90 protein-coding genes, 4 tRNA genes and 1 pseudogene (1 of these 95 running past the window's edge) are annotated in these 115,343 nt (G+C 64.9%); 62 read left to right on the forward strand and 33 right to left on the reverse strand.

The genetic code is table 11. From position 1 onward, the window contains the following. From H6A16_RS00005 to H6A16_RS00015, 3 genes are all read left to right on the forward strand, one after another. A partial coding sequence (locus tag H6A16_RS00005; RefSeq protein ID WP_204615083.1) for a CHAP domain-containing protein occupies window positions 1-683 on the forward strand: 683 nt, incomplete at its 5' end. Window positions 684-899: 216 nt separating this feature from the next. After that, window positions 900-3,200 (forward strand): GH25 family lysozyme, encoded by a 2,301-nt coding sequence (locus tag H6A16_RS00010; protein WP_204615085.1) that lies wholly within the window; start codon window positions 900-902, stop codon window positions 3,198-3,200. A gap of 33 nt (window positions 3,201-3,233) precedes the next feature. Next, window positions 3,234-4,202 carry a glycosyltransferase family 2 protein gene (locus tag H6A16_RS00015; protein WP_239458079.1) on the forward strand — a complete coding sequence of 323 codons (969 nt, stop codon included), beginning with the start codon at window positions 3,234-3,236 and terminating at the stop codon, window positions 4,200-4,202. A gap of 140 nt (window positions 4,203-4,342) precedes the next feature. Here H6A16_RS00015 and H6A16_RS00020 read toward each other — a convergent pair whose 3' ends face one another. After that, complete coding sequence (locus tag H6A16_RS00020; protein ID WP_204615089.1) at window positions 4,343-5,542, reverse strand: acyltransferase family protein; 1,200 nt, start codon at window positions 5,540-5,542, stop codon at window positions 4,343-4,345. A gap of 173 nt (window positions 5,543-5,715) precedes the next feature. Between H6A16_RS00020 and H6A16_RS00025 the strand changes: the two genes are divergently transcribed. The 3 genes from H6A16_RS00025 to H6A16_RS00035 all read left to right on the forward strand — a co-directional run bounded on the left by H6A16_RS00025 (window position 5,716) and on the right by H6A16_RS00035 (window position 10,716). Beyond that, a complete protein-coding gene (locus H6A16_RS00025) occupies window positions 5,716-7,365 on the forward strand; it encodes a hypothetical protein (protein WP_204615091.1) in 1,650 nt (549 codons plus the stop codon). 130 nt (window positions 7,366-7,495) lie between these two features. Then, window positions 7,496-9,373, forward strand: a complete 1,878-nt coding sequence (locus H6A16_RS00030) for a glycosyltransferase (protein ID WP_204615093.1) — start codon at window positions 7,496-7,498, stop codon at window positions 9,371-9,373. 80 nt (window positions 9,374-9,453) lie between these two features. Further along, a complete protein-coding gene (locus H6A16_RS00035) occupies window positions 9,454-10,716 on the forward strand; it encodes a glycosyltransferase family 2 protein (protein ID WP_204615095.1) in 1,263 nt (420 codons plus the stop codon). Window positions 10,717-10,782: 66 nt separating this feature from the next. On the opposite strand, the gene H6A16_RS00040 is transcribed toward H6A16_RS00035, so the two are convergent. Next, window positions 10,783-10,856, reverse strand: a tRNA-Arg gene (locus tag H6A16_RS00040). A 170-nt stretch (window positions 10,857-11,026) separates the two neighbouring features. Further along, window positions 11,027-12,688: a polysaccharide pyruvyl transferase family protein gene (locus H6A16_RS00045; RefSeq protein WP_204615097.1), complete on the reverse strand. Its 1,662-nt coding sequence runs from the start codon at window positions 12,686-12,688 to the stop codon at window positions 11,027-11,029. A 49-nt stretch (window positions 12,689-12,737) separates the two neighbouring features. Here H6A16_RS00045 and H6A16_RS00050 point away from each other — a divergent pair, with 49 nt between their 5' ends. The 11 genes from H6A16_RS00050 (at window position 12,738) to H6A16_RS00100 (ending at window position 25,056) form a co-directional block, all read left to right on the forward strand. Beyond that, window positions 12,738-13,808 (forward strand): glycosyltransferase, encoded by a 1,071-nt coding sequence (locus tag H6A16_RS00050; protein WP_204615099.1) that lies wholly within the window; start codon window positions 12,738-12,740, stop codon window positions 13,806-13,808. 67 nt (window positions 13,809-13,875) lie between these two features. Then, window positions 13,876-14,679 (forward strand): PTS sugar transporter subunit IIA, encoded by an 804-nt coding sequence (locus H6A16_RS00055; RefSeq protein WP_239458080.1) that lies wholly within the window; start codon window positions 13,876-13,878, stop codon window positions 14,677-14,679. Window positions 14,680-14,886: 207 nt separating this feature from the next. Then, a complete protein-coding gene (locus H6A16_RS00060) occupies window positions 14,887-15,150 on the forward strand; it encodes an HPr family phosphocarrier protein (protein ID WP_204562412.1) in 264 nt (87 codons plus the stop codon). A 130-nt stretch (window positions 15,151-15,280) separates the two neighbouring features. Next, entirely contained in the window at window positions 15,281-16,984 is a 1,704-nt protein-coding gene (ptsP, locus tag H6A16_RS00065; RefSeq protein ID WP_204615101.1) for a phosphoenolpyruvate--protein phosphotransferase, read from the forward strand. Between the two features lie 108 nt (window positions 16,985-17,092). Then, complete coding sequence (locus tag H6A16_RS00070) at window positions 17,093-18,025, forward strand: 1-phosphofructokinase family hexose kinase (protein WP_204615103.1); 933 nt, start codon at window positions 17,093-17,095, stop codon at window positions 18,023-18,025. 302 nt (window positions 18,026-18,327) lie between these two features. Beyond that, on the forward strand, window positions 18,328-19,740 hold the full coding sequence (locus H6A16_RS00075) for a CCA tRNA nucleotidyltransferase (protein ID WP_204615460.1): 1,413 nt from the start codon (window positions 18,328-18,330) through the stop codon (window positions 19,738-19,740). Window positions 19,741-19,866: 126 nt separating this feature from the next. Then, window positions 19,867-21,510 (forward strand): ABC transporter substrate-binding protein, encoded by a 1,644-nt coding sequence (locus H6A16_RS00080; protein WP_239458081.1) that lies wholly within the window; start codon window positions 19,867-19,869, stop codon window positions 21,508-21,510. Window positions 21,511-21,553: 43 nt separating this feature from the next. Then, window positions 21,554-22,543: an ABC transporter permease gene (locus H6A16_RS00085; RefSeq protein ID WP_204615105.1), complete on the forward strand. Its 990-nt coding sequence runs from the start codon at window positions 21,554-21,556 to the stop codon at window positions 22,541-22,543. Further along, the gene (locus H6A16_RS00090; RefSeq protein ID WP_204615106.1) at window positions 22,530-23,411 is read left to right on the forward strand and encodes an ABC transporter permease; all 882 of its coding nucleotides are present in this window, start codon (window positions 22,530-22,532) and stop codon (window positions 23,409-23,411) included. The genes H6A16_RS00085 and H6A16_RS00090 overlap by 14 nt, the downstream gene beginning before the upstream one ends. After that, a complete protein-coding gene (locus H6A16_RS00095; protein WP_204615107.1) occupies window positions 23,408-24,406 on the forward strand; it encodes an ATP-binding cassette domain-containing protein in 999 nt (332 codons plus the stop codon). The genes H6A16_RS00090 and H6A16_RS00095 overlap by 4 nt, the downstream gene beginning before the upstream one ends. Further along, window positions 24,403-25,056, forward strand: a complete 654-nt coding sequence (locus H6A16_RS00100) for an ABC transporter ATP-binding protein (RefSeq protein WP_204615110.1) — start codon at window positions 24,403-24,405, stop codon at window positions 25,054-25,056. The genes H6A16_RS00095 and H6A16_RS00100 overlap by 4 nt, the downstream gene beginning before the upstream one ends. Before the next feature lie 193 nt (window positions 25,057-25,249). Here the strand turns inward: H6A16_RS00100 and H6A16_RS00105 are convergent. Further along, window positions 25,250-25,326: transfer RNA gene (locus H6A16_RS00105), tRNA-Glu, on the reverse strand. Window positions 25,327-25,609: 283 nt separating this feature from the next. On the opposite strand from H6A16_RS00105, the gene H6A16_RS00110 reads away from it, so the two are divergent. The 5 genes from H6A16_RS00110 to H6A16_RS00130 all read left to right on the forward strand — a co-directional run bounded on the left by H6A16_RS00110 (window position 25,610) and on the right by H6A16_RS00130 (window position 29,853). Further along, on the forward strand, window positions 25,610-26,692 hold the full coding sequence (locus H6A16_RS00110) for an isocitrate/isopropylmalate dehydrogenase family protein (protein WP_204615111.1): 1,083 nt from the start codon (window positions 25,610-25,612) through the stop codon (window positions 26,690-26,692). Window positions 26,693-26,846: 154 nt separating this feature from the next. Next, window positions 26,847-26,920, forward strand: a tRNA-Gln gene (locus tag H6A16_RS00115). Window positions 26,921-26,929: 9 nt separating this feature from the next. After that, window positions 26,930-27,006 (forward strand) — tRNA-Glu (locus tag H6A16_RS00120). A gap of 379 nt (window positions 27,007-27,385) precedes the next feature. After that, the gene (locus H6A16_RS00125; RefSeq protein WP_204615112.1) at window positions 27,386-28,735 is read left to right on the forward strand and encodes a lysylphosphatidylglycerol synthase transmembrane domain-containing protein; all 1,350 of its coding nucleotides are present in this window, start codon (window positions 27,386-27,388) and stop codon (window positions 28,733-28,735) included. 113 nt (window positions 28,736-28,848) lie between these two features. Next, on the forward strand, window positions 28,849-29,853 hold the full coding sequence (locus H6A16_RS00130; protein ID WP_204615113.1) for an alpha/beta hydrolase: 1,005 nt from the start codon (window positions 28,849-28,851) through the stop codon (window positions 29,851-29,853). Between the two features lie 18 nt (window positions 29,854-29,871). On the opposite strand, the gene H6A16_RS00135 is transcribed toward H6A16_RS00130, so the two are convergent. The 10 genes from H6A16_RS00135 to gltX all read right to left on the reverse strand — a co-directional run bounded on the left by H6A16_RS00135 (window position 29,872) and on the right by gltX (window position 44,358). Further along, the gene (locus H6A16_RS00135) at window positions 29,872-31,122 is read right to left on the reverse strand and encodes an ABC transporter permease (protein ID WP_204615114.1); all 1,251 of its coding nucleotides are present in this window, start codon (window positions 31,120-31,122) and stop codon (window positions 29,872-29,874) included. Then, entirely contained in the window at window positions 31,119-31,880 is a 762-nt protein-coding gene (locus H6A16_RS00140) for an ABC transporter ATP-binding protein (RefSeq protein ID WP_204615115.1), read from the reverse strand. The genes H6A16_RS00135 and H6A16_RS00140 overlap by 4 nt, the downstream gene beginning before the upstream one ends. After that, a complete protein-coding gene (locus H6A16_RS00145) occupies window positions 31,877-33,397 on the reverse strand; it encodes an efflux RND transporter periplasmic adaptor subunit (protein WP_204615116.1) in 1,521 nt (506 codons plus the stop codon). Before H6A16_RS00145 ends, H6A16_RS00140 begins: the two co-directional genes overlap by 4 nt. A 144-nt stretch (window positions 33,398-33,541) precedes the next feature. Continuing rightward, the gene (locus tag H6A16_RS00150; protein ID WP_204615117.1) at window positions 33,542-36,412 is read right to left on the reverse strand and encodes an ABC transporter permease; all 2,871 of its coding nucleotides are present in this window, start codon (window positions 36,410-36,412) and stop codon (window positions 33,542-33,544) included. A 1-nt stretch (window position 36,413) separates the two neighbouring features. After that, complete coding sequence (locus H6A16_RS00155; protein ID WP_239458082.1) at window positions 36,414-37,154, reverse strand: ABC transporter ATP-binding protein; 741 nt, start codon at window positions 37,152-37,154, stop codon at window positions 36,414-36,416. Window positions 37,155-37,319: 165 nt separating this feature from the next. Then, window positions 37,320-38,387 (reverse strand): sensor histidine kinase, encoded by a 1,068-nt coding sequence (locus tag H6A16_RS00160; RefSeq protein ID WP_204615119.1) that lies wholly within the window; start codon window positions 38,385-38,387, stop codon window positions 37,320-37,322. Between the two features lie 9 nt (window positions 38,388-38,396). Further along, the gene (locus H6A16_RS00165) at window positions 38,397-39,086 is read right to left on the reverse strand and encodes a response regulator transcription factor (protein ID WP_204615121.1); all 690 of its coding nucleotides are present in this window, start codon (window positions 39,084-39,086) and stop codon (window positions 38,397-38,399) included. A 113-nt stretch (window positions 39,087-39,199) separates the two neighbouring features. Further along, window positions 39,200-40,987, reverse strand: coding sequence for a L,D-transpeptidase (locus H6A16_RS00170; protein WP_204615123.1), 1,788 nt, complete (start codon window positions 40,985-40,987; stop codon window positions 39,200-39,202). Between the two features lie 235 nt (window positions 40,988-41,222). Further along, a complete protein-coding gene (sdaAB, locus tag H6A16_RS00175; protein ID WP_204615125.1) occupies window positions 41,223-42,830 on the reverse strand; it encodes an L-serine ammonia-lyase, iron-sulfur-dependent subunit beta in 1,608 nt (535 codons plus the stop codon). Between the two features lie 46 nt (window positions 42,831-42,876). Beyond that, window positions 42,877-44,358 carry a glutamate--tRNA ligase gene (gene gltX, locus H6A16_RS00180; RefSeq protein WP_204615128.1) on the reverse strand — a complete coding sequence of 494 codons (1,482 nt, stop codon included), beginning with the start codon at window positions 44,356-44,358 and terminating at the stop codon, window positions 42,877-42,879. A gap of 282 nt (window positions 44,359-44,640) precedes the next feature. Here gltX and H6A16_RS00185 point away from each other — a divergent pair, with 282 nt between their 5' ends. The 7 genes from H6A16_RS00185 (at window position 44,641) to H6A16_RS00215 (ending at window position 55,548) form a co-directional block, all read left to right on the forward strand. Further along, entirely contained in the window at window positions 44,641-45,390 is a 750-nt protein-coding gene (locus H6A16_RS00185) for a hypothetical protein (RefSeq protein WP_204615130.1), read from the forward strand. Continuing rightward, a complete protein-coding gene (locus H6A16_RS00190; protein ID WP_204615131.1) occupies window positions 45,387-47,966 on the forward strand; it encodes a YhgE/Pip family protein in 2,580 nt (859 codons plus the stop codon). Before H6A16_RS00185 ends, H6A16_RS00190 begins: the two co-directional genes overlap by 4 nt. Before the next feature lie 447 nt (window positions 47,967-48,413). Further along, a complete protein-coding gene (gene metK / locus H6A16_RS00195) occupies window positions 48,414-49,694 on the forward strand; it encodes a methionine adenosyltransferase (protein ID WP_204615132.1) in 1,281 nt (426 codons plus the stop codon). A gap of 9 nt (window positions 49,695-49,703) precedes the next feature. After that, window positions 49,704-52,202: a replication restart helicase PriA gene (gene priA / locus H6A16_RS00200; protein WP_204615133.1), complete on the forward strand. Its 2,499-nt coding sequence runs from the start codon at window positions 49,704-49,706 to the stop codon at window positions 52,200-52,202. A gap of 478 nt (window positions 52,203-52,680) precedes the next feature. Beyond that, window positions 52,681-53,217, forward strand: a complete 537-nt coding sequence (gene def, locus H6A16_RS00205) for a peptide deformylase (protein ID WP_204615134.1) — start codon at window positions 52,681-52,683, stop codon at window positions 53,215-53,217. A gap of 91 nt (window positions 53,218-53,308) precedes the next feature. Further along, on the forward strand, window positions 53,309-54,232 hold the full coding sequence (gene fmt, locus H6A16_RS00210; RefSeq protein WP_204615135.1) for a methionyl-tRNA formyltransferase: 924 nt from the start codon (window positions 53,309-53,311) through the stop codon (window positions 54,230-54,232). Beyond that, the gene (locus H6A16_RS00215) at window positions 54,229-55,548 is read left to right on the forward strand and encodes a transcription antitermination factor NusB (protein ID WP_342589692.1); all 1,320 of its coding nucleotides are present in this window, start codon (window positions 54,229-54,231) and stop codon (window positions 55,546-55,548) included. Before fmt ends, H6A16_RS00215 begins: the two co-directional genes overlap by 4 nt. Window positions 55,549-55,705: 157 nt before the next feature. Here the strand turns inward: H6A16_RS00215 and H6A16_RS00220 are convergent, their stop codons facing one another. The 7 genes from H6A16_RS00220 to glgB form a co-directional block, all read right to left on the reverse strand. Continuing rightward, on the reverse strand, window positions 55,706-55,945 hold the full coding sequence (locus tag H6A16_RS00220) for an FmdB family zinc ribbon protein (RefSeq protein WP_204615136.1): 240 nt from the start codon (window positions 55,943-55,945) through the stop codon (window positions 55,706-55,708). A 117-nt stretch (window positions 55,946-56,062) separates the two neighbouring features. Beyond that, entirely contained in the window at window positions 56,063-59,374 is a 3,312-nt protein-coding gene (locus H6A16_RS00225) for a 4-alpha-glucanotransferase (RefSeq protein ID WP_204615138.1), read from the reverse strand. 349 nt (window positions 59,375-59,723) lie between these two features. After that, window positions 59,724-61,976, reverse strand: a complete 2,253-nt coding sequence (glgA, locus tag H6A16_RS00230) for a glycogen synthase GlgA (protein WP_204615140.1) — start codon at window positions 61,974-61,976, stop codon at window positions 59,724-59,726. 122 nt (window positions 61,977-62,098) lie between these two features. After that, entirely contained in the window at window positions 62,099-63,205 is a 1,107-nt protein-coding gene (glgD, locus tag H6A16_RS00235; RefSeq protein WP_204615143.1) for a glucose-1-phosphate adenylyltransferase subunit GlgD, read from the reverse strand. Window positions 63,206-63,209: 4 nt separating this feature from the next. Then, window positions 63,210-64,355: a glucose-1-phosphate adenylyltransferase gene (locus H6A16_RS00240; protein WP_204615145.1), complete on the reverse strand. Its 1,146-nt coding sequence runs from the start codon at window positions 64,353-64,355 to the stop codon at window positions 63,210-63,212. Between the two features lie 118 nt (window positions 64,356-64,473). Continuing rightward, window positions 64,474-66,903, reverse strand: a complete 2,430-nt coding sequence (locus tag H6A16_RS00245) for a glycogen/starch/alpha-glucan phosphorylase (RefSeq protein ID WP_204615147.1) — start codon at window positions 66,901-66,903, stop codon at window positions 64,474-64,476. A gap of 27 nt (window positions 66,904-66,930) precedes the next feature. After that, complete coding sequence (glgB, locus tag H6A16_RS00250; protein WP_342589699.1) at window positions 66,931-69,165, reverse strand: 1,4-alpha-glucan branching protein GlgB; 2,235 nt, start codon at window positions 69,163-69,165, stop codon at window positions 66,931-66,933. A gap of 549 nt (window positions 69,166-69,714) precedes the next feature. Between glgB and H6A16_RS00255 the strand changes: the two genes are divergently transcribed. Next, complete coding sequence (locus H6A16_RS00255) at window positions 69,715-70,425, forward strand: HAD family hydrolase (RefSeq protein WP_239458085.1); 711 nt, start codon at window positions 69,715-69,717, stop codon at window positions 70,423-70,425. Next, on the forward strand, window positions 70,422-71,096 hold the full coding sequence (locus H6A16_RS00260) for a thiamine diphosphokinase (RefSeq protein WP_204615152.1): 675 nt from the start codon (window positions 70,422-70,424) through the stop codon (window positions 71,094-71,096). The genes H6A16_RS00255 and H6A16_RS00260 overlap by 4 nt, the downstream gene beginning before the upstream one ends. Before the next feature lie 226 nt (window positions 71,097-71,322). Here H6A16_RS00260 and H6A16_RS00265 read toward each other — a convergent pair whose 3' ends face one another. Next, window positions 71,323-72,087, reverse strand: coding sequence for a phosphotransferase (locus tag H6A16_RS00265; protein WP_204615465.1), 765 nt, complete (start codon window positions 72,085-72,087; stop codon window positions 71,323-71,325). 91 nt (window positions 72,088-72,178) lie between these two features. Beyond that, a complete protein-coding gene (adhE, locus tag H6A16_RS00270; protein ID WP_204615154.1) occupies window positions 72,179-74,824 on the reverse strand; it encodes a bifunctional acetaldehyde-CoA/alcohol dehydrogenase in 2,646 nt (881 codons plus the stop codon). A gap of 220 nt (window positions 74,825-75,044) precedes the next feature. On the opposite strand from adhE, the gene H6A16_RS00275 reads away from it, so the two are divergent. The 9 genes from H6A16_RS00275 (at window position 75,045) to H6A16_RS00315 (ending at window position 84,491) form a co-directional block, all read left to right on the forward strand. Next, entirely contained in the window at window positions 75,045-75,248 is a 204-nt protein-coding gene (locus H6A16_RS00275; RefSeq protein WP_204615156.1) for a hypothetical protein, read from the forward strand. A 174-nt stretch (window positions 75,249-75,422) separates the two neighbouring features. Then, window positions 75,423-75,611, forward strand: coding sequence for a 50S ribosomal protein L28 (gene rpmB / locus H6A16_RS00280; RefSeq protein ID WP_066832438.1), 189 nt, complete (start codon window positions 75,423-75,425; stop codon window positions 75,609-75,611). Between the two features lie 275 nt (window positions 75,612-75,886). After that, window positions 75,887-78,187 (forward strand): ABC transporter transmembrane domain-containing protein, encoded by a 2,301-nt coding sequence (locus H6A16_RS00285; protein ID WP_204615157.1) that lies wholly within the window; start codon window positions 75,887-75,889, stop codon window positions 78,185-78,187. Further along, window positions 78,187-80,004 carry an ABC transporter ATP-binding protein gene (locus H6A16_RS00290; protein WP_204615158.1) on the forward strand — a complete coding sequence of 606 codons (1,818 nt, stop codon included), beginning with the start codon at window positions 78,187-78,189 and terminating at the stop codon, window positions 80,002-80,004. Before H6A16_RS00285 ends, H6A16_RS00290 begins: the two co-directional genes overlap by 1 nt. A 217-nt stretch (window positions 80,005-80,221) precedes the next feature. After that, complete coding sequence (locus H6A16_RS00295) at window positions 80,222-81,223, forward strand: glutamate ABC transporter substrate-binding protein (protein ID WP_239458087.1); 1,002 nt, start codon at window positions 80,222-80,224, stop codon at window positions 81,221-81,223. A 150-nt stretch (window positions 81,224-81,373) separates the two neighbouring features. Further along, window positions 81,374-82,033: an amino acid ABC transporter permease gene (locus H6A16_RS00300; RefSeq protein ID WP_204615159.1), complete on the forward strand. Its 660-nt coding sequence runs from the start codon at window positions 81,374-81,376 to the stop codon at window positions 82,031-82,033. After that, window positions 82,030-82,860 carry an amino acid ABC transporter permease gene (locus tag H6A16_RS00305; protein WP_204615160.1) on the forward strand — a complete coding sequence of 277 codons (831 nt, stop codon included), beginning with the start codon at window positions 82,030-82,032 and terminating at the stop codon, window positions 82,858-82,860. The genes H6A16_RS00300 and H6A16_RS00305 overlap by 4 nt, the downstream gene beginning before the upstream one ends. Before the next feature lie 30 nt (window positions 82,861-82,890). After that, entirely contained in the window at window positions 82,891-83,649 is a 759-nt protein-coding gene (locus H6A16_RS00310) for an amino acid ABC transporter ATP-binding protein (RefSeq protein ID WP_204615161.1), read from the forward strand. Between the two features lie 47 nt (window positions 83,650-83,696). After that, on the forward strand, window positions 83,697-84,491 hold the full coding sequence (locus H6A16_RS00315; RefSeq protein ID WP_204615162.1) for a gamma-glutamyl-gamma-aminobutyrate hydrolase family protein: 795 nt from the start codon (window positions 83,697-83,699) through the stop codon (window positions 84,489-84,491). A gap of 80 nt (window positions 84,492-84,571) precedes the next feature. On the opposite strand, the gene H6A16_RS00320 is transcribed toward H6A16_RS00315, so the two are convergent. The 5 genes from H6A16_RS00320 to H6A16_RS00340 form a co-directional block, all read right to left on the reverse strand. Beyond that, window positions 84,572-84,709 carry a hypothetical protein gene (locus H6A16_RS00320; protein ID WP_204615163.1) on the reverse strand — a complete coding sequence of 46 codons (138 nt, stop codon included), beginning with the start codon at window positions 84,707-84,709 and terminating at the stop codon, window positions 84,572-84,574. Window positions 84,710-84,840: 131 nt separating this feature from the next. Further along, a complete protein-coding gene (locus H6A16_RS00325) occupies window positions 84,841-85,986 on the reverse strand; it encodes an ABC transporter ATP-binding protein (protein ID WP_204615165.1) in 1,146 nt (381 codons plus the stop codon). Window positions 85,987-85,997: 11 nt separating this feature from the next. After that, window positions 85,998-87,047 carry a FecCD family ABC transporter permease gene (locus H6A16_RS00330; RefSeq protein WP_204615167.1) on the reverse strand — a complete coding sequence of 350 codons (1,050 nt, stop codon included), beginning with the start codon at window positions 87,045-87,047 and terminating at the stop codon, window positions 85,998-86,000. 1 nt (window position 87,048) lies between these two features. Next, window positions 87,049-88,296: an ABC transporter substrate-binding protein gene (locus H6A16_RS00335; RefSeq protein WP_204615169.1), complete on the reverse strand. Its 1,248-nt coding sequence runs from the start codon at window positions 88,294-88,296 to the stop codon at window positions 87,049-87,051. 55 nt (window positions 88,297-88,351) lie between these two features. Further along, the gene (locus tag H6A16_RS00340; protein ID WP_239458088.1) at window positions 88,352-88,969 is read right to left on the reverse strand and encodes an HAD family hydrolase; all 618 of its coding nucleotides are present in this window, start codon (window positions 88,967-88,969) and stop codon (window positions 88,352-88,354) included. A 124-nt stretch (window positions 88,970-89,093) separates the two neighbouring features. Between H6A16_RS00340 and H6A16_RS00345 the strand changes: the two genes are divergently transcribed. Further along, window positions 89,094-89,627 carry an NUDIX hydrolase gene (locus H6A16_RS00345; RefSeq protein WP_204615171.1) on the forward strand — a complete coding sequence of 178 codons (534 nt, stop codon included), beginning with the start codon at window positions 89,094-89,096 and terminating at the stop codon, window positions 89,625-89,627. On the opposite strand, the gene H6A16_RS00350 is transcribed toward H6A16_RS00345, so the two are convergent. Continuing rightward, window positions 89,624-90,358 (reverse strand): acyl-[acyl-carrier-protein] thioesterase, encoded by a 735-nt coding sequence (locus tag H6A16_RS00350; RefSeq protein WP_204615172.1) that lies wholly within the window; start codon window positions 90,356-90,358, stop codon window positions 89,624-89,626. The genes H6A16_RS00345 and H6A16_RS00350 overlap by 4 nt on opposite strands. 126 nt (window positions 90,359-90,484) lie before the next feature. On the opposite strand from H6A16_RS00350, the gene nudC reads away from it, so the two are divergent. Further along, entirely contained in the window at window positions 90,485-91,543 is a 1,059-nt protein-coding gene (gene nudC / locus H6A16_RS00355; protein WP_204615173.1) for an NAD(+) diphosphatase, read from the forward strand. A gap of 308 nt (window positions 91,544-91,851) precedes the next feature. Here the strand turns inward: nudC and H6A16_RS00360 are convergent, their stop codons facing one another. Together H6A16_RS00360 and H6A16_RS00365 are read right to left on the reverse strand one after the other, a co-directional pair. After that, entirely contained in the window at window positions 91,852-92,202 is a 351-nt protein-coding gene (locus tag H6A16_RS00360) for a phenylpyruvate tautomerase MIF-related protein (protein WP_204615174.1), read from the reverse strand. A 35-nt stretch (window positions 92,203-92,237) separates the two neighbouring features. Beyond that, a complete protein-coding gene (locus tag H6A16_RS00365) occupies window positions 92,238-92,723 on the reverse strand; it encodes a histidine phosphatase family protein (protein ID WP_204615175.1) in 486 nt (161 codons plus the stop codon). Window positions 92,724-92,966: 243 nt separating this feature from the next. Between H6A16_RS00365 and H6A16_RS00370 the strand changes: the two genes are divergently transcribed. The 14 genes from H6A16_RS00370 to ffh all read left to right on the forward strand — a co-directional run bounded on the left by H6A16_RS00370 (window position 92,967) and on the right by ffh (window position 108,102). Then, window positions 92,967-93,320 carry an Asp23/Gls24 family envelope stress response protein gene (locus tag H6A16_RS00370; protein ID WP_342589693.1) on the forward strand — a complete coding sequence of 118 codons (354 nt, stop codon included), beginning with the start codon at window positions 92,967-92,969 and terminating at the stop codon, window positions 93,318-93,320. Window positions 93,321-93,351: 31 nt separating this feature from the next. Continuing rightward, window positions 93,352-95,010, forward strand: coding sequence for a DAK2 domain-containing protein (locus H6A16_RS00375; protein ID WP_204615179.1), 1,659 nt, complete (start codon window positions 93,352-93,354; stop codon window positions 95,008-95,010). 9 nt (window positions 95,011-95,019) lie between these two features. Continuing rightward, window positions 95,020-97,197, forward strand: coding sequence for an ATP-dependent DNA helicase RecG (gene recG, locus H6A16_RS00380; RefSeq protein WP_204615180.1), 2,178 nt, complete (start codon window positions 95,020-95,022; stop codon window positions 97,195-97,197). After that, entirely contained in the window at window positions 97,194-97,781 is a 588-nt protein-coding gene (gene rsmD, locus H6A16_RS00385; RefSeq protein ID WP_204615181.1) for a 16S rRNA (guanine(966)-N(2))-methyltransferase RsmD, read from the forward strand. Before recG ends, rsmD begins: the two co-directional genes overlap by 4 nt. A gap of 38 nt (window positions 97,782-97,819) precedes the next feature. Next, window positions 97,820-98,317, forward strand: coding sequence for a pantetheine-phosphate adenylyltransferase (gene coaD, locus H6A16_RS00390; protein WP_204615182.1), 498 nt, complete (start codon window positions 97,820-97,822; stop codon window positions 98,315-98,317). Window positions 98,318-98,403: 86 nt separating this feature from the next. Further along, on the forward strand, window positions 98,404-98,901 hold the full coding sequence (locus H6A16_RS00395; RefSeq protein ID WP_204615183.1) for an ATPase: 498 nt from the start codon (window positions 98,404-98,406) through the stop codon (window positions 98,899-98,901). After that, on the forward strand, window positions 98,901-99,452 hold the full coding sequence (locus H6A16_RS00400; protein WP_204615184.1) for a YceD family protein: 552 nt from the start codon (window positions 98,901-98,903) through the stop codon (window positions 99,450-99,452). Before H6A16_RS00395 ends, H6A16_RS00400 begins: the two co-directional genes overlap by 1 nt. Window positions 99,453-99,665: 213 nt before the next feature. Continuing rightward, the gene (rpmF, locus tag H6A16_RS00405) at window positions 99,666-99,845 is read left to right on the forward strand and encodes a 50S ribosomal protein L32 (RefSeq protein ID WP_204560275.1); all 180 of its coding nucleotides are present in this window, start codon (window positions 99,666-99,668) and stop codon (window positions 99,843-99,845) included. A gap of 109 nt (window positions 99,846-99,954) precedes the next feature. Continuing rightward, window positions 99,955-100,977, forward strand: a complete 1,023-nt coding sequence (gene plsX / locus H6A16_RS00410; RefSeq protein ID WP_204615185.1) for a phosphate acyltransferase PlsX — start codon at window positions 99,955-99,957, stop codon at window positions 100,975-100,977. 125 nt (window positions 100,978-101,102) lie between these two features. Then, window positions 101,103-101,345, forward strand: a complete 243-nt coding sequence (locus H6A16_RS00415) for an acyl carrier protein (protein WP_204615187.1) — start codon at window positions 101,103-101,105, stop codon at window positions 101,343-101,345. Window positions 101,346-101,348: 3 nt separating this feature from the next. Beyond that, entirely contained in the window at window positions 101,349-102,074 is a 726-nt protein-coding gene (gene rnc / locus H6A16_RS00420) for a ribonuclease III (RefSeq protein WP_204615188.1), read from the forward strand. Between the two features lie 10 nt (window positions 102,075-102,084). After that, the gene (smc, locus tag H6A16_RS00425) at window positions 102,085-105,621 is read left to right on the forward strand and encodes a chromosome segregation protein SMC (RefSeq protein ID WP_204615189.1); all 3,537 of its coding nucleotides are present in this window, start codon (window positions 102,085-102,087) and stop codon (window positions 105,619-105,621) included. Next, complete coding sequence (gene ftsY, locus H6A16_RS00430) at window positions 105,621-106,535, forward strand: signal recognition particle-docking protein FtsY (RefSeq protein WP_204615190.1); 915 nt, start codon at window positions 105,621-105,623, stop codon at window positions 106,533-106,535. The genes smc and ftsY overlap by 1 nt, the downstream gene beginning before the upstream one ends. A 70-nt stretch (window positions 106,536-106,605) precedes the next feature. Beyond that, entirely contained in the window at window positions 106,606-108,102 is a 1,497-nt protein-coding gene (gene ffh / locus H6A16_RS00435) for a signal recognition particle protein (RefSeq protein ID WP_204615191.1), read from the forward strand. A gap of 40 nt (window positions 108,103-108,142) precedes the next feature. Here the strand turns inward: ffh and H6A16_RS00440 are convergent, their stop codons facing one another. Next, complete coding sequence (locus H6A16_RS00440) at window positions 108,143-108,973, reverse strand: MerR family transcriptional regulator (protein WP_204615192.1); 831 nt, start codon at window positions 108,971-108,973, stop codon at window positions 108,143-108,145. A 90-nt stretch (window positions 108,974-109,063) separates the two neighbouring features. On the opposite strand from H6A16_RS00440, the gene H6A16_RS00445 reads away from it, so the two are divergent. The 5 genes and pseudogenes from H6A16_RS00445 to H6A16_RS00465 all read left to right on the forward strand — a co-directional run bounded on the left by H6A16_RS00445 (window position 109,064) and on the right by H6A16_RS00465 (window position 113,266). Next, window positions 109,064-109,714: a YitT family protein gene (locus H6A16_RS00445; protein ID WP_204615193.1), complete on the forward strand. Its 651-nt coding sequence runs from the start codon at window positions 109,064-109,066 to the stop codon at window positions 109,712-109,714. Window positions 109,715-110,143: 429 nt separating this feature from the next. Further along, complete coding sequence (gene thyA, locus H6A16_RS00450) at window positions 110,144-110,992, forward strand: thymidylate synthase (protein WP_204615194.1); 849 nt, start codon at window positions 110,144-110,146, stop codon at window positions 110,990-110,992. 9 nt (window positions 110,993-111,001) lie between these two features. Next, window positions 111,002-111,514, forward strand: a pseudogene (locus H6A16_RS11055) (dihydrofolate reductase); the annotation flags it as partial. Between the two features lie 84 nt (window positions 111,515-111,598). Then, window positions 111,599-112,186, forward strand: coding sequence for a flavodoxin domain-containing protein (locus tag H6A16_RS11060; protein WP_428830071.1), 588 nt, complete (start codon window positions 111,599-111,601; stop codon window positions 112,184-112,186). Between the two features lie 165 nt (window positions 112,187-112,351). Continuing rightward, complete coding sequence (locus H6A16_RS00465; protein WP_204615196.1) at window positions 112,352-113,266, forward strand: TrmH family RNA methyltransferase; 915 nt, start codon at window positions 112,352-112,354, stop codon at window positions 113,264-113,266. A gap of 39 nt (window positions 113,267-113,305) precedes the next feature. On the opposite strand, the gene H6A16_RS00470 is transcribed toward H6A16_RS00465, so the two are convergent. Continuing rightward, a complete protein-coding gene (locus tag H6A16_RS00470) occupies window positions 113,306-114,724 on the reverse strand; it encodes an MATE family efflux transporter (protein ID WP_204615199.1) in 1,419 nt (472 codons plus the stop codon). A gap of 190 nt (window positions 114,725-114,914) precedes the next feature. On the opposite strand from H6A16_RS00470, the gene ftsH reads away from it, so the two are divergent. Continuing rightward, on the forward strand, window positions 114,915-115,343 hold the 5' portion of the coding sequence (gene ftsH / locus H6A16_RS00475; protein ID WP_204615201.1) for an ATP-dependent zinc metalloprotease FtsH. The gene runs 1,494 nt beyond the window's last position; the window shows 429 of its 1,923 coding nt (coding positions 1-429); the start codon lies at window positions 114,915-114,917; its stop codon lies off the right edge, out of view.

Below are 115,343 nucleotides of genomic sequence, written 5' to 3' on the forward strand. Positions count from 1 at the left end.
AGCGCTACATCGACGGGTCGTTCGGCGACGAGCCGGGCTGGATGTACTTCGACCCGGTGACCGGTGCGGTCGACTACGGCTGGGCCTGGATCCCGGACCCGGGCAAGTGGGTCTGCTACGACGAGGTCACCGGCCGCATGCGCCACGGCTCGGTCATGGTGGGCGGCCTGCCGTACTACCTCGACGAGCACACCGGCGAGCGCCTGCCGCGCGAGCGGGTCGTCGAGCGCCTGCTGGCGGTCGCGGCCTCGCAGGCGGGTGTCACCGATGGCGACCGCTACCAGAACGCTGCTATCGCGGCGGGTTCGAGCTTCAACTCCTTCGGCCCCTGCACCGCGTTCGTGTACTGGTGCTTCCAGGAGGCGGGGCTTCAGTACCAGTTCATGGACGGCGGCGCCACCACGTGGCCTCACGAGATGTGGGATTGGTACATCGCACGCGGCTGGACGATCCCCGTGGGCACGCGTCCCCAGCCGGGCGATATCTGGGTCGATAACCTTCCCGCGACGCGCCCGTTCCCCGAGGCATCGGCCACGCACTCGGGCATCGTCGACCACGTGTCGGCTGATGGCCGGACGATCTACGTGTGGGAGCACGTGAACGGCTACGTCCACCTGTGCGCGGAGAGCTCGACGCTTTGGTACCTTTCCGGCTACGCCACGCCGTTCTACAACGAGGCGTAGCCCACCTGCGGCCTGGCGCCGGATGCATGCCCGCATCCGGCGCTTTTGCTTGCCGAGCTGAGGGGGTCCGTCCCTCTGAGCTGCATGGGTATTTTGCAGCCCTGTTGATGAATCTGCGCTGAATATGAGGTGTTCGCAGGGCCTTTCGTCCATCATGGTACGATTCCACGGATTGAGCTTGCCGAATTTCGAGCATGGTATGAGCAAGGGAGCGATATGACCCGATTCAACCGCATCGTGTCCGCGGTGCTTACGACCGTCATGTGCACGGCGACGATTCTCCAGCCCGCCTCCGTCTACGCCGAGGTGCTTGCCGCCGAATCCGCCGAGCAGCAGGAGCAGGTCTCGTTCGTGTCCGCCGATGAGTTCGCCGTCGATGACGAGGCCGCTTCGTCGGAGAGCGCCGACGGCTCGACGGCAGAGGTGCTCGAGTCCGATGAGAACGTGACGGAGGATGCCGGCGCCGACACCGAGGCGCCCGAGGCGACCGAGCCCGCCGCGGAGGGGGAGAACCTGGCCGCGTCCAAGAGGGAGGGCGCCGACGCGGCAACCGACGTTGCCGAGCAGGACGCTACCGCGACCGACCCCGAGGCAACCGACCCCGAGGCCGCCGAGGCCGAGACCGAGGACGGCGTCCGCACCGAGAACTCCTGGCGCTACACGGAAGGCGAGCTGCGCGATGACCTCGAGGACGAGGGCATCTCGCTGCAGGCGATGGGTGCGCTTCCCGAGGGCGCGACGGCGCAGGGCATCGACGTCAGCGCCCACCAGGGCGAGATCGACTGGAACAAGGTCAAGGCCGCGGGCATCGACTTCGCGATCATCCGCGTGGGCTTCCAGAACGTCGGCGGCTTCGAGTACGACGCCCAGTGGCACCGCAACGTCGCCGAGGTCGAGCGCCTCGGCATCCCGTACGGCGTGTACATCTACTCCTATGCGCGCACGAATATGGATGCCGACATCGAGGCGAACGGCGTCATCAACGCGCTGCAGGGCCATCACCCCCAGCTTCCCGTGTACTTCGACATGGAGGACAACACGACGCTCGGTGCCGATTTCGCGGCTGTGGCCTCGACCTTCTGCAACAAGATCCAACAGGCGGGCTACACGCCCGGCGTCTACGCGAGCCTCTCCTGGTGGCGCATGCACTTGAACGATCCCGTGTTCAACAACTGGAACCGTTGGGTTGCCCAGTACTACACCAGCTGCACCTACGAGGGCGCCTACAGCGTCTGGCAGTACACGAGCTCGGGCCGCGTGGACGGCATCGTCGGCCGCGCTCCCAATTGGGATCCGAGCGTCGACATGAATTACTGGTACGGCACGCTGCCCGGCACCTCCGGCCACACCGGCTGGGTCGATGCCTCCGGCAATCCCTGCGAGCCCGCTCAGGCTGCGCATTGGCAGGATAACGGCATCACCGCAAAGTCGAAGTTCTTCTACGACCCCACGACCAACGCCTGGTACTGGACGGAGGCGGACGGCTCCATCGCCAAGAACCACGACGCCTTCGTGCCGGTGAACAACAACGTCGCCGGCTATTCCTGGGAGCACGCCTCCTTCGAGTGGCGCGCCGCCAACGGCAAGTGGGTGCGCCTGGGTGCCGACGGCAAGCTCGTCAAGGGTGAGAGCCATCACGATGGCAAGTGGTACCTGTTCGACGAGATCACCGGTGCCATGCAGTACGGTTTCCGTCTCCTGAGCGATGGCAACGGCGGCGCCAAGTGGGTCTTCTACGACTACATCACAGGCATCATGGCGCACGGTGAGCGCTATATCGACGATAGCCGCGGCGATGAGGCCGGTTGGGTCTATTTCGACCAGAACACCGGTGCGATCGTGTACGGCTGGAAGGAGATCTCGGACGGCAACGGCGGCACGAAGTGGGTCTACTACGACACCACGAGCGGCCGCATGGTGTACGGAACCCGCGTGATCGACGGCTATTCGCGCACTTTCGACACGCTCACCGGCGCCTGCACGAAGATCGGCTACCAGAACCCCACCCAGTACTTCCAGGTCTCCAGCAAGAACGTGAGCCTGCCGGCAGCGGCTGCCTCCACGCGCTTCAACTACGTCTCGCCCTCCACGATCGACGTCGAGGCCGACCGCGACGACTGCGTCGACGCCATGCTCAAGCGCGCCCGCGAGTACCTGGGCACCAAGTACGTGTGGAACTATGCGCTCGCTCCGGGTGAGGGCGTGGATTGCTCCGGTCTCGTCATGCAGTGCCTGTACGCCGTGGGCATGGACCTGGGCGACTACAACCCCTACAAGCACTGGACCGATCCCTTCCATGCGCATGATGCGAACAACATGGCCGCCGACGCCCGCTTCATGCACGTCGACTACGAGGACCGCGAGCCCGGCGACCTGATCTTCTATCCCGGCCATGTGGCGATCTACGTCGGCAACGACCGCATCATCGACGCGTACTCGCCCTCGACGGGCGTGCGCGTGGCGTCCATCGAGGACGGCGGCTCCACGATCAGCGGCGTCGGCCGTCCGATGGTCTAGGGTCGTGACAGCTGAGTGATGGAAGAGGCATCTATGGGAAAACCGTCCCTGTGCATCGTGATCCCCTGCTATAACGAGCAGGAGGTCCTGCCGATTACGGCTCCGCAGTTCAAGCGGGAGCTCGAGCTGCTGCAGGAGCGGGGCTATATCGCCGATGACAGCTGCATCCTGTTCGTGAACGACGGTAGCTCCGACACCACGTGGGAGATCATCGAGTCGCTGGCGAAAAGCGACCCCGTCTTTCGCGGCATCTGCCTTTCTCGCAACCGCGGCCACCAGAACGCCCTGCTTGCGGGCCTCATGGAGTGCCGCGGCTTCTGCGATGTGAGCATCAGCATCGACTGCGATGGCCAGGACGACATCGGCGCCATGGAGGATATGCTCCGTGCGTATCTCGACGGCTGCGACGTCGTGTACGGCGTGCGCTCATCGCGCGCGACCGATACCTTCTTCAAGCGCACCTCGGCGCAGATGTTCTACAAGCTCATGAACGGCATGGGCGTGGAGACCGTCTACAACCATGCCGACTACCGCCTGCTTTCACGCCGCGTGCTCGACGAGCTCTCGCGCTTCGAGGAGGTCAACCTCTTCCTGCGTGGCATGGTCCCGCTCGTGGGCTTTAAGTCGACCAGTGTGTACTACGAGCGCCACGAGCGGCTGGCGGGGGAGAGCCACTATCCGCTGAGCAAGATGCTCGCGCTTGCGCTGAACGGCATTACGAGCCTGTCGGTGAAGCCCATCCGCCTGATCACAGGCCTGGGCTTCATCGTGTCGCTCATCAGCTTCATCGGTGTGATCTGGGCGGTCATCGTGTCGCTTCTTGGCCATTCGGTCGCCGGCTGGGCGAGCATGGTCTCGATCGTCTGCTTCATCGGCGGCATCCAGCTGCTGGGCATCGGCATCGTCGGCGAGTACGTCGGGCGCATCTACCTCGAGGCCAAGCGCCGCCCGCGCTTCATCGTGAGCGAGCGCACCTTCGACGAGGAGGATGACGAGCGCTGATGCGCGCGGCGCCTTGGGCGCCGCTGCGGTTAGATCAGGTAAACACCCACAACTAAGGCCCACAACCTGAGGATCTGGCGGTTTGTAAACCGAGTTACCCTCAAGTTGTGGGCCTTAGTTGTGGGTGTTGAACACTCAGGTTAGGAGCGGAAATGGCTGCCGCGGGGGCGCAGGGCGGCCTCGCGCGGATCGGCGGCTTCCAGGGCGGGCGATTCGGCGGGAGCGGACTGCTCGCCCAGGGCGCGCCAGAAGCCGCGGATGGGCCGGGTTGCCCCGCGCTTCACATGGGGGAAGAACACCATGCGCAGCGGCGGAATCAGGTAGAAGACGCCCATGAGGAGGGCGTCCACGAGCAGGCGGACGCACAGGAACGGGATCCAGGTCTCCGGCTTATAGCCGATAGTCTTCTGCAGGATGTCGATGACGATCGTCCAGGGCGTGATGTTGTCTTCGATGATGTGGATGGTGAACAGCGCGAGCGTGTTTCTGCCGACAGCCTCGAGCGCGGCGGCGGGACCCGTGAGGAAGCGCGCCATGAGCTTGGCGATCGTGAGGATGCAAAGCGTGGCGCCGATGCCGCCGGCGATGTCGATTATGCCCGCGGGGTAGGTGCACATCGAGAGCGAGGATTTGCCGCCAAACGCGATGGCGAGGCCCCACAGCACCGCGGACACGGCGACGATGGGAACGCGGAAGCGCTCGACAAGATCCGCATGGCGATGCAGCTGGTAGCCGATATACATGTAGAGAATCGCACCGAGGCCGCTTTGAATGCTCATCGGCAGCCAGACGAACAGGCCACTGATGTAGGAGAGGGCGAACAGCGCCACGACCATCACGGTCTTGGCCTTGGGCTTCAGCTTGGCGATGAGTCCGATGAAGAGCTTCGCCCAGAACAGCGCCGGCAGGTACCAGATGCCGCCGATGCGCAGGACGTGCACGAGGGCGAACTCGTGGTCGGAGCCGGCGCCCCAGAGCGCCGCCTGCGTCCAGTTGCCGGCGGCGAGCAGCGGGTCGCCCATCTGGAGGGCGGCCGATATCGCGCCGCCCCCGATGATGATCAGGCACGAGACAAGATAGGGTAGCAGCAGGCCGCGTGCGGATTTGAGGACGCCTCGGCCGGTGAGTGGCGCATCGAAGTTCGTCAGATAGCCCGAAACGATGAAGAGCACGTAGAGATGGAAGGTGTCCAGGAACCTGACGATGTCCCATGGCATGCCGCCGTCATACGATGCCTCGCCGAACAGGATGCCTGTGTGGTAGATGATGATGGAGACAACCGCGAGTGCACGGGCGATATCGAGTTCCGGTATGCGCTGCTTACGGGCGGTGTTGGACATTCAATAAAGACCTTAACTAGAACGGGCGCTTGTGCGCAGAGTGAGTGCTACCGAAACACTGTAGTATATGCCGCGATGCTGTGGGCGTTAGAATGGCTACGCATCACGGTCGGAACATAGATGCGCGAAACGGACACGCGCGGCGACATCATGTCGCATGGAACGGAGGGGCTTTGGCTTCAGTCGATATGCACGAGACGCATCGCACGCAATCGCTGCGCGCGGCGGACATGCTTGCGGCCCTCATGCTCGCCTTCGCCGCCCTGCTGGTCGGGGGTATGGCCATCGCGGCGCCCTTCCTCTCCACGTTCTACACCGATGTCCACGCCTTCGTCGTGGGGCCCGACTACAGCGAGATCGTCACCATGCTAGACACGGGGCTCTACACCGTGGTCGCCCTGCCGGCGCTGGCGACGGCGATCCTGCTCATCGTCTTCTGCGGTCTCAACCGCACGTTGCGTCACCTGCCGACGACGCCTGTTGCCGTCTGCTCGGTTGCCATCATCTTCGCGGTGGCGGTGGCCTGGCTCTTCCAGCTCAATACGGAGACTAATATCTATGCGGATTCCCTGCGGCTGGACACGTACGCGAAGGCCCTACTCGAGGGCGACTACGCCGTGTTCAGCAAGGATCTGGGCGACGGCGTGCCCTACCTTTCGATCTACCCGTTCCAAAGCGGCTCGGTCTGGCTGCTCGCGGGCGTCTACGCCCTGTTCGGATCGGGCAACCAGCTGCCGTTCCAGCTGCTGAACGCGGTATGCGTGGCCCTGACCGCCGGCTGCATGATCGCTATCTGCAAGATGCTGTTCAGCTCGCGCGGCGCCACGAACGCCTGCTCGCTGCTGCTCGTGGCGTTTTTGCCGCTGCCGCTGTCGGCCGCACTCGTGTATGGCAACGCCATCGGTCTGGGCCTGATCTCGCTCGTGCTTGCCCTGAACGTCTACGCCATGCGCTGTCAGGACGCGCCGCGTCATCGGTGGACTGCCTTCGGGGTGTCGTGTCTCGTCTGCGCCATCGCGCTTACCGTCAAGTCGACCTTCGTGCTCATGCTCATCGCCCTTGTGCTCACATGGGCCATCGTGCTGCTGCGCGAGCGCCGCCTGCGCTTCCTTTTGGTCGTGCTCGCCGCTGCGCTCGTCGTCAACTGGGCGGCGGGCATTCCGGTGATGCTGCTCGAGCATACCGTCGGCGTGGACTTCGGATCCGGCATGCCCAAGTCGTCCTGGATCGCCATGGGCATGGAGTGGAGCATGTACCTCGACAAACCCGGCTGGTGGTCGGGTGACTACGCCCTCAACTTCGCCGATACGGGGATGGATGGCGACGCGCAGAACGCCTTCGCCCTACAGCATATCGGGTGGTCGATTTCGACCTTCATCCATGATCCGCTCTTCGCGCTGCGCTTCTTCGGGGTGAAGCTCATCACCGAGTGGCTTGAGCCGACCTTCCAGTCCATCTACTACTCGGCGACCTCCCTGGCGGATGCCACCACGCCGCTTGCGCGCGAGGTCATCGGCCGCGGGCACCTGGCGCACCGCGTGATCATCGCCTACATGGATGCCTTCCAGAACCTGCTGTACCTGAGCGGCGCCGTGGGACTCGTCTGCACGGTCAGGCACCACCGCGCCTTCGGGCCGGCGGTCATCCTGCTCGCCGTTTCCTTCCTGGGCGGTTTTGCCTGCTACCTGCTCTGGGAGGCCAAGAGCGTCTACGTGTTCCCGTTCGCGCTCATGTTGTTCCCGTTCGCCGGATACGGCGTCGATGCCCTTTGCGGCGCCGTCCGCACGTGCATGGCGCGCGGTACCGTTCGCGCTGAATCATAGGGGAGAATCCTTTCGCCAGAGACGCCGTCGGCTGCCTTCCGCGCTCTGTCCTTCCTGTGTGACAGGCCGCCGCGCGCAGGGCGTTCGGGTATCATGTTGAGGTCACCTACGTGTTCACTTGGGAGTTCACATGTCCTCAACCATCAAATTCGCCAACATCGTGCTCGAGCACAACGAGCGCTCCGTTGGGTATCCCGGTCTGTACTGCCGCGCCGACCAGCCGTTCGTCTACGAGAAGGAGGCGGGTGCCTGGAGGCTGTACGATAAGGGTCGTTTTGATTTCACGACGTACTTCAACTCGCTTTCGGTCATGAAGCTCCGTCGCTACACCTCGGCGACCAAGTTCTTCCTGCACCTTGAGGTCAAGGGTGCCGCCTGCACCTATTGCCAGACGGTCGCCGATTCCTTCTCGGCCCATCCGAAGCGCCTCGAGGACACCGCCATCACGCTCGCGGCGTCCGATGAGTGGCAGTCGATCGATGTCGAGATCGTCGCCTCCGACGAGATCGTCCTGACGGGCTTCGAGCTCGTGTGCGATGGCCCCGTCTACATCGCCAACGGCTCCTATTCGGTCGAGGTCCCCGGTGAGCTTCGCGACTGCGAGCTCGCGCTCGCGACGACCACCTTCAAGAAGGAAGCGTTCATCGAGCACAATATCGGGCTCATCCGCAAGGAGATCCTGGAGAGCGACGACGAGATCGCGCGCCACTTCACCATGCACGTGATCGACAACGGACGCACGCTCGATGTCGAGCGCCTCGCGGGCGGCGCCATCACCATCTCGCCGAACGACAACGTCGGCGGCGCTGGCGGCTTCACCCGCGGCATGATCGAGGCCATGGAGCAGACGCCGCGCGCCACGCACGTGCTGCTCATGGATGACGACGTCGCGGTGTCGCCCGAGAGCATCAAGCGCACCTACAACCTCATCCGCATGCTGAACGACGAGTACGCCGAGGCGTTCATCAGCGGCGCCATGCTCAACTACGAGGTGGGCGACGAGCAGTGGGAGGATACCGGCTTCATGACGAAGCAGGGCACCTTCGCTCCCGCCAAGCCCCCGCTGCGCTTCAGCAAGTTCGAGGACCTCGTGTACAACGAGGTGTTCTCCATCCCCAAGGAGATCGTCAAGCTCGACCAGCGCTATGCCGCCTGGTGGTACTGCTGCATCCCCGTCTCGGTCATCGAGAAGAACGGCCTGCCGCTGTCGGTGTTCGTCCGCTGCGACGACGCCGAGTACGGCGTGCGCTGCAAGCCCCGCATCATCACGATGAACAGCCTGTGCATCTGGCACCTGTCGTTCCACGTGCGCTACAACGCCGCGGTGGAGCGCTACCAGACGACGCGCAACACCATGATCGCCCAGGCGACGACCGGCTTCGCGCCCAAGTCGGACTTCATGTACGAGATGCACAACAACATCCGCCTCGAGCTCAAGAAGTTCGGCTACGCGAACGCCGAGCTCGTGCTCGACGCCTTCGAGGACTTCATGAAGGGCCCCGACTTCTTCAGCACGCCCGGCGTCGCCGAGGAGACCTTCATGCGCGCGAACCGCAACAAGGAGAAGCTCGTGTCGTTCGACGAGCTTCAGCGCCAGGCGCATGCACTCGGTCTCACCGATTTCGACATCAAGAAGCTCGACCGCCAGTTCGTCGACTCCGACAAGCCGCGTACCCGCTTGCAGCGCATGGCCGATTACGCCTTCGACAACCATCAGAGGCTGCTCGTGAACAAGGGCCAGGGCTACGCCGTCATCCCGGTGGTCGGCTGGGCGTATCCTGCCGGCGTGATCCGCGGCAAGAAGTACCTGATCGTCATCGACTGGTACAACCGCTGCGGCGCCATCCGCAAGAAGGACTCCGCGCGCTACGCCGCGATCGAGAAGCGCTACAAGGAGGACATGAAGCGCTATAAGCGCGAGATCAAGGGCCTGCGCGAGCAGTACGCCTCGCGTCGCGAGGAGCTCACCTCGCTCGCGTTCTGGAAGCGCTATCTGGGCATGCAGTAAGCATGTCGCCCGCCTGCGGCCGTCGTCGCAGGCGGGCGGATCGTCTGCCGCAGGGGTTCGAGGTACTGAAAGGGGCCACTATGCCTTCTCCCACCGTCAGCGTGATCGTTCCGGTCTTCAACAGCGCGGCCTATCTCGAGCGCGCCCTCGATAGCCTTTCCGCCCAGACCTTCCAGGATTTCGAGGTCATCTGCATCGATGACGGTTCGGATGACAACTCCTTCGAGGTGCTGAAGCGCTATCGCGACAGCGGCTCGTTCTCCTCGTTCTCCATTCTGACCCAGCGCCATCTGGGCCCCGGGCGCGCGCGCAACAAGGGCCTTGAGGAGGCTCAGGGCACCTACGTGCTGTTCATGGACTCGGATGACTTCATCGAGCCCGAGCTGCTCGAGCACGCCGTCGCGCGCGCCGAGGACCTGTCCTGCGATATCGTGGTCTGGGACGTCTGGTACTTCAACAACCGCGTTCAGCGCGACCAGCACCCCGCGGTGGGTACGCTCGAGTTCCCGGCCTTCGTGAGCCTCGAGGAGCAGGGCGAGAAGGCGTTTTGCGCGTCGGATAACCCGGATGCCATCTTCACCTCCTTCCAGAACTGGCCGTGGAACAAGCTGTTCCGCCGCTCGTTTATCGAGGAGCACGGCCTGCGCTTCCCCTCGCTTTTCCGTACCGAGGACCTGCCTTTCACCTGCGAGGCGCTCGTGCTGGCGAAGCGCATCGGCGTGATCTACGAGCGCCTGTCGCACTACCGCATGCGCACGGGGCAGTCGTCGATGGATACGAAGGACCGTCACGCCCAGGATTTCATCGAGGCGTTCGCGCAGCTGAAGGGCGACCTGCAGGCGCGCGGCCTGTACGAGACCTACCGCACGAGCTATGTGCGCTGGGCTCTGGGCGGCGCCGTGTACAACCTGAACTCGCTGACGACCCCGCGCGCCTTCAGCGAGGCCTTCGATGCCCTGCATCGCGGCGGCATCAATCGCATGGGGCTGCTCGACGTCCCGCTGGAGACCTACGCCAACGAACTCGACCGTCAGTCCCTGCGCCTGATCGAGTCGGGCAACTCCCTGGCGTACCTGTTCTTCTGGATGCGCAACCACTGCGAGTTCGTCGACGATCACAAGGAGGCCATCGACATGCTCGAGGCCGACCTCGACGCGGCGCGCGACGACGCCCACAGGACGCGCGAGCAGCTGAACAGGAAGATTGCCGAGCTCGAGGCGGCGCATGCTGAGCTGGATGCCTCCGAGGAGGAGCTCGACCGCCTTCAGCGTTCAGCGGAGTTCCGCTACGGTACGGCTCTGCTGCGCATCCCGCGCGCCATCCAGCGCAGGCTGCGCGGATAGGGGAGCGTGCCTTTATATCGAAACGAAAAAAGCGCCCCGAGAGGGGCGCTTTGTCATGTTGCGGGGTGCGCCATGTCGGATTCGAACCAACGACCTTGGGATTAGAAGTCCCCTGCTCTATCCAACTGAGCTAATGGCGCATGGATTACCGTCAGCTATTCTACATGCTTTCCGTATCGCGCGCCGCGAGGATTCCCTGCGCCCGAATATCACCGCACGTAGACTCGGGGCGCGCGACTGCGATGCCAATGGAAAAAAACCGCAGGTCCCGCGCTTCGGCAGAGGCGCTGCTCATCCACGGGAGGCAGGGCTATCCGCGCTTCGAATCGAGGGCGCGCTTGAGGGCGCGCGGGGCGGCGGTGATCGCGCGGCCGACGCGCCAGGCCGTGGATTCGCGCAGGCGGTCGATCTCGGCGCGCAGGGCGTCTGCCTCTGCGCGAAGCGCGTCGCGCTCGGCGCGGGCCTCGTCGCGCTCGCGCTCGGCGGCGTGCCACCACTGCTCCTCGAAGGAGACGTCGCGCGGGTAGAGCATGCGCTTTTCGAGCACGGGCATCGGGCGCTCGTCCACGATGCGCTCGAGCTCGTCGAATGCGCTCATCGCAAGCGCATGGCATCGCGTCGCGCCCTGCGCGATGAGTTCAAGATCGCCTTCGCGCTCGGCGTCCATGCGATCGTAGGCCTCGGCGATCTGGCCGGCTGCCGCGTCCATGGGCATGAGGAAGGACGAGCGGTCCATGAGCTCGTAATACGCCGCGATCTTCTCGTTATAGTCGAGGCCGATGCTCTGCACGCCGCGGACGTTCGCCACGATGGAGCAGTGCAGGCGCATGGCGATGACCGCGTGCGCCGCGGAGATGAGGTCGACCGTGAGGTCGCCGTCTGCAAAGCAGTCGATCGCTGCGCAGATCGTGGAGTCTCCGATGCGGTCGATGATGGCGCGGTGGAGGGCGACGTCCTCGGGTGAGAGGTCGATGAACAGGGCCTTCAGCTCGTGGCTGCGACAGATCTGGGCAATCGCCTGGGCCATCGTGTCGACGAAGTTCTCGTGGGCGGTACGATGCTCGCGCAGGGAGATGGCGATGTATCCGCCCGGCTCGAGGCCGCGCTCACGCAGGGCCTCTTTGGCCGCCGTGCCGATGGATCGGTCCTCAAGCGTGAATGCGAGATCGGCCTTGCGGTCGATCTGCGCGGCGGGAACGCCCGCCGCAAGCAGGAGCCGCTCGGTTTCCGCGTCGCGCGGCAGGTAGCGGGCACCGCAGCGCGCCTCGAGGCGCACGAGGCGCTGCGCGTCCGCATTGGCGAGGGGTCCGGCGCCGATGCCCAGAAACACCGCCGGAACGTCGTACAGGGTGGCCATCAGGGTGTAAGTCGTCTGGCCGCCGAGCTCGGAGCGGGGGTTCAGGAAGGGGTCGACGGGGCCTGCGCTCCATGCCTCGAAGGCGTCGTCGAACATGATGCCCGCCATGTACACGAGCGCGCTGGCGCCGCGCAGCATGACGTCGGCGTCGATCTTGCGGTCGCAGGTCGTCGAGACGATGCCGTGGCGCTTGAGCGTCGCGTTCGGATCGTGGCCGATGAGCTGGATGTGAGCATCCGCGAAGCGCTTCTCGATCTGGCGGCAGATCAGCGAGAAGATCAGCTCGTCGCCGAAGTTGTTCGGACCCACGTAGCCAAAGACCACGAAGCGACGGATGGGGGCGTCAGAGCCCTTGCCGGTCGCCTCGAGCCGCTCGAGGATCTGCTCGGCGGTCTCGTTCCCGCAGCCGATGTAGTCGGGCTTGAACCGATCGACGAAAGTGCTCAGCGTGGACATGTCGGGGCTGCCGTCCTCGTTGAGGCAATTCGCGAACCTGCGGGGGTCGATGACCTCGACGGCATGCCCGGCCAGGCGAAGCGTCTCGAAGCAGGTCCACACGAGGTCGTCGTTGCGGTATTCCATCGGCGCGACGATGGCTATGCGGTAATATTTCATTGCCTTCCCTTCCGAATGTTTACGACCAATCATACAGTGCGAGGTTCCCATGGTCCGTTTGTCTGTCGTCGTCCCCATGTTTAATGCAGAACGCTTCGTCGACTCGTGTTTCGAGATCCTCGACCGCCAGGGCCTTGAGCGCTCCGAGTTCGAGGTCGTCGTCGTGGATGACGGCTCGACGGACGCGACGGGCGAGCTGTGCTCCCGCTATGTGAGCGAGTGGGGCAACGTCACGCTGCTTCGCCAGGAGAACTCGGGTGCCGGCGTGGCGCGCAACCGCGGCATGGATGCGGCGAGGGGAACCTACCTCTATTTCTTCGATGTGGATGACGAGCTCGATGACGGCTCCCTTCGGGTGCTGCTCGAGCGGTGCGAATCCTCCGACCTCGACGTGCTGTTCTTCGGCGGTCGCGTGGTCTACGAGCCTGCGGAGTGCGAGCGCGACTACCCTCAGGATCCGAACTATTTCGCGCGCCGTCAGCCGGAAGGCGTCGTCGATGGCGAGGAGATGTTCATCCGCCAATCGGAGGACGGCAACTTCTGCGCCCAGCCGTGCCTGCTCATGACGAAGCTCGAGACGATGCGCGCAGGTGGCATTCGGTTTGCCGAGGGCATCGTCAACGAGGACAACCTCTTCGTGCTCCAGGCGACCCTGCGTTCGCGCAGGGCCGATGTCGACCCCACGCTACGCTACACCTATGTCGTGCGCCCCAATACCGTCACGACCGATAACCGCACGGGTGGCAAGCGCTTCTTGGCCCATATGGTGCTCGCTCAAGAGTTCGAGCTCGAACGCCAGCAGGCTATCGCGCAAGGCAAGGATCGCCTGGCTGCGGCTATCGGCGCGATCATCATCTGGTTCATGGGCATCATCGAGGAGAACTGCCCCGAGCCCATCGAGGAGTTCAAACCGTTTTGCGACCCGCGTTTCGCCCATCTCGCCATGGCGGCGCGCTTCGTGCAGCAGGACGTTCGCAACCTGCGCAGCACGCGCGACGAGGCGGAGCGCGCCCGCAGGGCCGAAGCGCGCGTGGCGGAGCTCGAGGCCTCCACGACGTGGCGTGTCGGCAGGGCGGTGACCGCCGTCCCCCGCGCCCTGAAGCGCATGATCGCGCGGTAGCGCGAACACGATAGGGTCGATCTTGGCGGCAGGGGCAACGGGTCCTTGGCCGCGATAGGGAGGGAACATGGCTCATCAGAAGAAGATCGTCGCGGTGACCGGCCATCCCACCGGCGCGGTGCACGCGCTCATGGCCAAGGAGGCGCTCGAGCATGCCGCCTCCGAGCGCGGCGTGGATATCCGCGTCGAGACCCGCGCCCCCGGAGGTGTGCTGGGCACGCTCATGCCGGCGGAGATCGATGAGGCCGCAGCGGTCATCATCGCCTCGGATGAGCATATCGATACCTCGCGGTTCTCCGGCAAGCCGCTGGTGTTCTCCGGCATCGCCGGCGCGCTCTCGTTCCGTTCCGCCGGCGAGCTCGTCGACCGCGCTTTGGGCCTGACGGATGGCGCGGTGGAGGCGGACTCGCCGCGAGAGCCCGACTTCGTCTCCGAGAGCTCGATATTCTTCGCCGAGGGGTTCAGCGATCGCGATGAGCTGCTCGATTTCGTGTCCCGCTCTGCCGTCATGCTGGGCTATGCAGACGATGCGGCGCAGCTCAAGGCGGCCTTCCTGAAGCGCGAGGCGGAAGGGGCCACCGGTATGCTCGAGGGCTTCGCGATCCCGCATGCCAAGTCGCCGACCGTGCGGCGGGCGTCCGTCATCGTCGTGCGCGACGACGACGGGGTCGAGGGCTGGGAGACCATGGATGGTCGTCCCGTCACCGTCGCCATCGCCCTGCTTATCCCCGAGGGAGGGGAGGGCTCGGTCCATCTCAAGTTGCTCTCGCGCATCGCCGAGGCGCTGATGGATGAGGATTTCCGCAGCGAGGTCAAGCAGGCGAGCGACCCCGCCGCCATCGCCGCCGCCATCAACGCGCGGCTTTCGTAGGCGTCTCATGCCGCCAGGGGGTCAGCTCGACTGGATTTCTCCAGTCGCGGCCCGCGAGCGTCCGTTCGCCTATCGGCGAGGCCGTTTTTACCGCTCTCGGGGTTCTGCATCCCATTTTGCCGCTGTTGCGTTACACTAAGTGACGTATTTTGGCGCGCCCGATTTACCGTTGCTTAGGGTGTGCGCACGAAGAAAAAGGAGAAAAGTATGGTTTCCGAGAAGGCTACCCTCATCAATCCCCAGGGTCTGCACATGCGTCCCGCCGGCCTGTTCGCCTCCACCATGGGCAAGTATGCCTGCGACGTGACGATCGTCACCGCCGACAAGGAGGTCAACGGCAAGAGCCCCATGGCCCTCATGGCTGCTGGCATCCCCTGCGGCACCGAGGTTGAGGTCCGCTGCGACGGCGCCGACGAGAACGAGGCCCTGGCTGCTGCTCTTGAGCTCATCAAGAGCGGTCTCGGCGAGTAGCTTGGTCGCTACATAGTCACCGCACCTTCCTTTTGTTGGATACTCGGCGCGGGCATCGCCGCGTGCGATGCCCGCGCTTTTTGCAGGGGGCTCGGCCGCAAGGCCGGGCGCATATAGGAGAGGAACATCAATGTACGAGGGAGTAAACGCATCTGAGGGCATCGGTATCGGCACCGTAGCAGTCGCCGTGGAGCCCGATCTGACCTTCACACCGCACACCGTCGAGGACACCGAGGCGGAGAAGAGCCGCTTCCAGGCCGCTCTCGACGTCTTCTGCGAGAAGACCGCGGCCCAGGCCGAGCACATGAAGAAGAGCGTCGGCGAGGCCGAGGCCGAGATCATGAGCGGCCACATCATGCTTGCGCAGGATCCGGAGCTTACCGGTTCCATCAAGGCCTCCATCGAGGGCGGCACCTGCGCCGAGCAGGCGCTCGTCGAGACGAGCACCATGTTCGAGAACATGTTCCTCTCCATGGATGACGAGATGTTCCGCCTGCGCGCGGCCGACATCGCCGACATCCGCACCGGCATCCTGGCCGAGCTGCTCGGCCGTGAGGTCGTCGACCTCTCCGTGCTTCCCGAGGGCACCATCGTCGTCGTGCACGACCTGACCCCGTCGATGACCGCGACCATCGACAAGGAGAATGTCGCCGGCATCGTCACCGAGACCGGTGGCCGCACCTCTCACTCCGCCATCATCGCGCGCGCCCTCGAGATCCCGGCCGTGCTCTCCGTCTCCAACGCCTGCGGCGCCCTCCACAACGGCATGACCGCCATCGTCGACGGCATCCACGGCGTCGTCATCGGCGAGCCCGACGAGGCCACGCTTGCCGAGTACACGAAGCGCGCCGAGGACTTCGCCGCCGAGAAGAAGGCCCTCGAGGCCTTCCGCGGCAAGGCGACCGTCACCGCCGACGGCGTCAAGAAGATTCTCGCCTGCAACATCGGCAACCCCGACGACACCAAGGGTGCTATCGAGCACGATGCCGAGGCCATCGGCCTGTTCCGCTCCGAGTTCCTGTTCATGGACGCCAAGTCGCTGCCCTCCGAGGAGGAGCAGTTCGACGCCTACCGCAAGGTTGCCGTTGCCATGAAGGGCGCCCCGGTCATCATCCGTACGCTCGACGTGGGCGGCGACAAGGAGATCCCGTATCTCAAGCTCGTGAAGGAAGAGAACCCCTTCATGGGTTACCGCGCCATCCGCTACTGCCTCGATAATCCCGACGAGTACAAGGTCCAGCTCCGCGCCCTGCTGCGCGCGAGCGCTTTCGGCGACATCAAGATCATGGTCCCCATGGTCACCTGCGTCGAGGAAATCCGCGCCGTCAAGGACCTCGTTGCCGAGTGCAAGGCCGAGCTGAGCGAAGAGGGCTACAAGTTCGACGAGAACATCGAGGTCGGCATCATGGCCGAGACCGCTGCCTCCGCGAACATCCCTGAGCTGCTTGCCAAGGAAGCCGACTTCTTCTCCATCGGCACGAACGACCTCACCGGCTACACCATGGCTGCCGACCGCGGTAACGACAAGGTGTCCTACCTCTACAGCTGGTACTACCCGGCGGTGCTGCGCGCCATCCGCAACATCATCGTGGCCGGCTCCGAGGCGGGCATCATGGTCGGCATGTGCGGCGAGGCCGCTGCCGATCCGCTGCTGACGCCGCTGCTGATCGCTTGGGGTATGGACGAGTTCTCCACCTCCGCTCCGAGCATCCTGCGCACGCGCAAGGCCATCTCGCAGTGGTCGGTTGCCGAGGCCAAGGAGCTCGCCGACAAGGCGCTCGCGTGCTCCACGGCCGAGGAGGTCAAGGCGCTGCTCGAGGCCAACGCCAAGTAAGACTTCTGTAAACATGTGCGCCTCAGTGCCCGCGCGTATTGTTAAATAAGACCGCGTGGTGCCGCTTCGGAGCGGTCCCGCGCGGTCATCTTGGAAAGGGGAGATTCCATGTTCTATACGCTCACTGCAAACCCGGCGGTCGACATGACCGTCACCTGTCCTCCGTTGATTCCCAACGAGAACATCCGCTCGGTCACCGCGAGCTACACGCCGAACGGCAAGGGCCTCGACGTGTCGTTCGCCCTCAAGAAGTTCGGTGTCGACTCCGTCGCCCTCGGCTTCTTCGCCGGCTTCACGGGCAAGTACATCGTCGATGAGACCATGAACATGGGCTGCCTGTGCCGCCCGGTTTGGATCGACGGCATCACGCGCATCAATTCGTACTTCAACGACGGCGAGAACGAGTACGGCATCCTGAACGCCGGCGCCCCGCTCACGCCCGAGGGCGAGCGCGAGCTCTATCGCATCCTCGACACCACCGGCGACCTCGAGTGCCTGATTATCTCCGGCTCGCTGCCCCCGAAGGCCTCCCGCTACTTCCTGGATGAGGTCATCGACCACGCCCAGGACCGCGGCGCCGACGTCATCCTCGACCTCTCCAGCGATCGTCTGAAGAAGCTCGCGGACAAGAAGCCGCTGCTCATCAAGCCGAACCATCACGAGATGAAGGCCATCTTCGGCGTGCCGGTGAACACGGATGACGAGGTGCGCGTCGCCATGAAGATGGCGCACGACATCGGTGTCCAGAACATCCTGCTCACCCGCGGTAGCCGTGGTGACGCCTACTTCTCCAACGGCGAGGACATCTGGTACGCCCGCCGCGAGTTCAACATCAACCTCGTGTCCTCGGTCTGCGCTGGCGACTGCACGCTTGCCGCGTTCATCCTCAAGTGGTACCACAACCGCGACAACGTTGAGGAGGCTCTGCGCCTCGCTCTGGCGACCGGCGCCAACGTCGCCGAGAGCGTCGGCCTGGGCGACTTCGGCCGCGTTGAGGAGTACAGCCACCGCATCGCGGTGCGCAAGCTCGAGCGCCAGTAAGCCCATCTGCTTTCATAGCGTTTGCCCAGCCCGCCTGCAGGTCATCCCGCAGGCGGGCTTTGTCCACTTTCAGGACGGAGATGTTTTCGGCCACCCGGCGGCGCGGAGCTGGCCTCTCTGGGGACGTAGCCGGGAGGCGCCAATCCGGGGACCCCGGCCGGCGGGACCAATGCCGCCGGCCGGGGTCCCCGGATTGGCGCCTCCCGGCTACGTCCCCAGAGAGGCCAGCGGGCTCGCGGTCCCGTGGGCGGCTATACTTAGGTCACGTAGGCTGGATGCGAAGGCGGTTGCTTGTGAGTCAGATGACCATGCGCCCACAACTGAATGGAATCGAGCTTTCGGAGCGCGCCGAGCGCGTTCTGCGCGTGCTGGAAGGCGCCGGTCTCGAGGCCTGGGTCGTCGGAGGCTGGGTTCGCGATGCGCTCATGGGTATCGACGGCCACGACGTCGACATCTGCTGTGCCGGCACCTGGCAGGATAACGAGGCCGCCCTCGAGGCCGCAGGCATCGGCGTCGTGGAGAGCGGCATCCGCTTCGGCGGCATCACCGCCGTGGTCGACGGCGAGCGCATCGAGGTCACCACTTACCGCATGGACGGCTTCTACACCGATGGGCGCCATCCGGAGTCCGTCACGCAAGCCTCGTGCGTCGAAGATGATCTTGCGCGCCGCGACTTCACCGTGAACGCCATGGCATGGCATCCCGATCGCGGTCTGCTCGACCTCTACGACGGCCAGGGCGACCTTGAGCGCCGTGTGATTCGCGCGGTGGGGGAGCCTCGTCGCCGCTTTGAGGAGGATGCCCTGCGCATGCTGCGCGCCGTGCGGTTCGCATGCCGGCTGGATTTCGTGATCGAGCCCGAGACGGCGTCTGCGCTCGCCAGCTGCGCACCGCTGCTCGATGCCGTCGCACGTGAGCGCGTGGGCATCGAGCTCGACGGCATCCTCGTATCGGCTCACGGCGGCGACGCCCTGCTGCGCTATCCCGAGCTCATGTGCGCGGCCATTCCGGAGCTCGCGGTCTGTCGCGGGTTCGACCAGCAGAGCCCCTATCACGCCTTCGACGTGTACGAGCACATCGCGCGTGTTCTGACCGTTGCGGGCGAGCTCTCGCGCTTCCGCATCGATGGCGGCGACCCCGATCAGCCGCCTTCGCCCTCGCTCATGTGGGCGGCGCTTCTGCACGATATCGGCAAACCCGCCACCTTCACGGTCGATGGGAACGGCCGCGGCCACTTCTACGGCCACCCCGAGGCGGGGGCCAAGATGGCGCGCGACATCATGCGGCGCCTTTCAATCTCGGGCGATGTCATCCGCGACGCCTGCCTGCTCATTCGCTATCACGACCGCCCGATGATGGCGGAGCGCGAGGACCTGCTCTGCGTCATGCAGATCTTCTCGGGCGAGGGCCTCAACACGGCGCGCCTCATGGGCGAGCTGTTCGATATCAAGCGCGCCGATGCGCTGGGCAAGGCGCCGTCGTGCTTCTATTACGTCGAGGACATCGAGCGCATGCGAGAGATGGTACGCGAGCTTATCGCCAACCACGAGGCGTACAGCCTGGAGACGCTCGATCTGCGCGGGCGCGACCTGATCGCTGCCGGTGCCAAGCCGGGACCGCGCCTGGGCGAGCTGCTCCGCCGCGCGCTTGCTGCCGCGATGCGCGGGGAGGTCCCCAACCGTCGCGAGGATCTGCTGGCGTATCTCGACCTGTAGCGCGGCTGAGCGTTGATACCGTCTTTCGATAGCGGGAAAGTTTTGCCCCTCGCGTTCCGATATTGCTATGATGGTTCGGGTCAATAACACGAATCGAACCATTCGTAACACTTTCGGGAGACTGTGATGGATGCAGAACATCTCGTGATGAGCCGCCGCGGCCTCGCGGGGGCGTTTGCGCTCGCAGCCACCGCGCTCGCGGGCTGCGCGAAGGATGATCCGGAGGCGACGGCATCCTCGCAGTCGCCTGTTGGCACCTCGGAGACGACCCGCGTGGTCATTGCCATGAACGCGGGAAGCGAGCCTGCGGCGGGCTTCGACCCGCTGGTCGCCTGGGGTTGCGGCGAGCATGTGCACGAGCCGCTCATCCAGTCCACGCTCATCACGACCGATGAGAACCTGAACTTCGTCAACGACCTCGCGACGGACTATATCTGCTCCGAGGACGGACTCACCTGGACGTTCACCATCCGCGATGACGTCATGTTCACCGATCGCGAACGCCTGACCGCCTCGGATGTCGCCTTCACCATCAACCAGGTCGCCCACGGGAACACCTCGGAGGCAGACCTCTCGATGGTCGATCAGGCCGTTGCGACCTCGGATGCGACCGTCGAGATTCACCTGACGCGGCCCCATAACGCTCTGCTCTACACGCTTGCCGTTCTGGGTATCGTGCCCGAGCACGCCTACGGAGAGGGTTACGGCGCCAATCCGATCGGTTCGGGTCGCTATATGCTCGTCCAGTGGGACCGTGGCCAGCAAGCGATCTTTCGTGCCAACCCCGACTATTACGGCGAGCCTCCCGTCATGGACCAGGTCGTTGTCGTCTTCATGGACGAGGACGCCGCGCTCGCTGCGGTTCAGGCGGGTCAGGTTGATATCGCCTACACCTACGCGACCCATGCCGAGCAGAGCTTCTCGGGCTTTGAGCTCACGGCGCTGGGTACCGTCGACTCCCGTGGCGTCTCTTTGCCCTGCATCCCGGCAGGCTCGACAAAGCTCGATGGGGCGAACGAGTATCCAGCGGGCAACGACGTGACCTGCGACGTCGCCGTGCGGCGCGCGATCAACCTGGGCATCGACCGTCAGCGCGCCATCGACCATGTGCTCAACGGCTACGGGCAGTTGGCCTACAGCGTGGGCGACAGCATGCCCTGGGCGAGCGCCGACATGCGGGTGGAGTACGACCCGGACGGCGCGGCGGCGCTGCTCGACGAGGCCGGCTGGACGGTCGGCGATGACGGCGTTCGCGTGAAGGACGGGGTGCGCGCCGCTTTCGATCTGTGGTACGCCTCCGACGATTCGGTCCGCCAGGCGCTCGCGAACGACTTCGCCGACCAGATGGCCGAATTCGGCATCGAGGTCACGCCGCGCGGCGGCAGCTGGGACGAGATCTATCCGCACGAGTTCGAGCAGCCCGTTCTTTGGGGCTGGGGCTCGAACTCCCCGGTGGAGGTCTATGAGCTGAATTACTCGACCGGATGGGGCAACTACGCCTGCTACGAGAGCGATACGGTCGATGCGTATCTCGATGCCGCGCTCGCGCAGCCGGATATCGAATCATCGTATGCGTACTGGCAGCGCGCTCAATGGGACGGCGAGGAGGGCATCGCGCCCCAGGGTGCGGCCACCTGGTTCTGGATCGCGAACGTCGACCACCTGTACTTCAAGCGTGCGGGGCTCGATATCGGTGCGCAGAAGCCGCACCCCCATGGTCATGGCTGGTCGCTCGTGAACAACGTCGACCGATGGTCGTGGACCTCGTAGGGTGCGCACGCACAGAAACTCGAACAGGGGAGAGGAGGGCGCCATGCTGCGGTTCGCGCTCGGGCAGATCGTGCGGTTCTTCGCGCTGATGGTCGCGGTCAGCGCGGTCACCTTTGTGCTCGTGGCGGCGTCGCCCATCGACCCCGTGCAGGCGAATACGGGTCAGGCAGCCATGCTCACCATGAGCGCCGAGAAGCGCGCTCAGCTGGATGAGCGCTGGGGTGTGGATGAGCCCGTGTGGGAGCGCTATTTCGCGTGGGCGCAGGATGCCGCGCGCGGGGATCTCGGCGAGAGCCTGCGGTTCAACGCGCCGGTGGTGCAGGTCGTCGCCGAGCGTGCCGGCAACTCGGTGCTGCTGCTCGCCTCCGCCTGGGTCATCTCGGGCGTGCTGGGGGTTGCCCTCGGCGTGCTCGCGGGGGCGCTTCGTGGAAGCCTGCTCGACCGCATCGTCCGCGGCTACTGCTATCTGCTGTCCGCCACGCCGACGTTTTGGCTTGCCATCGTCGTGCTCATGGTGCTCGCGGTGCAGTTCGGCTGGTTTCCCGTCGGCTTCTCGGTGCCCATCGGCGTATCGTCGGAAGGCGTGACGCTGGCCGACCGCCTATACCACATGGTGCTTCCGGCCCTGACGCTCTCGGTGACAGGTGTGGCGAATATCGCGCTGCACACGCGCGAGAAGACGGTGGATGTGCTCTCGAGCGATTACGCGCGGTTTGCCGCCGCGCGCGGCGAGGGCAGGTGGGCCATCGTGTGGCGCCATGGGCTTCGAAACCTCGCCTTGCCGGCGTTAACCCTCCAGTTCGGCTCGGTCAGCGAGATCATCGGCGGGTCCGTCCTCGTGGAGCAGGTCTTCTCGTATCCGGGCATCGGCCAGGCGACCGTGACGGCCGGTTTGGGCGGCGATGCGCCGCTGCTCGTGGGCCTTGCGCTCGCGACGGCCGCCCTCGTGTTCGCCGGCAACCTCGTGGCGAATCTGCTGTATGGCCTCGTTGATCCCCGCATGAGGAAGGGGGCTGTCGATGCGCGCGCATGAGGTGGCAGCATCTGCTGGGGTGACGGTCTTCCACGAGCCGCATGCGCGGGTGCTCGAGGGGCGTCGTCTTCTGCTTATCGGCCTCGTGGTGTCGGCTGCCCTGCTGGTGCTCGTGACGGGTGTCGGGGCGATGCTCACCTCGGAAGCCTCTGCGACGGATTTCACGGCGAAGAACCTCGCCCCTTCGGCGGCGCACCTCTTCGGTACCGACTGGATGGGCCGCGATATGCTCGCGCGGACCCTTGCGGGGCTTTCGACCTCGATCGGCATCGGCCTCGTGTCGGCGGTGGTGTCGTCGCTCGTGGCGCTGGCGCTCGCCGCGGTCTCGGCGCTCGGCGGGCGCCGTGCGGATGCCGTGGTAAGCTGGCTCATCGACCTCGTCATGGGCATCCCCCATATCGTCCTGCTGATCTTGATCAGCTACGCGCTCGGCAGAGGGGCGCTCGGCGTGTGCGTCGGCGTTGCCATCACGCATTGGCCGAGCCTGACCCGTGTTCTGCGTGCCGAGATCATGCAGCTGCGCGAGCAGCCGTTTATCGCCACCTCGCGCGCGCTCGGCGTCGGCGGCGTCCGGCTTGCGCTCACGCATGCGCTTCCCTGCGTGCTGCCGCAGTATCTCGTGGGGCTCGTGCTGCTCTTCCCCCATGCGATCCTGCATGAGGCGTCCATCACGTTTTTAGGCTTCGGCCTATCTCCGGAGACGCCCGCCATCGGCGTCATCCTGTCCGAGGCCATGGGATATCTCACTGCCGGCTCCTGGTGGCTCGCCGTGTTTCCCGGTGTGGCGCTCCTGCTCGTCGTGCTGCTGTTCGACCGCGTGGGGTCGTGCCTGCGCCGGATGATGTCGGTCGAGGAGGTGCAGCTATGAGGGAGGATGTTCCTGCGCTCCGTTTGGGCGAAGGCGCTGCCGGTAACGGCGAAGCTTGCGCGGAGGCGCCCCATGGCCCCCATGCAGACGCCGAGCTGCACCATCACCATTCGCATGCCGAGGCGTCGCGCCATCCGGGCGACCATCATCTGCTCTCGATTGAGGGGCTTTCGGTCTCGTTTTCCCTGTACGATTCCCGAGCGCCGTATTTTCGCGCGGGACGGGTCGACCTCGAGCAGCTGCATGACCTGACGGTCTCGGTTCACGAGGGCGAGATCCTCGCGGTCGTGGGCGCGAGCGGCTCGGGAAAGACCCTGCTTGCCGATGCGGTGCTCGGGCTGTACGAGCCGAATGTCCACGTTTCTGGTCGCATATGGTTCGATGGCGAGCCGATGGACGCTTCGCGCCTTTCCACCCTGCGTGGGCATGGCATCTCGCTCGTGCCCCAGAGCGTGTCCCATCTCGATCCGCTCATGCGCGTGGGGGCGCAGATCGTGGGTTTGTGCCGCGGAGCCGAGCGAAGCCGGCGCGTGGCGCGGATGCGCGACCTCATGGCGGCGTACGGCCTTCCCGCGTCCGTCGAGCGAGCCTATCCGCACGAGCTCTCGGGCGGTATGGCGCGGCGCGTGCTGCTGCTCTGCGCTCTTATTGACGACCCACGGCTTATCGTGGCCGATGAGCCGACGCCCGGTCTCGACCTCGAACTTGCGGTTCACGCCCTGGATGACCTGCGATCATTTGCCGACGGCGGGGGAGGCGTGATGCTCATCACGCACGATATCGAGCTCGCCCTGCGCGTGGCGGACCGTGTGGCGGTGTTTCGCGAGGGCACGATCGTGGAGGAAACGGCCGCGGAGAGCTTTTCCAATCCCACGCTGCTGCGTCATCCCTTCTCGCGGGCGCTTTGGCATGCGATGCCGAGCAACGGGTTCGCCGTGGCGGACGAGGGGCAGTTCGGCAGTTCGGCGGGGGAGATGGCAGGAGGTGCCCTATGAGTCTGGTTGCGCGTGATATCGCGTTTGCCTATCCGGGGCGCGAGCCGCTGTACGATGGGTTTTCGCTTGAGGTGGAGCCGGGGGAGCGCGTGGCGCTCGTCGCGCCCTCGGGGAGGGGCAAGACGACGCTTTGCCGAATTATGGCGGGGCAGCTTGAACCGCAGCGAGGCGAGGTGCTGGTCGATGGCGAGCCGCTTTTGGGGCGGAGGCCTTCGGGGCGGCGCGCGCTGCCGGTGCAGCTGGTCTCGCAGCATCCGGAGCTCGCGTTCGACCCTCGGATGCGCATGGGTGCCTCGCTCGCAGAGGGTGCGGCCGGGCGTTCGGTTGCCGATGCGCTCGATCGCGCTGAGGAGACGGGCCTGCGCGAGCTGCTGGGTATTCGCGGGGAATGGCTGTCGCGGTTTCCCCATGAGTTGTCGGGCGGCGAGCTCATGCGCTTCTGCATCGCCCGCGCCCTGCTGGCCGAGCCGCGCTACCTGCTCTGCGACGAGATGACCGCGATGCTCGATGCCGTGACCCAGGCGGAGATCTGGCATCGCGTGCTCGCCATCGCCCGCGAACGAGCCATCGGCCTCGTCGTGGTATCCCACTCACCGGCCCTTCTCGCCAAGATCGCCACCCGCCAATGTCCACTTTCAGGACGGAGATGAAAGTGGACATTTCCGCGCGGGCCCTCCGCTGGCCTCTCTGGGGACGTAGCCGGGAGGCGCCACGCCGGGGACCCCGGCCGGAGGCTTCGCCCCGCGGGCCGGCGGGGCGAAGCCCCCGGCCGGGGTCCCCAGAGAGGCCCGCACGCGTCGGTGCATACGAAAAGAGGCCCCTTTCGGAGCCTCTTGGAGTTCTTGGTAGCCCGTACCAGATTCGAACTGGTGATCTCCGCCTTGAGAGGGCGGCGTCCTAAACCGCTAGACGAACGGGCCGTCTGTGTTGCGCCTTTGCGCAGAGAGAATATTACGGGATACCCCTATCGAGCGCAAGCCCTCATTTTCGAAATTCTGAAGTTGTGGAGGACTTGCGAAGGCGTGTCCTGAGAGTTCCCGCTGTGTTCCGCTTTTCGCACCGTATTATGGGGGACAGTGCAGCGCGGTACTATATGTGCACAACATACGATATCTATAGGAGCAGCAAGACGGCAGTCCTTCGAGCATCTGCGCGCGAAGGCGGCCCGCTGCGCACTCCGGTTTCTTATTGGAGGTTGGGTTCTTGAACCACGAGGTCGCCCTTATTCCCGGAGACGGAATTGGCCCCGAAATCGTGTGCGCGATGCGCCGCGTGATCGAGGCGGCCGGCGTTGATATCACCTGGCGCGAGCTACAGGCGGGGGCTTCGGTCGTCGATCGGTATGGAACGCCGCTTCCCGATCATGTGCTCGACGTCATCCGCGAGGTCGGAGTTGCCATCAAGGGGCCTATCACCACGCCGATCGGCAGCGGGTTTCGCAGCGTGAACGTATCGTTGCGCCGCGCCTTCGACCTGTACGCCTGCGTGCGCCCCTGCGCCTCTATGCCCGGAGATGGGTCGCGCTATCGCGATGTGGATGTCGTCATCATCCGCGAGAACACCGAGGACCTCTATGCCGGCATCGAGTTCGAGGCGGATGATCCCGCGGCCCAGGATGTGAGGGAGACCGTCAAGCGCGACACCGGGCGCGTCATCCCCCAGGATGCCTGCATCTCGCTGAAGCCCATCTCGCGCACGGGCTCCGAGCGCATCGTGCGCTACGCCTTCGAGTACGCCCGGCGATGTGGCCGCTCAAAGGTCACTGCTGTGCACAAGGCGAATATCATGAAGGCGACCGACGGGTTGTTCATGCGCGTTGCGCGCGAGGTGGCGGCCGAGTACCCGGAGATCGCGTTCGAGGACCGCATCGTCGACGCGACCTGCATGGGTCTCGTAATGCACCCGGAGGATTTCGACGTGCTCGTGCTTCCCAACCTGTACGGTGACATCGTGAGCGACCTGTGCGCCGGTCTCGTGGGCGGGCTCGGCATGGCGCCCGGGGCGAATATCGGCTCCTCGTGCGCCATCTTCGAGGCGACGCACGGCTCGGCGCCCGATATCGCGGGGAAGGGGATCGCCAACCCGACTGCCGAGATCCTGTCGGGCTGCATGCTTCTCGACCATCTGGGCGAATCCGATGCCGCCGCGCGCATCCGCTCCGCCGTGCGCGCGACGCTTGCCGATGGCGCGTGCGTCACGGCGGATGTGCGTCGCGCGCTGACCGGCTCCACGTCGGGCGCCGCGACCACCGATGAGTTCACGGATGCGGTGATCTCCCGTCTATAAGCGTACAGCATGTGCCGTAAGCAGGGGATATGGGCGCCCTGTGAATCGAGCTGAACGAATTTCGACTTTTCTCAAAAAAGTACTTGCGCATGGGAATGTGCTCCCCTAATATACTTTCTTGCGCGAAGCGGCAACGCGAGCGCGGATGCACCATTGGGATGTCGTCTAATGGCAGGACAGCGGATTCTGGTTCCGTCAATGGGGGTTCGACTCCCTCCATCCCAGCCATCCACATACGGCCCGTTCGTCTAGCGGTTTAGGACGCCGCCCTCTCAAGGCGGAGATCACCAGTTCGAATCTGGTACGGGCTACCAAGAACTCTAAGAGGCTCCGAAAGGAGCCTCTTTTCGTATGCGCCGACACGGTGCTGGCCTCTGTGGGGACGTAGCCGGGAGGCGCCATGCCGGGGACCCCGGCCGGAGACTTCGCCCCGCCGGCCGGCGTGGCGCCTCCCGGCTACGTCCCCACAGAGGCCAGCGGAGGGCTCGCGCGCAAATGTCCACTTTCATCTCCGTCCTGAAAGTGGACATGGCGGCTTTCGGCTACGTGGCCAGAGAGGCCAGCGGGGGATCGTCTGGAATTCTTTTCACGGCGGGGTCCGTCTGGGAGCTCGGGTCAAAAGGCCGTACAATAGTGGGTAATGCCTTTCACGCGCGTCTTCGGGCGCGACCTATATGACTTGCAAGGAGACCCATGTCGGATTCCACCCATAAGCCGGGGACTCAGCCCAAGGTCGTGGCCCAGCCATCCGGCGGCGACGATCACAAGGGCGCGCGCCGCGGAGCCATCTTCATCGGGCTCGTGCTGGTGGCCTATGTGATCTATCTGGTCGTCACCGGCCAGGTCGCGCAGTTCTGGGACGCCATGAGCAACGTCCAGATGGGTTGGCTCGCCGTCGCATGCCTGAGCATGCTGCTCTACCTCATCTTCGGTATCGCCGCTTACGCCATCGCCGTGTGGCTCGACCCAGAATCGCCCGTCGGCATCCGCGACCTCATCTCGGTCGAGGCGAGCGGCATCTTCTTCGGCAACCTCACGCCTATGATGATGGGCTCGACGCCCGCCCAGATCTACCGCCTCACCAAGGCGGGCCAGAACGTGGGCGAGGCCGGCGCCATCCAGTTCACCCGCTTCATCGTCTACCAGTTCGGTCTCGTGGCCTGGGGCGCCATCCTGCTTATCGCCCGCATGCCGTTCTTTGCTGCCCAGTACGGCGACATCACGCTCATCAGCGTCTTCAGCTTCGGCGGCCATGTCTGCATCCTGCTCGGCATCTTCGCTGTCGCGCTCATGCCGCGCATGGTCATCCGCGTCGCCCATTGGATCATCCGCGTGCTTGCGCGCGCCGGCGTCTCCCGCGAGAAGACCGAGAGCTGGCATGAGTTCGTCGACAGCGAGGTCATGGCCTTCTCCGACAAGTTCAAGCTCGCTGCGGGCCACTTCAGCTCCATGGCGCTCACGGTTGTCATCACCATGCTGCAGCTCGCGTTCTTCTACCTGGTTCCGTACTTCCTGATGCTCTCGTTCGGCCACCACGATGTGGACTTCTTCTCGGTCATGGCGGCGAGCGCGTTCGTCCAGCTGCTGAGCTCCGCTGTGCCCCTGCCGGGCGGCACGGGCGGCGCCGAGGGCGGTTTCGCGCTGTTCCTCGGCCACTTCTACGGCAGCGCTGCGACGGCGGGCTATCTCCTGTGGCGTCTGATCACCTTCATCGCGCCCACGATTCTCGCCGCTCCGCTGCTGGGCCTCAAGAGCTCCCACAACGCGAGCATCCACGAGCGCTGGGATCGCGCCATCTCCAAGCTCGGTCGCGGCAAGAAGCGCAAGCGGACCCCGAGCCGGACGGTCACGGCCCATAAGACCGAGGTTGCGGCTGTCGAGCGCACCGAGGCGTCTTCGAGCCCGGCTCAGCACCACGCTCCCAGCTCAAGTGCCTCCCCGCGTCCCCGTCACCGCGGAACGCAGGTCAGGCGCTCTGAGGGCGGTATCACCGTCTCGCCGTCTGCCCTTGCCAAGAAGCGGCCGACCACCAAGAAGAACTGACGTATCCGCACGCCGCGGGGCATGCCGAAGCTGGCAGGCTCCGCGGTTTTCATGCGGCCCGGGCCTTAAGGGCGCACGGCCGCATCGCATGCCCAGAGAGGACCCAACTGTCTATGATTCGCATCGCCGGGGCGATCGCCGCCGGGCTCGTGGCGCTCGGCGGGGCCGGCTTCACGGCTGCAGGCAACGCGCTGTTCGAATTCGCCTTGAATCCGCGCTCCAAGCGCTCCATCATGTCGCATATCAACTTCGGCGAGGCGAGCGGTCTCGATGTCGGCGCCTTCGCAGCCGATCCGTTCCGCCGCGAAGCCCGTGCGTGGTTCGAGCAGGCGCGCCGCGACGCGTGCATTCCGGCGCGTGATGGGGGAGAGCTGCGCGGATGGCGCATATGGGGGCAGGGGGTCGTTCCGGGTGACGATGGCCGCCGCTCGATTGCGAGCACCGATACGGAGCACCGCTACCTCATCTTGTGCCACGGCTACAGCGGTCAGCCCTCCGACCTTTCCGGCGAGGCCATGCTCGCGCATCGCGCGGGGTTTTCGGTCCTGCTGCCCGCCGCGCGCGGACACGAGCGCAATTCCGACCGCTATGTGGGGATGGGCTGGCTCGATGCGAACGACCTGCTCGGTTGGATTGACATGATCGTCGACTTCGACCCCGATGCGCGCATCGCGCTCTACGGCGTGTCCATGGGCGGCGCCGAGGTCATGATGGCGTCGGGGCTCGACCTGCCGCCCCAGGTGAAGTGCATCGTCGAGGACTGCGGCTACACGAGCGTGTGGGATGAGTTCGTCGTGCAGATGGACAACATGATGCATCTGCCGGTCCACCCGCTGCTCGACGCTGCCGAGACCGTGTGCCGTGCACGCGCCGGATACGGCTTTCGCGAGGCGAGCTCCGTCGAGCGCCTGAAGCGCGCCCGCGTGCCCATGATGTTCATCCACGGAACTGAAGATGCCTTCGTGCCCTACGGGATGCTCGATCGGGTGTATGACGCATGCGCGAGCGCCATCAAGGAGAAGGTGCCGTTTGAGGGCGCGCGCCACGGGGAGAGCTCGCACAGCGATCCCGAGCGCTACTGGAACGTGGTGAGCGGTTTTCTCGCACGCTGCCTGTAGGCGCGATCGGCCCGTCCCCTACAGGGACCGCAGGCACTCCACGGGGTCGAGCTTCGCCGCACGTCGCGCCGGGTACCAGCCGAACAGAAGGCCGATGCCGATGCTCAGGCCGACTGCCGCGGCGATCGCCTCGACCGACACGAGGGGCGCCAGCGTGGAGGTCGTCCCGTCCCCCGTGCTCATGCCCATCGAGCTCAACAGGCCGAACGTCGATGCGGCGAAGGCGAGACCCCACGACAGCAGGTAGCCGAGCACGGTGCCGATGATTCCGCCGGCAACGCACACCACGGCCGATTCCATCAGGAACTGCAGGGTGATGTCGCGGCGGGTGGCCCCGAGCGCGCGGCGCACGCCGATCTCGCGGATGCGCTCCGTCACGTTCGTGAGCATCATGTTCATGATGCCGATGCCGCCGACCAGAAGCGAGATGCCCGCGACCGCCCCCATGATGAGCGAGAAGGAGTTCATGAACCCGGTCATGGAGTCGATCGTCGACTTCATGGAGTAGACGTACACGTTGTCGTCGATCTGGTCGTCGGGGATGCTCATGACCTTCGCGACCTGCTTTTTGGTGGTCTCCATGAGGGCGTCGACATCCACGCCCTCGCGCGCGATGCCCACGACCTGCGTCAGGTACGCATAGCCGCCGCTGAAATCCTTGAGGACGGTCTCGAGCGGCATGTAGACGGTGATATAGGTGCTGTTGCCGCCGCTGCCCGTGTTGGGCATGCGCTCATCGACGCCGACGACCAGGTAGTCGCTGCTGCCGATGCGCACCGTCTTGCCCACGGCGGTGATGTCCTCGCGCCCGAAGAGCGCCTTCACGCCCGAGCGGTCGAGGACGACCACGCGCGAAGCGGAGGACTCCTCCTGGGTGGTGAACAGGCGTCCCTCGGCAAGGCGCAGGGCGCCCGTCATCTGGAAGAAGGTGCTGTTCGCGCCGGTGATGCTCACATCGATGGTCTGCTGGCCGTTTTTGATCTGGGTGTAGCCGAAGGCCGATCCCTCGATAGCCTCGTATTCGGGCATGAGGCGCGCAAGGTCGTCGACATCGTCGGGTTTCATCTGGTAGGCGCAGGAGATCTGGACGGCTCGCGCCGCGTTGAGGCCGAGGCTCTCGACGAGCGAGTTGCGGATGCCGCCGATGAGCGAGGTCATGGCGATGACCGCCGAGATGCCGATCACGATGCCCAGGATGGTGAGGAGGCTGCGCCCGCGGTTGGATTCCAGCGAGCGGAGGGCTTCTCGGATGAGGTCGCGAAAGCTCATAGCGCGGCACCTCCCGTGCGAAGGCCGCCGATGCTCGGCACGCGGTCCGGGTCGAGGGTGCGCCTGCGAGGGCTGCGCGGGGCGTTGCGGTACAGCCGGCCGTCGCGGATGGTGACCGTGCGGTCGGCCTCGGCGGCAACGCCCGCATCGTGGGTGATGAGGACGATCGTCTTGCCCGCCTCCTGCAGGCGGTGGAAGGTCTGCATGACCATGGCGCCCGTATGGGAGTCGAGGTTGCCGGTGGGTTCGTCGGCCAGGATGATGGGCGGGTCGTTGACGAGGGCGCGCGCGATCGCCACGCGCTGCATCTGGCCGCCGGAGAGTTCGTTCACACGATGGTCGTAGTGGTCGACGGCGAGCGCCACCGAGTATAGGGCGCTCACGGCGCGCCTCTCGCGCTCGGTGCGCGGGCAGTCGGTGTAGGCGAGGGGCAGCATGACGTTCTCGAGCACGCTCATGCGCGGCAGCAGGTTGAAGCTCTGGAAGACGAAGCCGATCTGCAGGGCGCGCACCTCGGCGAGCTCGTCGTCGGTGAGGTCCGACACGTTGAGCCCGCAGAGATGGTAGGTGCCTGACGTCGGCGTATCCAAGCAGCCGAGGATGTTCATGAGGGTCGATTTGCCCGAACCCGACGGGCCGATGATGGCCACGAACTCGCCGGGATCGACCGTGAAGTCGATGTTGTGCAGCACGTGGGCGAGCCCCGCCTCCGACTCGAAGATGCGGTGGATGCCCTTCATGTCGATGACGGGCCTCATGATGCGCTCACCGCGGTGTCGGCACCCATCATGTCGCCCATTCCGCCGGAGATGACGATGGTATCGCCGTCGGCAAGGGGAGAGGCGGGCATGGATGCGCCGTCGGGCTCGTTCACGTCGGCACCTTCGGCGCTGCCCACGACGGCCCAGTCGGAGTTCTGCGTGACGACCGTGACGTCGCGGCGCTCGGCGGCATGGGTCTCGGGATCGGTCTCGACCATGACGTAGTAGGAGGCTCCATCGTCGGTCTGAAGCGCCATGGTGGGAACCATCACCACGTTGTCGAGCTGCTCGGTGATGAGGTTGACGCTCGCGGTCATGCCCGGCTTCAGCCGCGGGTCGGGCTCGGAGATGAGCACATCGACCGCGAAGGTGACGGAGCTTCCGTCCATATACATGCCGCCACCGCTGCCTGAAGCGATCGAGGCGATGTTCTGCACGGTGCCGGCAAGCGAGATGTCGGGGAACGCCGGGAAGGTCACGGTGGCCGTCTGGCCGGCCGCGACGCGCGCGATGTCCTCTTCGCCCACCTGGATCGTGACCTTCATCTTCGAGAGGTCGGCGATCTGCATAAGGCCGCCCGCACCGCCGTCAGAACCCGAGCCCGATCCGAGTGCACTTGCGCCCACCTGGGCGTTCATGGCCACGACGTTGCCCGAGAGCGGCGAGGTGACCGTGCGCTCAGCAGCCTTGGCAACCGCCTGGTCCACCGCCGCCTGCGCGCTTTCCACCGAGCGCTCGGCGGCTTTGACGGCATCGTCGGCGGCTTGGGTATCGATGCCCGTATCGCCTGCCGGCAGGTCGACGGTGCCGCCGCCGGTATCTCCGGGTGCCCCCGCATCGCCCGCGCCGCCGTCATCGAGGAGGGTGATTCCTGTGGAAGCCGCTGCGGGCTGTGCCGCCTGCGCCGCGCGCGCCTGCTCGGCCGCCTTGTAGGCATCGTCGCGCGAGCGCTTGGCGCTCGCCAGGCTCTCCTTGGCCGCCTCGAGGTTGCGCTGCGCCTCCTTGATGGCGAGGTCGAGGTCGGGGTTGTCGATGACCATGAGGACGTCGCCCTCGTTGACGTACTGGCCGGCGGCAACGCGCACCTCGGCGATCGTGCCGTCGACGGTGGGCGTGATGACGGTGGAGGAGAGCGGCTCGAGCGAGCCCGATGCATCGACCACATCGATGTAGCTGCCAGCGAAGGCGATGTCGGTGATGGGCTCGTAGGTCATCTCCGTCTGCTGCTGGTTCAGCGCGTTGACGGCGATGAACCCGCCGGCGCCGAGGGCGACGATCACGCCCGCCACGATGCCGCGGCGGATGAGCTTCTTGCGGCGGCGCTCTGTTCGCTTGGCCTTGAGTTGGGCGTACGCTTCGGCGTCCGTCGCATCGAGCTCCTCATCGGGGTTTGCGAGCACGGTCGCGGAGTCCGGGCCGCTCTTGGCGGCTGACGGTATGACGCCGATCGGCTCGCGGACGGCATCGTCCTGCGCGGGGCCCTTGGGCACGGTCGGCGTGGTCTCATCGGTCATGGTATCTCCCTAGGTTTGAGAGGAAAGGTCTGCATGTGGCGCCAGAATACGCCGCGAATGTCACGAATCTGTCACGGCTGCCGTTCGAATCTGCGAACGGTGCCCTTCCGCCGCGTTTCCGTGCAGCGGAAGGGCACCTGCGCATCAGATGGCATCGTCGCGAAGCGACTCGACGATGCTCCAGGAGCGGTTGCGGGCAAGGGCGTAGGCGACGCTTGCCGCGATTACGACGGCGACGGCGAGCACCGAGATGCCGACCTGCGGCCACGGCAGGGAAAACTCATAGGTCGAGTACGAGATGACCATCGACTGGTAGAGCCCGAAGGTCGCCAGTGCGGCGATGGCGAATCCGATCATGAACCCGCGCAGGGCGTAGCTTGCGCATTCGTAGGCGATCATGCGGCGGAAGGCGCTATCGCCCATGCCGATGGATTTCAGCATCGCGAACTCGCGGCGGCGCAGCATGAGGGCGTTCGCGAGCGTGTTGAAGACGTTAGCCACGGCGATCAGCCCGGTGATGGCGGCGAAGCAGTAGATGAACGTGTTCACCGTGGTGGCCATGAGACGCGCCTGGAGCTTGCCCTGCGCCGTGTTCGAGTAGACGAGGTCGAGCTCAGGGTAGCCTTTGGCGATGGATTCCAGCTCGTCTTGGAGCTCGGCCGCCTGCGTGGCGTCGCCGCCGCAGTCGAACGAGGTGGTTGCGGCCGTATAGCCCATGGTGTCGGCAAGGTCGATGGCCGACGCCGGCAGGATGAGCTGCAGCGTTCCGGTGGCGTTCACAACGCCTTCGGGCAGCTCGTCCGCGAGCGCGCCGATCTCGATGTCCTGCTCGGCGGCGACCGCCTCCGCGAGGGGCAGGTAGCGCTCTTTGCCCTCGTTGTCGTAATACATCGCCTGTGGGGATCCGTCGGGTCCGTCCTCGATGTCGGAAACGAAGTAGCCATCGAGGTCTGCGAATTCAAGAGAGCGGACCGTACCGGTGCCTTCGAAGGGACTATAGGAGCCGTAGGTCTCCCCGTCGGTCGTCCGATAGGCGTTGACGGCGATGGCGCGCGGGTGCGTGGGGTCGCAGAACTCGCCTCGCGAAAGGCCGAGTTCGCCGATGTAGGCCTGCCAGGAGCTATCGTCGATGAATTCGACGTAGGCGGGGCCGTACCACGATCCGTCCGCAAGGGGCGGCAGGGCGCCGTCGAGACCCATGACCTCATCGTTCAGGATACCGGCGGGAACCAACAGGTCGGCCATGTAGGAGGTGGTATAACCGTTGGGGTCTGCGCCCTCGATCTGGGAGGCGTCCGCGTAGAAGCGCGCGAGCGCCTTTTGCATGGCCGGTCCGTCCACCTGGCCGTATGCGAGGGCGAGCGTTCGGTCCGCTTCGGCGCCCGTAGCATCGATATAGACCACGAGGTCCTGCCCCTCCATGGTCTGGATTGAGGTGTCGCTCGCGTAGCTCATGACGTTCGCGATGGACCCCGAGGTGATGAGCAGGGCGACCGACACGGCGAGCGCGGCGACCGTGACGCGGCCCTTCGAGGAGCTACGGCTGAGGTTGCGGTGGGCGATGAAGCCGGGGATGCCGAACAGACGGCCCGCGATGCCGAGCCTGCGGCTTGTCGGGTAGCCCGCTTGCGGGACACGGCGCAGCCGGCGGCGGGTGGCGCGGCTGAGGCGCACGTCCTGCGTCTGGCGGATGGCGTCGACTGCAGACACACGGCTTGCGCGGATGGCGGGGACGGCTGCGCTCACGAGCAGCGTGACGAGGCTGAGCGCGATGGCGGCAAGAAGCGCCACGGGATGCACGACCACGTGCGCGTCGGTTCCGCCGACCATGGTGGCGATGCCCTCGCCGAGCAGGCTGAACACGACGAAGCAGCCAACAAGACCGAGTGCGAGCCCGATAGGGATGCCGACGCCGCCGATGACGAGGGCCTCGGTGAGCACCGTTCGGCGCAGCTGGCGGCGGCTGGCACCGAGACTCGAGAGCAGGCCGAACTGCCGCGTGCGCTCGGCGACCGAGATCGCAAAGCTGTTGTAGATGAGCGAGACGCCCGCCACGACCACGACGGCGGCCAGGATGCCTGCGATCTGGTAGAGGGTGTTCCAGACGGCTTTGTCGGGCGTGGCGCCCATCCAGCGCAGAAGGGACTCGTGCACGCTGCCGCCTGCCGTGCTGCTGCTGTTGGCTATCGATTCGACGATGCCCTCGGCAGCTGCCGGGTTCTTCGTGCGGAAGAGCAGCGACGCCCAGGTGGCGTCCGAGCCGTCTGCCAAAGCGTTCTCGACCGCGCTGCCGTCATCGTAGATATAGGCGCTGCTGCCCTGGAGCGCATAGTTTGCCGCGTAGCCGTACGCCCGGAAGAAGCCCGCGACGGTGACGGTGAGCTTGCCGAGGTCTGCAGCGTACGAGTCGGTTTGCGTCTCCTCGTCGACGGTGTCGCCGGATGCGGGCATGGCGACATAGGACGATCCGTCTGCGAGGTTCGTGATCGTGCGCGTTCCGAGGTCGAGGACGAGCTGGCTGCCAAGGCCGATGGCGCCGCCGTCTGCGGTGGCGATTCCGCAGGGCGCAAGCTCGAGGTTTTGCAGGTAATGGGGGAGGATTACCTCGCCTGCGGCTTCGGGCGCATGGCCGGCGACGATCTCGGGCAGCTTCACGAGGGGCTCATCGGCATCCTGCGTGGCAGGCCAGGTCTTCGCGTACAGATACCTGCCCAGCAGGTCGTCGTTCTCATCGCCGAGAGACACGGTGCCCAGGCACGTGATGCCGACCCAGTCCGTCACCTTGGGGTTTTCGGTCAGCGTGGCGAAGCTCTGCTCGTCGACGGGCATGACCTCGCCGTACCACCAGCCCTCTTCAGCGCCGGTGCGCTGGATGAGCATGTTCGAGAGGGACACGACGCTCGTGAGCACCGCGGTGATGAGCGCGCAGGATAGCGCGATGCCGATGATGGACACGACAGTGCGCGTGCGGTTTCGCTTGAGCGACTGCAGCGTGAAGCGGGTGAAGATGCTCATCTCAGCGCGCCCCCTTGGAGGGGAAGGCCGCGGCGGTCCCGCCGTGTGTCGCGGCGGGTACCTGCCGAATGCGCTCGTCGCGCACGAGCCGGCCGTCCTCGATGGCTATGACGCGGTCCGCCATAAGAGCGATATCCTCGTCGTGGGTGATGACGATGAGCGTCTGCTTGAGCTGCCGGTTGGAATCGCGCAGCAGCCGCATGATCTCGGCTGAGTTCTTGGAGTCGAGGTTGCCCGTGGGTTCGTCGGCGAGCACGACCGCCGGCGCGTTCATGAGCGCGCGACCGATCGCCACGCGCTGCTGCTGGCCGCCTGACAGCTGGTTGGGCAGGTAATGCTCGCGCCCGGTGAGCTTGAGCGTGCGCAGCAGCATGTTCAGGCGCTTGTCGTTGACGCTGCGCCCATCCATGAGCACGGGAAGCGTCATGTTCTCCACGACGTCGAGCACGGGGATCAGGTTGTAGAACTGGTAGACAAGACCGACCTCGCGGCGGCGGAAGACGGCGAGCTGCTCGTCGGTACGCTCGTAGATGTCCTGCCCCTGCAGGCGCACGGTGCCCGAGGTCGGTCGGTCCACGCCGCCCATGAGGTGCAGCAGGGTCGATTTACCCGAACCCGAGCTGCCGATGATGGCGATGAACTCGCCCGCCTGAACGGAGAAGCTCACGTCGTCCAGAGCGCGCACGGCGGTGTCGCCTTCTCCGTAAACCTTGGTCAGATGCTCGATGGTCATGATATCCATGGCTGGCCTTTCGTTAGCCGATACGTCATCTACCATACTGGCGAGGCGGCCTTGCGGCTGGATGACCGCCGCGTGACACTTCTGTCACGCGGCGAAAACGAGGTGCGGCGGGAATCTTTGCCGTCTGATTTTCGAGTGCCATTGCGCGCGGGTAGGCCCGCGTCGTTACACCGCCGTCTTGAAGAAGGCGATCTCGAAGCGTGCCCCGACAGTCGCGCCCGTCTCGTCGGTGACGTTCGATGCCCGAATGCGGCCGTCCTGTGCGGTGATGAGGCTCTTCGCGAGGGCGAGGCCGATGCCCACGCCCTGGGGCTCGACGCCATCGGCTTCATCGGTTCGGTCGGCTCCACGGTAGAAGCGCTCGAAGATATGGGGGAGGTCGGCTGCAGCGATGCCGGGGCCGGTATCGGTCACGACGATGCGGAACGCTAGGGCGTCTTCCTGCACCCGCACGGAGACGATGCCGCCCGCAGGGGTGTGCTCAAGGCAGTTCTTCAGCACGTTGCGCAGGGCCTCGGCGGTCCAGCTCTGGTCGCCGGTAAACGTGCTGCCTGGTTGGATCGTGCGGACAAACGTGACGTCGGCGATATCGAAGGCGATGGCGAGAGGGCCGTATGCCTCCTCGACAAGCTTCTCGGCGTCAACGGGTGCGTGCAGCAGCTTGATCGCGCCGGCATCGACGCGCGCGAGCTTGAGCAGCGACGACACGAGCCACATCACCTGGTTCTGCAGCCGCTCGATGGTGCGCACCCTCGCCAGGGCGTCGCGACGCGCGTCGGCAGCCAAGCCATCAAGACCGCCGATCTGCTTGCGTAGCAGCTCGGTGGTAAGGCCGAGGGAGGTCAGCGGCGTCTTCAGCTGATGCGATATGTCTGCCAGGGAGTCGGCGAGCAGGCTCCGGTCGCGCTCGAGCTGGTCCACACTGATGGCGAGCTTCTGCAGGAGCTTTGCGATCTCGTTGGTCAGGATCGCAAGCTCGCCCTCGCGCGCGCCGTCGAGGAGGGCGGGGCGCTCGGCAAAGAGGCATTCGTCGAGCTGTGCCGCAAGAAGAGCAATCGCCCGGTAGCGCGCCCGCGTGAACAGCGCCACGACGATGCCGAGGATGCAGGCGGTGCTTATGACCCAAAAGCAGGCGGCTGATCCCGAGAGCGCGCACGACGCAAGCGCGATCAAAAGCGTGGCGCCGACGTAGGTGCAAACCAGCAGCATGAGTTCGCGGTTGCGCAGCAGCATGCGTCCTCCTTATCCGCGCGAGCGGTAGCCGAGGCCGCGCACGGTTTCGATGAGCTGCGGGGCCGACGGGTCGTCTTCGATCTTGTTGCGCAGCCGCTTGATATAGACCGACAGCGTGTTCTCCTCGATATAGGCGCCGGCATCGTCCCACAGCGCATCGCGGATGGCCTCGCGGGTGATGAGCTTGCCGGGGTTTCGGGCGAACAGCAGAAGCAGGCGGTACTCGAGCGCCGAGAGCACAAGCTCGACGCCGTTTCGCTCGACATGGGCTCGGTCGGGGTCGATCACGATGGACCCGAGTCTCACGGTGCGGTGCGCAGGCTGACTGCGGCGTAGCGCCGCACCGATGCGCGCCATGAGCTCGCGCGGACGGAACGGTTTCGCCACATAGTCGTCGGCTCCTATGTTGAGGCCGGTGACCGTGTTGATCTCGTCGTCAGACGCGGTCAGGAAGATCACGGGAACGTCTGGGTGCGCCTGCTTGATGGCCGCGCAGACGGCAAAGCCGTTGCCCTGGGCAAGGGAGATGTCGAGCAGCGCGAGCTGGTAGCCGAAGGCGCCTGATGAGGAACCGATGCGCGCGATGGCCTCGGCCTGCGTGCGGACAGCGTCGACGGCGTACCCTTCCGAGGCCAGAAGCTCGGTCAGGGCACCGATGATAAGCGGGTCGTCTTCGACAAGGAGGATGCGTGCGGTCATGAAGGTCCTTAGCGGTTTCGGATTTCCAAAGACCATTGTGGCACGAAAAGGCGGGGGAGGCGAAAACCTCCCCCGCCTGATGCGGACTATGACGGAACTGTCACCTTGGATGCCTAGTAGTGCGTGATGACGCAGGTGCCCACCGTGATGATGCTGCTCAGCTCGGCGGCCTTCTCGGGCGGCAGATTCACGCAGCCGTGGCTGCCGGTCCACTGGTAGGCGGTGGGGTCGCCGAAGCTCGAGGACGCCTGCCAGTCGGCATCGTGCAGGCCGACGGCGCCGCCGATGAAGGGCATCCAGTAGTTGACCGGCGTGCGGTAGTCGGGCTCGCCATCGCCGTCCTCGTCGGCACCGGTCAGGGTCGCGCCGCCGTTGTTGCTGTTCAGGAAGTAGATGCCCGTCGGCGTGTAGTTGTTGTCGATCGGGCTGCCCGTGATGCAGCCGGACTCCCAGATCACGTTGTCGTTGGCGTCGTAGTAGCGAGCCCACTGCTCGGTGAGGTCGATATCCACATAGGACGCCCAGTCGCGCTGGCCCATGCCGTGGTACACGTCGGCGGTCTGCTTCGTGGGAACCTGGATGTCGCCGGTCTGCTTGTTGGCCACGGCATCCTGGATGAGCTGCGCCAGTGCGGCCTCGTCGCTCACCCAGCCGTAGGTGCCGCCCGACACGGTGCACTGCTTGCCGTCGGCGCGGGTCCAGGTGCGCTCGGTGCCCACGGTATCCAGCGCGTTCACCGCAAGGTCGCGGATCCAGCCGGAAAGGCCGTCGGAGTTCAGGATGGGGTTGAGCGCCTCGTCGAAGGTGATCCATTGGGTCATGGTCTTGCCGTCAAGCGTGGCGATGGGCGTGTCGCCGTACTTGAGCGTGACGTTCACGCCGATGATCTCGTTCGCGGCGTCGCAGGCTGCCTGCAGCTGCTCGTCGGTGGCGCCGCCCGCCAGGGGCTCGTACATGGAGTCGTCGAGCTCGACGGTCATCTCGGCGCGGGAGACGGCATCCTTGACGGCGGCGATGATCGCGTCGCGCGAGAGGCGCTGGTTGGAGCGGGCCTTCTCGACGCTGAACTGACCGGTCGCCTCGTCGAAGGCGCCGGCGGTATCGAAGGTGCCCGGGCGGCTGGCGTTGAACTCGTCGATGGCGGCGCCGAGACCCGCCTCGAGGCCGGCCTCGTCGTAGGTCACGACAAAGGCTGCGCCCTCGTCGTCAGCGGTCTCTTCCGTATCGTTTCCGGTCATGCCGGAAATGAGCTTGATGGGCCAGAGCAGGGGCTCGTTGGCAGCGAGCACGGCCTCGGCCTCCGCATCGGCATCGACGGAGAACGTGCCGGGCTCGGGCGTGTAGTCCCAGGTGAAGCCCAGGCCGGAGACGGAAAGCGAGTAGCTGCCCACGGAGTTCTCGACGAGCTGGGCGGCGGTCGCGGCGTCGTTCATCGAGACGTCGATGCCGCCGATCTTCGTTCCGGGATAGTACTTGCCCGAGAACACGAAGACGCCCGCGGCGTACGCGATCGCGAGCACGCCGACGGCGACTCCCAGGCCGATGAAGATGGCACGATGGCTGCGGCGGGGCTTCTCGGAATCGTCGCCGAGCGGCTCGAACGTGCCGGTGATGGCGGCGTCGAGCTCGGAGTTGCCCGGCACGAAGGTCGTCTGGATGGGGCCGCGGCGCTCAGGCGTGCGCACGGAGGGCATCGCCTGGGTCGGCTGCTGGGTCTGGGGAAGCGGCTGCTGGGAAGCGGTGACGTCGGCCGATGCGGCAGACCGCTGAGTCGCGGCAGCAGGGGTCGGCACGGTCGGCTGCGCCGTGCGCTGGGCACGGCTCGCGGCCATCTGCGCGGGCGTGACAGGCGCAAGCGGGTCGGTCCCGGCCGAGCCGGCGCGGTTGGGGGCGTTATCCATGTTCGGTCATATCCTCGTGATCGCTGTGACGGGACGTCTGTCCCGAGTAGGTCTCATGCGCGCCGATTATACCTGCTCAGGCGGGGACTCGCAGGGCCGGCAGGTCGGTTCCACAGGGATTTGACCCTACGTTCGCAATTTCCCTGCATTTCATCAACGTTTGCACATCTCAACAGAGGGCGGCCCCGAGGCGTATCGCCTCGGGGCCGCCTGAACGCTTTGGGTTTTCGAGCGCTTATCCGCAGATGCCGCAGCTTCGGCAGGCAGCGAGCGCGCTCGGCGCCTGGGCGATGCCGCCCTTGGCCGTCTCGCGCAGGCTCGAGGGCAGGGCATGGCCGACGGCGAGCATGACCTTGGCCATCTCGTCGAAGGGCACGAGGTTGTGCACGCCGGAGAGCGCGAGCTGGGCGGAGGAGAACGCCGCCGCCACGCCGATGGCGTTGCGGTTCTGGCAGGGGACCTCAACAAGACCGCCCACGGGATCGCAGACAAGGCCCAGCAGGTTCGACAGCGCGATGGACGCGGCGTCGAGGGCGCAGGCGGGGGTGCCGCCGAGCATCTGGACGAGCGCGGCCGCGGCCATGGCGGCGGCGCTGCCGACCTCCGCCTGGCAGCCGCCTTCGGCACCGGCGACGCAGGCCGAGGTGGACAGGTTGAGGCCGATCGCGGCGGCGCAGTACAGGGCGTCCATGATCTCGTGGTCGTCGAGCCCCAGGTGCTCGGCCTCGGAGAGGATGCAGCTGGGAACGACGCCGGCGGAGCCCGCCGTGGGGGCGGCCACGATGACGCCCATGCTCGCGCTGCGCTCGAGCACCGCCATGGCGCGTGCGACGGCCATGGTCTGGACCTCGCCCATGAGGGCGGCAGACAGGCGGCCGGCTCCGTTCAGGGCGATCTCGCGCGCCTCGCCGCCGATGAAGCCGCCGAGCGAGCGGCTCGGCTGGCGGATGGGGGAGGTGGTCTCGTCGCGCATGACGTCGAGCACGCGGCGCATCGACGCCACGCAGGCGTCCTCGCCGATGAGGTGCGCCTCGCGGACAGCCATGACGGCACCGATGTTCATGCCGAAGCGCTCGCAGGCGTCGAGCAGCTGCGCGCCGTCGTCGAACAGCTCCGGCGTGGACACGCCGGGGGCGAGCGACGAGGCGGATCCGGGAAGCTCGATGAACGTCGCGTTATCCACGAGGTCGAGGGCGCGGATGGCAGGAAGGACGTCCTTGCCGGGCGCGCTGTCGGTCTCGAATACCGAATACGCCTGTCCGCCCGCCTCGGTGCGGTAGGTGCGGCAAAACGCGATGTTGACCTTGTGCTCGGCAAGCAGGCCCGTGAGGGCGGCAAGCGCGCCAGGGGCGTCGCGGTGGGCGACGAACAGCGTGCTGTAGGCGCCCGTGATGTCGACGCCCACGCCGTTGATGCGCGAGATGCGCACGCGGCCGCCGCCGAGGCTCTCGCCACGGGCGGTGGCGTGCTTGCCCCCTTCGGCATCCATCTCGATGTCGACGGTGTTGGGGTGCAGGCTCGCGTCATCGCCGCCGATGACGAACTCGAACTCGAGGCCACGGGCGGCAGCGAGGTCGAAGGCGTCGCGGATGCGCTCGTCGTCGGTATCGAGGCCGAGGATGCCCGCCACGAGGGCGCGGTCGGTGCCGTGCCCTCGGTAGGTGTGCGCAAAGCTGTTCCACAGTGTGAAGCGCACGCGGCGAACTGTGCCCTCGAGCAGCGAGGCGGCAACGTTCGCGCAGCGCAGGGCGCCTGCGGTATGGGAGGACGAGGGGCCGACCATGATGGGGCCCAAGATCTCGAAGGCCGAGGTCGTAGCCAGAGTCTGGGGTTTTCCAGCCATTATCGCTCCATGGGAAACGTCGAGGTGGTACCGCTTGTTTTGGCCGCTACAGCGCCATCTCGCGTGCGCGGTCGATGCGGGCGAGGCAGTCGTCGCGGCCGATGAGCTCCATGGTCTCGCCGAGCGGCGGGCTCACCATGTTGCCGCACTCGGCGACGCGGATGGCCTGGAACACGATGCGCTTCTTGGCATCGAGGGCCTCGGGCAGCGGCTCCAAGGCGGCGTCGATGGCCGCGGCCTTCCACTCGTCGGCAGGCAGCGTGCCGAGCGCCACGCGCGCGGCGTCGAGGATCGTGCCCATGCCCTCCTTGGCGAGGCCCTTGGCCACGGACTTTTCGTCGTAGGCGAGGGTCGCCGCTGTGGCGAACACGGGGGCGGCCACGGAAGCGGCGTCGGCGGGCATCTTGGTGCGCGGGCGCACGATGCTCGCGAGCAGGTTCCACCAGACGTCGTCGTGCTCGGCACGCACGGCGGAGATTCCCGCGGCCTCGAGCTGCGGCAGCATGATCTGGTCGGTGAAGGTGGCGTCGTCCATGGCGTTGATGTACTCGGCGTTCATCCAGTCGAGCTTCTTGGGGTCGAAGGTCGCCGGGTTCTTGGAGATGCGCTCGAGCGAGAACTCGCGTGCGAGAACGTCGCGCGGGATGACGGTGGTCTCGCCGTCGAGCGACCAGCCGAGCAGCGCCAGGTAGTTCACGAAGGCGTCGGACAGGTAGCCGGCATCGCGGTACTCCTCGACGGAGGTCGCGCCGTGGCGCTTGGAGAGCTTCTTGCCGTCGGCGCCGAGAATCATCGAGATGTGCGCGAACGTGGGCACGGGTGCGCCCAGGGCCTCGTAGACCATGACCTGGCGCGGGGTGTTGGACAGGTGGTCGTCGCCGCGGATGACATGGGTGATGCCCATGAGCGCGTCGTCCACCACGGTGGCGAAGTTGTAGGTCGGCGTGCCGTCGGAGCGGAAGATCACGAAATCGTCGAGCTCCTTGGCGTCGAAGACGACCTTGCCGTGCACGGCGTCGTCGATCACGACGTCGCCGCGGCCCTCGGGCACCTTGATGCGCAGGGTGTAGGGCTCGCCGGCATCCATGCGGGCGCGGGCCTCGGCGGGATCGATGTCTCGGCAGCGGCGCTGGTAGCCCTGGAAGGGGTCCTTGCGCTCCTGGGCGGCCTTGCGGTCGGCCTCAAGCTGCTCGGGCGTGCAGAAGCAGGGGTAGGCCTTGCCCTCGGCGAGCAGGCGCTCGGCGGCCTCGCGGTAGAGGTCCAGGCGCTCGGTCTGGGCGTAGGGGCCATAGTCGCCGCCGACCTCGGGACCCTCGTCCCAATCGAGGCCGAGCCAGCGCATGGCGCGCAGGATCACCTGGGTGTTCTCCTCGGTGGAGCGGGTGGGGTCGGTGTCGTCGATGCGCAGGATGAACGTGCCGCCCATGGCGCGGGCGAAGGCCCAGTTGTAGATGGCCGTGCGGGCGCCGCCGATATGCAGCTTGCCGGTGGGCGAGGGCGCGAAGCGCACGCGGACGTTTGAGCTCATGGATGCTCCTCTGATAGGTGTATACATAATCGTCCTGCATTATATGGCACGGCGCGCTGCGCGGGGTCGTGCCGCGCGATTTGTAGGAGATGCCCAAACTCGGGCCCCTGTCCTGCGGGGCCGTTAAGCTGCCTTCCCATGTGCGTGCCGTCCCTTTTGAGGCCGCGGTGCCCGCTTGTTCGGAATCGCTGCCGGTTGCTTAAGGCTCAAGCGAGGTTGAAGCGGTACCATTCGGGTATGTATGTATGCGTTGGCTTCTGGATAGACAGGGGAGATGGCGAGATGTTCGCAGACGATCCGTTCGCACGAACCGCCGTGGATGAAAACGATGCTGCGGGAGATGCGCTCGTCGTTGCCCACGATGCCGCCTATTGCGTGCGCGGCTACCGTTCGTTTGAATTCGCCAGCTTCTCTGCGCGGGCCGGCGAGGTGCTCGCCCTGTTTGGCACCGACCGTGTTGCCGCTCGCGACCTGGCCCTTGCCTGCGCCGGGCTGGTGCGACCCACCGCAGGTACGCTGAGCGTTGCCGGCATCGATGTTGCCGGGCGAGCGCGCCTTGCCGCCGGCATCGCCGGGGTCGGCGTGTTCAGCGGTCTTGTCGATGCGGACGGGTCGCTCACCGTCGAGGAGTGCGTCGGGCACGAGTTGCGCCTGCGGCGCGCCGCAGGCGTCGATGTGCTCGAGTACCTTGCCGAATTCGGGCTCGCCACCCAGGCCGAGCAGCGTGTGGACATGCTTGCGCCCGCGGCCCGAGCTCGGCTGTCAGCCGCCCTCGCATGCGCCGGCGGGGTGCGCGTTGCCGCGCTCGACCTCGATGACCCCTTTGCCGATGGCCTTTCCACGCGGGATGCCCGTCTGGTCGTAACGCTTGCGCAGCGCTATGCCCGTGCGCATCGCATCTGCGTCGTGGTCGCGACGCGCGAGCCCGCCGTCGCCTGCGCGGCAGATGCGGCGGTAGCCCTCGATATCCCTGCTGCCGAGGCGCTTGCCTGCCAGATGGCGGCTTCTTCCGAGGAGGTCGGTGCCGCATGAGTGGCATCTTCGAATCGATACACCTGGCGCTGTCCTCTGCTGCCCGCTCGCGCGGTGCGCGGGGCATCGCGATCGCGCTCATCGTCCCCATCGTGCTCATGGTTCTGCTCATCTGGGCGCTGGCGCCTGCGGTGGGCGGATCGGGCGCTGTGCCCGTGGCCGTGGTCAACCTCGACGAGGGCGCGACGACCGAGAGCGGCGGCAGAGTGCACAAGGGCGATGACCTCGTGGAATCGCTGGGCGACACCACCGAGCTTCTGTGGAGCGAGGTCGACGAGGAAGCTGCCGACGCCGGCCTTGAGGACGGCACCTACGCGCTTGCGATCAAGATCCCTGCCGACTACTCCTCGTGCATCGCGAGCCTTTCGGGCAGCTCGCCGCGAAAGGCGACGGTCGAGATCGTCTCGAGCGGCGGTCAGAACGTGCTGGCGACAAGCGCCGGCTCCGCGGCGCTCAAGCAGCTTCAGGCGCGCCTTCGTTCCGAGGTGGGCGAGCAGTATCTGGTGTCGGTGCTGACCGACGTGCAGCAGCAGGCGACCTCGCTCACGCTTACCTCCGACGGCTCCACGATGCTCGAATCGGGCTACAACGCCATGATCGAGGGCGCCGATGCCATCGCTACGGGACTGGACGAGACGGCCTCGGGCACCGATCAGCTCGGCTCCGGCCTGGGGCAGATCGCCGAGGGCGCCGATGCCGCGAGCGCGGGTGCGGAGGCGCTCGGGCAGGGCATCGCCGCCATCCGCGACCAGGCGGCGGCCCCGCTTGCGCAGGGCGCCGAGGCGCTCGCCTCCGGTCTCGACACGGTTTCCGAGACCGCGGGCGCCATGGGGTCAGGTGTCGAGCAGGTCGGCGAGGCGCTCGATGGCGTCGCCGATACGCTGTCCCAGAACATGGAGGACATCGCCGCGCTCGGGGCCTCCGCCGGCCAGATCGCCCAGCAGGGGGCGTCGCTCTCGACGGCCCTCGAGGGTGTGACGGCGCCCTTGGCCTCAGCGACCGAGGCTGCCGGAACCGTGGCGGCCGGTGCAACCGGTGCCTCCGAGGCGGTCGGTGCGGTGCGCGACCAGGCGGCGGCTCTTGCGGGGGAGCTCTCGTCCGACGACGAGCAGGCTCCCGGTATCGCCCAGCAGCTCACGGCGCTCGACGCGCGCGATGCGGAGCTGACCTCCCAGCTGCGTGAGGTCGCTCTCGATGTCGAGCTCACCGCCGAGAATCGCGCCGCGCGCGTGGAGGAGCTCGATGGGCAGATCGCGCAGGTCGATGCCGAGCGCCAGCAGCTGCAGGAGCGCGTCGTGTCTGGCGCGGCGACGGCAGCACAGCTGAGCGAGAGCGCTGCCGGCGCATCCGATGCGCTTGGCTCGGCGGTCGAGGCCAACGATGAGCTCGCGGCGGCGTCCGGGGAGCTTGCCGGCGCGGCGACGGGCGTGAGCGATCCGGTTCAGGGTCTCGTCGAGGCCACGACGTCGGCTGCGACGTCGGCCGGCAGCATCGCGCGCGGCGTCGCCACCGCGCAGGCGACGCTTGCCGGCGTGGGCGAGCCCGGATCCGACGGGTACGTGGCCGGCCTTGCCGACACGACGGTCTCGCTCGGTCAGGGCATCTCAGCGCTTGCCGGGCAGCTCTCGTCCACCGGGGCAGTCGGCAGCGGCGTGACGGCCCTGTCCACGGGCGCGTCGGCGCTCGGCCAGGCCTTGACGCCGCTTGCCGAGGCGACCGATCAGCTTGCTGCGGGCAACGCCACCCTGGCGACGGCGCTGGATGGCGTCGTCGAGGGCGCTTCCGGTCTGAGTGCGGGGCTCTCCGCCATGTCGGATGCAACTGGGCAGCTGGGCGAGGGTGCCGAGCAGCTGAAGGACGCGTCGTCGCAGATTGGGGAGAGCGTGGCCGATGCGGGCGAGGAGCTCGGCGGAATCGCCGGCGACCGCGAGGAGCGCGCCGAGGTCGCCTCGAGTGCTGTCACGTTCAAGACCTCGCGCGCGCAGCCTGTGGGCGAGGCCACGTCGGTGGCGCCCGCGATCGTCGCCTCGGCGCTTTGGCTCGCAGCCATGCTCGCGGCCTGCGTTCTGCCGGAGCTCGACGTGCGCGCCATCGCCGCCGGGCGCATTGGCGCTGCCATGCTGGCGCCGGTGGCGGGCGCGGTCGCGTTCGGCTTGGTCCAGGGTGTCGTCGCGCTCGTCTGCCTTGCTATGGCCGGCGTCGAGATGCGGTCTGCGGCCGCTACGACTGCCTTGGTCATCGGTGCGTCCGTTGCCTTCGCCTGCATCGCCCGGGCGCTCGCCTCGTGGTGCGGCCACGCCTTCGTGCCGGCATCGGTGGCCCTGCTTGCCGTGCAGATCGCCTGCGCGGGCGGCATCGTTCCCGATTCGCTTTCCTTCGGCGTCCTGCGCGCCCTCGGCCGCATCCTGCCGGTCCCGGTGCTCGCCGACGCGCTGCGCGGCACCTTCGCCGGCATCGCCAGCCGCGCCGTCTTGGCCCTGCCGGTGCTCTTCGCCTTCATCGTGATTGCCCTCGCAGCTACCGCCCTGCGCGCCCACGCAAGCCGCACCCTCCATCCCCACCGCCTCCCTGCCTAAATGGCCTCTTTGGGGACGTAGCCAAAAGGTGCCAAAACCCCGAGATGCCCCTTGTCCACTTTCAGGACGGAGATGTTTTCGGACATCGCCTTCGGACTGCGCGCTTTCGGAACGCTTGCAGCCGATGGCTGTGCGCAAAGGGAACGTCCTGCAGGGTCTAAGCGTTCCCTTTGCGCACAGTCTTCGCTCTCACGCGTTCCGAAGGCGCTCACTGGTCTCTCTGGGGACGTAGCTGGGAGGTGCCAGACCGGGAAAAGCCCGGCATGGCACCTCCCGGCTACGTCCCCAGAGAGACCAGGTCCCAGACGGCTGATGTCGGCTCTTGCGTGGCGCTTGTGAGGTCCGCGCTCTGAGCGCGGTGCAGCTTCGTTAACGGTATACAATGGCGTGTTACTTGAGCCCGGCGGAATGGTAACGGTCGCCGGGCCTTACGATGAAAGGGGCACCATGCCAGATCAACCTCGTTCCACCCAGGAACCCCGTACCTACGTGTTCACGTCTGAGTCCGTGACCGAGGGCCATCCCGATAAGATCGCCGACCAGATCTCCGATGCCGTCCTCGACGCCATCCTCGCCAAGGAGGCCAAGCTCGAGAGCCAGGGCTATGTGGACCACAAGGGCGTTCCGGCCAAACTCGAAAATGTTCGCTGCGCCTGCGAGACGCTCGTCACCACCGGTTCGGTCATCGTGTCGGGTGAGATCCGCTGCCAGGCGTACGTCGACGTGCAGAAGATCGCTCGCCGCGTCATCGAGCGCATCGGCTACACGCGCGCAAAGTACGGCTTCGATTCCGAGACCTGCGGCGTCATCAACATGATCCACGAGCAGAGCCCGGACATCGCGCAGGGCGTCGACCAGAGCTTCAACGCGCAGCGCGGCGCTGTCGACCCGCTTGACCTCATCGGCGCGGGCGACCAGGGCATGATGTTCGGCTATGCGTCCAACGAGACCTCGACGCTCATGCCCATGCCGCATTACCTGGCGAGCCGCCTGGCCGAGAAGCTCGCCGAGGTGCGCCACGACGGCACGCTGCCGTACCTGCGCCCCGACGGCAAGACCCAGGTCACCGTGCGCTATGAGGACGACCGCCCGGTCGCCGTCGAGACCATCGTCATCTCCACGCAGCACGCGCCCGAGATCGAGTCCATGGACACGATCAGCGCCGACCTCATCAAGCACGTGATCGCTCCCGTCATGGACGCCGAGGGCATCGCCTGGCGTGACGCCACGATCTACGTGAACCCCACCGGCCGCTTCGTCGTGGGCGGCCCCATGGGCGACACCGGTCTTACCGGCCGTAAGATCATCGTCGACACCTACGGCGGTATGGGCCGTCACGGCGGCGGCGCCTTCAGCGGCAAGGACTGCACGAAGGTCGACCGCTCGGCCGCCTACGCCGCGCGCTGGGTGGCTAAAAACGTCGTGGCTGCCGGTCTTGCCGACCGTTGCGAGGTGCAGCTCGCCTATGCCATCGGCGTGGCGCATCCGCTCTCGCTCATGGTCGACACCTTCGGCACCGAGCATGTGGAGGTGCCCGCGATCGAGGCCGCGGTCGAGAAGGTCTTCGACCTGCGTCCGGGTGCCATCATCCGTGACCTCGACCTGCGCCGTCCGATCTTCGAGAAGACGGCGGCATACGGCCACTTCGGCCGTGAGGACGCCGATTTCACCTGGGAGCGCTGCGACCGCGTGGATGAGCTGCGTGCCGCCTGCGGACTGAGCGCGTAGGCTGCTCGCATGGCCGATCAGCCCACGCTGTTTCCCGAACTGAATCAACGTGGTGACGCGGGTACTGCCGATGCGGCTGTGCCCGCGTCCTCGTCGCGGGCGGCAAGCGCACCTGCAGCCGCCGTTCCCATCGCCTGCTATGTGTCCGTTGCGGTCGATATCCCCGCACGCGCCCTGACCGATCCCTTCACCTACGGCGTGCCGGCGTCGATGGCCGATGACGTCGCCATCGGAAGCACCGTGCTGGTCGCCTTCGGGCATCGCGCGGCGATCGGGTACGTGCTCGCGGTGGCGGAGCATCCCGGCGATCTTCCGACGGCAACGTCGCTCGATGCCGAGCATGCTGCCGCAGGAACGTCTGCGCGCGCGCTCGACCCCGCGCGCATCAAGCCGATTCGCGCGCTTCTGGCCGAGCCGTCGTGCTCCGACCTGATCGCGCCGATCTCATATTGGATGAGCCGCGAGTACGTGGCACCGCTCTCCGAGTGCCTGCGGCTCTTCCTGCCGCCGGGCGGCACGCCCCGTCTGCGCAAGGACGATGCGGGGGAGTACGTGCTCGAGCGACCTGCTGTGCCCGAGGTCCACGAGCGCGTCGTGTCGCTGACGCCTGCGGCTGCCGATTATCTGCCGCCCGAGCGGGCGACGCGCCAGCGCCAGCTCATGGAGGCGCTCGCGTGCGGCCCGGTGACCACCCGCGAGCTCAATGTGCTCTATACCGACCTTTCGCCGGCTATCCGGGCGCTCGAGAAGAAGGGCATCGTGCGCGTCGATGAGCGGCGCGCGTGGCGCGGTGTCGACGATGCGACCACGCTGTCGTCGGCGAGCGGGACTGCGCCGGAGCGGTTGACGGCAGGGCAGAGAGCCGCCCTCGATGCGATCCAGACGGCTTCCGAGGCGGGCGAGGGCTCCGTCGTGCTGGTTGACGGCGTGACCGGATCCGGCAAGACCGAGGTGTACCTCGCCGCCATCGAGCGCGTGCTCGCGCAGGGGCGCACCGCCTGCGTGCTCGTTCCCGAGATCTCGCTCACCGCGCAGACGGTGGGCCGCTTCCGTTCGCGCTTCGGCGGCGCCGTGGCGGTCTTCCATTCGCGCCTTTCTGCCGGCGAGCGCTTGGACCAATGGGATATGGTGCGAAGCGGTGCCGCCCGCGTCGTGGTGGGTGCGCGCTCAGCGCTCTTCTGCCCGCTGCGCGACCTCGGCCTTATCGTGATCGACGAGGAGCATGAGCAGTCGTACAAGCAGGGTCAAAGCCCGCGCTACCATGCGCGCGAGGTCGCAGCGCAGATGGCGCGTCTCGGCGGGTTTCCGCTCGTGCTCGGTTCTGCCACGCCCTCTGCCGAGGCGCTTGCGCGCTGCCGGGCAGGGGAGTACCTGGGGCAGCGCTGGCAGCGGGTCGAGATGCCCGAGCGCGCGGGCGCAGGCGTGCTGCCTGAGGTCATCGTGGCCGATCTGCGCCGCGAGTTCGCCGGCGGCGCGCGCTCCATCTTCTCGCGTCCCCTGCGCGATGCGCTGCTGGAGGTCGCCGAGCGCCGCGAGAAGGCGGTGCTACTGCACAACCGCCGAGGCTTCGCGCCGTTCCTCATGTGCCGCGACTGCGGGTGCGTTCCCACCTGCAAGCACTGCTCCACGGCGCTGACCTATCACGAGCGGACGCATACGCTCGAGTGCCACACCTGTGGCGCCAGCTATCATGTGCGGCCCTATCCCGCGCCGGGCAGCGCCTGCCCCAAGTGCGGGAGCCGCTACCTTGCCAAGATGGGTATGGGCACACAGCAGGTGGAGGACGCGCTCGTGGCGCTTATGCCCGAGCACGTCAAGGTTATCCGCATGGATGCCGATTCCACGCGCGGCAAAGATGCCCATAAGCGGCTTCTCGAGGAGTTCGACGCCGCCGAGTGTGCGGTGCTGCTCGGCACGCAGATGATCGCCAAGGGCCTCGATTTTCCCGAGGTGACGCTCGTGGGCGTGGTCATCGCCGACTATGCGCTCAAGATGCCCGACTTCCGCGCCTCCGAGCGCGCGTACGACCTTCTCGAGCAGGTGGCGGGTCGTGCTGGGCGCGGCGAGCATCCTGGTCGGGTGATTATCCAGACCTACCTGCCGAGCGATCCTGTGATCCGTGCCGTCGCGGCGCACGACCGATCTATCTTTACGGAGCACGATGCACGCGAGCGGTCCGAAGCGCTGTATCCGCCCTTTGTGCGGCTGACGAACGTGCTGGTGCGCGGCCGCGATGACGGCGCGGTGAGGGACTATATCGGCGCGCTTGCGCGCGAGGTCGCCGAGGCGCTGGATGCGCTGGCAAGCCCTGGGGAGGAGCCAGCGCGACTGCTGGGACCGACGAGCTGCGTGATCGAGCGCGCCAAGGACCAGTACCGCCATCATTTCATCGTGAAGTCGCCGCTCGGGATCGACGTATCCTCGGCGATCTTTGCAGCCGTCTCGCACGTCGGGCACCGCTCCGGCATCAGCGTCAGCGTAGACGTCGACGCCTACGACATGATGTGATGTCCACTTTCAGGACGGAGATGAAAACGGACATGTAGGGTGGGTTCCGAGAATATATATATTCTCGGAAGGGTTGGCGATAGAATCCTGCGGAAACTCTGACGGGCTGCCGAGAATATATATATTCTCGAATCGGCCTCGCGCAATGGCCGCAAACAGCGCCGTCTTGAACGCGCGGTCTGCCTGCCTGTCGGGCGCCCTGTCCCTTGGCCTGCCTGGCCCCCGGGCGGCGTGGCCTCTCTGGGGACGTAGCCAACAGATGCCATGCTGAGATCTAAATCAAAGAATCGATTCAATCGCATGGCGCCTGTTGGCTACGTCCCCAGAGAGGCCACGCCGCCCGGGGGCCAGGCGAGGGGCAAGCCCACCGAAGGGGCCGGGCTTCCGTACCAAAAAACATGGGTTGCCGACACTGCTGTGGTAGTTGCGGGTAAGATAGTGCAGATGGACTTGTATACAGAAAGGGAGCTGAACACCCATGGAGATAAACGGCATCGTCGTGTCGCCTGATCCCCGTCTTCGCCAGGAGTGCGCCCAGATCGAGGAGATCGACGAGCGTATCGAGCGTCTTGCCGAGCAGATGAAGCGCCAGATGTTCGAGAACGGCGGCTGCGGCCTTGCGGCCCCGCAGGTCGGAGAGCTCATCCAGCTCGTCGTCATCGACACGGAGTACACCTCCGAGAAGGATTACGACCCCTACGTGCTCATCAACCCGGTGATCGTCGAGTCGTCGGACACGAAGGTCCCGTTCAACGAGGGCTGCCTGTCGATCCCCGGCATCAACGTCGAGATCGAGCGTCCCGATCACGTGGTGGTCGAGGCGTACGACCTGAATGCCGACCTTATTCGCTATGAGGCTTCCGGCGACCTCATGTGCGTGTGCCTGCAGCACGAGATCGATCACCTGCATGGCATCACGATGTTCGAGCGCCTGCTTCCCACCAAGCGCCTGGCCGCCATGCACGACTACCAGGAGGCGCTGGCGCACGGTGCCAAGCCGGGAGAGACTTCCTAGCCTTCAGCGTATCCATTCATGGGCCCGCCTCGGCGGGCCTCTTTGGTGTCTGCCGCCGCCGCGACACAAGTTCGAGAAGAGAGGAGCGCACATGCGCGTCGTGTTCATGGGGACCCCTTCATTTTCGGTTCCATCTCTGCGTCATCTTGCTGCCGAGCACGAGGTCGCGCTCGTGCTCACCCGTCCCGACGCCGTGCGGAGCCGTGGCAAGAAGCTCGAGCCCTCGCCGGTAAAGGTCGCAGCGATCGAGCTCGGCCTTCCCGTGGTCGAGGCCAAGCGCATGACCCCCGAGATCCTTGACGCCCTTTGTGCCGCCGAGGCCGACGTTTTTTGCGTAGCCGCCTACGGCTGCATCCTGCCCGACGAGGTCCTCACCATGGCGCCGCTGGGCTGCGTGAACGTCCACGCGTCGCTGCTGCCACGCTGGCGCGGTTCGGCTCCCATCCAGCGTTCGATTCTCGCTGGCGACGATCGCACGGGCGTGTCGATCATGCGCATCGGGCATGGGGTCGATACCGGGGCCTATTGCGCCCAGGCGAGCTGCAGTGTGGCTGGCAAGACGGCCGATGAACTCACGGCGGAGCTCGCCGAGCTGGGTGGCGCGCTGCTGTGCGAGACGCTTCCCGCGATCGCCGACGGCACGGCCGTGTGGACCGAGCAGGATGAGGCGCTCGTGACGCACGCTGCGAAGATCGAGAAGGCGGAGCTGCGCCTCGACCCTGCATCGACGGCGCTTGAGAACGTGCGGCGTACCCTGGCATCCTCCGATGCCGCGCCGGCGCGCTGCGCGGTGGACGGACGGCCCTTGCGCGTTCTTTCGGCAGCGGTTGCCGATGACGCCGCAAGCGTTGCCGCCGGATCGTTTGCCAAGGTCGGAAAGCGTATATTCCTCGGATGCTCCGATGGTGCCCTTGAGCTTTTGTGCGTGAAACCGGATGGCAAGCGCGCGATGGATGCCGCTGCATGGGGTGCGGGTGTGCGCGAGAATGCCGGATTGTGGGAGAAGCTCTCGTGACGAAGCTCGCTGCGGCACGCAAGGCTGCCCTGCGGGTTCTCGTTGAGGCTGATCGTTCAGGCTCCTATGTGCGCGATACGCTGAATGCCGATGCCGGATTGCGCTCGCTCGATGCGCGCGACCGAGGCCTGGCCATGCGCTTGGCGCTCGGTACGACGGCGACCGCAGGATGCCTCGACGAAGCGCTTGACACCTATATCGCAAAACCTAACAAGGTGGCGCCCCGTGTGCGGTGGTGCCTGCGCATCGCAGCCTTCGAGCTGCTCTATCTGGGTACACCTGCCGAGGTCGCGGTAAGCCAGGGGGTCGAGCTCGTTCGCTCGTGCGCCCGTGGGGCCGTGGGTTTCGCGAATGCGGTGCTGCGTCGTGTTGCCGATGGCCGTGAGTCCTATTTGTCTGCTGAGGGCCTGGCGAACGACAAGCGCGAGACCGTACGCTTGGCGCGTTCGGGTGGCCTGCCGACATGGCTCGTCCACACGGTTATCGATGCGCGCGGTGTTGACGCTGCGACCTCCTTTGTTGCGGCGGAGCTCGAGGCGGCACCTCTTGCCCTCCATCTCAACCCGCGTGTCGATGCGATTTCGCGCATCGGCGGACGCTTGTCTGATATGCCCGGTTGCATCATCGACGTCGATGGCCCGGCGCTTATGGCGAGTCATGCGCTCGAGCGTGCCGATGCCGTGGTATCCGACGCTAACGCCCAGGCAGTGGCCTATGCTGCCGTGCGGCCCGGCTCGCTGCTCGAAGTCGGTTCCGGCCGAGGGACGAAGACCTTTATCATCGCCGCGGAATCGCAGCGCGCCGGTTTTACGCGCGCGCACGTGGCAGTTGAGCTCAGCGAAGACAAGTGCGCGCTCAATCGCGAGCGTTTGGTCCAGGCAGGGCTCGATGCGGGCGTGCGGGTACTTGCCGGCGATGCCTGCGAGCTTGACACCGTGCTCGCGCCGATCGATGGCGAGGTGGGGAAGCGCCGTCTGTTCGATACGGTGCTCGTCGATGCTCCCTGCTCCGGCACGGGCACCATGCGCCGCCATCCGGAGATCCCCTGGCGGCTCGTTCCCGACGATGCCTTCGACGGATTGCCGAAGCTGCAACTCACGATGCTTGAGGAAGCCGCGCGCCGCGTCGCCCCGGGCGGTCGACTCATCTACGCCACCTGCTCCGTACTCGCTTCGGAGAATGAGGACGTCGTCTCGTCCTTCTTGGCATCGGAAGCTGGGCGGCGCTTCGCTCTGGATGGATCTCCTCACCAGAGCATTCCCGCTCCAGGCGGATATGACGGCCACTTCTACGCGACCTTCACCGCAGCCGAATAAGGCGATCCTGGCCTCTTTGGGGACGTAGCCAGCAGGTGCCAACCGAAGGGGCCAACCGAAGGGGCAGCCGCTAGGGGTCGCCAGCAGGGTCCCTCAAAACGAAACGCCCCGCAGATAAGCGGGGCGTCGTGACGATCAGCCTGATCGATAGCGGGTGCTAGTTGCTGTGCGGGCAGTTCTCGCAGCTGCAGCCCGAGGTCGCCTCGGTGCTGGACGAGCCACCGCGCTGATCGGTGTTGTAAAAGCCGGAACCCTTGAACTCGATGCCGCTCGCATTGAACACCTTGTCGGCGGCACCGCCGCACTCCGGGCAGGTGATGCTCGGGCGCTCGGTCATGCCGTGCTCGACCTCGAACACGGTTCCGCAGGAGCTGCAGCGATAATCGTAGCGTGCCATGTCTTCCCCTCGATTGCCTCTCATGAAAGCCCCGCCGCGGGTTGCGCGGCGGGGATGCGTTTAACCTTGTCTACTGTACCCAAATGCGGGCGTTATGCAACGGCGCACGTACAGGAATCAGCGAGCTTCCACCGAATTCGACCTGCCGGTCTTCTGAGCAAGGTCGCGGATGCGCTCAACGGAGGCGGCGAGCGTCTTCTCGTCGGCCTGCCAGCTCCAGTTGCCCTCGGCAGTGCCGGGCACGTTCATGCGCGCGTCGTCACCGAGCAGCATGACGTCCTGGACCTGCATCATCACGAGGTCGGCATCGCTCTCGAAGGCGCTCTTCATGATGGAGAGCGCAAGCTCCTCCTGCTCCTCGGGCTTCGCATCGGCGGCCCAGCGGGCGCTCGTCCAGCCGACGAGGGTGGAGGTGTCGTGCGTGGAGGTGTAGACGACCTTCTCGGCAGCAGGCTTTACTCCGTCGCGCACGTCGTAATCTTCGAACTCCAGCACGTCCATACCGGGGAAGCCACAGGATGCCGTGAGGGCGCGTACCGCAGGTGTGAGGTAGCCGAGGTCCTCGGCGATAAGCGGAAGCTCACCGAACTCGTGCTCGGCGCGGCGGAACAGGTCGATACCGGGGCCGGGCAGCCAGCGGCCGGTGCTGCCGTCCTTGCCGGCGGGGATGCTGAAATAGGACTGGAAGCCCAGGAAGTGGTCGAGGCGCACGCGGTCGTACAGGGCGAGCGAACGACGAAGGCGCTCGATCCACCAGGTGTAGCCGTCGGCGCGCATGACGTCCCAGCGGTAAGTCGGGTTGCCCCAGACCTGACCGGTGGCCGAGAAGCGATCGGGCGGAGTGCCGGCGATCTCGGTGGGCTTGCCGGAGCGGTCGAGGTTGAACATATCGGGCTCGCTCCAGGCGTCGGCGGAGTCATCCGACACGTACATGGGGATGTCGCCGATGATCTCGATGCCGCGCTCATGGGCGTAGGCGCGAAGCTCGGCCCATTCGGTATCGAAGCGGTACTGGGCGAAGGCGTGGAAGCGCCCGCGCTCCAGGAAGCGCGCGTCGTCCAGGATTTCGACATCGTAGGAACGGTAGGCGCGCGGCCAGCGATGGCGGGACGCGCCGCGCGAGGCATCCTTCACGGCCATGAAGGCGCAGTAGGGGTCGAGCCAGACCTCGTTGCGCTCCAAGAAGGCACGGAATTCAGGCGATTTTTGGCCGTCGGCAAGCTGGAAGGCCTCGTAGGCGTCCTCGAGCTCCTCGGCGGTCTCCTCGAGCAGATCCATGTTGCCGGCGAAAGCAGAGGGCCCCGCATAAGGGGAGGCGAACTGGTCCGTCGGGTTCACGGGCAGGACCTGCCAGTAGCTAGCGCCCATCTCGGCAAGATGATCGATGAAGCGGCGGGCGGGCGCACCGAGCGTACCGGGGCCGTCCTCGTTGGGGACCGACGTGATATGGCATACGACGCCCCAGCCGCGCTTGAGCGGCTTCTGCAGACGCTTGGCCTTGTGGAAATAGGCCACGGCGCTACCGAGGGGCCACAGGGTGAGCTCGCAGGTGCCGTCATCGGCAACGGGAAGGTCGCGGCCGCTGATGACGTCGATGGCAAGGTCGCCCTCGGCAGGGATGCTCACCGTGTGGACGGAGCCGAGGCTGCGGTTGACGACGACCGTCGCCGCATCGCCGTTGTCGTCACGGCGCGTGTAGGCGAGCACGTCGTCGTTGAGGGCGCGGGCCTCGATGGAGCCCGTGCTGAACAGCGGCAGCGCGCGGCGCAGGGCCGAGCTGTTGCGGACCATGTCGAAGAAGTCGTGGTCCTCATGGCCCCACGGGTAGGTGGCGCGATTGCCGGGGTCGGTCAGGCCCTGGACGCCGGCCTCGTCGCCGTAGTACACCGAGGGCACGCCGCGGAAGGTCATCTGGATAAGTGACGCGAGCCAGAAGCGGCTCTTGGCGAGGCCGAGCTGGTTGTCGGACAGGCGATAGGTGCTGCGCTGCTCCTCGGGCAGGCTGTCGGGGTTCGGCGCACCGCCCAGGATGGAGATGATGCGGGCGCGGTCGTGGCTGCCCAGCAGGTTGAGCGCGCAGGCGAGGGCCTCGTCCGGGTAGTTCTCGCGCAGGGTCTCGATGGCCTCAGCGGCGTCATGGGCGGTATAGCCGGAATCCTCGCCGGTCAACAGGCCGAGCACGAGATCGCGGAAAGGATAGTTCATGGCGGAGTCGAGCTCGCTTCCCAGCAGATAGTGGCGAAGCTTGCCGTAGGCGATCTTGTTGGAGGCGTCCTCCCAGACCTCGCCGAGCACGAGGGCGTCGGGGCGCTCGCGGAGCGCTGCGGCCTTGATGTCGGCCAGGAACTCATCGGACAGCTCGTCGGCCACATCCAGACGCCAACCGCGCGCACCGGCGCGCAGCCAGTGGCGGATCACGCCGTCGGGGGCCAGGATGAGCTCGCGGATAGCGTCGGACTCCTGGTTGACGGCGGGCATGTTGCCCACGCCCCACCAGCAGTCGTAGGTGCCGTCGGCGTTGATGTGGAAGGCATCGGCCCAATCGGAATCAGGGTCCTTGGACCAGGCGCCGGGTTCGGGGTAGTTGCCGAAGGCGTTGAAGTACACCGAATCGCTTCCGGTATGGTTGAAGACGCCGTCGAGGATGATGGCGATGCCGTGGCGGCGCGCGGTGACGCACAGCCTGCGGAAGTCCTCCTCGGTGCCGAGGAGGGAATCGATCTTCATGTAGTCGGCCGTGTCGTAGCGGTGGTTGCTCGCCGCCTCGAAGATGGGGTTAAGGTAGATGGCCGTGACGCCCAGCTCGGCGATGTAGGGGATATGCTCCTCGATGCCGCGCAGAGATCCGCCGTAGAAGTCCCAGCTGCGGATCGCGCCGGTTTCATCGCGGTCGTAGACGGGCGGGGTGTCCCAGTCCTCGACGATGTGCTGCTCGCAGCCGCGGCGGGGGTGCGCCAGGCGCTCGAGGCAGCGCTGCTTCCAATCCTCATCGCGCGCGAAGCGATCGGGGAAGATCTGGTAGACGATGCCGCGCTCGTACCATGAGGGGCGCGTCTCGCGGTGGCGATAGACGGTGATCTGGAAGGAAGGCACGTCGCTGCGGTCGTAGTACGTCACGCCCTCGCCGCCCACATGGCCTTCAGGTGCGCCGACGCGCTGCTCGAAGCCGTCCATGGTGCGGACGATGAAGCTGTACCACACGATGGATGGGTCGTCCCAGGTGACGGTGACGGAGTACATGCCGTTCTCGTCGGGAGCCATGGGGTAGAGCTTCTCGCCCTCCTCGTCGACCCACGTGCGGAGCACGCATTCGATGCCGGCGGCATCCTCCTTGTACACTTCAAGCGAAAGCGTCACCGCGGTACCCGCTGTAACCGCACCGAAGGGTGAGCGGAACTGCGTGAGCCTGCTGTTATGCCGAAGCTTCATAGATCGTCCTTGCTTATAGGTTCGACCACCGTACGGTGGGGCTATGTCGGAATAGGGCGCTGATGCACGCCAAGGTAGTAGTGTAACGTATGCACGGCACGTACGCGCAAGATATGCGCGCTTGGGTGCCTCTTAATGCGACATTTTGCCATCGTCTGTCCATATCGGTGCGCCGACTTCCCCGGATGGCATGTTTTGGGGAGTACGTGCCACCGTCTGAGGTGATGGCGACCAGGGTTTCCGACCTTTTCGGGAGGCCCGATGTCCTAAAACATCTCCGTCCTGAAAGTGGACAAAAAGAGGGTTCCGGATGACCGGAACCCTCTATGCGCTCTATGGCGATTGCGGATTAGCGACGCTTGCGCGCGGTGCTGCTCTTGCGGGCGGCGGCGACGCTTGTCGCCTTGGGTACCGCAGGCTTCTCAGCGGGGACCTCCTCGGCCTTCTCCTCGGCCTTCGCGGCGGTCTTCTTTGCCGCGGTGGTCTTGGTGGTCGTGGTCTTCTTCGCGGCCGTCTTGGTCGCGGTGGCCTTCGGCACGGCAGCGGCCTCAGTGGCCTCAGCCTTGTCGGCAGCCTTCTCGGCGGTCTTAGCGGCCGTGGTCTTCTTGGCCGCGGTCGTCTTCGTCGCCGTGGTCTTGGTAGCGGTCGTCTTCGCGGCGGTCGTCTTCTTGGCGGCGGGCTTGGCCTCGGCCTCGTCGCCCTTCTCGGCAGCAGCCTTCGTCGCGGTCGTCTTGGCAGCCGTGGCCTTCTTGGCAGCAGTCGTCTTGGTCGCGGTCGACTTGGCAGCCGTGGTCTTCTTGGCGGCGGGCTTGGCCTCGGTCTCGTCTGCCGCCTTCGCGGCCGCGGTCGTGGACTTGGCGGTCGTCTTGGTGGCCGTCTTCTTCGCGGTCGTGGACTTTGCAGCCGTGGTCTTCGCGGCAGCGGTCTTGGTCGCGGTCTTCTTGGCGGCAGGCTTCGGCTCGGCCTTGGGCTCCTCGGCCTTGACCTCCTCCTTCACCTCGGCCTTGGGCTCCTCGGCCTTGGTCTCGGGCTCAGCCGCGGGCTCGTCCTTTACCGGCTCGGGCTCGGCGGCAGGCTTCTCGGCCGGCTTATCCTCGACAGCGGGGGCCTCGGGCTCAGGCACAAAAGGGGAGAAACGCTCGATCTCGGGGTGCAGGCCGTAGTAGAGGTCCATGTACTGGTCGGCAGAGCGCTTCCAGCTGAAGTCGGCGGACATGGCGTTGTCCACGAGCTTGTTCCAGGCATCCTTGTCGTCCCAGAACGTACGGGCGGCACGGAACACGGCATCGCCCATCTCGTCGCCGTTGAAGTGGGTGAAGGTGAAGCCCGTGCCCTCGCCGGTGAACATGTTGTAGGGGATGACGGTGTCCTTGAGGCCGCCGGTCTCGCGCACGATCGGCAGGGTGCCGTAGCGCATGGCGATCATCTGGGACAGGCCGCAGGGCTCGAACAGCGACGGCATGAGGAACATATCGGCGCCGGAGTACATGCGCTGCGACAGGTAGGGGTCGAACTCGATGCGCGCGGCCATGGTGCCCGGATAGGTGCGCTCGAAGTAGCGCAGGGCCTCCTCGTACTCGGCGTCACCGGTGCCGAGCACGGCAACCTGCACGCCGCCGGAGAGGATGCGGTCGAGCGAGTATGTGACGAGGTCCATGCCCTTCTGGCGGGTCAGGCGCGTGACCATGGCCATGAGGGGACGGTCGTCGCGGACCTCGAGGCCGAGCTCGGCCTGGAGCGCTGCCTTGCAGGCGGCCTTGCCGGAGCGGTCCTCGCGGGTGTAGTTGGCGTGGATGCGGTCGTCGGTGGCCGGGTCGTTGCGCTTGATGTCCAGACCGTTCAGGATGCCGGACAGGATGTTCTCGCGGCGACGCAGGACGCCGTCGAGGCCCTCGCCGAACTCGGGCGTGCGGATCTCCCACGAGTAGGTGGGGGAGACGGTCGTGATGGCGTCGGAGTAGTTGAGGGCGCCCAGCATGTAGTTGATGGAGCGGGCGTCGCAGCGCAGCTGGCGCACGGCGGGCTCGATGTGCGAGAGGCCGAGCACGTCGCCCAACAGCATGTCGGTGAACTGGCCCTGGAAGGCGATGTTGTGGATGGAGAAGACGGTCTTCACGTTCTGGTACAGGGGGTTGGCCATGTAGAACTCGCGCAGGAAGACCGGGGCGAGGGCGGTGTGCCAGTCGTTGCAGTGCAGGATGTCGGTCATGAAGCCGTCGGGCAGGTACTGCAGGCTCTCGCACACGGCCTTGGAGAAGAACGCGAAGCGCTCGCCGTCATCGAAGAAGCCGTAGGGGTAGCTGCGGTTGAAGTAGTGCTCGTTGTCGAGGAACATGTAGGTGACGCCATCGTACACGAGGCGCTCAAGGCCACAGTACTCGTTGCGCCAGCCCAAAGGCACGTAGAACTGGCCCACATGCTCCATCTGGCTCTTGTACGAATCGGCGATCGTGGCGTACTTCGGCACCATGACGATGACCTCTGCGCCGGCAGCCGCGAGGGCGGCGGGCAGCGAGCCCGCGACGTCAGCGAGTCCGCCGGTCTTCACGAACGGCGCGGCCTCGGCGGAGGCGAACACGATATGAAGCTTTTCGTTTGCCATGGAAGACTCCCAAAATCTGTCGTTGCCAAATCGCCGTCCAGCCCCTGAGAGCCAGACGGCGATTTCAATGATACCGCTATACGTTCCCTGATAGGGAGCGAATGGGTTGATTTAACGCGGCTTTACGCCATGGGGGCCTTGGCCACCGTCAGGATGGCGTCAGGCGTACCGCGCAGCTCGGTGTTGGCCGGGACCACGTTGTTCTTGTCGATGATGGCGTTCTCGACGCGCGCGCCGCTCTTGATGGTGACGCCCTGCATGATGATGGAGTTCACCACGTTGGCGCCGGATTCGACGACGACGCCGCGCGACAGGATGGAGTTGCGGACCGTGCCCATGATCTCGCAGCCGGCGGAGATGCGGGAGTTGCAGGCGATGGAGCCGGAAGAGTACTTCGCGGGGGCGGCATCGTGAGCCTTCGTCAGGATCGGGCGATCCTTGCGGAACAGCTGGTTGTTGATGACCGGATCGAGCATCTCCATGGAGCGCTGGTAGTAGGTCTTCTCGTCGAACATGCCGACAGCGAGGCCCTTGAACTCGTAGCTGCAGACATCGATGCGGGCGAAGTCGCCGGCGATGGCCTCGAAGATGTCAAGGTAGTCGGCGGACGCATAGCGGTCGATGATCTGGAGCAGCAGCTCGCGGTTGATGATGAAGCAGTCGATGAACTTGTTGTCACCGTACTTGCAGCCCTCCTTGACCTGCTGGACGCGGCCGGCGTCGCCGATTACGAGGGAGCAGGCCTCCTCATGATCGCGCTCGGCCTTGACGTAGACCATGGTGATGCCCACACCGCTGGCCTCATGCGCGTCGATGATGGCGTTGAGGTCCATGTTGAAGATGATGTTCGAGCCCATGAGCACGACATAGGGCTCCTTGGCGCGCTGGAAGAGCGTCTTGTTGGAGATGATGTCGCGCAGCAGGAAGCGCATGCCGGCCTTGGTGGTGCCATAGGGGTTGCCGGGCAGCGGGAACAGGCCGCCGCGCTTGCGGTCGAGGCCCCAGTCCTTGCCGTGGCCGACGTGGTCGATGATGGAGCGATAGTTGCCCGGCATCACGAGACCGACCGTCTTGATGCCCGCGTTGGCCATGTTGGACAGCGGGAAGTCGATGAGGCGGTAGCGGCCCATGACGGGGACCGAGGCGATGGGGCGGCTCTGCAGGAGGGTCTCCTGCTTGAGCGCCGTGTAGTTAGCTGTGATGTAACCGATGGCCTTGTTGTTGATCATCGGATCATTCCCCCTTCCCGATGACGACGTCGTTTCCGACGACGGCGGTGTCCTTCTGCGTATCGACGCTACCGAGCTTGACGCCCTCCTCGACGACGGCGTTCTCGCCCAGGATCGCGCGGACCACATGGGCGCCGCTCTTCACGACGGCACCGGGCAGCAGGACGGAGTCCTCGACGATGGCACGCTCCTCGACCACGCAGTCGGTGGAGAGGATGGAGTGCTTGGCGGTGCCGAAGACCTCGCAGCCGTTGGACACCAGGCAGTCGTCGACACGGCCGTTGGGGCCGATGTAGTGCGGCGGGCGGGTGGTGTCGTTGCTCATGATGGGAGCGGCCTTCTCGTAGATATCGAACTCGGGGTTCGGACCGAGCAGGCCCATGCTCGTCTCGTGGTAGCTGGCGATGGTGCCGACGTCCTTCCAGTAACCATGGAACTTGTGGACGAACAGGCGCTTGCCCTCCTCGAGGGCCTTCGGGATGATGTCGCCGCCGAAGTCGTGGCTGGAGCGCTGGTCGAGCGCGTCCTCCTCGAGGGCGCGGATCAGGAAGTCTGCCGTGAAGATGTAGATGCCCATGGACGCGAGGTTCGAATCGGGCTTCTCCGGCTTCTCGGTGAACTTGGTGATGCGGTCGTTCTCATCGGTGGTGAGGATGCCGAAGCGGCTGGCGTCCTCCCAGGGCACGGGCATGACGGCGATGGTGAGGTCCGCATTGTTCTTGATGTGGTTGTCCAGCATCTCGCGGTAGTCCATGCGATACAGGGCGTCACCGGAAAGGATGAGGACGTACTCGGGGTCGTGCGACTTGATGTAGTCGAGGTTCTGCGTCACCGCGTCGGCGGTGCCGTTGTACCACGCGCCGCCCTCCTGCGTCGCGTACGGCGGAAGGATGGACACGCCGCCGCCGCGCTCGTCGAGATCCCACGACGAACCGGAGCCAAGATAGGCATGCAGGCGGTAGGGTCGGTACTGGGTCAGCACACCCACCGTGTCGATGCCGGAGTTGGCGCAGTTCGACAGCGTAAAGTCGATGATCCTGTACTTGCCGCCGAACGAGACCGCGGGCTTCGCGATCTTGGAAGTGAGCGCCCCCAATCTGCTTCCCTGTCCTCCTGCGAGGAGCATAGCGATGCATTCTTTTTTACTCATCGAATTCTCCTTCATTGCCGTACCGTGCAATTCCTTGCCTTGTATATCTTCCATCGGGCCGCGCCCCATGCCCAGGCGCGCGGCCCGATTAAAGGCCCCGAGGGGTGATGCGCGCGCCTTACGCGTGCCAGATCTCGTCGCGATACTCGCGGATGGTGCGGTCGGACGAGAAGTGACCGGAGTTGGCGATGTTCATCAGCGCCATGTGCTGCCAGGCGCGCTGGTCGTCGTAGACCTCGGTGAGTTCGGTCCAAGCCTGGACGTAGCTCGCGAAGTCGGCGAGGACGAAATCGTAGTCGTTGTTGTTCATGAGCTCGGCTTGGATGCTCTCGAAGTTGCCCGACAGGCGCGCGAAGGTGTCGTCGGTCAGCTCGTCGATGCAGCGGCCGATGCCGTTGCGGTCGTTGTTGTAGACATCCCAGGCGAAGTAGTTGCCGTGACGCAGGTTCTCGACCTCGTCGACCTTGAGACCGAAGATCTTCTCGTTCTCGAGGCCCGCGAGCTCGGCGATCTCGATGTTGGCGCCGTCGAGCGTGCCGAGGGTGATCGCGCCGTTCATCATGAGCTTCATGTTCGAGGTGCCCGAGGCCTCCTTGCCGGCCGTCGAGATCTGCTCGGAGATATCGGTGGCGGGGTAGATGAGCTGGGCGTTCGAGACCGCGAAGTTGGGGATGAACGCGACCTTGATGTAGTCGTTCACGCGCTCGTCGCTGTTGATGACGTCGGCGACCGAGTTGATGAGGCGGATGACCTCCTTGGCGAAGGTGTAGGCGCTCGCCGCCTTGCCGGAGAAGATGAACGAGGTCTTGTGCGGCTTGTAGGTCGGGTCCTCGATCATGCGGTTGTAGATGTGCATGACCTTGAAGATGTTCAGCAGCTGGCGCTTGTAGGCGTGGAAGCGCTTGACCTGGACGTCGAAGATGGAATCGACATCGAGCTCGATGCCGGTGGTCTTCTTGACGTAGTCGGCGAGGCGCTGCTTGTTCTCGCGCTTGCTTGCGGCCATGGCGTCGAGGAACTCGTTGTCGTCGGCATAGGCCTCGAGGCGCTTGAGCTGCGAGGCGTCGGTCAGCCAGCCGTCACCGATCTTGGAGGTGATGAGGCGGGAGAGCGACGGGTTGGCGTTGCCCAGGAAGCGGCGGGGCGAGATGCCGTTCGTCTTGTTGTTGAACTTCTCGGGCGCAAGCTCGTAGAAGTCGTGGAGCGTGTCGCGCTTCAGGATGTCGGTGTGCAGCTGGGCCACGCCGTTGACGGAGTGCGAGCAGATGACCGAGAGGTTGGCCATGCGCACCTGGCCGTCCCACAGGATGGCGGTGTTGCGCAGCTTGTCCTGCCAGTTCTCGATATCGCGCGGGAAGGCCTCCATGTAGCGGCGGTTGATCTCGTCGATGATCATGTAGACGCGCGGCAGCAGGCGACGGAACGTGTCGATCGGCCACTTCTCGAGCGCCTCGGGCAGGACGGTGTGGTTCGTGTAGGACACGGACTTGGTGACGATGCCCCACGCGGTGTCCCAATCGAGACCCTCCTGGTCCATGAGCAGGCGCATGAGCTCGGCGCCGCACATGGCGGGATGGGTGTCGTTGGTGTGGATGGCGACGAGCTCGGGGAAGCGATCCCAGGCATCGGTGCCGTAATCGGTCTTGTAGGTGCGCAGAATCGAGGCAAGGCCGGCGGCCACGAACAGGTACTCCTGCTTGAGACGCAGGATGCGGCCGTGCTCACCGGCGTCGTTCGGGTAGAGAATCTCCGAGATCGCCTCGGCATCGGTGCGGAACTTGTTGGCCTTGGCGTAGTCGCCGGCGTTGAAGGCGTCGAGGTCGAAGTCGGCGCTCGCGGGCTCGGCACTCCAGAGGCGCAGGCGGTTCACGGTCTTGCCGCCATAGCCGATGATGGGCACATCGTAGGGGACGGCCTCGATGAGGTCGCCGCCCTCGACGTCGAAGTGGAAGGTTCCGTCGGGGCCCTCGTGGCGCACGACGTCGCCGCCGAAGCGGACGACAACGGCGCTCTCGGGGTGCTTGGTCTCCCAAGGATAGCCCTTGGAGAGCCAGTTATCGGTGACCTCGACCTGGCGGCCATCGCGGATCTCCTGCTTGAAGAGACCGTAGCGATAGCGCATGCCGTTGCCGAAGCCCAGGATGCCCTCGGCGGCCATGGAATCGAGGAAGCAGGCGGCAAGACGGCCGAGGCCGCCGTTGCCCAGGCCCGGATCGCCTTCCTCGGCGAGCAGCTCGTCGAGGTCGATGTCCATCTCCTTCAGGCCCTCCTCGACGATGTCGCGGACGCCGTAGTTCAGCAGGTAGTTGTCAAGCAGCGGGCCCATGAGGAACTCGAGCGAGAAGTAATAGACCTTCTTCTGGTCGCTCTTGCCGTTCTCGGAATCGGCGAGGGCGAACTGGCGGTTCGCGCGCGAGGCGATGAGCTTGGCGAGGGCGCGGTAGCGCTCGGGGCTCTTGGCGTCGCTGTAGTCCTTGCCGACCTCGGCCATGAGCATCGCGCGGTAGTCGCGCTTGAAGTCCTCAGTGGTCTCGAAAATCTTCGACATGCAGTAATCTCCCTTTTTGTCGTGTCGCTACGCCGAGGTAGAGGGGGTCTTCGGCGCAGCCTTTTTCGCGCTCGTCGTCGACTTCTTCGTCGTGGACGAGGCCTTCTTGGTCGCCGCTGCGGTCTTTGCGGCCGCAGAGCGGGTAGAAGCGGTTGCGGTGGACGACTTCTTGGCGGTGGTTGCCTTCTTGGTCGTCGCGGTCTTGGTTGCCGTGGTGGCCTTCGTCGAAGCGGCCTTGGTCGTGGTGGCCTTGGCGGTCGTCTTCTTCGTCGTCGTGGTCTTCCGGGTGGTCTTCTTGGGCTTCGGCGGCACGTAGGAGCTCTTGCCCGTGCGCTTCAGTACGATGCCCGCCAGCGGCGGGATGCAAAGCTCGATGGAGTTATCGAAGCCATGCATCGGCTCGGGATGGCTCGAGAGCTTGGCCGTGTTGCCCTTGCCCGATCCGCCGAACTCAACGGCGTCGGTGTTGAAGATCTCCTGGTAATCGCCCTCGCGCGGGACGCCCATCTGGAACGTCTCGTAGTAGGCGGGATCGAAGTTGATGAGCACGACGAGGTCCTCATCGGGGTTGTCGCCATGGCGGACGAACGAGATGATGGACTGCTCGTTGTTGTTCGGGTCGATCCACTCGAAGCCCTCCTGCACGTAGCCGAGCTCGTAGAGGGCAGGCTGGGCGGTGTACAGGTGGTTGAGCGCCTTGATGAACTGCTGGTGCTTGGCGTGCGTCTCGTACTCATCGGTGAGGAACCACTGGATGGACTCGTAGTAGCGCCACTCGATGAACTGGGCGATCTCGTTGCCCATGAAGTTGAGTTTCGCGCCGGGGTGGGTCATCTGGTAGAACGCGAGGGTGCGCAGGCCGGCGAACTGGCGCCACCAGTCTCCGGGCATGCGGCCGATCAGCGAGCACTTGCCGTGCACGACCTCGTCGTGCGAGAGCGGCAGGATGAAGTTCTCGCTGAAGGCGTACATGATGGAGAAGGTCAGCAGGCTGTGGTTGCCCGGACGCCACGGGAAGTCGGTCTGCATGTAGTGCAGGGTGTCGTTCATCCAGCCCATGTCCCACTTGTAGTGGAAGGCGAGGCCGCCGTCCTCGGCGGGGTAGGTCACAAGCGGCCAGGCGGTGGACTCCTCGGCCATCATCATGACGTCGGGATGGAGCGTGCCGACCGTGTGGTTGACCTGGCGGATGAACGCGGAGGCGTCCAGATCCTCCTCGGTGCCGTACTTGTTGAACTTCTTCTGGCCGGGATCGTCGACGCCGAAGTTGAGGTAGAGCATGCTCGAAACGCCGTCCATGCGGATGCCGTCGGCGTGGAACTGCTCGATCCAGTAGAGCACGTTGGACACGAGGAAGCTGCGGACCTCGCCGCGGCCGAAGTCGAACTTGTGCGTGCCCCAGTTGGGATGGATCTCGCGCTCGTAGAGCATGTGGCCGTTGAAGGTCGCAAGGCCCTGGGCGTCGGCGCAGAAACCGCCGGGCACCCAGTCGAGGATCACGCCGATGCCAGCCTGGTGGCAGGCGTCGATGAGGTGCATGAGCTGCTTGGGCTCACCGTAGCGCGAGGTCGCGGCGTAGTAGCCGGTGCCCTGATAGCCCCAGGAGCCATCGAAGGGATGCTCCTGGACGGGCAGGATCTCTATATGGGTGTAGCCCATCTCGCGCACGTAGTCGACGAGCTCGACCGAAAGGTCGTCGTAGGTGTAGTACTCGCCGCGCTGCGCGGGGAAGGGATCCATGGGGCCGGGGTAGTTGCCGTTCTCGTCGGGATCGCCCTGCGGCTCGTCGCCGTGGCGGCGCCAGGAGCCAAGATGGACCTCATAGATGTTGAGGGGCTTCTTCATATGGTCGGACGACGAGCGGTCGGCCATCCAGGAGGCGTCGCCCCACTCATAGCCGCGGACGTCCATCAGGCGCGATGCGGTGCCCGGAACCTTCTCGGCAAAGAAGCCGTAGGGATCCGCCTTGTACAGCAGCTTTCCGTCTTCGGTCTCGATGACGTACTTATACAGGTCGCCCTGTGCGAGACCTGCGACAAAGCCCTGCCAAAGACCGCCGGTGGGCAGCTGCTCGAGGTGATTCGCGTTCACATCCCAACCGTTGAAGTCGCCGATGACGCTGACGCTTTTGACCTCGGGTGCCCAGACGCAAAAACGCCATCCCTCAACGCCTTCCTGGACGTCGGGATGGGCACCCATTTTCTCCCAGCTGCGGTTCCATGAGCCCTGGGCGAAAAGATGGATATCGTCCTCGGTGATGATGAGGCAGGGTTCCTGCTCCGTTCCTTGGGAGACGGCCTTCGTTTCCTTGGATTCAACACGTGTGCGGGCCAACTTTTCCGTCCAATCGTTAGGGGTGACGCATGCGTCGCCCAGCATGGGTAGGATGCCGCGGGCGCGGACGGCCGGCATGCGCAGGTGGGTCCGGAAAACCGCGACGTCCTTAATTTAGCACTTGCACGCTGTTTTCGACCCACGAACAGGAGAGACGGTCAGTATTGGCCGTTGGGCGCGTGTCGCGAAAGGGTGTCCAACAAGAGTTACCTTTCATCATCGGGCCAGTTCATTCACGTAATGTATCCATTTGGTAAGCATTTTTGCAGGACCGCCGGCCGACGGCGGACGGTCCGTTTCGGCCGGTGTACGTTATAGGGGCAAACGTGAACGGCAGGCCCGCTGTTCGTGTGTCGCATGGCGAGGTTTGCTAGCATGTGCTGGGAACCTCACCTCATGTCGGGACGGGCGCGGGATGCAGCTGATGCCCGTCGACCCCGGCACGCGACCTGGGTCGTTTTTTGAAAGGATGTCGATATGGCCGACGGTTTTCGCGCGATGCCGCGCGCGTTTCTCTTCGACTGCGACGGGACGATTCTGGATTCGATGGGCATGTGGCTCACCGTGCAGGTCGAGCTGCTTGCGGATTACGGTTTTCAGACGACGCCCGATGACTTCGCGCGCTTCGAGTCGCTCTCGATGATGGGCGAATGCTGCGCCTATCACGACACCTGGGGTATCGGTCGCGACGGCCAGGAGGTTTACGACCGCCTCATGGCGATGCTGCTCGAGCGCTACCGCACGGTCGTGTCCGAGCGCGAGGGCGTGCGGGCATTTCTGGATGCCGCCCGTGCGGCGGGCATCCCCATGGGAATCGCGACGTCGACGCCCGAGAACGCGGTCAGGTGCGGCCTTCAGGCCCATGGCCTCGAGGGGTATTTCGACATCATCGTGACGACGGGGGAGGCCGGCGCCTCGAAGGACCATCCCGATGTCTACAACCTCGCGCTCGAGCGCCTCTCGGAGGCACGCGGCATGGACGTTCCCGCGCATGAAGACGTCTGGGTATTCGAGGATGCCGTGTTCGGCCTCAAGAGCTCAGGCTCCGCAGGGTACCGGCGCGTGGGCATCTTCGATCCGCATGGGCGCTGCAAGAGGTCCGATGTCCAGGCGAACTGCGAGCTGTTCATCGACGAGTTCACCGAGCTTTCGCTCGAGCGCATCCTGACGTTCGAGGGCGAGCGATGAGGGCGCTCGGCGACGTGCGTCGCGTGGCCGTCATCGGCGGCTCGCCTGCGCCTTCGTGTGCGAACACCGTCCGGCGCGCCGTTGAGGGGGCGGACGCCGTCGTCGCCATCGACCGCGGTCTGGATGCCGCACGTGCCGCGGGCGTATCCATCGACCTGTTCTGCGGCGATGCCGACTCCGTGAGCGCAGGGGGCGCAGCCCTCGTGCGCGCCGCCGAGGCCGCAGGGGAGAGTGCCCCTTTTGCCGTCGAGCGCTATAACCCGCACAAGGACTTCACGGATCTTTCGCTGCTGCTGCGCGCCGTGTCCGAACGCTGGGGCGCACCCGCCCTGTGCTGCACCTGCCTTGCCGGCGGCAACCCCGACCACCTGCTCGGCGTCTTCGGCCGCCTGAAGGACTGGAACGGCCCCGTCGAGCTTCTGGAGGACGAATCCGAGGGCCGCATCCTCCACGCCGGCCGATCCTGGCAGATCCACGACCATTCAGGCGCCCGCTTCTCCTTCATCCCCTTGAGCCCTTTCGTCACCGTCAGCGAATCAGGCATGCGCTGGGAGCTCGATCACCACCAGGTCGAACTCCTCTCCGACCTCGGCATCTCCAACGTCATCGAGTCCACCCCCGCCACCATCACCTGCCATACCGGCGCCCTCATCTGCTGGTGCTTCAAATAAAGATTCGACCCGATTAAAACCGTCGGCCTGGCGAAACGCCAGGCCGACAACCAAAAAGAGCGCCGCAAAGCGGCGCTCACCAAATAAAACCCGCAGATTACGCTCCAGCAAGGCTGAACGCAGGGAGGCCCCGGAGGGATTCCCTAAGCGCGCAATCCCGCAGCCGCGCAGCGGCGAGGACGCGCGCGTGGGAACCCTCCGGGGCCTCCCGGTCAATCGATCACCCTTACTGGTAATCGAACACGTCGATGCAGCTCATCAGGAACTCATCGTTCGCACCGCCGCGCTTGCGGGCAAGCTCGGAGGCGGCGACGATGGACATGTAGCTGCGGACGATCTGCACCGGCTCGTCGGCACGGTTGCAGTACATCTCGAGGTAGGCCTCGGCCTGCTGCTTGTCCTGCAGGGCGAACAGCAGGTAGGTCATCGCGGCGTCGGCAGCGGGAGCGCCCTGGGTCGCGTGGGCCCAGTCGCACACGTAGAGCTGGCCGTCCTCGGCGACGATCACGTTGGTGGGGTTGAAGTCGCCGTGGCAAACGCGACGGCGGGTCTTCATGCCGTCGAGACGCTGCAGGAGGTCGTAGCGGGTGGAGGCATTCAGCTGGTCGAGGGAGTTGATCATGCGGTCATACTTGTCGACCTGGCGCTGAAGCAGGGGGCAGCGATAGGAGTGGATCTCGATCTGCAGGTCCACGAACTGCTCCAGGTACTCGTAGAAGCGGCCCGGCTCGGCGGCCATCTTCTCGGCGAGGGTCACGCCGGGGACCTTGCTCGTGATGAGCGCCCAGCCGCCGCCCTCGACCTCGGAGACCTCGAGGGCCTTCGGGGAGCGGATGCCGCACTCGTTGATGCGGGCAAGGTTCAGAGCCTCGTTGAAGATGTCGGAAACCGGCTTGGTCTCGTTGAAGACCTTGGCGATCTTTTCGCCGAGGTCGTAGACGACCTTGTTGCCGCGGCGGGCGAGCTCGACCTTGTTGTCGGGAAGCTGGATCATGGTACTACCGTCCTTTCTTAGGTGTGCACCATACGGGTGGCGCCTGGGCGTGTCGTGCGCGTCAGGCGCCGATTTCGAACTCGTGAACTTAGACCTCGTAGCTCTGGGGCTCGCGGCCATAGTAGGCGTCGAGGTAGAGCTCCTTGATCTCGCTCATGAGCGGGTAGCGCGGGTTGGCGCCGGTGCACTGGTCGTTGAAGGCCTGCTCGGTCATCTCGTCCAGGGTCTCCAGGAAGTACTTCTCGTCGACACCGTACTCGGCGATGGTCTTCTTGATGCCGATCTGGTCCATGAGGTCCTCGAGCTTCTTGATCAGGTTCTCGAACACCTCGCGGTCGTCAGCGCCGGTGCAGCCGCAGTAACGGCCGAGGTCTGCGTAGTCCTTGAGGGCGTGCGGATACTGGTACTGCGAGAAGGTGCCCATCTTGACGGGCTTCTCGGCGGCGTTGTAGCGCATGACGCGGGTCAGGATGACGGCGTTGGCCAGGCCGTGCGGGATGTGGTGGAAGGCGCCGAGCTTGTGGGCCATGGAGTGGTTCACGCCCAGGAAGGCGTTGGCGAAGGCCATGCCGGCGAGGCAGGAGGCGTTGTGCATCTCCTCGCGGGCGTGCGGGTCGGCAGCACCCTTCTCGTAGGCGGCGGGCAGGTTCTCGAACACGAGCTTGGCGGCGCGCATGGACAGGCCGCGGGTGTAGTCGGAGCTCATGATGGAGACGTAGGACTCGATGGCGTGCGTCATGACGTCGATACCGGAGGCGCAGGTGAGGCCCTTCGGGGCGGTCATGGCGTTGTCGACGTCGACGATGGCCATGTTCGGCAGCAGCGCGTAGTCGGCGATCGGCCACTTGATGCCGGTCTCGGCGTCGGTGATGATGGCGAACGGGGTCACCTCGGAGCCGGTGCCCGAAGAGGTCGGGACGGCGACGAAGTAGGCCTTCTCACCCATCTTGGGGAAGGTGAAGACGCGCTTGCGGATGTCCATGAAGTCCATGGCGGCATCCTCGAAGCTGACCTCGGGGTGCTCGTACATGAGCCACATGATCTTGCCGGCGTCCATGGCGGAGCCGCCGCCGACGGCGATGATGACGTCGGGCTCGAACAGGCGCATGCGCTCGGCGCCCTTCTCGGCGTCCTGCAGGCGCGGGTCGGGGCAGATGTCGTAGAAGCAGTCGTGGGCGACGCCCATCTCATCGAGCTTTGCCTCGATGGCGCGGCAGTTGCCGTTCTTGTACAGGAAGGAGTCGGTGACGATGAAGGCGCGCTTCTTGCCCATCACGTTGCCGATCTCGTCGAGAGCGACGGGCGTGCAGCCCTTCTTGAAGTAGATCTTCTCGGGAGCGCGGAACCACAGCATGTTCTCGCGGCGCTCCGCGACGGTCTTCACGTTGATCAAGTGCTTCACCCCAACGTTCTCAGAGACGGAGTTGCCACCCCAGGAGCCGCAGCCCAGCGTGAGGGACGGCTTCATGCCGAAGTTGTACAGGTCGCCGATGCCGCCCTGCGAGGAAGGCGTGTTGATCACGATACGGCAGGCGGCCATGACGTCCTGGAACAGGGCGATCTTCTCGGTCTCGGCGGGGTGCACGTACAGCGACGCGGTGTGGCCCGGGCCGCCGGCGAGCACGAGGTGCTCAGCCTTGTCCACGGCCTCCTGGAAGTCCTTGGCGTGGTACATGGCGAGGACGGGGGAGAGCTTCTCGTGGGAGAACTCCTCCTTGACCGGATCGGTGGAGGTGACCTCGGCGATCAGGATCTTGGTCTTGGCCGGGACGTCGATGCCGGCGAGCTCAGCGATCTTGGCGGCGGGCATGCCGGGGATGCGGTGATCGAGGGCGCCGTTCTTGAACATGGTCTCGCGCAGGGCCTCGAGTTCCTTGCCCTTCTTGACGAAGTAGCAGCCGCGGCGCTTGAACTCGGCCTTGACCTCGTCGTAGACGGAGTCGAGGGCGGTCACGGACTGCTCGGAGGCGCAGATCATGCCGTTGTCGAACGTCTTGGAGTGGATGATGGAGTTGACGGCGAGCTGGATGTCAGCGGTCTCGTCGATGACGACGGGGGTGTTGCCGGCGCCGACGCCGAGGGCGGGCTTGCCGGAGGAGTACGCGGACTTGACCATGCCCGGGCCGCCGGTGGCGAGGATGATGTCGACGTTGTGCATCAGGGCGTTGGTGAGCTCGAGGGTCGGCTGGTCGATCCAGCTGATGATGCCCTCGGGAGCGCCGGCCTTGACGGCCGCCTCGAGCACGAGCTTGGCCGCGGCGATGGTGCACTTGGCCGCCGCCGGGTGCGGGGAGATGATGATGGCGTTGCGGGTCTTCAGGCAGATGAGGCACTTGAAGATCGCGGTGGACGTGGGGTTGGTGGTTGGGATGACCGCGCCGACGACGCCGATGGGCTCGGCGACCTTGGTGATGCCGTAGGCCTCATCGCGCTCGATCACGCCGCACGTCTTCGTGTTCTTATAGGCGTTGTAGATGTACTCGGCTGCGTAGTGATTCTTGATGACCTTGTCCTCGAGGACGCCGCGCCCGGTCTCCTCGACGGCCATCTTGGCCAGGGGGATACGGGCCTTGTTGGCTGCCATCGCCGCCTCGTAGAAGATCTTGTCCACCTGCTCCTGGGTGTAGGTGGCGAACACCTTCTGGGCATCACGCACGTAGGCGAGACGCTCCTTGAAGGCATCCACGGTGTCGACTACTGCGGGATTGGCATGAACCGTAGGCTTTTTTGCCATGCTGAGCTCCTTTTCATCGGTGCCTGCCTATGGCCCGTATTCTATATGACGCTTCAGGGGGTGAATGCCCGAAAGCGCGCGTTGACGTTCAAATTGCCGTAAACGGTAGATATGAAACGCTTCAACAGCGAGGATATGGAGCAAACGTGTCGGAAATATGTAGGCCGATGCATCTGCATCGATCAAAAATACCCGACATAATCCCACTTAGATGGTCGTTATGGCCGATTCCAAGCATACAATGACACCGAAAACAGTGAAACGCTTCAAATTACAAGTCGGAAGGAATTGTGTATTCGCGCGCGCAATCAACTTCATTCGTATGCGTCGGCAGGGGATGGTCACCAGCCGTGACGATTTGGAGATTCTCAAGCTCATTGTGGTCGTTTGTGACAATCTGCTCGCCGTGGGCATCTGCATCTGATATAGTGCTTGAGCGCTTGAGATGCGTAATCTTCATATTCGGTCGATGCGGGCGCCTACGAACCGCTGAACCCCTGCTCAATGTGTAGATTCCGCAGATGGGCGTTTTCATGCTATACTTCACTGCTGTTTGTTCATGCGGCTGTTTATCTGCCGTCCAAGGAGGTTAACGATTATGTCCAAGGTTTGTGAGATCTGCGGTAAGCACCCCGTTGCTGGTCGCTCCATTAGCCACTCGCACCGCGTCGCCATCCGTAAGTTCCGTCCCAACATCCAGCGTGTGTACGTTGTCGTTGACGGTCATCGTCGCAAGATGAACGTCTGCACCAACTGCCTCAAGTCCGGCAAGGTGGCTCGTTCCTAATTAACCTTCTCGGCAAACATCGCGTGAACCGTATCTGACGGTACACTTAACGAACGTTCTGGCACCCTCCGGGGTGCCTTTTTTCATGAAAGTTCGGGGACAGGTCCCAAACTTGCACAGGGAGCAATGAAAGTTTGGTGCCTGTCCCCAAACTTTCATTAGGTGCCTAAGTTGTTGGATTTCGATGAATGGTTGGGGGAGTTGCATCTTCGGGGTGAACAGGGGAAGAATGAATGCCGCTGTGTCCATTCCGAGTTATGAGAAGAGGAGGGCCCGTGAAGATATTCAGCTTCCTCAAGAACCATAAGCTGAGCTTCCTCATCGCGCTGGTGCTGCTGTTCGCCCAAGCGAATTTCGAGCTCACGCTGCCGGGTATCATGAGCGATATCGTCGATGTCGGCATCAGCCAAGGCGGTATCGCGAGCGCGGTTCCCGACAAGATCACCACCGACGACCTCGCCGATGTCGAGCTGTTTTTGAGCGAGACCGAGGCGAATAAGGTCGAGGTGCTCTACAGCGCTCCTGACGCCGATGGCGTGCGCGTCTTTACCGGTACCGATGAGGAGCGCTCATCCATTGAGAGCTTCATGGCCCAGGCAGAGACGCTTGTCTATCAGCTGGACCAGGGCGTTTCGGTCGACGAGTGGACCGATTCCGAAGATCCTCAGGTCACCGACGCCATCCGCTCCCAGATGGGGGATACCCTGTATCTCGACGACCTGGTGCAGATGACCGAGGCGTTCGCGACGGCGGAGACGGGCAGGCCGGTCGAGCTCGGTCCCGGAAGCCTGGTCGACCTGCGCCACCAGCTGATCGACCAGCTTGGCGATGCGGACGGAACCCTGGTCCAGTCGCGCGCCGTCGAGTTCGTCCGCGGCGCCTACGAGGACGCGGAGGTCGACCTCAATGCTGTCCAGACCAACTACCTCATCGGTCAGGGCGCGACGATGCTCGGCATCGCGCTCGCCTCTGCCGCCTGCGCGATCCTAGCCGCGCTCAACGCGAGCCGCACCTCCGCCGCTATCGGACGCGAGGTCCGCCATCAGCTGTACGAGCAGGTGCTCGATTACTCGCCCGCCGAGATGAACAAGTTCTCCGCGGCATCCCTCATCACGCGCGCGACTAACGATATCCAGCAGATCCAGATGGTCACGGTCATGTGCCTGCGCATCGTGCTGTTCGCCCCGTGCATGGGTCTCGGCGCCGTGGTTCGCGTGCTGACGACGCCTACCGGCATGGAGTGGATCCTCGTCGTCGCCATCGTCACCATCGCCATCGCGATCGGCGTGCTGATGGGTCTTACGCTGCCTAAGTTCAAGATCATGCAGTCGCTCGTGGACCGTAACAACCTGCTCGCGCGCGAGGTGCTCACGGGTATCATGCCCATCCGCGCCTTCGGCCGTCAGCAGCACGAGGAGGAGCGCTACGACGAGGCGAACCGCGAGCTCACCGCAACCTATATATTCACCAACCGCTGCATGGCGCTGCTCATGCCCGTCATGATGATCGTGATGAACGCGACCACCGTCGCCATCGTGTGGTTCGGCGCGCAGGGCGTGGACACCGGCACCCTGCAGGTCGGCACCCTCATGGCATATATCAACTACGTGATGCAGGTCATCATGAGCTTCATGATCCTCACCATGATCTCGGTCATGCTGCCGCGTGCCGGCGTCGCCGCCGAACGCGTGCAGGAGGTGCTCGACACGCACACGTCCATCCACGATCCGAAGCCCTCCGATCGCGTCACGCGCGAGAAGGGCGAGGGCTGGAAGGGCGTCGTGTCGTTCAACGACGTCACGTTCGCGTATCCCGATGCCGACGTACCAACGCTGGAGCACATCAGCTTCACGGCGGCGCCCGGCAAGACCTGCGCCATCATCGGCTCGACTGGCTGCGGCAAGTCGACGCTGGTGCAGCTCATACCGCGCTTGTATGACGTGACCGAGGGTTCGGTCACCCTTGACGGCGTCGACATCCGCAACATCGACCTCGCCGAGCTCCGCCGGACGATCGGCTACGTGCCGCAGAAGCGCATGCTGTTCTCGGGCACGATCGAGTCTAACATCAAGTACGGCGACGATGCCATGAGCGATGGCGATATGGTGCGCGCCGCCGAGATCGCCCAGGCGACGGAGTTCATCGACAGCAGGCCCGAGGGCTACCAGAGCCCCATCAGCCAGGGCGGCTCGAACGTGTCGGGCGGCCAGAACCAGCGCCTGTCGATCGCACGCGCGCTGGCGATCCACCCGAAGGTGCTCGTGTTCGACGACTCGTTCTCCGCGCTCGACTACAAGACCGACGCCACGCTGCGCGCCGAGCTCGACCGCCAGTGCTCCGACGCGGCGGTGATCATCGTGGCGCAGCGCATCGCGACCATCATGCACGCCGACGAGATCCTGGTGCTCGACGACGGCCGTATCGTCGGCCGCGGCACGCACGAGGAGCTGCTGCGAGGCTGCCCCGAGTACCTCGAGATCGCCAAGAGCCAGCTTTCGGCCGCAGAGCTCGGTCTCGACGAGACGGCAGGCGATGCCGCCGGCGACGATAACGATATGAAGGGAGGTGAGCGCTGATGCCGGGACATCGCCGCCGCGGGCCCGCGTCTGAGCGCGCCCGTGATTTCAAGGGAACCATCAAGCATCTCGTAGCCTATCTCTCCCATGAGCGTATCCCCGTGTGCATCGCGCTCATCTGCGCGATCGCCTCGGTGGTGTTCAACGTCGTCGGACCGCGCATCCTCGGCCAGGCAACCACGAAGCTCTTCGAGGGCATCTCTGCCAAGATCCTAGGCACGGGGTCCATCGACTTCGCCGGCATCGGATACATCCTTGCCGGCCTCATGTGCCTGTATGCGACCTCGGCCGCCTTCAACTTCCTGCAGGGTTGGCTCATGACAGGCGTGACGCAGCGCGTGTGCTACCGCATGCGTCGCGAGATCATCGAGAAGATTGACCGCATGCCGCTCGGGTATTTCGAGAGCAACGCGGTGGGCGATGTGCTCAGCCGCATCACGAACGACGTCGACACGGTCGGCCAGTCGCTCAACCAGTGCGTCACGCAGCTCATCACGTCCATCACGCAGATCATCGGCGTGACGGTCATGATGCTGTCGGTGTCGGCAGCTCTAGCCGGCATCACCTTCCTGACCGTTCCCGTGTCGCTCGTGCTCATCGTGATCGTGGTGCGCTCCTCGCAGCGCTATTTCCGTCAGCAGCAGACGCTGCTCGGCCGTGTTGACGGTGTGATCGAGGAGAGCTTCTCCGGCCAGAACGTCATCAAGGTGTTCAACCGCGAGCAGCGCGCCCTGGCTGACTTCGATGTCGATAACGACCTGCTGTACCAGGCCGGTTGGCGCTCGCAGTTCCTGAGTGGCCTCATGCAGCCCATCATGAACTTCGTGGCGAACCTGGCCTACGTCGCCGTGGTCTCCTTCGGAGCGTTCCTCGCCGTATCCGGCGCCATCACCGTGGGCGATATCCAGGCGTTCATGCAGTACGTCCGCAACTTCACGCAGCCCATCACGCAGCTGACCCAGGTATCCAATATGGTCCAGATGCTGTCGGCGGCCGCCGAGCGCGTCTTCGAGTTTCTGGATGAGCCCGAGGAGAGCCCGGATGCCGAGACGCCCGAGCTCCCCGCGCGCACGCACGGTGCGGTGAGCTTCGACCACGTGAAGTTCGGGTACGTGCCCAACAAGACCATCATCCACGACTTCACCTGCGATATCGAGCCCGGTCAGACGGTCGCCATCGTGGGCCCCACGGGTGCGGGCAAGACGACCCTCATGAAGCTGCTCATGCGCTTCTACGACGTGAACGCCGGCGCCATCCGCGTGGACGGCGTGGACGTGCGCGACTACGCGCGCGACGACCTGCGCGCGAACTTCGCCATGGTGCTGCAGGACACGTGGCTCTTCAAGGGATCCATCTTGGAGAACATCCGTTATGGCCGCGCCGACGCCTCCGACGACGAAGTCCATGCCGCCGCCCGCGCGGCGCTCGCGGACCACTTCATCCGCACGCTTCCCGGTGGCTACGACTTCGAACTCAACGAGGACGCCTCCAACGTGAGCCAGGGCCAAAAGCAGCTGCTCACCATCGCGCGCGCGTTCATTGCCGACCGCCCGATCCTCATTCTGGACGAGGCGACGTCGAACGTGGACACGCGTACCGAGGAGCGCATCCAGCGCGCTATGGACGCCCTCATGCAGGGCCGCACGAGTTTCGTCATCGCGCACCGCCTGTCGACGATCCGCAATGCCGACAAGATTCTCGTGCTGCGCGACGGCGACATCGTGGAGTCCGGCACCCATGAGGAGCTGCTCGCTCAAGGCGGCTTCTATGCGGAGCTCTATAACTCGCAATTCGAGCACGGTGGGGAAGAGGAGTAGCGGTAAGACCGGATCGGCAATCTACGAATCACTTGCGGCCGCGTGGGCAGGTTCCACGCGGCCGCACCTTTATATATGCCGAGAATCGGTGGAGCGGTTCCTGTTAACGTTTCTAATTTCGAGTAGTTGGGTATGAATTTCAATTACAATACCCCTACACCTCTTATTGCAGGACATACTTTAGTGCGCTAATGCACATGACCGAAAGGATCATCCCATGCTTAAGCAAGCCCAGGGCAACCGCCTCATGCTCAACCGTCGCCAGGCGCTCATCGGCCTTGGCGCCGCCGGCGTCGCGGCACTCGGCCTCGCCGGATGCAGCGATGTCGAGGCGCCCGCACCCGAGGGTTCCGATACTGCGACGGATGCGGCTGACGAGGAGGCCGAGGAGCGCCAGCTCGATGCCGAGGCCTACGATGCCCTGATCGCCGCAGGTGGCGTTGCCGACGACGCCGCGGTCGCCGCCAGCACCTGGGCGACCAAGATCAAGGAGGCCGGCAAGATGCGCGTCGGCGGCGTGCAGACCTCCATGCTCTTCTGCCTCATGAACGAGAAGGACAACAAGGTCCGCGGCTTCGATGCCGGCCTCTTCCAGCTGCTCACGCGCTACATCCTGGGCGACGAGAACGCCTACGAGCTCACGCAGGTCACCTCCGATACCCGCGAGTCCGTGCTTACGAACGACCAGGTCGACGCCGTGTTCGCCACCTACTCCATCACCGATGAGCGCAAGGAGGTCATCTCCTTTGCGGGTCCGTACTACACTACCCAGCAGGGCATCCTCGTGACGGCCGACAACACCGATATCAACGGCGTCGACGACCTCGCTGGCAAAAACGTTGCCGCCCAGTCCGGCTCCACCGGCCCTTCGGTGCTCGAGGAGTATGCTCCCGAGGCCACCATCCAGGAGTTCTCCACCGATGAGGAGGCTCGCTCCGCGCTCGAGCAGGGTCGTGTCGACGCCTATGTGATCGACCAGACCATGCTCATGAGCGATATGGTCAAGCGCCCGGGCGCCTACAAGCTCACTGGCGATGCCTTCGGTCCGGTTGACGCTTACGGCATCGGCCTGCCGCTCGATTCCGACGGCGTCGCCTTCGTCAACGATTTCCTCGCCAAGATCGAGGAGGATGGCACCTGGTCCGACCTCTGGCAGGTCTGCATCGGCGACCGCGCCGACATCGACGCCGCGCCCGAGCCCCCTGCGATCGGCGCGTAAGCGTCCTTTCGCAGCCGCGGGGGTCCATCGCCGCCGCACCCTGCACGGCGGGGTGCCTGAACGTTTGGCATCCCCGCCCACGTGCACTTTCGTATCGATGTTCGTGGGGCCTGAGTCGCGCACCGGGCCCCGCGGTGTATAGGAGGCCGGATGGGACTGTCCGAGCTGCTTACAACCTATGGTCAGGACTACCTGACCGCGCTGGTCACCACGTGGTGGATGACCGCGGTCGCCTTCGCGCTCGTGATGGTGCTCTCGATCGCCATCACGGTCATGCGCGTCTCGCCGTTGAAGCCTTTGCGGGTGGTGGGCGACTTCTATGTGCAGGTGTTCCGCAACATTCCCGGTGTCGCCCTGCTCATCATCATCGTGTACGCCCTGCCCAACCTGCGGCTGGTGCTCGATTACCGGACCTGCGTGATCGTTACGGTCATCCTCATGGGCTCCGCCTTCGGCTCCGAGAACTTCATGAGCGGTATCAACACCATCGGCGTCGGGCAGATCGAGGCGGCGCGCTCTCTGGGGCTCACGTTCACGCAGATCATCTGGAAGATCGTCATCCCGCAGGCTCTGCGCTCGGCGGTGCTGCCCATGACGAACCTCCTGATCGCCGTCATGCTGTCGACTTCGCTGGGGTCCCAGGTCCCCATGAGCCCCGACGAGCTCACGGGCGTCGTGTCGTTCATCAACACCCGCTCGACTGGCGGTATCCTTGCCTTTCTGATCGCTGCGCTGGGGTATGTGGGAACGGCTGCGGTTATCGGCCTTGTCGGTAACCGTCTCGACAAGAAGGTGAGGATCCTGCGATGAGCAACCATGCGAAACCGCTGAGCATCCGCGATGCCCTCTACGAGCAGCCCGGTCCGCACACGCGTCGTCGCGTGCTGATCGGTACCGTCATCACCGCCGTGCTGGTGCTTATCGGCATCGGCCTGGTGATCCGGCAGTTCTACATCACCGGTCAGCTCGCGCCCCGCTACTGGACGTTCCTGGCCCAGCCGACCACCTGGCGCTACCTGCTGCAGGGTTTTCGCGGCACCGTCTCGGTGGCGCTTACCTCGGGCGTCTTGGCGCTTATCTTGGGCCTTGTGCTCATGCTCGGCCGCACGAGCGGCGTCAAGCCGCTTTCGGTCGTCTGCCGCGTGGTCACCGACTTCTTCCGCGGCGTGCCGAGCCTGCTGTTGATCTACTTCTTCTTTTTGGTCGTGCCCCAATACGGCGTCAAGCTGTCGTCGTTCTGGATGATCACCCTGCCCGTGACGCTTGCCGCCTCCGGCGTTCTCGCCGAGGTCATGCGCGCCGGCGTGAATGCGGTGCCGCGCGGCCAGGTCGAGGCCGCGATGTCGCTCGGCATGCGGCCGGCGCGCATCATGTTCAAGATCGTGCTGCCCCAGGCAATCCGCTTCGTGATTCCCTCGCTCATCTCGCAGCTGGTCGTCGTGGTCAAGGACACGACCGTCGCCTACGTCGTGAGCTACCCGGACCTTATGCAGAACGCGCGCGTGCTCATCACCAACTACGATGCGCTCGTGTCCATGTACTTCACGGTCGCCATCATCTACATCCTGCTCAACTATGCGATCAACAAGCTGTCCGGCTTCGTTGCCGAGCGCATGGGCGTCAAGATCATCCGCTAGCAGCGACTACCGAGAGGAACGGATACCGCAATGTCTTTGAATCATACGGACGAGATTCCCGTCATTGAGCTGCGCCATGTCGATAAGCACTACGGCGACCTGCACGTGCTGCGCGATATCAACCTCAAGGTCTCGCGCGGCGAGGTGCTCGTGGTCATCGGGCCCTCCGGCTCGGGCAAGTCGACCATGTGCCGCACCATCAACCGCCTGGAGACTATCGATTCGGGCGATGTGCTCATCGAGGGCAAGCCACTGCCGAAGGAGGGGCGTGAGCTCGCGGCGATGCGCGCCGAGCTCGGCATGGTGTTCCAGCAGTTCAACCTGTTCGCGCACAAGACCATTCTCGAGAACGTGACGCTCGGTCCCATCGACGTGCTGGGCATGAAGCGTGATGAGGCCGAGAAGCGCGCCATGGAGCTGCTCGCGCGCGTGGGCGTGGCCGAGCAGGCCCAGAAGGTGCCTGCCCAGCTTTCGGGTGGCCAGCAGCAGCGCGTGGCCATCGCCCGCTCGCTTGCCATGAACCCGAAGGCCATGATGTTCGACGAGCCCACGAGCGCGCTCGACCCCGAGATGATAAACGAGGTGCTCGATGTCATGGTCGAGCTTGCGCGCGGCGGCATGACCATGGTCGTCGTGACGCACGAGATGAACTTCGCTCGTCGCGTGGCCGACCGCGTCGTGTTCATGGCGGACGGCCAGATCGTCGAGGAAGGTGCGCCCGATGAGTTCTTCGACCATCCGAAGACGCAGCGCGCTCGCGACTTCCTGAATTCCATCAAGGGACATTAAGGCATTCGACGCCTCGGTGCAGGGTCGGATGTGCGATGAGGAGAGATATGACAGATACGGAACGTGTGAAACCGTTTTCGGTTGCGGCGGGGGATACGCGACCGGTGATTCTGGTTGCGCCGCGCCTCGAGCGGACGGATCCCTGCCTGCGCATGCCCGAGCGGCTCGCGCCCGAGGAGGCGGTTGCCACCGTCTTCATGGACGCCATCCTGGCTGCAGGCGGCCTGCCGCTGGTCATGCCCTTGACCGAGGACGAGGCGGTTCTGGCGTCTTTGGTCGAGATGGCCGATGGCGTCGCCATCCCGGGCGGTCAGGACGTGAATCCTGCGCTCTGGGGCGATACCTCCGGCTACGACGAGGCCCTGCTGTGCCCCGAGCGCGATGCGTTTGAGGTTCGCCTTGTGCGCGCTGTGCTTGCGGCCCATAAGCCCCTGTTCGCCACCTGCCGCGGCGCTCAGATTCTCAACGTGGCGCTCGGCGGATCGCTGTGCATGGATGTCCCGCATTTCGAGCCGGTCAACGGCATGGTGCGGTGGCGCCATGCGCCGATCCTTTCCGACCCGGCGCATCCGGTGGAGGTCAAGGCGGGGTCGCTCCTTGAGCGCGCCCTCGGTGGCTTCACGATGGTGCAGGCGAACTCCAGCCACCACTGCTGCGTCGATCGCTTGGGTGAGGGCGTCGAGCTCGTGGCGCGCGCGACCGATGGCGTACCCGAGGGCATCGAGGTCCCCGCCGAGCGCTTCTGCCTGGGCGTCCAGTGGCATCCCGAGTACACCTGGCGCACGATCCCCACCGATTTCAGCCTCTGGAAGGCCTTCGTGGACGCTGCGCGCGGCGCGTGACGCTGCGCTGGCATCAGATTCGATAGGACGGCGGCCCTCCTGGTTTCGGGAGGGCCGCTGACTTTCTGTTGAGTACTTGCTTAAAACTCGAACTCGACGTGTGCAGAGACCCCGCTACCGGTCACCTCGGTTGACTGGTCGGTCACGGTGCAGCCGCCGAGCATGAGGGCGGTTGCAGCTGCAACAAGGATGATGATGGGGGAGATGTGCTTCAGCATGGTCGGCTCCTTTTGTGCAGTGTTTCTCCATTATAGCCGGAGCGCACGGGGCGGGGCATGATGGAATGAGCGCATGGTTCTGGGCATGAGCATGTATGTCTATAAATTGCTTTCCGGGCGGCGCTTTCCGATCAGCTCCGATGTGGCCTCGCCGCGAGGTACGCCTCGGCCGTCGGATATACCGGCATGCCGAGCGCGCGGGCGTACTCGACCAGCTTGGCGTTGCAGGCGCATATCGTGCCGAATCGCTCCGGGCAGCAGATGAGGGCCTCACAATGCGCGATCTGCTCTTTCGCCCGCTCGATGTCGTCGTCATCCACCGGCTCGAGGTCTTTTGCATATACGACGTGGGCTGCCAGACTATCGGCAAGCATGCCATCGACGTCATGACGATGCAGCACGCCTGCGGCAAACGGGATGCTTGCACGCTGAAGGGTGCGAAAACACGTGGCCCCCGTTCCGCCGCCCGCCACGACGAAGACGCGTGCGGCTGAGGCGGCGCGCTCCAGCTCGAAACTCCCGAAGGTGTCGTTGTATGCGGTCGGCTCGAGGCCGTAGAGCGAGGCGATGCGCGGCTTGCAGAACACCTCGGCGGGAGATCCCTGGGTATCGGCCGCGCCGTCATGAATGCAGACCACGGTGTCGGCTGCTTTCTGCGCAAGGCCGATGTCGTGAAGCGATGCGATGATCGCGACGTTCCGTTCACGCGCATAGCGCCGAAGAAGTCCCAACATGTCGAGCTGCGCTCGAATATCCAGATACGACGTGGGCTCGTCGAGTATGAGCACGCGGGGCTGCTGGCAGAGCGCACGGGCTATAAGGGCGCGCTGCCGCTGGCCATCGCTCATGTGCGCGAAGTCACGGTCGCGATACGTCCAGCAGCCCGTCGCCTCCATGCAGCGTTTGACTTCATCCTCATCCTTTTCGCCAAGGATGCCGAACCTACCGGTATAGGGATAGCGCCCGGCCTCGACGATATCCTTGCAGGTGAGCAGTTCGGTGCGCGGTCGCTCGGTGAACAGGGCGGCGACGGTGCGCGCGCGGTCGCGCGGCGACATGGTGGCCGCGGGGGTTCCGCAGATACTGATGGTTCCCGCAAGCGGCACCAGGAGCCCCGCGATGGTACGCAGGAGGGTCGTCTTGCCCGAGCCGTTCGGCCCGATGAGCACGAGCACCTCGCCCGGGTGCACAACAAGATCGATATCCCGCACGAGGGGCCGCGCGCTATGGCCTATCGCGACATGGTCAATCTCGAGAGCCGGCGCCTGAGTACTCATCGTGCCCCCGCTCATCGGAACGAACGCTTTCTTAGCATGAGGGCTATGACGATGGGGGCTCCGAACACGGCGGTCACGGCGCTGACGGAGAGCTCGACGGGCGAGAACAGCGTGCGCGCAATAAGGTCGCAGCCGCAGCAGAAGACGGCGCCGGCAAGGAAGCTCGTCGGCGTGACCAGCAGGGGGCGCGACGACCCGAGCGCGAGCTTCGCGATATGCGGCGCGGCGATGCCCACGAAGGACACCGGTCCCGCGAAGGCGACCACGCAGGCCGAAAGCAGGCTCGACATGAGGACGATCGCCAACCTCAAGCCGATGACGTTCACGCCGACGCTGCGCGCATGCCCCTCGCCGAGCTGATAGGCGCCGAGCCGCTTGGAGAGCGCCAGCACGATGGCGAAGGACGCGGCGACGAAGACGGCGATGATCGCGACGTCGGTCCAGCGCGCACCGGAGAAGCTTCCCTGCGACCAGTTCTGCAGGTTGACGATGCTCTGGTCGTCGGCGAAAGCGATGAGGAAATTGGTCGCAGCCGAGCAGAGGTAGCCCACCATGACGCCGGCGACGATCAGCATGCTCTGGGTGCGCACGCGTCGAGCGATGGCGAGCACGAACCCCATAGCCGCCAAGGATCCCGCGAGCGCTGCCGCCACGGCCATCCAAGGGCCCATGACGCCTTGGGCGCCGAGCACGACGATCATGACGAGGGCGACTGCCAGTCGGGCACCCGACGAGATGCCGAGCACGAAGGGATCGGCGATGGGGTTGGCGAAAAACGTCTGGAGCAGATAGCCGGAGAGCGAAAGGGCACCGCCGAGCAGCACGGCGCTCGCCACGCGCGGCAGGCGGATCTCCCAGATGATGCGGCTCGCGGTCGAGTCCGCCGGCCCCTGCAAGATCAATCCGACGACCTCTGTCGGCGAGGTGCCGACGCTGCCGACGCAAAGGCTCAGGCAGACCAGCGCGACAAGGGCGCAGGCGAGTGCGCCGTCGACGATGGCCGTGCGCGCTGCCCGTCGCGTGCGCGCGGACGCGGAGCTGTGCTGCCGGAGCCTATCCATATCAGCTGAGCTTCCAGATGTAGCCGGAGCTCTCCTCCGTGCCGGTCAGGGCGCAGCGGATATCGCCCATGATGTCGTCCATGTCGGTCATCGCCTGGTACATGTTCTCGTCGCAGGCGTAGACCTCGCCATCCTGCACCGCCTTGAAATCTGCGAGCAGGGGATTTTTACCCGTGAGGTCGGCGATGGATGCCATGGTGCCGTCGACGGTCGTGTTGTAGATGATCACGTCGGCATCCTTCGCTTGCGCATAGAAGGTCTCGAGGTCGATGACCGCCTGGACCGACGAGGATCCTTCCGACTCATCGGAAGGGTCGAAGGAGACGAAACTGCCGCCTGCCATCTCAACCATCTGCGAGAAATAGTCCGTCGAGCGGCGCGTGACCGCCGAGCCGTCCTCGTTGATGTAGAAGAAGGCGACGGTCTTGCCGGTTGCCTTCATGCTTGCGACCTGCTCGACTCTAGCGGCGATCTCGTCGAAACGCTCCTGCGCCTCGTCTTCGCGTCCGAACAGGATGCCCATGAGCTTGATCCACTCCAGTCTGCCCAGGACCTCCGGCTCGCTGCTCGACTGCTCGGTGAGCACGGTGCAGCCGAGGTCCTGCAGCTTCTGCTTGGTCTCGGGCACGTGGTTGATCTTGGTGTTCTCGATGGCGAGCTCGCAGCCCTCGGTCGCGATGAGCTCGAAATCGGGGGAGCGGTACTTGCCGCCGTAGGCGATGTCGCCCGCATCGAGCGCCGCTGTGAGGTTGTCGTTCGGGCTCTCCTGCGCGGTGACGGACGATACGGTCACGGCGTCGAGGGCGTCGATTTCGTCGATCAGGCAGATCATGCCGGTCGATACGAGGTAGACGCTCTCGAGGGGCTGCTGGATAACGGCGATGTCGTCTGCGAGGTTCTCGGGTATACTCGCTCCTTCGGGAACGACGAGGAAGCGCTCGCCATTCGAGATGCACACGAGCTGGTATCCGCCCTCGTACTCGTCGACGGTGAAGTTCTGCGCGTATTCGAGCGGCAGCTGCGCGACGTGCTCGAGGTCGGCGCCGGTATCGGCGTTGCGGAACGTGGGCTCCTCAGAGGTCTTCCCAGCCTGATGTACAGGGGCGCTTCCATCTGCTATCGCGGGGGAGCCGTTGTCGGTCGCAGACGTCGTGCAGGCGGATAGGATGAGGGCGCAACCGAGCGTTGCCGCAACTGCGAGGCGGCGCGGCACCGGGATACGATGTGGTGAGAAGCGGTCGAAGAGCATGGTGTCCTTACGAAGAGAGAGGGGGTTGGGGTCGATTGCGTGTATGCCCGATTGATCATTCAGCAGATTCGAGCATAAGGGCTATGGCGCGCTCGAGTTTCGCGGCGTCGCCCGTGAAATGGTAGGAGCGCATGCCGGCTCGCTCGGCGCCGAGGCAATTGTCCCGATTGTCGTCGACAAACAGGCAGCTTGCGGGGTCGAGGTCGTAGCGGCGGCAGAGAAGCTGATAGATGGTGGGATCCGGCTTCATGATCCGCTCGAACCCCGATACGACCCTGCCGTCGAGCAGGTCGTTTACCGGGCAGCGACTCATCTGCAGGTCGATAGAGGTCGAGGCGTTCGAGAGCAGATAGATTCCGAGTCCGCGCTGCTTCAGCCGGATGGCGAGGTCGCAGACATCCTCGAGGGGCTCGGAGCACTCCGGCCAGCGCGCGAAGCATTCATGAAGGTTGGGGTGCAGATGGCCGGGAAGGTGCGCCTCGGCGATATGGCGCATGGTGTCGTGGCCGATGACGCCGGCATCGAGCAGGGCCCAGGCGGTGCTGCCGAACAGTGCCTCATCGAGGAGGCGTGCGTCCTCGTCGCTGTCGGTGTAGTGGCGGGCGAATGCCGGACCGTTGAAGGTCATGAGCACGTTGCCCATATCGAATACGACATGCTTCAGTTCTGCCATGGCGTTTCCTTCCTGTTCGCTTCCCATTATGATGCATCCGCGTTCGCTTGGCGCCGCTCGGTCGGGTGTAGGATGAGCGTGGGTCCGTGCCGGGCCGCTATGGAAGCCGTCGAAAGGGGACCAGATGCCGACGCCCGAATTCATCGTCAACCTTCGCGAGCACATCGGCCATGAGCTGCTGTGGCTCATCGGCGTGACGGGATATATCGAAGACGGGCGCGGCCGCATCCTGCTGGGCAGGCGAGCCGACACGGGTGCGTGGGCTCTGGTGAGCGGCATCAACGAGCCGGGTGAGGAGCCCGCGGCAACGATCGTGCGCGAGGCTCTCGAGGAGACGGGCGTTGCGATCGTTCCCCGCGAGCTGGTGAGCGTGCAGGCCGATCGGCGCGTCATCACCTATGAGAACGGTGACCGGGTGCAATACCTGGAGTTGCTGTTTGTCTGTGAGGTTGCGGACGGTGCCGCATGTGCGCACGTGGCAGACGAGGAGAGCCTCGAGGTGGGCTGGTTTGACCGCGACCATCTTCCCGAGCCGCTCTCGGAGACGACGCGTGAGCGCATCGGGCTCGTCGACACGTTTCGGTCGCGGGCGCTTCAGGGCGATGCGCACTGCCTGTTCAGAGTGGATGCAGATCAGGCCGAGGGGCAAGAAGGCTAGCTGAGCTCCACGACGGCGTAGATGCCGCCCTCGGTGTCGCTGAGCGTCACCACGGTTCGCTCGGGCTCCTGCGCGAGAGCCGGCACGATGGTGTCGCCCAGCACGGCGGCGCGGCGGAAGTCGACGCGAACCGTCTTGGGAGCCGTCTCGCGGGGGAGCAGCTCGAGCGCCATCGTGACGTACTGGCAGTTGTTCACGTGCTCGTTGGTGTCGATGAGACCGCGGCGAACGACGATGGGCCCGGCGGGCTCGAGATGCTCGGGTACGCGGACGCGGCGCTCCTCGGCGGGCATGTCGAGCGGTTCATGCGTGCCGTAGGGGGCAACGTGCTCCTGGGTGGGGCGGATGGGCTTACCCGTCGCAAGGTCGATGGAGGCCCACGATGAGTTGGCGCGTGCGATCAGCCTGCCTGCGGTGTCCTTCAGATAGAAATTGCGGTTAGCCGTGAATCCGCGGAAGCTCGTGGCAAAGGTGCCCACAGCGATCTCCTCGCAAAGCGAGGGGTAGCGGTCGATGACGATGTGCCAATGGGTGAGCACCCAGGCGCGCTGCTCATGCTTGAGCCATGCCATGCCGACGCCGAGCGCCTCCGACTGGAAGGTGCTGCAGTCCTGGAACGCGTTGATGACGGCGGGAAGCGTCATGAGGCCGCGATGACCGACCTCGCTATAGCGGACCACGGTGGGGTACTCGAAGGTCGTCAGGTCCCGATCGAGGTCGATGATGGGCATATGCGTCGCTCCTGCGTGGTTTTGATACCGATGTTACGCATGCAAGTCTAACACTGCCATCGCGCTCCTGCCGATCGAGCATGTAGGATACTGTTTCGAGTGCAGAGGGGATGATGTGCGATGGACATGGGCTCCAGATACGGCGTGCGGGGTGGGGCGGCTCCACTTGGCGATCTTCCGCTGGCGCGGACGAAGATCGATTACGACGTTGCCGCACGAGCCGATGGGGGACTCATAGACCGGTTGCTCGACGATCCCGCGACGCGCGTGGTGTTGGTCGACCGAGGCCTCGTGGCGGTGCCGCGCGGCCTTTCGTCCTCGACGCCCGCGGCTCTTGCCTGTGCGGAGGACCCGGCGGCCCCGCGCCCCGATGCCGCCGCTCCCATGCATGAGGTAGGGCTTTCGTTCATGAGCGGCCCCTCTGCCCGTTCTGTTGCCGAGGTGTCAGGCGCCCTGGTCGTGTATCTCGGCATCGAGCGTTTCGGTGATACGGGAGTTTCCTACCTGGCGCTCGATGTGACGCGTGTGGGCGGCGCAAGCGTCCTTCCCGATCAGGCGTCTTGCGACTGGGTTGAGCTGCGGTCGCTCGCACCCTGTGCGAGCGTGCGCGATGCAGGTCTTGCCACAAGCGCCATCGCCGTATGCGCCTGGCACGATCGGCAGCGGTTCTGCCCGTATTGCGGTTTCCCGGTGCGCCCGACGCTGTCGGGGTGGGCGCAGGCCTGCACGAACCCGGAGGATGCCGATCGTCTGCTGTTTCCGCGTATCGAGCCTGCGGTCATCACGGCGATCGTGGATGACCGAGACCGCCTGCTGCTGCAGCATAACTGTGCCTGGCGTCCAAGTTTCTACTCGGTGTCTGCCGGGTTCGTCGAGGCGGGGGAGAGCCTGGAGCGCGCGGTGCGTCGCGAGGCGCTCGAAGAGGTGGGCATCGAGCTCGATGAGGTCGGGTATCTCGGTTCGCAACCCTGGCCGTTTCCCGCTTCGATCATGCTTGGCTTTCGCGCCCGTGCACGCACAACCGACATTCATGTCGACGGCGATGAGGTCGAGGCGGCCCGTTGGTTCACGCGGGAGGAACTCGGGCGGGCTATCGCCTGCGGCGAGGTGGAGCCCGCGGGACGGGCCTCGATCGCCCGTCATATGATCGAGCAGTGGTACGGCGGTCCGCTCGAATGCCTGTAGACGGGCGCTTCTCGGCTTTCGGAGCGCCTGAGGGGGTCGAATATACGAAGTTGGTTCAGATATGCGTTACCTATAGGCAAGGTAGGGTGAACTTCTACCCCTTTTCAGCCCTTGCAGGGCGGATGCTATAGCCCCCAAAACAAGAATAAGGCCGCGATGGCCGGTTTCAAACCTGCCATCGCGGCCATGATAACCAAAACGGACTACCTACTACCTTGGTGTGCTTACGCATATCTGAACCAACTTTGGCGCGGACGTTGCTCGCGGGTCTTTTTCAGGCTTAAGCGCATCTGCAGACGGCTGATTTCCTAGAAATTGGACCCGTTCCACCCGAAGTTCGGCGTGGATCCGTAACGGATGTAGATATGCGAGGGATCGATGCCGAGCGTCTGCGCAACCACCGGGCAGATCTGCTCTGTCAGTGCCTCCCATGCGGACTCGGGAACCTCTGCTCGCGCGTAGACGTCGACTTCGACGAACGCCGAGGGCTCGGCGTCACTGCCGGCAAAGTACATAGGGACGTTCTCGTCGAACAGGCACATGAGCCACTGCTCCGACTTGCCGGGGACGGCGGCGATGGCGCGGCCGAAGGCGCTCTTCAGGGTTTCGCGATCCTCGGCGCTGATGGGAGTCGAGGCGTGGAGCTGGATAACGGGCATGAAAGCCTCCCGATTTTGGGGCGAACGTGCGGAGTCTAGTCGGAAACAGGTCCCTGGACGAACCACTCGAGTATGCCGGAGCGGCCGGAGTCATCCATGTCGATGGCGGCCATGCCCCCGGGCTTGAGCGAAAGCTCGACCCCGCTCAGGCGCTCGATCATCTCGTTCAGCATGGGGATATGCCCCACGACGACGAGGCAGTCGGCATCGGTGGTCGCGAGCTGCTCGGCAAAGGTGTCGGCGTCCTGCTCCCAGATGCTGTCGACCGGCACGATGTCGTGATCGAAGCCGAGCGCGCGGTCCACCTCCTGGGCGGTCTGCATCGCACGCACCGCCGGGCTCGACCAGAGCGTCGCATGCGAGGCGCTGTGGGCATCGAGCAGGTAGAACGAGCGCATGAAGCCGTCGACCGAAGCGAGGAACGAGCGGGCTTCGTCCGTGAGCTCGCGATCGAAATCGGACTGCCCGGGTTTGAGCCCGCAGGCCTTGCCGTGTCTCACGAGGATGAGCTTCTTGATCACGTTGACCATCCTAACCGCATGGGGTTCACCGTCGTATCGATTCTAACCGCGCGCGTCGCGTTGCGCCACGAGCCATTGGTCTAAAAACGCTTAGAAACAGGAATACTGCCGTCTGCCGCCGCGAGGGGGCCGTACATATGGAGCGTCGATATCGAGCGCATACAACGACGTTGTCGTTGTAGAATACTGTGATGATTGCTTCCATGTCCGATGCGTTCCGCGCATTCAGGAAGGAGATTTACCGTGTCTGAGAACATTCCCGGTAGCCTGAGCGTCTCCAACGACGTCATCGCCGATATCGCCGGCTATGCTGCCATGTCGTGCTACGGCGTGGTGGGTATGGCCGAGCAGCAGCAGGGTGTCGAGTCGGTGCGCCTGCTGCCCGGTCAGCGCCTGCGCAAGGGCGTGCTCGTCTCCGCCACCGAGGAGGGCCTGACGCTCGATCTCCACATCGTCCTCGAGAACGGTGTGAACATGAAGTCGGTCTGCCAGAACCTCTCCAGCTCGGTGTCGTTCACCCTGGCTGAGATCGCCCAGATCGATCCCGCGAACCTCAAGATCGCTATCCACATCGACGCGCTCAAGTCGCGTGGCTAAGCACCTATCGAGTTAATGGAGATAAGGCAAGATGATCTCGAAAACCATTCGCACGTGCTTCCCGATCGCGGCTAAGGCAGTGGCCGACAAGGCGGAGGACATCAACAAGCTCAACGTCTTCCCCGTTCCCGATGGCGATACGGGCACGAATATGTCGCTGACCCTCGCCTCGGTGGTCAAGGAGCTCTCCGCCCTTCCCGCCGACGCCGATATGGAGGCTATCGCCGGCGCCATCACCCACGGCTCCCTCATGGGCGCCCGCGGCAACTCCGGCGTCATCACCTCGCAGATCCTGCGCGGGGTGGCCGAGGGCCTCATCGGCGCGGGCAGCCCGGCGACGAGCTCCGACATCGCCGTGGCGCTGCGCCGCGCGGTCAAGGTCGCCTTCCAGGCCGTCCGCAAGCCCGTCGAGGGCACGATCCTCACCGTGCTGCGCGACATTTCCACCAAGGCCGATGAGTGCGAGAAGAAGAAGCTCTCCGTCGAGGAGGCGCTCGACGCCATCGTCGTCGAGGCCTACCAGTCCGTGGCCCGCACGCCCGATCTGCTGCCCGTTCTCAAGGAGAACGGCGTGGTCGACTCCGGTGCCTTCGGCTTCGCGATCTTCCTCGAGAACTTCGTGGCGGCGGCCCAGGGTCGCACCGCCCAGATCGAGGACTTCTCTGCGACCTTCGACGCCGGTACGGCCCGCGATTCCGCGCTCGATCGCGTGAAGATCGAGGCGAACGACGACTGGGAGGGCTCGGAGTTCCGCTACTGCAACGAGTTCCTCTTCAAGGCCGAGAAGCGTTTCGACGAGGAGGAGTGCCTCGAGTTCCTCTCGTCCATGGGCGATTGCGAGCTGCTCGTCGGCTCGTATCCCGACTACAAGGTGCACGTGCACTCCAACACCCCGAACCTCGTGCTCGAGCACATGTTGCAGTTCGGCCAGGTCTATGAGGTCTTCATCCACAACATGGATATGGAGTCCCACGAGCGCACCGCCAAGATCCATGCCGACCAGGATGCTCCCGCCGAGCCGGCGAAGCCCCTCGGTTTCGTGGCCGTCGCCGCCGGTTCCGGCGAGGCCGAGATCCTGACCTCCATGGGTGTCGACGAGGTCGTCTCCGGCGGCCAGACCATGAACCCCTCCACGGCCGACCTGCTCGAGGCCGTCAACAAGGTGAACGCCGAGGCGGTTATCATCCTGCCGAACAACGGTAACATCCGCATGGCCGCCGAGGCCGCTGCCACTGCCTGCGAGGACAAGCAAGTTGCCGTCGTTCCCACTAAGACCGTTCCGCAGGCCTTCTCCGCGATGTTCGCCGTCATGCCCGAGACCCCGCTCGACGAGGTCGTCGAGGCCATGACCGAGGCCATCGCCGAGGTCCGCGACGGCGAGGTCACCACCGCCGTGCGCGATTCGCAGGCGGCCGATGGCAGCCCGATCCACGCCGGTGACGTCATGGGCATCATCTGCGATTCCATCGATATCGTCGGCAACGACGTCAAGCAGGTCACGCTCGACTGCATCGCCCGCATGCAGGATGACGAGGAGGGCGACACCCTCACGATCCTCGCTGGCGCCGATATGTCCGACGAGGATTTCGAGGACCTCGTGTCCGCCATCGAGGAGGCCCATCCCGACCTCGAGATCGATCCGCATCGCGGCGAGCAGCCTCTGTATCCCGTGATCTTCTCGATCGAGTAAGCCGGCTTCATGGCGGGCGGTATCAGCGTGCCCACGGCATCTGCGCGCCTCGCGCGTGCCGCCGTGCTCGAACAGGATATCTCGCGCCTGAAATATGTTTCGGGAGCCCGAGAGGAGGCCCTCCGCCGTCTGAATATCGAGACGGTGGGGGACCTCCTTTTGCGCATCCCGCGCCGCTACCTCGATTTCACCCATGCCTATACCGTCGAGATGGCGCCGCTCGGCCAGGTTTGCACTATCGTCGGCACGGTCGACCGCGTCGTCACGAAGCGTCCGCGTCCCCGGATGACGGTCACCGAGGTCTATATCGCCGACGACACGGGCATCATGCAGGTCGCCTTCTTCAAGCAACCGTGGATCTCGCGGGATATCGCGGCCGGCGACCGTCTTGCCGTCATGGGCAAGGTCGAGTTCGCCTACGGTTTCAAGCAGATGTCGTCTCCCCATTACGAAAAGCTCGACGCCGCCTCCGCGGGCGGCACGATCCTGCCGGTGCATCCGGCGGGCGAGGGCGTCAGCCAGGCGTGGATGCGCCGGCTCGTGTCGGTCGCGCTCGAGGCGGCAAGCACCTTTAGCGATCCCCTGCCGGCGCGCCTTCGCGCGCGGCGTGCGCTCATGAGCATCTCGCGCGCGCTTCGCTGCGTGCATTTCCCCTCGTCGATGGGGGAGCGCGAACTCGCGAGGCGCCGTCTTGCGTACGAGGAGGTGCTGCTGCTCCAGCTCGCGCTGAGGCTGCGAAACCACGGGAACCTTCTGGGCGTCGAGCCGGTGGCCCATATTCTTGGCGAGCATGTCGCGCGTTTGGAATCGGAGCTTCCCTTCGACCTTACGGAAGAGCAGCGCAGCGCGGTTGACGACATCCTGCGCGACATGGCTGATGGCTCCCACGTGATGAACCGCCTGCTTCTGGGTGACGTCGGCACGGGCAAGACGGCGGTTGCCATGGTCGCGCTCGCGGCGGTGGCCGATACCGGCACCCAGGCCTGCGTCATGGCGCCCACGGGCGTGCTCGCGCGGCAGTACGCCGTCAAGTGCACGCCGGTGCTCGAGCGCGCTGGCGTGAGCTCGGCTCTGCTTACCGGCTCGACCCCTGCGGCCGAGCGCGAGAAGATCTGCTCCGATTTGCGTTCCGGGCGGCTCGATGTGCTGTTCGGCACGCATGCGGTTCTGTCCGAAGACGTCAACTTCGCCAAGCTGTCGCTCGTCGTCATCGATGAGCAACATCGCTTCGGCGTCGAACAGCGCTCGGGGCTGCGGGCGAAGGGCCCTGGCGCCGACCTGCTCGTCATGACGGCGACCCCCATCCCGCGCACCCTGGCGCTCTCGCTCTACGGAGACCTCGAGACCTCTGTCATTCGGCACCGCCCCGTTGCCGGCGCCGGCGTGACCACGCGGGTACTCGACGAGGCGAACCGTGACATCGCCTACGGTGCGGTTCGCGAGGCGCTCGAGCAGGGGAGGCAGGCCTATGTGATCTGCCCGCTTGTGTCGGAACGCGACGACGCCGATGAGCTCGAGGACGTGCCGGGGATCGAGCGCGACGACGACGGGCGCGAGACCCAGGCTGCGGCACTGCATGCCGTCGACACGGAAGTCGAGCGCCTGCGCACCGTGTTTTCCGGGGCCTGTATCGAGGCGCTTCACGGCAGGATGGGCGCGCGTGAGAAGGATGAGGCCATCGACCGGTTCCGCGGCGGCGCCATCCAGATTCTTGTGTCCACGACGGTGGTCGAGGTCGGTGTCGACGTGCCGAACGCGACCGTCATGATCATCGAGAACGGCGAGCGGTTCGGCCTGGCCACCTTGCACCAGCTGCGTGGCCGCGTGGGCCGCGGTGCCATGGCGGGATCCTGCTTCATCATGACCAAAAACGCTGCCCGCGGACGCATCACCCCGGCGCGTGAGCGGCTCGATGCCCTCGAGCGCACCGAGGACGGCTTCGAGCTCGCGGAGCTCGACTTGCGCCTGCGCCATGAGGGCGAGATCTTGGGTCTTCGCCAGCATGGCGGCGTGAGCCTGCGGTTCGTCGACCTCGATGCCGACACCGATCTCATCGAGGCGGCACATGATGACGCCATGGAGCTTTTGCGCTACGCCCCCACGCTTCACGCGACGGCCCTGATTCCGCTACGCTTGTCAGTCGTCGATAGATACGGCGACATCTTCAAGGAGGTCAGCGGCGGATGAGAGTCATTGCCGGTGAATGGCGGGGCAGAAAGCTCGCGGAACCGAGCGGGCGCGACGTGACCCGTCCCACGACGGATAGGGTGCGCGAGGCCATGGCCTCGATGGTCGATGCCGCGCTCGAGGGTGGCATCGAGGGCGCGCGCGTGCTGGATGCGTTTGCCGGATCCGGGGCGCTCGGTATCGAGATGCTGTCGCGTGGTGCATCGTCCGCCGTGTTCTACGACATCGACCGCACCGCCGCGGCGCTCGTCAAGCAGAACCTGTCCGCGCTTCGATGCGCCCCCTCCCGGGGCCGCGTCGTGTGCGGCGATGTCATCGCCCACGCCGAGCGCGGGCGTCTTTCGGGCGGGCCGTTCGACCTCGTGCTCATCGATGCACCCTATGCGCTCGGGCCAGAGCCTGCCGAGCGCCTGCTTGGCGCCCTTGCCGGCAACGGCCTGCTTGCGGATGGTGCCTGCGCCGTCGTCGAGCATGCGGCAGGCGACGCCGGGGCTCGCCCCTCCGGCTTCGAGGTCGAGCGCGAGAAGCGCTACGGTACGATCTCGGTCGACCTGCTCAGGTACCAGGGCGCCGACGAGTCGTAGCGATCGTACAGAGTCCCTTCAACACGAGGAAGCAACCTATGATCAGCAACATCGAGCATGCGCTCGTTCCCGGAACCTTCGATCCCATCACGTTCGGCCACATCGACGTCGTGCGCCGTGCGCGGAGGCTTTTTCCGTACGTGACGGTCGCCGTGGCCGAGTCCATCGGAAAGAACGGCAGCGGTCCCACGTTCTCGCTCGATGAGCGTGTGGCGCTGGCACGCGAGGCGCTTTCTGGCATCGAGGGTGTCGAGGTCAAGCCGTTTTGCGGCTTGCTCGTCGACTTCGCCCGCGAGGTCGGTGCAGGCGCACTCGTGAAGGGCCTGCGCGCCATGACGGACTTCGAGTACGAGCTCCAGCAGGCCGACCTCAACTATCGTTTGGATAGCGACCTCGAGTCGATCTTCGTCATGAGCGCCCCCCAGTACGGGTATATTTCCTCCTCGGTTGTCAGGCAGATCGCCTCGTTCGGGGGAGATGTGTCGAGCCTCGTGCCGCCCAACGTGGTCGAGGCCCTGCGTGACCATTTCGCGTGATCATGATGCGCGATTGGGCGCAACCTGCTTATCGCGTTACGTGTGATACCATATTCGGTTGATAGCAGCCAACGGAAGGAGACTTGATGGCTGGCGACAACTTTCCCGGCGAGAGGATCGAGAGCCTTGTCGATGAGCTTGAGGGCATCATCGACGAAGCCAAGCCGCCTTTCGGAAAATCTGCTCAGTACAAGGTGATCGAGACCGATGTGTTCTTCAACATCCTCGACGAGATCCGTATGAGCTATCCGGAGGAGTGGCAGAAGTCCCGCCGCATCCTCAAGGAGCGCGACGAGCTCATGGCGAGCGCGACCGCGCAGGCCGATTCCATCATCGCCGACGCCCAGCAGCAGGCGCTCACCATCGCCGGCGAGCAGGAGATCGTGCGCCTGGCTCAGCAGCAGGCCGACGACATCCGCGAGCGCGCCCAGCAGTACGAGCGCGAGACCCGCTATGCCGCTGAGGACTATGCCGAGCAGGTGTTCACGCACCTCGAGGAGAACCTCAAGAGCCTGACGTCCACGGTCGCCCGTTGCCGCCAGCAGCTCAACGAGGGCGCGAGCAACCAGAACGGCGCTTGGTAATGGAGGGCCTCGATCCGGTGGTCGTCGAGCTCGGCGACCAGCTTGAGAATCCGGGCGAGTCTCTCTCGCTTACCGGCAAGCTCGATCTTTCGGGCTACAGTTCCGGCGAGAAGGAGTTCACGCTTGCGGATGGCGTCTCGTATGACGTCGTCCTTACGAACGCCGGTGATGGCATCCTCGTGACCGGTATCGTGCGCGCTCATGCCGACGGTCAGTGCGACCGCTGCTTGGAGCCCGCCGGCTTCGACATCTCCGGTGAGATCGAGGAGTACTACTTGTTCGAGGAGCCCGAGGACGCGGAGTCTTATGAGGACGGCTTCGAGCTTGTGGGTCCGGAGCGCACCGTCGACCTCTCTGGTGCCATCTGGGACGCGATGGTTATGGACACGCCGTTCGTAGTCCTGTGCCGCCCCGATTGCGCCGGTCTTTGCCCGACCTGCGGCGCCAACCTGAATGATGGTCCGTGCGGCTGCGCCGACCAGGCTGAACAGGCATGGGTCGACAGCGACGAGAACCCCTTCGCCGCCCTCAAGAACCTCAAGCTCGACTAGGCTCGAACCTGAATGTCCGAAAACATCTCCGTCCTGAAAGTGGACATGTCCATTTTCAGGACGGAGATGTTTTCGGACATTGTGGAGAAGTGCCAGCTTGAGCGGCGTTCTCGAGTGTGGAGATTATAAAGTCCTGTACAATACCTGCTCGTGTGATAATATCGCTACTTGCGCGTAATCGTGCTCGGAGATAGTTAATAAAGGAAGGTCATCATGCCAGTACCTAAGCAAAAGAAGGGCCGCGGAGCCACCCACACCCGTCGTTCCGCCAACATGAAGATTGACGCCCCCTCCCGCTCCGTCTGCCCTCGCTGCGGCGCCGTCAAGCTTCCCCATCACGTCTGCCCCAACTGCGGCTATTATAAGGATCGTGAGGTCATCGTCACCGAGTAGCCTCGGTGGACCACCCGATCGCGCATACCTGCGATGCAGCGTGACACACATCGGATGTGCATGGCCGGCTCGTTGAGTCGGCCATTTCTCGTATAAGGGGGATAAGTCCATGAACAAGGTACGTATCGCCGTCGACGTGATGGGCGGAGACGAGGAGCCCCAGGTCGTCCTCGACGGCATCGACGCCGCCCTTGCGGCCGACGCCGATCTCGAGGTTCTCGCCGTTGGTCCGGCTGAGCTCGTCGAGCCGTTCGCCTCGTCGCGCGACCGCGTCGAGGCGCTCGTTGCGCCCGATGTCATCACGATGGAGGACGACCCGATCCAGGCTGTCATGCGCAAGCGCAAGTCCTCGATCGTGCTTGCGTGCCGCGCGGTCAAGAAGGGCCAGGCGGCCGGATTCTTCTCTGCCGGCGCGACCGGTGCGATGACCGCGGCGGCCACCGCATACGTCACGCCGTTCAAGTACATGACCGATGAGGGGGAGAAGCGTCCTATCCGCCCGTGCATCGTGAGCGCCATCCCCAACAGGAAGGGCGCCTTCACAGTCTTCTGCGATCTGGGCGCGAATCCCGATGTCGACCCCGAGGACATCGTGCGCTTCGCCCAGATGGGCGCCACCTATGCGCGCATCGTCTGTGGCATCGCCAACCCGCGCGTCGGCCTGCTCTCCAACGGCACCGAGGACACCAAGGGGTCTCACTTCACCAAAGAGTGCTTCCCGCTCATGCAGAAGAAGGTGAAGGGCTTCGCGGGCAACTGCGAGGGCACCGATTTCACCTCCGGCAACTTCGACGTCGTTGTGTGCGACGGCTTTGCCGGCAACGTCGCCCTGAAGGCGACCGAGGGTGCGGCCAAGCTCATCTTGCACGAGCTCAAGAGCACGCTGCTCGCCTCCACCAAGGGCAAAATCGCGGCGCTGCTCGTCAAAAACGACCTCAAGGCCATCCAGCAGAAGCTTTCCGGTGACGCCTACGGTGGCGCCGTGCTGCTTGGCCTGCAGGGCGTCGTGCTGATTGGCCATGGCGCCACGAGCGTCGAGGCGGTCAAGAACGGCACGCTCGCCGCGGCTCGCGCCGTTCGCAGCAATCTGGTCGAGATGCTCGCGGCGTCCATGGACAACATCGTCCGCTAGGCTGCGCGTCGCATTTCCGTCCACACGCTACGGCGCCGATACTCCGCGGCGCCGTAGCGGGTAGAATCTTTGGCGAGTAACGCCACGCGGCCGGTTTGTCCGGCTCGATGAAAGGAGCATCGCTCATGGAGCGTTCAGAGATCTTCGCCACGATCGTCGACATCGCGACCGACGTGTTGGGTGTCGACGCCGACACCATTACCGAGCAGACCACCTTCGACGACCTCAACGCCGATTCCCTCGACCGTCTTCAGCTCGTGACCGCCATGGAGGACGAGTTCGAGCTCGAGATCGCCGACGAGAAGCTCATGGCCATCGCCTCCGTTGCCGATGCGATCGAGGCCATCGAGTCCGCTCAGGAGGCATAGGGCGTGACGCTATCGGCTAAGCTCGCGCGGGTCGAGGAGATCTGCGGTCATACGTTTTCCGACCATAAGCTGCTGAGGTCTGCGATCACCCATCCTTCCGCGGTGGAGGGCCAGCCCGTCGATGCTTCGTATGAGCGACTCGAGTTTCTGGGCGATTCCATCCTGGGCTCGATCGTCGCCGTGGCGCTCTACGAGACCTATCCGCACTTCGATGAGGGAAAGCTCACGCGGCTCAAGGTGTCGCTCGTGAGCGGCATGACGCTTTCCGAGGTCGGCCAGGAGCTCGGTATCGACGAGTGCATCATCTTCGGCGCCTCCGAGACCGGTACGGGCGCGCGCGGTCTGCATTCCGCGCTCGAGAACGTGTACGAGGCGCTCGTGGGCGCGCTGTACCTCGACGGTGGCTGGGAGGCCGCGGAGGCGTTCATCACGCGCACGCTGAAGCCGCATCTGGCGACCGAGCGCGCCGAGCACCCGACGAACCCCAAGTCGTTTCTGCAGGAGTGCGTGCAGCGCGACCATATGGAGCCGCCCGCCTACAAGCTCGTGGGCAGCAGCGGGCCTGCGCATGAGCCGACCTTCACCGCGGTAACCCTCGTCGATGGCATCCGCCGCGGGCGGGGGAGCGGCTCGTCCAAGAAGGAGGCCGAGGCCGCGGCCGCTCTGGATGCCCTCGAGCGCATGGGATACACCCATAACGGCGTGATCCTCAAGCGCAAGCAGGGTTAGCGAGGCCGCCGTGTACCTGAAGTCCCTCACGCTCAAAGGGTTCAAGTCGTTTGCCGACCGAGCCCATATGACCTTCGAACCCGGCCTGACCGTCATCGTGGGCCCCAACGGGTCGGGCAAGTCGAATATCTCCGATGCCATCCTCTGGGTGCTGGGCGAGCAGAGCGCGAAGCAGCTGCGCGGCCAGGCCATGGAGGATGTCATCTTCTCGGGATCGTCGGCGCGCAAGCCGGTCGGCGTGGCCGAGGTCACCCTCGTGCTCGATAACGCGGACCACGTGCTGCCGGTCGATTTCGACGAGGTCGCCATCACGCGCCGCATGTACCGCTCCGGCGAAAGCGAGTACCTCATCAACTCGAGCCCGTGCCGCCTGATGGATATCCAGGACATCCTTCACGATTCGGGCCTCGGCAAGGACACGCATTCCATCATCAGCCAGGGCAAGCTCGATGCCATCCTGCAGAGCCGGCCCGAGGAACGCCGCAGCCTCATCGAGGAGGCCGCGGGCATCTCGAAACATAAGCGTCGCCGCGAACGCGCCGCCCGCAAGATCGCCTCGATGGACGAGCACCTGAAGCGGGCTCGCGATATCAGCCGCGAGGTGAACCGCCAGCTCAAGCCGCTGGAGCGCCAGGTCGACCGTGCGCGCAAGCACCGCGACCTCACGACGCGCGCCCATGAGCTGACGCAGATTCTCGCTGTCGATGAGCTGCGCAGCCTGCAGGCGCTGTGGGGCGACCTCGAGGGCCGCGGCAAGGAGGCCGAGGCGGCGCTCGAGCTTGCCCGCTACCGCCTGGGCGAGAAGCAGCGCGAGCTCGAGAAGCTCCAGGTGATGCTCGAGGAGAAGGGTCTTTTCGTCGGAGATCTGGGCGAGCAGCGCCGGCATATGCAGGATATCGTCGGGCGCATCGGCTCCGACATGCGTCTGCTCGAGGAGAAGGGGCGCAACATGGTCGCGCGTCTCTCCGAGATGCGCGGCACGCTGTCGGGCTCTGAGCATCAGCGCAAGAAGGTCGTCGCCGATCTTGAGGACATCGGCTGCCAGCTCGATGAGGTCCGTGCTGCTGCGCAGGTGGCCCGCGAGGACGTGGCGTCGCTCGAGCCGGCAGCCGATGAGCTCCACGCACGCCGGATGGAGCTCGATGAGCTGCTCACGCGCCTCAACCGCGCTCGCCGCGACGCGCAGCGCCGAGCCGACGACGCCGCCTTGGAATACGTCAAGGTGAAGGAGAAGCTCTCGAACGCCGAGCTCGAGGACTCGATGTACGCCTCGCGGCTCGAGCAGCTCGTCGAGCAGGTGGAGACCGTGGCGGCGCAGCTCGAGTCGCGCCGCGATCGCGCGACGGAGCTCGACGAGCTGATCGACGGCGCACGCACGCGCCGAGAAGAGGCTAAGGGCGCGAGCGAGACCGCTCAGGCCGCGCTCGACGACCGTCGCAAGCAGGAAGCCGAGGCGCGCACCGCGCATGCCGAGGTGACCTCCGAGCTCGCGAGCCTGCGCCGTATCGACGAGCGCATGGATGGCTCGAGTCCGCTGGCATCCAAGGTCGCGCGCACCCATGCGGGCACCGTGCGGGCGCACCTGGGCGACATCATCGAGGCTCCCCGCGAGCTCGAGGACCTGGTCGAACGTCTGCTTGCAACCGATATCGAAGCGCTTGTCGTCGATAACGTCGACGCTCTGCGCGCGCTGGGCTCTTTCGCGCTGGACCAAAGCGCCTCCTCGGGCGAGGCGGTGCTGCTGGCTCGTACGGCTAGCGCGTCCGATGCGGTCGAAGGAGTTGCCGGTTACCGCTTGGTCGAGCGCCTTCGCGTCCGCGAGGGGTACGGCCCTGCGGTCGCGGCGCTGCTGGGCGGCGTGTACGTCGTCGATTCGCTCGATGACGCGCTCGCGGCGCCTGCGCTCGACGGCGTCGTCTACGTGACTCCCGACGGTGCCCGCGTGAGCGCGGGCGGCGTCGTGCGCATCGGCGCTGCCGGGGATGTCGCCGCCGGCATCCTCGAGCGCAAGCGCCGCATCCGCGAGCTCGAAGAGGTCGAGCCGGAGCTTTCCGCCCGACTGGAGCGCGCGTCTGCGCTCGTGACCGAGGCGTCCGAGGCGCTGGCGCGTGCGCGCAGCGTCGATGGCGAGCTTGCGGGCGAGATCGCCCAGCTCGAGGGCGAGCGCACCTCCGTCATCTCCGAGATCGGCCGCCTGGAGCAGAGCCTTACGCGTGCCGATTCCGAGCGTGTTCAGGTCGAGCGGCGCCGCGAGGAGGCCTCCGCTTCCGTTCGCGAGGCCCAGCCGCGCCTCGATGAGCTCGCCCGTGTTCGCGATGAGGCCCGCGAGGAGGTCGAGGAGCTTTCCGCCCAGGTGGAGGAGGCCGATGACGACCTCGAGCGCGTGCGTCGCGATGACGCCGAGGCTGCGGGCAAGCTGGCCGATGCCAAGGTCCGCGCCGCGCAGGCGGCCGAGCGCCTGAAGAGCCTCGAGGCGCGCTCTCCCGAGCTCGAGCGCCGCCTGGAGGGGATCGATCGCCGTATCCGCGCGACGCGCCAGGCATCCCGCTCGCTTGAGGTCCTGCGCTTGCGCGTCGATCCGCTGCACGATCGCTACCTGGCGCTTTCCGAGCGTGCCCTCGACTGGGCGGCGCGCCTGCGCGACCAGGCGTCCATCGAGGAGGCCGATTCCGCCTCGCTCAAGAAGACGATCGAGGCCGCACGCGGGGAGGTCGAGGCAGCCAAGGGGGCCGTCGACACCGCGACCGCCGAGGTGAACGACGTCAAGGTCGAGCGCGGCAAGCTCGAGGTCCAGGTCGAGAACGCCATCGCCGCCATCACGTCGGACGGCTCGACGGTGCTCGAGGAGGCGCTGGCGCTTCCCGCGCCCGACGACCGCGCCGCCTGCGAGCGCGAGCTTGCGGACATCGTGCGCCAGATCAACAATCTCGGCCCTGTGAACCAGGTCGCCTTCGAGGAGTACGAGCGCCTGCGCGAGCGCTCCGATTACATCGCGGCGCAGCTTGCCGACCTCGAGAGCGCCCGCGGTGCGCTCACCAAGATCACGGCTGCCATCGACCGCAAGATGCGCCGGCAGTTCGTGACCACCTTCGAGAAGGTTGACGCGAACTTCCGCGAGGTGTTCTCGATGCTCTTCCCGGGCGGCAACGCGCACCTCGAGATGACCGATCCCGACCATCCGTCCGAGACCGGCGTCGAGGTCGTGGCGCAGCCGCGCGGCAAGCGCATCACCAAGATGATGCTCATGAGCGGCGGCGAGAAGAGCCTGACGGCCCTCGCTCTGCTGTTTGCCGTGTATCGTACGCGTACGGTGCCCTTCTACGTGCTCGACGAGGTCGAGGCCGCACTTGACGACTCGAACCTCGGCAAGCTGATCGGCGCCATCGACCATCTGCGCCATACGACGCAGCTGCTTGTCATTTCCCACCAGCGCCGCACGATGGAGGATGCCGACGTGCTGTACGGCGTCTCCATGCAGGCGGACGGCGTGAGTCGCGTGGTCAGCCAGCGGCTCGACCGTGAGACCGGAAAGGTAGTGAATGCATAATGGGTCTGTTTGATTCTCTGAAGCGTGGCCTCGAGCGCAGCCGCGAGGCCATCAACGAGGTCTTCTACTTCGGCGGCGAGGTCGACGAATCCTTCTGGGAGGACCTCGAGGATACGCTCGTCATGGGCGATATGGGTGCCGATGTGGCCATGTCGGTCACCGACGACCTGCGAGACCTTGCGGCTCGCAAGAACCTGAAGACCTCGCGCCAGCTGAAGGATGCGCTTGCGAGCCGTCTCGAGGAGACCTTCGTGACGCCCGCCTCCGACCCGTTTACCGATGTGCCCTCGGTCGTGCTGTTCGTCGGTATCAACGGCGCCGGCAAGACCACGACGGTCGGCAAGATCGCAAGCGCTGCTGCCCAGTCGGGCATCAAGACGGTTATCGGCAGCGCCGATACCTTCCGCGCAGCCGCCATCGAGCAGCTCGACGTGTGGGGCCAGCGCGCCGGCGTTCCTGTGGTCAAGCGCGACCGCGGCGCCGATCCGGCCAGCGTGTGCTATGACGTGCTGGACGTCGCCGAGCGCGAGGGAAGCCAGCTCGTGCTTATCGACACCGCCGGGCGCCTGCATACCTCCGTCGAGCTCATGCGCGAGCTCGCCAAGGTCGTGAACGTGACGCGCAAGCGCGCCGCGTCGTGCGCTGCCGGTCCCATGCCGGTTCATGTGGTGCTCGTCATCGATGCGGCCACCGGTCAGAACGGTCTTTCCCAGGCGCTCGAGTTCAACGAGGCCCTCGGTCTCGACGGCATCGTCATGACCAAGCTTGACGGCACGGCCAAGGGCGGCATCGCCATGGCGGTGGCCTCGAAGCTCAAGCTGCCCATCTTCCGTATCGGCGTGGGCGAGCAGGTCGACGATCTCCAGAAGTTCGACGCGCACGCGTTCTGCCGCGCTCTTGTGGGTGCAGAGTAGCCCGACGTGCGGTTTTCCGCACCACCTGTCATAATGGTTTCGTTTCACTGTCTTCTTACGGGAGATCCCTATGTTCGAAAGCCTCTCCGATCGTCTTACCAGCACGTTTGACCGCCTGCGTGGCAAGGGCAAGCTCACAGAGGCCGATATCACGAGCGCGATGCGCGACATCCGTATGGCGCTGCTTGAGGCCGATGTCAACTTCAAGGTCGTCAAGGAGTTCGTGGCCAAGACGAAGGAGCGCTGCATGACCTCCGAGGTCATGGAGTCGCTCACGCCTGCGCAAAACGTCGTCAAGATCGTGCTGGACGAGCTGACCGAGCTGCTCGGCTCCACGGAGAGCAAGCTCGTGTTCTCCAACCGCATCCCGAACGTCATCATGCTCGTCGGCCTGCAGGGCTCCGGTAAGACGACCGCTGCGGTCAAGCTTGCCTACCTGCTCAAGAAGCAGGGGCGCTCGCCGCTGCTCGCCGCCTGCGACGTGTATCGACCCGCCGCTGCCGATCAGCTTGCCACTCTGGGTGGCGAGATCGGCGTTCCCGTCTTCCGCGGGGACGGTGCGCATCCCATCGAGATCGCCAAGGACGCCGTGCGCGAGGCCATCGACAACCTCCGCGACGTCGTGATTGTCGATACCGCCGGCCGCCTGCAGATCGATGAGCAGATGATGCAGGAGGCCGTCGACATCAAGCGTGCCGTGAAGCCCGATCAGGTCCTCATGGTCGTCGACGCCATGACCGGCCAGGATATCGTCAACGTCGTATCGACCTTTGCCGATCGCACCGATTTCGACGGTGTGATCATCTCCAAGCTCGACGGTGACGCCCGCGGCGGTGGCGCGCTTTCCGTCCGTGCTGTGACCGGCAAGCCCATCAAGTTCGTGTCCATGGGCGAGAAGCCCGATTCGCTCGAGCCGTTCTATCCCGACCGCATGGCCAAGCGCATTCTCGGTATGGGCGACGTCATCGGCATCATCGAGAAGGCCCAGGAGGCCGCTGATGCCGAGACCCTCGCTTCCGCCGAGCGCATGCTGCGCGATGGCTTCACCATGAATGACATGCTCGAGCAGATGAAGGCCGTCAAGAAGATGGGCGGCATGAAGGGCATCCTCGGCATGCTGCCGGGTGGCCAGAAGATGCTGAACCAGATGGGCGGCAACCTCGACGAGAGCATCTTCGCGCGCAACGAGGCCATGATCATGTCGATGACCAAGGAGGAACGCGAGCGCCCGTCCATCATCAACGGCCAGCGTCGCGCGCGCATCGCCCGCGGCTCAGGCACCACGCCCTCCGACGTGAACCAGCTCATGAAGCAGTGGGGCGAGATGAACAAGATGATGGGGCGCATGCGTTCCATGGCTCAGCAGGCCGGTGCCGGCAAGAAGGGCAAGAAGGGGAAGAAGGGCAAGAAGATGCGCATGCCCGGCATCCCTGGTATGGGCAACCTCGGCGGCATGGGCGGTCTGGGTGGCATGGGCGGCGGCAACCCGTTTGCCGGCATGGGCTCGGGCGGTGGCTCCGAGATGGACATGCTGCGTCAGATGGAGCGCCAGCTGCGCAACAAGTAAGAGCTTAAGGGCGGAACTTCGGTTCCGCCCTTTTCATGTCTCAGCTCTGGATGTCCTCGACGGGGAGCTCGAGGGTCGTGAGAAACTCCTCCTCGCGTGCGGTGTCGCGGTTGTCGATCTCGTAGAGCTCGACGGGGTTGCCCGTCACGGCGAGGCCAAGCCGCTCGGCCTGGGCGTATGCCCGGCGTGCGAGCGGGCCGTTTTGCTCGTAGGGTCCCCGGTAGCGAATCGTCAGGTAGCGGCCAGCCGGCAACTCGAAATCGTCCATGGTATCGGCGCCCTCAAGGACGAAGAACACCGATTCGTACACGTTCGTCTTGCCGGCGGCAATGTCTTGAGCCGAAAGGACCGCTCCGATGCGCATGCAGCCGAGGTCGGGCAGCTCGTTTTCATGCGCGCTGTAGAGTTTCTGGATGGCGAAGTCCATCTCCTCGTCCTGCTCCATATGCGTTGCCAGCCGTACGCACTGGCGGGTGCGGCGATGCACGATCGAGAACGACCCCGTCTCCTGCTGCCGAGCATCATGGAGCATGCGGGCTCGGCGCTCTATTGCCCAGGCGCGCTCGCCGAGCTGCCGGACCTGCTCTCCGATGAGCGCCAGCTCGCGGTGGAGCATCTCAGATGTCTTCTCGACCGTCTGCTCGTTCAGGTATTCACCGATCTGCGCCATCGGCATATCGAGCCGGCGCAGGTCTTTGATGATCGAGAGTTTGTACATGTCGGCAAGGTCGTAGGCTCGGTAGCCGTTTTCCGAACGATGGGGCTTCAGGATGCCCAGGCGCTCGTAGTAGCGCAGCGAATCCTGCCCTATGCCGAATAGCTTTGAGATCTCGCCGATGCGGTAATGACGCTTGGGTCTGTGACGCTCCATAACCTCTCCATACGACGCTTGACCTTGGTACCGTACCAGAGTTTAGCCTAATTGTAGTCAACCACTCGTATAGGAAAGGTGTTGGGACCCATGGGTTCCTGGAAACTTCTGCGGCAAAATCTCTCAGTGCTCGGCCGTAAGCTCGCGCTGGTCATTATCGGCTCCGCGGTCCTCACGTTCGGCATCCACAACATCCATGAGGTCGTCGGCATCACGGAGGGCGGCGTCATCGGTGCGCTGCTGCTTGCCAACCATTGGCTTGGCGTGCCGGCATCCATTGCATCGCCGATTCTCGACATACTGTGCTACGCCTTCGCGCTGAGGCTTTTGGGCGTTGGCTTCCTGGGGTGGTCGGTCGTATCGAGCGCCGCTATCGCTGCGTTCTACGCGCTCTGGGAGCGCCTGCCCAATATGGTTCCCGACTTGACTGCGCTCCCGCTTGCCGCGGCGATCCTCGGTGGAATCTTCGTTGGAGTCGGAGCCGGTCTTGTGGTGCGCGGCGGCGGTTCCGCCGGCGGCGATGACGCGCTGGCCCTGTCTATTCAGAAGCTTTCCGGTTGGAAGCTCGCTCGCTGCTATCTTGTTTCCGATTTGAGCGTGCTGCTGCTGTCTTTAAGCTATATCCCGGTGAGCAAGATCGCGTTCTCGCTCATCACGGTCATGATCTCATCGCCGCTGATCGACAAGATCGTCTCGTGGCGCGCGGAGGAAAACAGCGTCAACGCTGTCGCTGAGGCTTAAACCTGCCGAATCAGGGTCTCTCTCAGGCCTCTGTCTCAAATTTGCGACTTTTGAATGGGTTACATGGTAAGTGACGTTTCGTCACTTACCGTTTTGCATAAGAGGGCGCAAGCCACCTGCGGAAATGACAAATACATGCATAGAATCACTTTCTTGCCGGCGTTCATAAACATACTGAAACGATGAGATATCTCAAAAGTCGCGTTTTTGATCCAGCCAATGTCAGCGTTCGCATGGAGCCCTAACAATCTATGTATAAAACAGGCCTTTCTGCTTCTTCTGGGGTATCTGTTCTCATTCTCCATGAGCAAGGGTCCTTTGCGGCGCAATATAAGGTCAAAGACCGGTCGATCGCGTCGCTGCGAATTGGCGCCATCGGCTGCCCTGGCATACAATGGGTTGCGCTAACTACAATCGATAGGGGAGTCCATGAGCAAGGCTGATCAGCTGTTCGTCAAGATGTGCACGGATGTGCTTGAGCATGGAACGACGACGGAAGGCGAAAAGGTCCGGCCTCATTGGGAGGACGGCACGCCAGCCTACACCATCAAGAGCTTCGGTGTCACCAATCGCTACGACCTGCGCGAGGAGTTCCCGGCGCTTACACTTCGCCGTACGGCGCTCAAGTCCGCGATGGACGAGATCCTGTGGATCTACCAGCGCAAATCCAACAACATCAACGACCTGAACTCCCATATATGGGATGAATGGGCCGACGAGAGCGGTTCCATCGGCAAGGCATATGGATACCAGATCGCCCAGAAGTCCCACTATCCCGAGGGGGATTTCGACCAGATGGACCGCGTGCTCTACGATCTTGCGCACACGCCGTTCTCCCGCCGCATCATGACGAATATGTACACGTTCGCCGACCTGTCCGAGATGCATCTGTACCCTTGCGCCTATAGCGTCACGTACAACGTGACGCACGAGCCCGGTTGCGAAAAACCCGTGCTCAATATGGTGCTTATGCAGCGCAGCCAGGATATCCTTGCCGCCAACAACTGGAACGTGTGCCAGTACGCCATCCTGCTCATGATGGTGGCTCAGGTGAGCGGCATGATCGCGGGAGAGCTGCTGCACGTTATCGTCGATGCGCATATCTACGACCGTCACGTCAACATCATCCGCGAGCTCATCGCGCGGCCGCAGTACCCCGCGCCGAAGGTCTCGCTCAACCCCGAGGTCACGAACTTCTACGACTTCACGACCGACGACCTCATCGTCGAGGGTTACGAGCACGGTCCCCAGATCAAGAACATCCCCATCGCCATCTAAGGAGCTTCCATGGCTTGCAAGCTTTCTGCCATCGTCGCGGTGAGCGACGACTGGGGCATCGGCTACGAGGGCGACATGATCGTCTCGAACAGAGCGGACATGAAGCATTTCGTTTCCTGCACGACGGGTCATCCCGTCATCATGGGGCGCAAGACCCTCGATAGCTTCCCGGGCGGCCGGCCGCTCAAGAACCGCCGCAACATCGTGCTCACGCGCGACGAGCATTTCGCGCGCGAGGGCGTCGAAGTCGTCCATTCCGTCGACGAGGCGCGTGCCGCCGTCGCCGACGAGGATGAGGCCTGGGTCATCGGCGGCGAGGAGGTGTACCGGCAGTTTCTGCCGTACTGCGCCCAAGCGGTGGTGACCAAGAACCACTGCCTGCGCCTGGCCGACACGCATTTCCCGAATCTCGACGAGGACGAGACGGGCGACTGGTTCGTGTTCGAGGAGTCCGAGCCAGCTCGGATCGGCGAGGATGAGGAGGACAGCGGCATCGAGTACCGCTTCGTAACGTACCGGCGCCGCTCGATGGCCGACCTATTCGCTTCGCAGGTTGATGAGCAGGATGAGGAGGAGTCCGCTGCCGAGCCCGTCCATATCCGCACCATGATCCTGTATCGCTCGAAGCACCACGGCAACACGAAGCGCATCGTGGATGCCATCACGGCGGCGTTCCCCGACGATGTCGACACGCTCGATGTGTCGACTGTCGACAAGAAGAACCCCAAGGTCGACCTTACGTCCTACCACCTGATCGGTATCGCGAGCGGCATCTACTTCGGCGAGATCGACCGCGACCTCGCGCGCGTGATGCAGGCGTCCGTCCGCTCGGGCGATTTCGTGTTCAGCCTGCTTACCTATGGCGGCGCCAGCAAGTGGTACGGCAAGGATATCGACGGTATCTGCCGCGCCACCCATGCGAACTTCCTGGCGGGCCACGGATGCCCCGGCTTTGATACCTGGGGTCCCTACAAGCTCATGGGCGGCATGAACAAGGGTCGTCCGAACGACGACGACATCGCCGATATGGTCGCTTGGTATGGGCAGCTTGTCGAAGGTTACGGCAAGCCTCTCATCAATGAGTACGAGAAGCGGCTTCGTCGCGCGGCATGGGATGCGGCTCACCCCGATCCGACGATGATGGACAAGCTGAAGAATACCGGTCGCCATCTGTTCGGCCGCAAGAAGAAATAGCTTGCTGCGCGCTGCTGCCGGCGGTTCAGATTCGGCTTTTTGGTACCAGATGGCCAGAATGAACGCCGGTTGCGCCGCTGAAAAGGTCAACTGGTGCCGGATGTCTACCTTGGCTTGGCGTTTCGGTACCGGTTGGCCGTTTTACTGGAGACAAAGGGAGATGCGATGGGATCCGCTCCGCAGATCATTCGAATCGATACGCTGGAAGATGTGCGACTCGATGCGTATACCAGGCTGACGGAGCGGGAGCTCAGAAGCGTGCTCGAGCCGGAGAAGGGCATCTTCATCGCCGAGAGCGCCAAGGTCATCGAGCGTGCCGTGGACGCCGGGCTCGAGCCGATCAGCTTCCTTATGGGTGAGCGCTGGCTCGATCAGCTTATGCCGCTGCTCGAGCGCGCAGCAGATGATCGTCCGGGCGCGGATATCCCTGTGTTCGTCGCTCCGATGGAGCTTATGGAGCAGCTCACCGGGTTCACGGTGACGCGCGGCGCGCTGGCCGCGTTTCGACGGCCTCCGCTCGCGCCGGCGCCTTCGTTTCTGCGCGGTCTTGTCGATCGCGCGGCGGGCGGACGCGTGCGCGTGTGCGTGCTCGAGGGAATCGTCGACCACACGAACGTCGGCGCGATCTTTCGCAGCGCAGCGGCGCTGAACGTCGACGGCATTCTGGTGAGTCCCACGTGCTGCGATCCTTTGTACCGACGCGCCGTGCGCGTGAGCATGGGAACGGTCTTTCAGGTGCCGTGGACGAGGATCGGTAGCGAGGCGCGCGTGTGGCCGCATGACGGCCTTCGCGACCTGCACGAGGCGGGTTTCACCTGCGCATCCATGGCGCTCGCTGACGACTCGGTGTCGCTCGACGACCCTGCGCTCTCCGAGATCGAGCGGTTGGCGATCTTCATGGGGACCGAAGGCGCCGGCCTGCAGGCCAAGACCATCGCGGGGTCCGACCTGACGGTGCGCATCCCGATGGCTCACGGCGTAGACTCCCTGAACGTTGCCGCGGCGAGTGCCGTTGCGTTTTGGCAGCTCTGTCCCCACGCGGATAACGGCTATCACTATCGGCCCGGTATGTTCGCGTAAGGCGGCAGCGAAAATCTTCGCATCGGGGTGGCAACGGGGCTACACGACGCCCTGGGTGCGCGTCCCCGCATTGAGCTTGGCCGCGCGGTCTTCCGCATGACGCAGCCAGTGGCCCCAATGGTGGTAGGCCACGAACAGGATGGCGGTAAGGATCCACGTGACGGGATAGACCATGAGCATCGTCTCGATCGTATGGTGCATGGGCACGACGACGAGCAGCCAGATGACGCGGAACACGACGGTGCCGAGAATCGTGAGCAGCATCGGGCGCAGGCTTTCGCCGGATCCGCGGATGGCCCCCGACGTGTTGTCGACAATCGAATAGAACAGGTAGAACGGCGCGATGAAATGGAGCATGATCGTCGTGTATCCGGTGACCGCCGCGTCGTCGATGAAGATGCGCGACAGCGGGCCCACGAACGTCACGAGCACCGCGGACATACCGCCGATGACGCAGACGGTGATCATGAGCGACGTATGGTAGCCGCGACGCATGCGCTCGTAGTTGCGCGCGCCGAAGTTCTGGGCGGCAAAGGTGGTCATGGAGACACCGAGGGCCTCAGTGACCATCCAGATGAAGGCGTCGAGACGCCCCGAGAGGCCCCATCCGGTCACCGCGTCGGTACCGAAGGTGTTGACCGTCGACTGCAGGATGATGTTCGAGATGGAGTACAGCGACGACTGGATGCCGAGCGGCAGGCCGGTGGCGAGCATGCTCCTGCAGATGCGCCCGTCGATCCCCAATCGGCGCAGGTCTAGGCGCCATGCGCCCTTGGCACGCATGAGGCGCACGGTCATCGAGGTCGCGTTGATCGTGAGCGTGATGGCCGTGGCCATGCCGCAGCCCATGGCCTCGAGCCCCAGGACGGCGACGAACAGGATATCGAGGCAGGCGTTGATGAGGCAGCCACTCGCGATGATGAGCGCCGGCGTCCGCGTGTCTCCCACGGAGCGCAAAAGCGCCGACCCCATGTTGAGCACGAGCGAGCAGACCATGGCAGCTGCGTAGAAGCGCGAATAGGGGACCGCCTCGCCCATGAGGTCGGCGGGCGTGCCCATAAGGGTGAGGATGTGCGGCACGAACAGGACGCCCGCCACCGAGATGCAGAGGCCGAGCACAAGGGCGATCGTCATGGCGGTGTGGATGGATCGCGAGAGGCGCTCGTCGTCGTGGCTGCCGAAGAACTGTCCGGATATGACGGCGCAGCCGGCGCCGAGGCCCACGGAGAAGCCGACGGCGAGCTCGAACAGCGAGGCCGTTGCCTGCACGCCGCCGAGTGCGAGCTTTCCTCCGAACTGGCCGAGGATGAACGTGTTGATGAGCGCATGTGCCTGCTGGAAAAACGAGCTGAAGAAGATGGGGACGCACAGCAGCAGGAGCTGCTTCCAGATGACCCCTTCCGTCACGTCGAGCGACGCAGCACCGGCATGCCGGCTCGAACGCCTCCACAGCGCCATGTGTTCCTCCCCGCGGTATTCGATTCGAATTCAGTCGAACCCATGGTAGGGGAGCGGGATTCTTTGCGCAATATGGCTATCCGCGGCGGGGAACATACCGAGAACATACGTTTTCGTATGCAAAACCTGACTACTATCTGCGCGCACGGGTATCCTTGTACCATTGAAAACGTACGAAACGGAGTGATTCATGGAGATGGATGACCATAAACGTAGACGGAATATGATCCTCTACGTGCTCATCGCCTTCGCGCTGTACCTGGTGATCAACCAGGTACTGTTCCCCAGCCTCGCCAACAAGCAGATGCAGATCACTGAGGTCGACTACTCGACCATGCTCTCGGACCTCAACGAGAAGAAGGTCGAGGACATGGAGTACACGGTCGGCTCGGATTATGTTGCGCTCTATACCCGCGTAGGTGATGACGAGGGCGTGGCGTACCAGGCGAACGTGCTGCCCGGTGCCGAGGACTACCTGTCGCAGCTGATCGAGGAGTCGGGTGCGAACGTCACCGTTGATATCGCGCAGAACAACAGCAGCACCTGGCTGTATCTGCTCATCACCTTCGGCCCGCTCATCATCTTCTTCCTGCTCGGCTGGTGGCTGAACAGGAAGATG

The organism is Collinsella tanakaei (genome assembly GCF_016900375.1).
GTDB lineage: Bacteria > Actinomycetota > Coriobacteriia > Coriobacteriales > Coriobacteriaceae > Collinsella.

Bases quoted from the DNA above. Each gene is read 5' to 3' on its own strand.
- gltX (WP_204615128.1), bottom strand. From the start codon at position 44,358: ATGAGCTCAAACGTCCGCGTGCGCTTCGCGCCCTCGCCCACCGGCAAG.
- H6A16_RS00350 (WP_204615172.1), bottom strand. From the start codon at position 90,358: ATGCCCATCATCGACCTCGATCGGGACCTGACGACCTTCGAGTACCCC.
- H6A16_RS00100 (WP_204615110.1), top strand. From the start codon at position 24,403: ATGAGTCTGGTTGCGCGTGATATCGCGTTTGCCTATCCGGGGCGCGAG.
- fmt (WP_204615135.1), top strand. From the start codon at position 53,309: ATGCGCGTCGTGTTCATGGGGACCCCTTCATTTTCGGTTCCATCTCTG.
- H6A16_RS00470 (WP_204615199.1), bottom strand. From the start codon at position 114,724: ATGGCGCTGTGGAGGCGTTCGAGCCGGCATGCCGGTGCTGCGTCGCTC.
- def (WP_204615134.1), top strand. From the start codon at position 52,681: ATGGAGATAAACGGCATCGTCGTGTCGCCTGATCCCCGTCTTCGCCAG.
- H6A16_RS00150 (WP_204615117.1), bottom strand. From the start codon at position 36,412: ATGAGCATCTTCACCCGCTTCACGCTGCAGTCGCTCAAGCGAAACCGC.
- rsmD (WP_204615181.1), top strand. From the start codon at position 97,194: ATGAGAGTCATTGCCGGTGAATGGCGGGGCAGAAAGCTCGCGGAACCG.
- H6A16_RS00415 (WP_204615187.1), top strand. From the start codon at position 101,103: ATGGAGCGTTCAGAGATCTTCGCCACGATCGTCGACATCGCGACCGAC.
- glgD (WP_204615143.1), bottom strand. From the start codon at position 63,205: ATGATCAACAACAAGGCCATCGGTTACATCACAGCTAACTACACGGCG.
- H6A16_RS00220 (WP_204615136.1), bottom strand. From the start codon at position 55,945: ATGGCACGCTACGATTATCGCTGCAGCTCCTGCGGAACCGTGTTCGAG.
- H6A16_RS00170 (WP_204615123.1), bottom strand. From the start codon at position 40,987: ATGGATAACGCCCCCAACCGCGCCGGCTCGGCCGGGACCGACCCGCTT.
- H6A16_RS00310 (WP_204615161.1), top strand. From the start codon at position 82,891: ATGTCTTTGAATCATACGGACGAGATTCCCGTCATTGAGCTGCGCCAT.
- H6A16_RS00085 (WP_204615105.1), top strand. From the start codon at position 21,554: ATGCTGCGGTTCGCGCTCGGGCAGATCGTGCGGTTCTTCGCGCTGATG.
- thyA (WP_204615194.1), top strand. From the start codon at position 110,144: ATGAGCAAGGCTGATCAGCTGTTCGTCAAGATGTGCACGGATGTGCTT.
- glgA (WP_204615140.1), bottom strand. From the start codon at position 61,976: ATGGCAAACGAAAAGCTTCATATCGTGTTCGCCTCCGCCGAGGCCGCG.
- H6A16_RS00330 (WP_204615167.1), bottom strand. From the start codon at position 87,047: ATGGATAGGCTCCGGCAGCACAGCTCCGCGTCCGCGCGCACGCGACGG.
- H6A16_RS00080 (WP_239458081.1), top strand. From the start codon at position 19,867: ATGGATGCAGAACATCTCGTGATGAGCCGCCGCGGCCTCGCGGGGGCG.
- H6A16_RS00440 (WP_204615192.1), bottom strand. From the start codon at position 108,973: ATGGAGCGTCACAGACCCAAGCGTCATTACCGCATCGGCGAGATCTCA.
- H6A16_RS00275 (WP_204615156.1), top strand. From the start codon at position 75,045: ATGGCCGATTCCAAGCATACAATGACACCGAAAACAGTGAAACGCTTC.
- H6A16_RS00015 (WP_239458079.1), top strand. From the start codon at position 3,234: ATGGGAAAACCGTCCCTGTGCATCGTGATCCCCTGCTATAACGAGCAG.
- H6A16_RS00155 (WP_239458082.1), bottom strand. From the start codon at position 37,154: ATGGATATCATGACCATCGAGCATCTGACCAAGGTTTACGGAGAAGGC.
- metK (WP_204615132.1), top strand. From the start codon at position 48,414: ATGCCAGATCAACCTCGTTCCACCCAGGAACCCCGTACCTACGTGTTC.
- H6A16_RS00090 (WP_204615106.1), top strand. From the start codon at position 22,530: ATGCGCGCGCATGAGGTGGCAGCATCTGCTGGGGTGACGGTCTTCCAC.
- ptsP (WP_204615101.1), top strand. From the start codon at position 15,281: ATGTACGAGGGAGTAAACGCATCTGAGGGCATCGGTATCGGCACCGTA.
- H6A16_RS00135 (WP_204615114.1), bottom strand. From the start codon at position 31,122: ATGAGCTTTCGCGACCTCATCCGAGAAGCCCTCCGCTCGCTGGAATCC.
- H6A16_RS00030 (WP_204615093.1), top strand. From the start codon at position 7,496: ATGTCCTCAACCATCAAATTCGCCAACATCGTGCTCGAGCACAACGAG.
- H6A16_RS00130 (WP_204615113.1), top strand. From the start codon at position 28,849: ATGATTCGCATCGCCGGGGCGATCGCCGCCGGGCTCGTGGCGCTCGGC.
- H6A16_RS00335 (WP_204615169.1), bottom strand. From the start codon at position 88,296: ATGCTCTTCGACCGCTTCTCACCACATCGTATCCCGGTGCCGCGCCGC.
- H6A16_RS00290 (WP_204615158.1), top strand. From the start codon at position 78,187: ATGCCGGGACATCGCCGCCGCGGGCCCGCGTCTGAGCGCGCCCGTGAT.
- H6A16_RS00160 (WP_204615119.1), bottom strand. From the start codon at position 38,387: ATGCTGCTGCGCAACCGCGAACTCATGCTGCTGGTTTGCACCTACGTC.
- H6A16_RS00300 (WP_204615159.1), top strand. From the start codon at position 81,374: ATGGGACTGTCCGAGCTGCTTACAACCTATGGTCAGGACTACCTGACC.
- H6A16_RS00125 (WP_204615112.1), top strand. From the start codon at position 27,386: ATGTCGGATTCCACCCATAAGCCGGGGACTCAGCCCAAGGTCGTGGCC.
- H6A16_RS00395 (WP_204615183.1), top strand. From the start codon at position 98,404: ATGGCTGGCGACAACTTTCCCGGCGAGAGGATCGAGAGCCTTGTCGAT.
- H6A16_RS00050 (WP_204615099.1), top strand. From the start codon at position 12,738: ATGGTCCGTTTGTCTGTCGTCGTCCCCATGTTTAATGCAGAACGCTTC.
- adhE (WP_204615154.1), bottom strand. From the start codon at position 74,824: ATGGCAAAAAAGCCTACGGTTCATGCCAATCCCGCAGTAGTCGACACC.
- H6A16_RS00140 (WP_204615115.1), bottom strand. From the start codon at position 31,880: ATGAGGCCCGTCATCGACATGAAGGGCATCCACCGCATCTTCGAGTCG.
- rpmF (WP_204560275.1), top strand. From the start codon at position 99,666: ATGCCAGTACCTAAGCAAAAGAAGGGCCGCGGAGCCACCCACACCCGT.
- H6A16_RS00320 (WP_204615163.1), bottom strand. From the start codon at position 84,709: ATGCTGAAGCACATCTCCCCCATCATCATCCTTGTTGCAGCTGCAACC.
- rpmB (WP_066832438.1), top strand. From the start codon at position 75,423: ATGTCCAAGGTTTGTGAGATCTGCGGTAAGCACCCCGTTGCTGGTCGC.
- H6A16_RS00010 (WP_204615085.1), top strand. From the start codon at position 900: ATGACCCGATTCAACCGCATCGTGTCCGCGGTGCTTACGACCGTCATG.
- priA (WP_204615133.1), top strand. From the start codon at position 49,704: ATGGCCGATCAGCCCACGCTGTTTCCCGAACTGAATCAACGTGGTGAC.
- ffh (WP_204615191.1), top strand. From the start codon at position 106,606: ATGTTCGAAAGCCTCTCCGATCGTCTTACCAGCACGTTTGACCGCCTG.
- H6A16_RS00315 (WP_204615162.1), top strand. From the start codon at position 83,697: ATGACAGATACGGAACGTGTGAAACCGTTTTCGGTTGCGGCGGGGGAT.
- H6A16_RS00070 (WP_204615103.1), top strand. From the start codon at position 17,093: ATGTTCTATACGCTCACTGCAAACCCGGCGGTCGACATGACCGTCACC.
- nudC (WP_204615173.1), top strand. From the start codon at position 90,485: ATGGGCTCCAGATACGGCGTGCGGGGTGGGGCGGCTCCACTTGGCGAT.
- H6A16_RS00145 (WP_204615116.1), bottom strand. From the start codon at position 33,397: ATGACCGATGAGACCACGCCGACCGTGCCCAAGGGCCCCGCGCAGGAC.
- H6A16_RS11060 (WP_428830071.1), top strand. From the start codon at position 111,599: ATGATCCTGTATCGCTCGAAGCACCACGGCAACACGAAGCGCATCGTG.
- H6A16_RS00340 (WP_239458088.1), bottom strand. From the start codon at position 88,969: ATGGCAGAACTGAAGCATGTCGTATTCGATATGGGCAACGTGCTCATG.
- H6A16_RS00185 (WP_204615130.1), top strand. From the start codon at position 44,641: ATGTTCGCAGACGATCCGTTCGCACGAACCGCCGTGGATGAAAACGAT.
- H6A16_RS00255 (WP_239458085.1), top strand. From the start codon at position 69,715: ATGGCCGACGGTTTTCGCGCGATGCCGCGCGCGTTTCTCTTCGACTGC.
- H6A16_RS00295 (WP_239458087.1), top strand. From the start codon at position 80,222: ATGCTTAAGCAAGCCCAGGGCAACCGCCTCATGCTCAACCGTCGCCAG.
- sdaAB (WP_204615125.1), bottom strand. From the start codon at position 42,830: ATGGCTGGAAAACCCCAGACTCTGGCTACGACCTCGGCCTTCGAGATC.
- H6A16_RS00055 (WP_239458080.1), top strand. From the start codon at position 13,876: ATGGCTCATCAGAAGAAGATCGTCGCGGTGACCGGCCATCCCACCGGC.
- H6A16_RS00245 (WP_204615147.1), bottom strand. From the start codon at position 66,903: ATGTCGAAGATTTTCGAGACCACTGAGGACTTCAAGCGCGACTACCGC.
- H6A16_RS00345 (WP_204615171.1), top strand. From the start codon at position 89,094: ATGCCGACGCCCGAATTCATCGTCAACCTTCGCGAGCACATCGGCCAT.
- H6A16_RS00225 (WP_204615138.1), bottom strand. From the start codon at position 59,374: ATGAAGCTTCGGCATAACAGCAGGCTCACGCAGTTCCGCTCACCCTTC.
- H6A16_RS00325 (WP_204615165.1), bottom strand. From the start codon at position 85,986: ATGAGTACTCAGGCGCCGGCTCTCGAGATTGACCATGTCGCGATAGGC.
- H6A16_RS00465 (WP_204615196.1), top strand. From the start codon at position 112,352: ATGGGATCCGCTCCGCAGATCATTCGAATCGATACGCTGGAAGATGTG.
- H6A16_RS00305 (WP_204615160.1), top strand. From the start codon at position 82,030: ATGAGCAACCATGCGAAACCGCTGAGCATCCGCGATGCCCTCTACGAG.
- H6A16_RS00075 (WP_204615460.1), top strand. From the start codon at position 18,328: ATGACCATGCGCCCACAACTGAATGGAATCGAGCTTTCGGAGCGCGCC.
- coaD (WP_204615182.1), top strand. From the start codon at position 97,820: ATGATCAGCAACATCGAGCATGCGCTCGTTCCCGGAACCTTCGATCCC.
- H6A16_RS00095 (WP_204615107.1), top strand. From the start codon at position 23,408: ATGAGGGAGGATGTTCCTGCGCTCCGTTTGGGCGAAGGCGCTGCCGGT.
- H6A16_RS00035 (WP_204615095.1), top strand. From the start codon at position 9,454: ATGCCTTCTCCCACCGTCAGCGTGATCGTTCCGGTCTTCAACAGCGCG.
- H6A16_RS00060 (WP_204562412.1), top strand. From the start codon at position 14,887: ATGGTTTCCGAGAAGGCTACCCTCATCAATCCCCAGGGTCTGCACATG.
- H6A16_RS00190 (WP_204615131.1), top strand. From the start codon at position 45,387: ATGAGTGGCATCTTCGAATCGATACACCTGGCGCTGTCCTCTGCTGCC.
- plsX (WP_204615185.1), top strand. From the start codon at position 99,955: ATGAACAAGGTACGTATCGCCGTCGACGTGATGGGCGGAGACGAGGAG.
- H6A16_RS00400 (WP_204615184.1), top strand. From the start codon at position 98,901: ATGGAGGGCCTCGATCCGGTGGTCGTCGAGCTCGGCGACCAGCTTGAG.
- recG (WP_204615180.1), top strand. From the start codon at position 95,020: ATGGCGGGCGGTATCAGCGTGCCCACGGCATCTGCGCGCCTCGCGCGT.
- H6A16_RS00375 (WP_204615179.1), top strand. From the start codon at position 93,352: ATGATCTCGAAAACCATTCGCACGTGCTTCCCGATCGCGGCTAAGGCA.
- H6A16_RS00240 (WP_204615145.1), bottom strand. From the start codon at position 64,355: ATGAGTAAAAAAGAATGCATCGCTATGCTCCTCGCAGGAGGACAGGGA.
- H6A16_RS00445 (WP_204615193.1), top strand. From the start codon at position 109,064: ATGGGTTCCTGGAAACTTCTGCGGCAAAATCTCTCAGTGCTCGGCCGT.
- ftsY (WP_204615190.1), top strand. From the start codon at position 105,621: ATGGGTCTGTTTGATTCTCTGAAGCGTGGCCTCGAGCGCAGCCGCGAG.
- H6A16_RS00165 (WP_204615121.1), bottom strand. From the start codon at position 39,086: ATGACCGCACGCATCCTCCTTGTCGAAGACGACCCGCTTATCATCGGT.
- H6A16_RS00360 (WP_204615174.1), bottom strand. From the start codon at position 92,202: ATGCCCGTTATCCAGCTCCACGCCTCGACTCCCATCAGCGCCGAGGAT.
- H6A16_RS00020 (WP_204615089.1), bottom strand. From the start codon at position 5,542: ATGTCCAACACCGCCCGTAAGCAGCGCATACCGGAACTCGATATCGCC.
- H6A16_RS00260 (WP_204615152.1), top strand. From the start codon at position 70,422: ATGAGGGCGCTCGGCGACGTGCGTCGCGTGGCCGTCATCGGCGGCTCG.
- H6A16_RS00045 (WP_204615097.1), bottom strand. From the start codon at position 12,688: ATGAAATATTACCGCATAGCCATCGTCGCGCCGATGGAATACCGCAAC.